Annotated in this window: 110 protein-coding genes, 1 tRNA gene, 1 pseudogene and 1 other annotated feature (2 of these 113 cut by a window edge); of the genes and pseudogenes, 51 read left to right on the forward strand and 61 right to left on the reverse strand. The window is 55.8% G+C overall.

The annotated features are described in order from the left end of the window. On the reverse strand, positions 1 to 1,313 hold the 5' portion of the coding sequence (gene ligB, locus UTM25_RS02285; protein ID WP_194401520.1) for an NAD-dependent DNA ligase LigB. 358 nt of this gene lie to the left of the window's left edge; only the first 1,313 of its 1,671 coding nucleotides appear in the window; its start codon is at positions 1,311 to 1,313; its stop codon lies beyond the left edge, outside the window. Between the two features lie 251 nt (positions 1,314 to 1,564). Between ligB and gmk the strand changes: the two genes are divergently transcribed. The 5 genes from gmk to recG are packed head-to-tail and all read left to right on the forward strand — an operon-like array spanning position 1,565 to position 7,431. Further along, positions 1,565 to 2,188, forward strand: a complete 624-nt coding sequence (gene gmk / locus UTM25_RS02290; RefSeq protein WP_010426438.1) for a guanylate kinase — start codon at positions 1,565 to 1,567, stop codon at positions 2,186 to 2,188. 54 nt (positions 2,189 to 2,242) lie between these two features. Continuing rightward, positions 2,243 to 2,518, forward strand: coding sequence for a DNA-directed RNA polymerase subunit omega (gene rpoZ / locus UTM25_RS02295; RefSeq protein WP_000135058.1), 276 nt, complete (start codon positions 2,243 to 2,245; stop codon positions 2,516 to 2,518). A 19-nt stretch (positions 2,519 to 2,537) separates the two neighbouring features. Beyond that, positions 2,538 to 4,652, forward strand: a complete 2,115-nt coding sequence (gene spoT / locus UTM25_RS02300) for a bifunctional GTP diphosphokinase/guanosine-3',5'-bis pyrophosphate 3'-pyrophosphohydrolase (protein ID WP_047347514.1) — start codon at positions 2,538 to 2,540, stop codon at positions 4,650 to 4,652. Positions 4,653 to 4,656: 4 nt separating this feature from the next. Continuing rightward, positions 4,657 to 5,346 carry a tRNA (guanosine(18)-2'-O)-methyltransferase TrmH gene (gene trmH / locus UTM25_RS02305; protein WP_194401519.1) on the forward strand — a complete coding sequence of 230 codons (690 nt, stop codon included), beginning with the start codon at positions 4,657 to 4,659 and terminating at the stop codon, positions 5,344 to 5,346. A gap of 3 nt (positions 5,347 to 5,349) precedes the next feature. Then, positions 5,350 to 7,431 (forward strand): ATP-dependent DNA helicase RecG, encoded by a 2,082-nt coding sequence (gene recG, locus UTM25_RS02310; RefSeq protein ID WP_194401518.1) that lies wholly within the window; start codon positions 5,350 to 5,352, stop codon positions 7,429 to 7,431. Positions 7,432 to 7,433: 2 nt separating this feature from the next. On the opposite strand, the gene gltS is transcribed toward recG, so the two are convergent. Next, the gene (gene gltS, locus UTM25_RS02315) at positions 7,434 to 8,636 is read right to left on the reverse strand and encodes a sodium/glutamate symporter (RefSeq protein ID WP_023309880.1); all 1,203 of its coding nucleotides are present in this window, start codon (positions 8,634 to 8,636) and stop codon (positions 7,434 to 7,436) included. A 225-nt stretch (positions 8,637 to 8,861) separates the two neighbouring features. Between gltS and xanP the strand changes: the two genes are divergently transcribed. Together xanP and UTM25_RS02325 are read left to right on the forward strand one after the other, a co-directional pair. Further along, complete coding sequence (gene xanP, locus UTM25_RS02320; protein ID WP_014881972.1) at positions 8,862 to 10,253, forward strand: xanthine/proton symporter XanP; 1,392 nt, start codon at positions 8,862 to 8,864, stop codon at positions 10,251 to 10,253. Positions 10,254 to 10,372: 119 nt separating this feature from the next. Beyond that, on the forward strand, positions 10,373 to 12,076 hold the full coding sequence (locus tag UTM25_RS02325; RefSeq protein ID WP_194401517.1) for an AsmA family protein: 1,704 nt from the start codon (positions 10,373 to 10,375) through the stop codon (positions 12,074 to 12,076). A 60-nt stretch (positions 12,077 to 12,136) separates the two neighbouring features. Here UTM25_RS02325 and yicI read toward each other — a convergent pair whose 3' ends face one another. Then, positions 12,137 to 14,455, reverse strand: coding sequence for an alpha-xylosidase (yicI, locus tag UTM25_RS02330; protein WP_194401516.1), 2,319 nt, complete (start codon positions 14,453 to 14,455; stop codon positions 12,137 to 12,139). A 12-nt stretch (positions 14,456 to 14,467) separates the two neighbouring features. Next, positions 14,468 to 15,859, reverse strand: a complete 1,392-nt coding sequence (locus UTM25_RS02335; protein WP_194401515.1) for a glycoside-pentoside-hexuronide family transporter — start codon at positions 15,857 to 15,859, stop codon at positions 14,468 to 14,470. Positions 15,860 to 16,148: 289 nt separating this feature from the next. Here UTM25_RS02335 and UTM25_RS02340 point away from each other — a divergent pair. The 3 genes from UTM25_RS02340 to UTM25_RS02350 all read left to right on the forward strand — a co-directional run bounded on the left by UTM25_RS02340 (position 16,149) and on the right by UTM25_RS02350 (position 17,584). Continuing rightward, positions 16,149 to 16,243, forward strand: a tRNA-Sec gene (locus tag UTM25_RS02340). 215 nt (positions 16,244 to 16,458) lie between these two features. Next, a complete protein-coding gene (locus UTM25_RS02345) occupies positions 16,459 to 17,283 on the forward strand; it encodes an RNase A-like domain-containing protein (protein WP_194401514.1) in 825 nt (274 codons plus the stop codon). A gap of 7 nt (positions 17,284 to 17,290) precedes the next feature. Then, positions 17,291 to 17,584, forward strand: coding sequence for a contact-dependent growth inhibition system immunity protein (locus tag UTM25_RS02350; RefSeq protein ID WP_159515231.1), 294 nt, complete (start codon positions 17,291 to 17,293; stop codon positions 17,582 to 17,584). A gap of 295 nt (positions 17,585 to 17,879) precedes the next feature. On the opposite strand, the gene UTM25_RS02355 is transcribed toward UTM25_RS02350, so the two are convergent. After that, positions 17,880 to 18,071 carry a toxin-antitoxin system HicB family antitoxin gene (locus tag UTM25_RS02355; protein ID WP_159515230.1) on the reverse strand — a complete coding sequence of 64 codons (192 nt, stop codon included), beginning with the start codon at positions 18,069 to 18,071 and terminating at the stop codon, positions 17,880 to 17,882. 125 nt (positions 18,072 to 18,196) lie between these two features. Between UTM25_RS02355 and UTM25_RS02360 the strand changes: the two genes are divergently transcribed. From UTM25_RS02360 to rhuM, 3 genes and pseudogenes are all read left to right on the forward strand, one after another. Next, positions 18,197 to 18,538 carry a SymE family type I addiction module toxin gene (locus UTM25_RS02360; RefSeq protein WP_194401513.1) on the forward strand — a complete coding sequence of 114 codons (342 nt, stop codon included), beginning with the start codon at positions 18,197 to 18,199 and terminating at the stop codon, positions 18,536 to 18,538. 58 nt (positions 18,539 to 18,596) lie between these two features. After that, positions 18,597 to 18,845, forward strand: a complete 249-nt coding sequence (locus UTM25_RS22570; RefSeq protein WP_414146744.1) for a hypothetical protein — start codon at positions 18,597 to 18,599, stop codon at positions 18,843 to 18,845. Next, positions 18,846 to 19,064 (forward strand): annotated as a pseudogene (rhuM, locus tag UTM25_RS22575) (RhuM family protein); the annotation flags it as partial. It abuts the gene before it with no gap. Here the strand turns inward: rhuM and UTM25_RS02370 are convergent. The 3 genes from UTM25_RS02370 to UTM25_RS02380 all read right to left on the reverse strand — a co-directional run bounded on the left by UTM25_RS02370 (position 19,054) and on the right by UTM25_RS02380 (position 21,214). Then, positions 19,054 to 19,509, reverse strand: a complete 456-nt coding sequence (locus tag UTM25_RS02370; protein ID WP_194401512.1) for an acetyltransferase — start codon at positions 19,507 to 19,509, stop codon at positions 19,054 to 19,056. The pseudogene rhuM and the gene UTM25_RS02370 sit on opposite strands and share 11 nt — an antisense overlap. A 103-nt stretch (positions 19,510 to 19,612) precedes the next feature. After that, positions 19,613 to 20,611, reverse strand: coding sequence for a class I SAM-dependent methyltransferase (locus tag UTM25_RS02375; RefSeq protein ID WP_194401511.1), 999 nt, complete (start codon positions 20,609 to 20,611; stop codon positions 19,613 to 19,615). Between the two features lie 78 nt (positions 20,612 to 20,689). Beyond that, entirely contained in the window at positions 20,690 to 21,214 is a 525-nt protein-coding gene (locus UTM25_RS02380) for a lipocalin family protein (RefSeq protein ID WP_033147067.1), read from the reverse strand. Between the two features lie 117 nt (positions 21,215 to 21,331). Between UTM25_RS02380 and UTM25_RS02385 the strand changes: the two genes are divergently transcribed. The 5 genes from UTM25_RS02385 (at position 21,332) to UTM25_RS02405 (ending at position 25,856) form a co-directional block, all read left to right on the forward strand. Then, positions 21,332 to 22,057, forward strand: a complete 726-nt coding sequence (locus UTM25_RS02385) for a MerR family transcriptional regulator (RefSeq protein WP_029740778.1) — start codon at positions 21,332 to 21,334, stop codon at positions 22,055 to 22,057. A 99-nt stretch (positions 22,058 to 22,156) separates the two neighbouring features. Beyond that, positions 22,157 to 22,567, forward strand: coding sequence for a hydroxyisourate hydrolase (gene uraH, locus UTM25_RS02390; protein ID WP_033147068.1), 411 nt, complete (start codon positions 22,157 to 22,159; stop codon positions 22,565 to 22,567). A gap of 102 nt (positions 22,568 to 22,669) precedes the next feature. Beyond that, positions 22,670 to 23,629, forward strand: coding sequence for a YbgA family protein (locus UTM25_RS02395; protein WP_023333995.1), 960 nt, complete (start codon positions 22,670 to 22,672; stop codon positions 23,627 to 23,629). Positions 23,630 to 23,776: 147 nt separating this feature from the next. After that, on the forward strand, positions 23,777 to 24,865 hold the full coding sequence (locus tag UTM25_RS02400) for an AAA family ATPase (protein WP_194401510.1): 1,089 nt from the start codon (positions 23,777 to 23,779) through the stop codon (positions 24,863 to 24,865). Positions 24,866 to 25,052: 187 nt separating this feature from the next. After that, positions 25,053 to 25,856, forward strand: a complete 804-nt coding sequence (locus UTM25_RS02405; RefSeq protein WP_194401509.1) for a DUF4225 domain-containing protein — start codon at positions 25,053 to 25,055, stop codon at positions 25,854 to 25,856. On the opposite strand, the gene UTM25_RS02410 is transcribed toward UTM25_RS02405, so the two are convergent. From UTM25_RS02410 to UTM25_RS02430, 5 genes are all read right to left on the reverse strand, one after another. Next, the gene (locus tag UTM25_RS02410; protein WP_023309852.1) at positions 25,834 to 26,163 is read right to left on the reverse strand and encodes a hypothetical protein; all 330 of its coding nucleotides are present in this window, start codon (positions 26,161 to 26,163) and stop codon (positions 25,834 to 25,836) included. The genes UTM25_RS02405 and UTM25_RS02410 overlap by 23 nt on opposite strands. 255 nt (positions 26,164 to 26,418) lie before the next feature. Then, positions 26,419 to 27,366 (reverse strand): GlxA family transcriptional regulator, encoded by a 948-nt coding sequence (locus tag UTM25_RS02415; RefSeq protein ID WP_194401508.1) that lies wholly within the window; start codon positions 27,364 to 27,366, stop codon positions 26,419 to 26,421. Positions 27,367 to 27,392: 26 nt separating this feature from the next. Then, on the reverse strand, positions 27,393 to 28,172 hold the full coding sequence (locus UTM25_RS02420) for an MBL fold metallo-hydrolase (protein ID WP_194401507.1): 780 nt from the start codon (positions 28,170 to 28,172) through the stop codon (positions 27,393 to 27,395). 123 nt (positions 28,173 to 28,295) lie between these two features. Continuing rightward, positions 28,296 to 29,096 (reverse strand): lipoprotein NlpA, encoded by an 801-nt coding sequence (gene nlpA / locus UTM25_RS02425; protein ID WP_023309849.1) that lies wholly within the window; start codon positions 29,094 to 29,096, stop codon positions 28,296 to 28,298. 147 nt (positions 29,097 to 29,243) lie between these two features. Continuing rightward, positions 29,244 to 29,663, reverse strand: a complete 420-nt coding sequence (locus tag UTM25_RS02430; protein ID WP_194401506.1) for a GNAT family N-acetyltransferase — start codon at positions 29,661 to 29,663, stop codon at positions 29,244 to 29,246. A 186-nt stretch (positions 29,664 to 29,849) separates the two neighbouring features. Here UTM25_RS02430 and UTM25_RS02435 point away from each other — a divergent pair, with 186 nt between their 5' ends. The 5 genes from UTM25_RS02435 (at position 29,850) to UTM25_RS02455 (ending at position 36,580) form a co-directional block, all read left to right on the forward strand. Next, on the forward strand, positions 29,850 to 30,419 hold the full coding sequence (locus UTM25_RS02435; RefSeq protein ID WP_032644373.1) for a TetR/AcrR family transcriptional regulator: 570 nt from the start codon (positions 29,850 to 29,852) through the stop codon (positions 30,417 to 30,419). 147 nt (positions 30,420 to 30,566) lie between these two features. After that, entirely contained in the window at positions 30,567 to 31,688 is a 1,122-nt protein-coding gene (locus tag UTM25_RS02440) for an efflux RND transporter periplasmic adaptor subunit (protein ID WP_194401505.1), read from the forward strand. Continuing rightward, positions 31,688 to 34,798 carry an efflux RND transporter permease subunit gene (locus UTM25_RS02445; protein WP_194401504.1) on the forward strand — a complete coding sequence of 1,037 codons (3,111 nt, stop codon included), beginning with the start codon at positions 31,688 to 31,690 and terminating at the stop codon, positions 34,796 to 34,798. Before UTM25_RS02440 ends, UTM25_RS02445 begins: the two co-directional genes overlap by 1 nt. After that, positions 34,798 to 36,162, forward strand: a complete 1,365-nt coding sequence (locus tag UTM25_RS02450; RefSeq protein WP_194401503.1) for an efflux transporter outer membrane subunit — start codon at positions 34,798 to 34,800, stop codon at positions 36,160 to 36,162. The genes UTM25_RS02445 and UTM25_RS02450 overlap by 1 nt, the downstream gene beginning before the upstream one ends. Before the next feature lie 121 nt (positions 36,163 to 36,283). After that, positions 36,284 to 36,580, forward strand: a complete 297-nt coding sequence (locus UTM25_RS02455; RefSeq protein WP_023309843.1) for a YicS family protein — start codon at positions 36,284 to 36,286, stop codon at positions 36,578 to 36,580. Between the two features lie 45 nt (positions 36,581 to 36,625). On the opposite strand, the gene UTM25_RS02460 is transcribed toward UTM25_RS02455, so the two are convergent. Continuing rightward, positions 36,626 to 37,576, reverse strand: a complete 951-nt coding sequence (locus UTM25_RS02460; protein ID WP_194401502.1) for a LacI family DNA-binding transcriptional regulator — start codon at positions 37,574 to 37,576, stop codon at positions 36,626 to 36,628. A gap of 293 nt (positions 37,577 to 37,869) precedes the next feature. On the opposite strand from UTM25_RS02460, the gene UTM25_RS02465 reads away from it, so the two are divergent. The 6 genes from UTM25_RS02465 (at position 37,870) to UTM25_RS02490 (ending at position 43,789) form a co-directional block, all read left to right on the forward strand. Further along, positions 37,870 to 38,184 (forward strand): PTS sugar transporter subunit IIB, encoded by a 315-nt coding sequence (locus UTM25_RS02465; RefSeq protein WP_014830072.1) that lies wholly within the window; start codon positions 37,870 to 37,872, stop codon positions 38,182 to 38,184. An 11-nt stretch (positions 38,185 to 38,195) separates the two neighbouring features. Further along, entirely contained in the window at positions 38,196 to 39,521 is a 1,326-nt protein-coding gene (locus tag UTM25_RS02470; protein ID WP_194401501.1) for a PTS sugar transporter subunit IIC, read from the forward strand. Positions 39,522 to 39,538: 17 nt separating this feature from the next. After that, complete coding sequence (locus UTM25_RS02475) at positions 39,539 to 40,915, forward strand: glycoside hydrolase family 1 protein (RefSeq protein ID WP_194401500.1); 1,377 nt, start codon at positions 39,539 to 39,541, stop codon at positions 40,913 to 40,915. 5 nt (positions 40,916 to 40,920) lie between these two features. Further along, positions 40,921 to 41,223, forward strand: coding sequence for a PTS lactose/cellobiose transporter subunit IIA (locus UTM25_RS02480; protein ID WP_029741865.1), 303 nt, complete (start codon positions 40,921 to 40,923; stop codon positions 41,221 to 41,223). 136 nt (positions 41,224 to 41,359) lie between these two features. Beyond that, a complete protein-coding gene (locus tag UTM25_RS02485) occupies positions 41,360 to 42,739 on the forward strand; it encodes a carbohydrate porin (RefSeq protein WP_194401499.1) in 1,380 nt (459 codons plus the stop codon). A 144-nt stretch (positions 42,740 to 42,883) separates the two neighbouring features. Further along, positions 42,884 to 43,789 carry a DMT family transporter gene (locus UTM25_RS02490; RefSeq protein ID WP_194401498.1) on the forward strand — a complete coding sequence of 302 codons (906 nt, stop codon included), beginning with the start codon at positions 42,884 to 42,886 and terminating at the stop codon, positions 43,787 to 43,789. A 48-nt stretch (positions 43,790 to 43,837) separates the two neighbouring features. On the opposite strand, the gene nepI is transcribed toward UTM25_RS02490, so the two are convergent. After that, positions 43,838 to 45,028, reverse strand: a complete 1,191-nt coding sequence (gene nepI / locus UTM25_RS02495) for a purine ribonucleoside efflux pump NepI (protein WP_023333968.1) — start codon at positions 45,026 to 45,028, stop codon at positions 43,838 to 43,840. A gap of 207 nt (positions 45,029 to 45,235) precedes the next feature. Between nepI and UTM25_RS02500 the strand changes: the two genes are divergently transcribed. Beyond that, complete coding sequence (locus UTM25_RS02500; protein ID WP_194401497.1) at positions 45,236 to 46,234, forward strand: aldo/keto reductase; 999 nt, start codon at positions 45,236 to 45,238, stop codon at positions 46,232 to 46,234. 90 nt (positions 46,235 to 46,324) lie between these two features. Here UTM25_RS02500 and UTM25_RS02505 read toward each other — a convergent pair whose 3' ends face one another. Next, positions 46,325 to 47,545 carry an MFS transporter gene (locus UTM25_RS02505; protein ID WP_194401496.1) on the reverse strand — a complete coding sequence of 407 codons (1,221 nt, stop codon included), beginning with the start codon at positions 47,543 to 47,545 and terminating at the stop codon, positions 46,325 to 46,327. Between the two features lie 338 nt (positions 47,546 to 47,883). Here UTM25_RS02505 and UTM25_RS02510 point away from each other — a divergent pair, with 338 nt between their 5' ends. Beyond that, positions 47,884 to 48,804 carry a LysR family transcriptional regulator gene (locus UTM25_RS02510; protein ID WP_194401495.1) on the forward strand — a complete coding sequence of 307 codons (921 nt, stop codon included), beginning with the start codon at positions 47,884 to 47,886 and terminating at the stop codon, positions 48,802 to 48,804. On the opposite strand, the gene UTM25_RS02515 is transcribed toward UTM25_RS02510, so the two are convergent. The 14 genes from UTM25_RS02515 to ivbL all read right to left on the reverse strand — a co-directional run bounded on the left by UTM25_RS02515 (position 48,801) and on the right by ivbL (position 62,292). After that, on the reverse strand, positions 48,801 to 49,253 hold the full coding sequence (locus UTM25_RS02515; RefSeq protein ID WP_014830062.1) for a DUF1198 domain-containing protein: 453 nt from the start codon (positions 49,251 to 49,253) through the stop codon (positions 48,801 to 48,803). The genes UTM25_RS02510 and UTM25_RS02515 overlap by 4 nt on opposite strands. 178 nt (positions 49,254 to 49,431) lie before the next feature. After that, entirely contained in the window at positions 49,432 to 50,823 is a 1,392-nt protein-coding gene (gene uhpT, locus UTM25_RS02520) for a hexose-6-phosphate:phosphate antiporter (protein WP_045400423.1), read from the reverse strand. A 140-nt stretch (positions 50,824 to 50,963) separates the two neighbouring features. Further along, entirely contained in the window at positions 50,964 to 52,283 is a 1,320-nt protein-coding gene (locus tag UTM25_RS02525; protein WP_033144332.1) for an MFS transporter, read from the reverse strand. Continuing rightward, positions 52,276 to 53,781 carry a signal transduction histidine-protein kinase/phosphatase UhpB gene (gene uhpB / locus UTM25_RS02530; RefSeq protein ID WP_194401494.1) on the reverse strand — a complete coding sequence of 502 codons (1,506 nt, stop codon included), beginning with the start codon at positions 53,779 to 53,781 and terminating at the stop codon, positions 52,276 to 52,278. Before uhpB ends, UTM25_RS02525 begins: the two co-directional genes overlap by 8 nt. After that, positions 53,778 to 54,371, reverse strand: coding sequence for a transcriptional regulator UhpA (gene uhpA / locus UTM25_RS02535; RefSeq protein ID WP_194401493.1), 594 nt, complete (start codon positions 54,369 to 54,371; stop codon positions 53,778 to 53,780). Before uhpA ends, uhpB begins: the two co-directional genes overlap by 4 nt. A gap of 90 nt (positions 54,372 to 54,461) precedes the next feature. Beyond that, the gene (locus UTM25_RS02540) at positions 54,462 to 55,481 is read right to left on the reverse strand and encodes a sterol desaturase family protein (protein ID WP_194401492.1); all 1,020 of its coding nucleotides are present in this window, start codon (positions 55,479 to 55,481) and stop codon (positions 54,462 to 54,464) included. Positions 55,482 to 55,503: 22 nt separating this feature from the next. Beyond that, positions 55,504 to 56,523: a Gfo/Idh/MocA family protein gene (locus UTM25_RS02545; RefSeq protein ID WP_194401491.1), complete on the reverse strand. Its 1,020-nt coding sequence runs from the start codon at positions 56,521 to 56,523 to the stop codon at positions 55,504 to 55,506. Continuing rightward, the gene (locus UTM25_RS02550) at positions 56,516 to 56,809 is read right to left on the reverse strand and encodes a pyrimidine/purine nucleoside phosphorylase (protein ID WP_194401490.1); all 294 of its coding nucleotides are present in this window, start codon (positions 56,807 to 56,809) and stop codon (positions 56,516 to 56,518) included. Before UTM25_RS02550 ends, UTM25_RS02545 begins: the two co-directional genes overlap by 8 nt. Then, the gene (locus tag UTM25_RS02555; protein ID WP_194401489.1) at positions 56,802 to 57,404 is read right to left on the reverse strand and encodes a hypothetical protein; all 603 of its coding nucleotides are present in this window, start codon (positions 57,402 to 57,404) and stop codon (positions 56,802 to 56,804) included. The genes UTM25_RS02550 and UTM25_RS02555 overlap by 8 nt, the downstream gene beginning before the upstream one ends. A 3-nt stretch (positions 57,405 to 57,407) precedes the next feature. Next, positions 57,408 to 58,154, reverse strand: coding sequence for a ferritin-like domain-containing protein (locus UTM25_RS02560; protein WP_194401488.1), 747 nt, complete (start codon positions 58,152 to 58,154; stop codon positions 57,408 to 57,410). Continuing rightward, on the reverse strand, positions 58,129 to 59,310 hold the full coding sequence (locus UTM25_RS02565; protein WP_194401487.1) for an MFS transporter: 1,182 nt from the start codon (positions 59,308 to 59,310) through the stop codon (positions 58,129 to 58,131). Before UTM25_RS02565 ends, UTM25_RS02560 begins: the two co-directional genes overlap by 26 nt. A 797-nt stretch (positions 59,311 to 60,107) precedes the next feature. Next, positions 60,108 to 60,395, reverse strand: a complete 288-nt coding sequence (ilvN, locus tag UTM25_RS02570) for an acetolactate synthase small subunit (protein ID WP_006808802.1) — start codon at positions 60,393 to 60,395, stop codon at positions 60,108 to 60,110. 3 nt (positions 60,396 to 60,398) lie between these two features. Next, entirely contained in the window at positions 60,399 to 62,087 is a 1,689-nt protein-coding gene (gene ilvB, locus UTM25_RS02575; RefSeq protein ID WP_194401486.1) for an acetolactate synthase large subunit, read from the reverse strand. Positions 62,088 to 62,193: 106 nt separating this feature from the next. Beyond that, positions 62,194 to 62,292: an ilvB operon leader peptide IvbL gene (gene ivbL, locus UTM25_RS02580; protein WP_057979964.1), complete on the reverse strand. Its 99-nt coding sequence runs from the start codon at positions 62,290 to 62,292 to the stop codon at positions 62,194 to 62,196. 521 nt (positions 62,293 to 62,813) lie between these two features. On the opposite strand from ivbL, the gene tisB reads away from it, so the two are divergent. The 4 genes from tisB (at position 62,814) to emrD (ending at position 65,670) form a co-directional block, all read left to right on the forward strand. Next, entirely contained in the window at positions 62,814 to 62,903 is a 90-nt protein-coding gene (gene tisB, locus UTM25_RS02585) for a type I toxin-antitoxin system toxin TisB (protein ID WP_023309830.1), read from the forward strand. A 64-nt stretch (positions 62,904 to 62,967) separates the two neighbouring features. Continuing rightward, complete coding sequence (locus UTM25_RS02590) at positions 62,968 to 63,414, forward strand: GNAT family N-acetyltransferase (RefSeq protein WP_194401485.1); 447 nt, start codon at positions 62,968 to 62,970, stop codon at positions 63,412 to 63,414. A gap of 62 nt (positions 63,415 to 63,476) precedes the next feature. Then, positions 63,477 to 64,310, forward strand: a complete 834-nt coding sequence (locus UTM25_RS02595) for an EamA family transporter (RefSeq protein WP_194401484.1) — start codon at positions 63,477 to 63,479, stop codon at positions 64,308 to 64,310. A 175-nt stretch (positions 64,311 to 64,485) separates the two neighbouring features. After that, on the forward strand, positions 64,486 to 65,670 hold the full coding sequence (emrD, locus tag UTM25_RS02600) for a multidrug efflux MFS transporter EmrD (RefSeq protein WP_320714246.1): 1,185 nt from the start codon (positions 64,486 to 64,488) through the stop codon (positions 65,668 to 65,670). Here emrD and UTM25_RS02605 read toward each other — a convergent pair. Both UTM25_RS02605 and dsdC read right to left on the reverse strand, forming a co-directional pair. Further along, positions 65,573 to 66,661 carry a cellulase family glycosylhydrolase gene (locus UTM25_RS02605; protein ID WP_194401482.1) on the reverse strand — a complete coding sequence of 363 codons (1,089 nt, stop codon included), beginning with the start codon at positions 66,659 to 66,661 and terminating at the stop codon, positions 65,573 to 65,575. The genes emrD and UTM25_RS02605 overlap by 98 nt on opposite strands. An 84-nt stretch (positions 66,662 to 66,745) precedes the next feature. Continuing rightward, complete coding sequence (gene dsdC, locus UTM25_RS02610) at positions 66,746 to 67,672, reverse strand: DNA-binding transcriptional regulator DsdC (protein ID WP_069303447.1); 927 nt, start codon at positions 67,670 to 67,672, stop codon at positions 66,746 to 66,748. Positions 67,673 to 67,876: 204 nt separating this feature from the next. Between dsdC and dsdX the strand changes: the two genes are divergently transcribed. Beyond that, positions 67,877 to 69,214, forward strand: a complete 1,338-nt coding sequence (gene dsdX, locus UTM25_RS02615) for a D-serine transporter DsdX (RefSeq protein ID WP_194401481.1) — start codon at positions 67,877 to 67,879, stop codon at positions 69,212 to 69,214. A gap of 17 nt (positions 69,215 to 69,231) precedes the next feature. Further along, a complete protein-coding gene (gene dsdA, locus UTM25_RS02620; RefSeq protein ID WP_194401480.1) occupies positions 69,232 to 70,521 on the forward strand; it encodes a D-serine ammonia-lyase in 1,290 nt (429 codons plus the stop codon). On the opposite strand, the gene UTM25_RS02625 is transcribed toward dsdA, so the two are convergent. The 4 genes from UTM25_RS02625 to UTM25_RS02640 all read right to left on the reverse strand — a co-directional run bounded on the left by UTM25_RS02625 (position 70,505) and on the right by UTM25_RS02640 (position 74,223). Further along, complete coding sequence (locus tag UTM25_RS02625; protein ID WP_194401479.1) at positions 70,505 to 70,852, reverse strand: DUF202 domain-containing protein; 348 nt, start codon at positions 70,850 to 70,852, stop codon at positions 70,505 to 70,507. The genes dsdA and UTM25_RS02625 overlap by 17 nt on opposite strands. After that, positions 70,842 to 71,189 (reverse strand): YidH family protein, encoded by a 348-nt coding sequence (locus UTM25_RS02630; protein WP_014068263.1) that lies wholly within the window; start codon positions 71,187 to 71,189, stop codon positions 70,842 to 70,844. Before UTM25_RS02630 ends, UTM25_RS02625 begins: the two co-directional genes overlap by 11 nt. Positions 71,190 to 71,281: 92 nt before the next feature. After that, positions 71,282 to 72,604 carry a 6-phospho-alpha-glucosidase gene (locus tag UTM25_RS02635; RefSeq protein WP_194401478.1) on the reverse strand — a complete coding sequence of 441 codons (1,323 nt, stop codon included), beginning with the start codon at positions 72,602 to 72,604 and terminating at the stop codon, positions 71,282 to 71,284. Then, the gene (locus UTM25_RS02640; RefSeq protein WP_194401477.1) at positions 72,601 to 74,223 is read right to left on the reverse strand and encodes an alpha-glucoside-specific PTS transporter subunit IIBC; all 1,623 of its coding nucleotides are present in this window, start codon (positions 74,221 to 74,223) and stop codon (positions 72,601 to 72,603) included. The genes UTM25_RS02635 and UTM25_RS02640 overlap by 4 nt, the downstream gene beginning before the upstream one ends. A gap of 221 nt (positions 74,224 to 74,444) precedes the next feature. On the opposite strand from UTM25_RS02640, the gene UTM25_RS02645 reads away from it, so the two are divergent. Then, positions 74,445 to 75,191 carry a UTRA domain-containing protein gene (locus tag UTM25_RS02645; RefSeq protein ID WP_194401476.1) on the forward strand — a complete coding sequence of 249 codons (747 nt, stop codon included), beginning with the start codon at positions 74,445 to 74,447 and terminating at the stop codon, positions 75,189 to 75,191. Here UTM25_RS02645 and UTM25_RS02650 read toward each other — a convergent pair. Next, on the reverse strand, positions 75,159 to 76,820 hold the full coding sequence (locus tag UTM25_RS02650; RefSeq protein WP_032662051.1) for a putative transporter: 1,662 nt from the start codon (positions 76,818 to 76,820) through the stop codon (positions 75,159 to 75,161). The two genes, UTM25_RS02645 and UTM25_RS02650, sit on opposite strands and share 33 nt — an antisense overlap. Positions 76,821 to 77,669: 849 nt before the next feature. On the opposite strand from UTM25_RS02650, the gene UTM25_RS02655 reads away from it, so the two are divergent. Continuing rightward, positions 77,670 to 77,993 carry a hypothetical protein gene (locus tag UTM25_RS02655; protein WP_194401475.1) on the forward strand — a complete coding sequence of 108 codons (324 nt, stop codon included), beginning with the start codon at positions 77,670 to 77,672 and terminating at the stop codon, positions 77,991 to 77,993. Here the strand turns inward: UTM25_RS02655 and UTM25_RS02660 are convergent. From UTM25_RS02660 to ibpA, 3 genes are all read right to left on the reverse strand, one after another. Further along, positions 77,971 to 78,711, reverse strand: a complete 741-nt coding sequence (locus UTM25_RS02660) for a DUF4225 domain-containing protein (RefSeq protein WP_194401474.1) — start codon at positions 78,709 to 78,711, stop codon at positions 77,971 to 77,973. The genes UTM25_RS02655 and UTM25_RS02660 overlap by 23 nt on opposite strands. Positions 78,712 to 78,853: 142 nt before the next feature. Then, positions 78,854 to 79,282 (reverse strand): small heat shock chaperone IbpB, encoded by a 429-nt coding sequence (gene ibpB / locus UTM25_RS02665; RefSeq protein ID WP_194401473.1) that lies wholly within the window; start codon positions 79,280 to 79,282, stop codon positions 78,854 to 78,856. A gap of 136 nt (positions 79,283 to 79,418) precedes the next feature. After that, positions 79,419 to 79,829 (reverse strand): small heat shock chaperone IbpA, encoded by a 411-nt coding sequence (gene ibpA / locus UTM25_RS02670; RefSeq protein ID WP_008500162.1) that lies wholly within the window; start codon positions 79,827 to 79,829, stop codon positions 79,419 to 79,421. Further along, positions 79,823 to 79,894: a sequence feature (ROSE (Repression Of Heat Shock gene Expression) occurs in the 5'-region of heat shock genes and acts as an RNA thermometer to modulate expression.), on the reverse strand. Its footprint overlaps the gene before it by 7 nt. Positions 79,895 to 80,142: 248 nt before the next feature. Here ibpA and UTM25_RS02675 point away from each other — a divergent pair. Then, complete coding sequence (locus UTM25_RS02675) at positions 80,143 to 80,475, forward strand: YceK/YidQ family lipoprotein (protein ID WP_024907391.1); 333 nt, start codon at positions 80,143 to 80,145, stop codon at positions 80,473 to 80,475. Here UTM25_RS02675 and UTM25_RS02680 read toward each other — a convergent pair. The 8 genes from UTM25_RS02680 to UTM25_RS02715 all read right to left on the reverse strand — a co-directional run bounded on the left by UTM25_RS02680 (position 80,472) and on the right by UTM25_RS02715 (position 88,658). Continuing rightward, on the reverse strand, positions 80,472 to 81,701 hold the full coding sequence (locus UTM25_RS02680) for a DUF3748 domain-containing protein (RefSeq protein ID WP_194401472.1): 1,230 nt from the start codon (positions 81,699 to 81,701) through the stop codon (positions 80,472 to 80,474). The two genes, UTM25_RS02675 and UTM25_RS02680, sit on opposite strands and share 4 nt — an antisense overlap. 51 nt (positions 81,702 to 81,752) lie before the next feature. Further along, entirely contained in the window at positions 81,753 to 83,090 is a 1,338-nt protein-coding gene (locus tag UTM25_RS02685) for an MFS transporter (RefSeq protein ID WP_194401471.1), read from the reverse strand. Between the two features lie 78 nt (positions 83,091 to 83,168). Further along, on the reverse strand, positions 83,169 to 84,317 hold the full coding sequence (dgoD, locus tag UTM25_RS02690; protein ID WP_126797243.1) for a galactonate dehydratase: 1,149 nt from the start codon (positions 84,315 to 84,317) through the stop codon (positions 83,169 to 83,171). Then, positions 84,314 to 84,931, reverse strand: a complete 618-nt coding sequence (locus UTM25_RS02695) for a 2-dehydro-3-deoxy-6-phosphogalactonate aldolase (protein WP_194401470.1) — start codon at positions 84,929 to 84,931, stop codon at positions 84,314 to 84,316. Before UTM25_RS02695 ends, dgoD begins: the two co-directional genes overlap by 4 nt. After that, entirely contained in the window at positions 84,915 to 85,793 is an 879-nt protein-coding gene (locus tag UTM25_RS02700; protein ID WP_194401469.1) for a 2-dehydro-3-deoxygalactonokinase, read from the reverse strand. The genes UTM25_RS02695 and UTM25_RS02700 overlap by 17 nt, the downstream gene beginning before the upstream one ends. Next, a complete protein-coding gene (gene dgoR, locus UTM25_RS02705; RefSeq protein ID WP_003861109.1) occupies positions 85,790 to 86,479 on the reverse strand; it encodes a D-galactonate utilization transcriptional regulator DgoR in 690 nt (229 codons plus the stop codon). Before dgoR ends, UTM25_RS02700 begins: the two co-directional genes overlap by 4 nt. A 225-nt stretch (positions 86,480 to 86,704) precedes the next feature. Then, on the reverse strand, positions 86,705 to 87,517 hold the full coding sequence (yidA, locus tag UTM25_RS02710; protein ID WP_023309809.1) for a sugar-phosphatase: 813 nt from the start codon (positions 87,515 to 87,517) through the stop codon (positions 86,705 to 86,707). Positions 87,518 to 87,632: 115 nt separating this feature from the next. Then, complete coding sequence (locus tag UTM25_RS02715; RefSeq protein WP_047173135.1) at positions 87,633 to 88,658, reverse strand: zinc-dependent alcohol dehydrogenase family protein; 1,026 nt, start codon at positions 88,656 to 88,658, stop codon at positions 87,633 to 87,635. Positions 88,659 to 88,768: 110 nt separating this feature from the next. Here UTM25_RS02715 and UTM25_RS02720 point away from each other — a divergent pair, with 110 nt between their 5' ends. Beyond that, positions 88,769 to 89,704, forward strand: coding sequence for a LysR family transcriptional regulator (locus UTM25_RS02720; RefSeq protein ID WP_047173134.1), 936 nt, complete (start codon positions 88,769 to 88,771; stop codon positions 89,702 to 89,704). A gap of 9 nt (positions 89,705 to 89,713) precedes the next feature. On the opposite strand, the gene UTM25_RS02725 is transcribed toward UTM25_RS02720, so the two are convergent. From UTM25_RS02725 to dnaA, 6 genes are all read right to left on the reverse strand, one after another. Beyond that, positions 89,714 to 90,115: a hypothetical protein gene (locus UTM25_RS02725; RefSeq protein WP_194401468.1), complete on the reverse strand. Its 402-nt coding sequence runs from the start codon at positions 90,113 to 90,115 to the stop codon at positions 89,714 to 89,716. A 2-nt stretch (positions 90,116 to 90,117) separates the two neighbouring features. After that, entirely contained in the window at positions 90,118 to 90,822 is a 705-nt protein-coding gene (locus UTM25_RS02730) for a hypothetical protein (protein WP_045400462.1), read from the reverse strand. A gap of 244 nt (positions 90,823 to 91,066) precedes the next feature. Continuing rightward, positions 91,067 to 93,478: a DNA topoisomerase (ATP-hydrolyzing) subunit B gene (gene gyrB, locus UTM25_RS02735; RefSeq protein WP_194401467.1), complete on the reverse strand. Its 2,412-nt coding sequence runs from the start codon at positions 93,476 to 93,478 to the stop codon at positions 91,067 to 91,069. Between the two features lie 28 nt (positions 93,479 to 93,506). Further along, positions 93,507 to 94,580 carry a DNA replication/repair protein RecF gene (recF, locus tag UTM25_RS02740; protein ID WP_023309805.1) on the reverse strand — a complete coding sequence of 358 codons (1,074 nt, stop codon included), beginning with the start codon at positions 94,578 to 94,580 and terminating at the stop codon, positions 93,507 to 93,509. Then, the gene (dnaN, locus tag UTM25_RS02745; protein WP_010426557.1) at positions 94,580 to 95,680 is read right to left on the reverse strand and encodes a DNA polymerase III subunit beta; all 1,101 of its coding nucleotides are present in this window, start codon (positions 95,678 to 95,680) and stop codon (positions 94,580 to 94,582) included. Before dnaN ends, recF begins: the two co-directional genes overlap by 1 nt. Before the next feature lie 4 nt (positions 95,681 to 95,684). Beyond that, entirely contained in the window at positions 95,685 to 97,094 is a 1,410-nt protein-coding gene (dnaA, locus tag UTM25_RS02750) for a chromosomal replication initiator protein DnaA (RefSeq protein ID WP_320714256.1), read from the reverse strand. 599 nt (positions 97,095 to 97,693) lie between these two features. Between dnaA and rpmH the strand changes: the two genes are divergently transcribed. From rpmH to UTM25_RS02795, 9 genes are all read left to right on the forward strand, one after another. Then, entirely contained in the window at positions 97,694 to 97,834 is a 141-nt protein-coding gene (rpmH, locus tag UTM25_RS02755) for a 50S ribosomal protein L34 (RefSeq protein ID WP_000831330.1), read from the forward strand. A 16-nt stretch (positions 97,835 to 97,850) separates the two neighbouring features. After that, positions 97,851 to 98,210 carry a ribonuclease P protein component gene (gene rnpA, locus UTM25_RS02760; RefSeq protein ID WP_032640303.1) on the forward strand — a complete coding sequence of 120 codons (360 nt, stop codon included), beginning with the start codon at positions 97,851 to 97,853 and terminating at the stop codon, positions 98,208 to 98,210. Further along, positions 98,174 to 98,431 (forward strand): membrane protein insertion efficiency factor YidD, encoded by a 258-nt coding sequence (gene yidD, locus UTM25_RS02765; RefSeq protein WP_001307474.1) that lies wholly within the window; start codon positions 98,174 to 98,176, stop codon positions 98,429 to 98,431. Before rnpA ends, yidD begins: the two co-directional genes overlap by 37 nt. A gap of 2 nt (positions 98,432 to 98,433) precedes the next feature. Beyond that, complete coding sequence (yidC, locus tag UTM25_RS02770; protein ID WP_194401466.1) at positions 98,434 to 100,077, forward strand: membrane protein insertase YidC; 1,644 nt, start codon at positions 98,434 to 98,436, stop codon at positions 100,075 to 100,077. Between the two features lie 72 nt (positions 100,078 to 100,149). Then, the gene (mnmE, locus tag UTM25_RS02775; RefSeq protein WP_032644252.1) at positions 100,150 to 101,514 is read left to right on the forward strand and encodes a tRNA uridine-5-carboxymethylaminomethyl(34) synthesis GTPase MnmE; all 1,365 of its coding nucleotides are present in this window, start codon (positions 100,150 to 100,152) and stop codon (positions 101,512 to 101,514) included. Between the two features lie 111 nt (positions 101,515 to 101,625). Continuing rightward, positions 101,626 to 102,801: an MFS transporter gene (locus tag UTM25_RS02780; protein ID WP_194401465.1), complete on the forward strand. Its 1,176-nt coding sequence runs from the start codon at positions 101,626 to 101,628 to the stop codon at positions 102,799 to 102,801. Further along, on the forward strand, positions 102,770 to 103,741 hold the full coding sequence (gene yidZ / locus UTM25_RS02785) for an HTH-type transcriptional regulator YidZ (protein WP_029741480.1): 972 nt from the start codon (positions 102,770 to 102,772) through the stop codon (positions 103,739 to 103,741). The genes UTM25_RS02780 and yidZ overlap by 32 nt, the downstream gene beginning before the upstream one ends. Before the next feature lie 122 nt (positions 103,742 to 103,863). Continuing rightward, positions 103,864 to 104,610 carry a 4'-phosphopantetheinyl transferase family protein gene (locus UTM25_RS02790; protein ID WP_194401464.1) on the forward strand — a complete coding sequence of 249 codons (747 nt, stop codon included), beginning with the start codon at positions 103,864 to 103,866 and terminating at the stop codon, positions 104,608 to 104,610. A 36-nt stretch (positions 104,611 to 104,646) separates the two neighbouring features. Beyond that, positions 104,647 to 105,213 carry an NADPH-dependent FMN reductase gene (locus tag UTM25_RS02795; RefSeq protein WP_194401463.1) on the forward strand — a complete coding sequence of 189 codons (567 nt, stop codon included), beginning with the start codon at positions 104,647 to 104,649 and terminating at the stop codon, positions 105,211 to 105,213. A gap of 91 nt (positions 105,214 to 105,304) precedes the next feature. Here the strand turns inward: UTM25_RS02795 and adeP are convergent, their stop codons facing one another. Continuing rightward, the gene (gene adeP, locus UTM25_RS02800; RefSeq protein ID WP_194401462.1) at positions 105,305 to 106,642 is read right to left on the reverse strand and encodes an adenine permease AdeP; all 1,338 of its coding nucleotides are present in this window, start codon (positions 106,640 to 106,642) and stop codon (positions 105,305 to 105,307) included. A 164-nt stretch (positions 106,643 to 106,806) separates the two neighbouring features. Between adeP and yieH the strand changes: the two genes are divergently transcribed. After that, positions 106,807 to 107,472, forward strand: a complete 666-nt coding sequence (gene yieH, locus UTM25_RS02805) for a 6-phosphogluconate phosphatase (RefSeq protein WP_194401461.1) — start codon at positions 106,807 to 106,809, stop codon at positions 107,470 to 107,472. 57 nt (positions 107,473 to 107,529) lie between these two features. On the opposite strand, the gene phoU is transcribed toward yieH, so the two are convergent. The 6 genes from phoU to glmS form a co-directional block, all read right to left on the reverse strand. Continuing rightward, entirely contained in the window at positions 107,530 to 108,255 is a 726-nt protein-coding gene (phoU, locus tag UTM25_RS02810) for a phosphate signaling complex protein PhoU (protein ID WP_320714259.1), read from the reverse strand. A gap of 26 nt (positions 108,256 to 108,281) precedes the next feature. Next, positions 108,282 to 109,055 (reverse strand): phosphate ABC transporter ATP-binding protein PstB, encoded by a 774-nt coding sequence (gene pstB, locus UTM25_RS02815; protein ID WP_010426574.1) that lies wholly within the window; start codon positions 109,053 to 109,055, stop codon positions 108,282 to 108,284. Between the two features lie 47 nt (positions 109,056 to 109,102). Beyond that, the gene (gene pstA, locus UTM25_RS02820) at positions 109,103 to 109,993 is read right to left on the reverse strand and encodes a phosphate ABC transporter permease PstA (RefSeq protein ID WP_023309794.1); all 891 of its coding nucleotides are present in this window, start codon (positions 109,991 to 109,993) and stop codon (positions 109,103 to 109,105) included. Then, positions 109,993 to 110,952 carry a phosphate ABC transporter permease PstC gene (gene pstC / locus UTM25_RS02825; RefSeq protein ID WP_023309793.1) on the reverse strand — a complete coding sequence of 320 codons (960 nt, stop codon included), beginning with the start codon at positions 110,950 to 110,952 and terminating at the stop codon, positions 109,993 to 109,995. The genes pstA and pstC overlap by 1 nt, the downstream gene beginning before the upstream one ends. A gap of 128 nt (positions 110,953 to 111,080) precedes the next feature. Further along, positions 111,081 to 112,121 (reverse strand): phosphate ABC transporter substrate-binding protein PstS, encoded by a 1,041-nt coding sequence (gene pstS, locus UTM25_RS02830; protein WP_008500186.1) that lies wholly within the window; start codon positions 112,119 to 112,121, stop codon positions 111,081 to 111,083. Between the two features lie 321 nt (positions 112,122 to 112,442). Beyond that, positions 112,443 to 113,892, reverse strand: partial view of a glutamine--fructose-6-phosphate transaminase (isomerizing) gene (glmS, locus tag UTM25_RS02835; RefSeq protein ID WP_023309792.1) — the 3' portion only. It continues 380 nt past the right edge of the window; 1,450 of the gene's 1,830 nt are visible here — the last part of the coding sequence; the start codon falls outside the window, past its right edge; its stop codon occupies positions 112,443 to 112,445.

Here is a 113,892-nt window from a genome sequence, read left to right on the forward strand (position 1 = left end):
CAGAGAGTGCGCCAGCCTGACTCGCCTACTCCTTCAATATCAAGTACCTGCTTTGAACTGAGCCAGGTCAGCCGGGCAAAGAACTGCTCCATACACTCCGGTGAAGCATAGAAACAGCTAAGAGCATGATAGCGTGAGGCCGGTGGCTCTGGTTTATGTCTGTCCGTTCCGCGCCAGAGCACCTTATCAAACCGGGGGATACCCTGCCCGGCAAGGCTGATCTGTATCTGATCCCCCGGGGCAATATCCAGCCTCTGCCAGCGCCCAACCGAACCCAGACTCACACGCTGCACCTGTTTATCATCCAGTTGCACGGGTTCCAGCGCTGCTACAACGGAAATTTTGCCTGTTCTCCCCACGGAAAAATGAATATCGCTCACCTCCGCGACCTGGGCTGCGGGAGGATATTTCCATGCGACAACCCAGTTGCCTTCTCCAGGCAACCAGCCTTCGCCCGCGGGTTCATCCTCCGAACGCACCACAATGCCATCCGTGGCAAAGGGTAATGCGGTCACGTGCCAGGCCGCGCGCTGTTTTTCGACGGCATCAACAGATTCGGCGGGTAGCGTGTACCGTGCCGACAGCGTAAAACCGGCCTGAGACAGTTCAGCTAAAGATGTCTGCATATCTTTCGGTCCGTCCGGCCAGGCCCAGATGAATACGCCTATCTTGCTCAATAGCGAGTTATCCTTTTGCCGCATCATCGCCCCCGCCACCTTTGCGCGAGCGTTCATTCCGCCCATCTGCTGCTGAATGTGGTTGTCGCGCAACCAGAAAAGCTCGCCCTGTAAGACGCTATTCGCCAGCTTGCCGGTGAGCTTTTGTGGAACTGACGGGACTAAACGCACCTTCCCGGTCCAGTCTTCCCCTTTCAGACCATCACCGCGACTGATGGCCTGGGTTAACTTTCCGTCACGATAGACCAGCGTCACCGCCACACCGTCAACCTTCGGCTGCAGCCACAAATGCGGTCGGGCACGCATCCACTGCCTCAGTTCCTCTTTGCTGGCCACTTTATGCACGCCCGTGTGGGCAACAGGATGTTTTACGCTTCCCGCCAGCGTAGGGAGTTTCTCTTCTGAAGGCTCACTGCTAAAACAGCGCTGCCACTGCGTTAACCGCCCGTGAAGCTGGTCGTAAACCTCGTCGTTGATCTCGCTCACGCCCTGCTTCCAGTAAGCCTCATCCCAGCGTTTGATTTGCGCGCTTAACGACGCCATCTCTTTCTCAGCTTTTGCCTGCGACCACACCGGACACACCGCCGTGCCATAGCCACACCACAACAGCATTAACCCGCCTATCCATCGCCACATCGCTATCCCTCCTTTGCATTGCAGGAGGTATACCCGGTTGCCTGAAACAACGCTAACGGCATCGTTTCACAATGCGAGAGGCTATCCGGTATTTCTTTTGATTGCTGAAAACCACAGATAAAACCTGAAAACGGCACGCAAAATTCAATAATCCAGGGGAAAAAGTGTGACAAAGGCTACGTCACGGTGCGCCGACGTGTATAATAAGCCCGTATGTAGGACTTCTTCGTTAACACATACAAAAGACTCTCATGGCTCAAGGCACGCTTTATATTGTTTCTGCCCCTAGTGGCGCGGGTAAATCCAGCCTTATTCAGGCACTGTTAAAAACCCAACCGTTGTACGACACGCAGGTTTCTGTTTCGCACACCACGCGAGCGCCGCGTCCGGGTGAAGTGCACGGTGAACACTATTTCTTTGTGGATCACGACGAATTCAGAGCGATGATAGGCAGAGACGCGTTTCTTGAACACGCTGAAGTATTCGGTAATTACTACGGTACCTCGCGTGAAACCATTGAGCAGGTTCTGGCCACGGGCGTGAATGTGTTCCTGGATATCGACTGGCAGGGCGCACAGCAAATTCGTAAGAAAATGCCTGACTCGCGCAGTATCTTTATTTTACCGCCATCGAAAGATGAGCTGGATCGCCGCCTGCGTGGCCGCGGTCAGGACAGCGAAGAAGTGATCGCAAAGCGTATGGAACAGGCTGTTGCAGAAATGAGCCATTACGCGGAATATGATTACCTTATTGTGAATGATGATTTTGATGCCGCATTGAGCGATCTCAAAACCATTCTTCGTGCAGAACGTCTGCGTATGAGCCGCCAGAAGCAGCGACATGACGCATTAATCACCAAACTGTTGGCAGACTGAACCCACTTTCAGTATCATGCCCAGTCATTTCTTCACCTGTGGAGCATTTTAAGTATGGCACGCGTAACTGTTCAGGACGCTGTAGAGAAAATTGGTAACCGTTTTGACCTGGTGCTGGTCGCCGCGCGTCGCGCTCGTCAGATGCAGGTAGGCGGTAAAGATCCGCTGGTACCGGAAGAAAACGATAAAACCACCGTTATTGCACTTCGCGAAATCGAAGAAGGTCTGATCAACAACCAGATCCTCGACGTGCGTGAGCGCCAGGAGCAGCAAGAGCAGGAAGCCGCAGAACTGCAGGCCGTAACCGCTATTGCTGAAGGTCGTCGTTAATTAAACCTGCGGGTCGCCCTTGTATCTGTTTGAAAGCCTGAATCAACTGATTCAAACTTACCTGCCTGAAGACCAGATTAAGCGTCTTCAGCAGGCGTATCTCGTTGCACGTGACGCTCACGAGGGCCAGACACGTTCAAGCGGTGAACCCTATATCACGCACCCGGTAGCGGTGGCCTGTATTCTGGCCGAGATGAAACTCGACCACGAAACGCTGATGGCCGCTCTGCTGCATGACGTGATCGAAGATACCCCTGCCACTTATCAGGACATGGAACAGCTGTTTGGCAAAAGCGTTGCCGAACTGGTGGAAGGGGTATCTAAGCTTGATAAGCTTAATTTCCGCGACAAGAAAGAGGCGCAAGCCGAAAACTTCCGCAAGATGATTATGGCGATGGTGCAGGATATCCGCGTCATTCTCATCAAACTCGCTGACCGTACCCACAACATGCGCACGCTGGGCTCGCTTCGCCCGGATAAACGTCGCCGCATTGCCCGTGAAACCCTCGAAATCTACAGTCCGCTGGCGCACCGTTTAGGTATTCATCACATTAAAACCGAGCTGGAAGAGCTGGGTTTTGAAGCGTTATACCCGAACCGCTATCGCGTGATTAAAGAGGTGGTGAAAGCCGCACGCGGTAACCGTAAAGAGATGATTCAAAAAATCCTCTCTGAAATCGAAGGGCGCTTACAGGAAGCGGGCATTCCGTGCCGCGTCAGCGGTCGCGAGAAACATCTGTACTCCATCTACTGCAAAATGGTGCTCAAAGAGCAGCGTTTTCACTCGATCATGGATATCTACGCCTTCCGCGTCATTGTCCACGACTCGGACACCTGCTATCGCGTGCTGGGGCAGATGCACAGCCTCTACAAACCGCGTCCGGGGCGCATGAAAGATTACATCGCCATTCCAAAAGCGAACGGCTATCAATCTTTACACACCTCGATGATCGGGCCACACGGCGTGCCTGTTGAGGTGCAAATTCGCACCGAAGACATGGACCAGATGGCAGAGATGGGTGTTGCCGCACACTGGGCGTATAAAGAGCACGGTGGCGAAAGCAGCACGACCGCACAAATCCGCGCCCAGCGCTGGATGCAGAGCCTGCTGGAGCTTCAGCAGAGTGCGGGTAGCTCGTTTGAATTTATCGAGAGCGTTAAATCCGATCTCTTCCCGGATGAGATTTACGTTTTCACCCCAGAAGGTCGCATTGTCGAACTGCCTGCGGGCGCAACGCCGGTCGACTTCGCTTACGCCGTGCATACCGATATCGGGCATGCCTGTGTCGGCGCGCGTGTCGACAGACAGCCTTATCCTCTGTCTCAGCCGCTTTCCAGCGGCCAGACGGTGGAAATAATTACCGCACCGGGCGCACGTCCGAACGCGGCCTGGCTGAACTTTGTCGTGAGCTCCAAAGCGCGCGCCAAAATTCGCCAGCTGCTGAAAAACCTCAAGCGTGATGATTCCGTCAGCCTGGGGCGTCGTCTGCTCAACCACGCGTTGGGCGGCAGCCGTAAGCTGGCTGAAATTCCGCAGGAGAACGTCCAGCGTGAGCTGGAGCGCATGAAGCTCGCGTCGCTTGACGACCTGCTGGCAGAGATTGGCCTCGGCAACGCCATGAGCGTGGTGGTGGCGAAGAACCTGCAGCAGGGCGACACGACAGCCGTTCCTGCAACGACGCAAAGCCACGGCCACCTGCCGATTAAAGGCGCGGACGGGGTGCTGATCACCTTCGCTAAATGCTGCCGTCCAATTCCTGGTGACCCGATTATTGCGCACGTCAGCCCGGGCAAAGGGCTGGTTATCCACCACGAGTCCTGTCGTAACATTCGAGGCTACCAGAAAGAAGCCGAGAAATTTATGGCGGTCGAGTGGGATAAAGAGACCGCACAGGAATTTATCACCGAAATTAAGGTGGATATGTTCAACCACCAGGGTGCCCTGGCGAACCTGACGGCAGCGATAAACACGGCCTCTTCCAACATTCAGAGTCTGAATACGGAAGAAAAAGATGGTCGCGTGTACAGCGCCTTCATTCGTCTGACCGCCCGTGACCGCGTGCATCTGGCGAATATTATGCGCAAGATCCGCGTCATGCCGGACGTGATTAAAGTCACCCGAAACCGAAACTAGGTTTATGAATTCACAACGTTATGCACGTATCTGCGAAATGCTCGCCAGGCGTCAGCCTGACCTGACGGTCTGCATGGAGCAGGTGCATAAACCTCATAACGTTTCTGCCATCGTCCGTACTGCAGATGCCGTCGGTGTGCATGAAGTGCACGCCGTCTGGCCGGACGGCCGTATGCGCAATACGGTTTCGGCGGCGGCAGGCAGCAACAGCTGGGTATCTGTCAAAAATCATCACACCATTGGCGAAGCCGTATCGCACCTGAAAGGGCGCGGGATGCAGATCCTGGCCACTAACCTGTCCGCTAAAGCCGTGGATTTCCGCGAGATCGACTACACCCGCCCGACCTGCATTTTGATGGGTCAGGAGAAAACCGGGATCACCCAGGAAGCGCTGGATCTGGCGGATCGGGACATCATCATTCCGATGATCGGCATGGTCCAGTCTTTGAACGTCTCCGTGGCGTCCGCACTCATTCTGTATGAAGCGCAGCGTCAGCGTCAGAATGCCGGAATGTACGAGCGCAGCAACAGCATGCTGCCGGAAGAGGAACAGCAGCGCCTGCTGTTTGAAGGTGGTTATCCGGTGCTGGCTCGCGTTGCGAAGCAGAAAAAATTGCCTTACCCCCACGTCAACGCGCAGGGCGAAATTGAAGCCGATGCCGCGTGGTGGGCCACCATGCAGTACGCCGGGTAAGCGATGAAAGGCCGCCTGCTGGATGCCATCCCGCTTAACAGCCTGACGGGTGTGGGCGCGGCGCAAAGCAATAAGCTGGCAAAAATTGGCCTGCACACCGTGCAGGATCTCCTGCTTCACCTCCCCCTGCGTTACGAAGACCGCACCCAGCTCTACAAGATTGGCGATCTCCTTCCCGCCATTTACGCCACCGTTGAAGGCGAAGTCCTGAACTGCAACATCACCTTCGGCGGACGCCGAATGATGACCTGCCAGATCAGCGACGGCACCGGCATTCTCACCATGCGTTTTTTCAACTTCAGCGCGGCGATGAAAAACAGCCTGGCGACGGGCCGCAGGGTGCTGGCCTATGGCGAAGCCAAACGCGGGAAATACGGCGCAGAGATGATCCACCCGGAGTACCGCGTGCAGGGCGATCTCAGCACGCCGGAAATGCAGGAGACGCTTACCCCGGTTTACCCGACGACCGAAGGCATCAAGCAGGCCACGCTGCGTAAGCTCACCGATCAGGCGCTGGAGCTGCTGGATACCTGCGCCATTACCGAGCTGCTGCCGCCCGAGCTGGCGCAGGGCATGATGAGCCTGCCCGAGGCGCTGCGAACCCTGCACCGCCCGCCGCCAACGCTGCAGCTCAGCGATTTAGAAAGCGGCAAACACCCCGCACAACGGCGTCTTATCCTTGAGGAATTACTGGCACATAACCTGAGCATGCTGGCGCTTCGCGCGGGCGCGCAGCGTTTCCACGCCCAGCCCTTAAGCCCTCGTGATGAGCTCAAAGATAAGCTGCTGGCCTCGCTGCCGTTTAAGCCCACCGGCGCGCAGGCGCGCGTCACCGCCGAGATTGAACGCGATATGGCGCTCGACGTGCCGATGATGCGCCTGGTTCAGGGCGACGTGGGCTCCGGTAAAACGCTGGTTGCCGCCCTGGCGGCCCTGCGCGCGATTGCTAACGGTAAACAGGTGGCGCTAATGGCGCCGACCGAGCTGCTGGCTGAACAGCACGCCAACAATTTCCGCGCCTGGTTTGCGCCGCTCGGGATTGAAGTGGGCTGGCTTGCCGGGAAGCAAAAAGGCAAAGCGCGCCTTGCGCAACAGGAGGCTATTGCCAGCGGGCAGGTGCAGATGATTGTCGGCACGCACGCCATCTTCCAGGATCAGGTGCAGTTTAACGGTCTTGCGCTGGTGATAATCGACGAGCAGCACCGCTTCGGCGTACATCAGCGTCTGGCGCTCTGGGAAAAAGGCCTGCAGCAGGGCTTCCACCCGCATCAGCTGATCATGACCGCCACGCCGATCCCGCGCACCCTGGCGATGACCGCGTACGCCGATCTGGATACCTCCACCATCGACGAACTGCCGCCGGGCCGTACGCCGGTCACCACGGTCGCCATTCCCGACACGCGCCGCAGCGATATCATTGACCGCGTGCGCAACGCCTGCACTCAGGAAGGGCGTCAGGCCTACTGGGTCTGTACGCTGATTGAAGAGTCTGAACTGCTGGAAGCGCAGGCTGCCGAAGCCACGTGGGAAGAGCTTAAGCTGGCGCTGCCGGAGCTGAACGTGGGTCTGGTTCACGGACGCATGAAGCCCGCTGAAAAACAGGCGGTGATGCAGTCGTTCAAACAGGGTGATTTGCATTTGCTGATCGCCACCACGGTGATCGAAGTCGGCGTGGACGTCCCTAATTCCAGCCTGATGATCATCGAAAACCCGGAGCGTCTCGGCCTTGCCCAGCTTCACCAGCTGCGCGGGCGCGTCGGCCGTGGCGCGGTTGCATCCCACTGCGTACTGCTCTACAAAGCCCCGCTTTCCAAAACGGCCCAGATGCGTCTTCAGGTGCTGCGCGACAGCAACGACGGTTTTGTGATTGCGCAAAAAGACCTGGAGATCCGCGGCCCGGGCGAACTGCTGGGCACGCGTCAGACGGGTAACGCAGAATTCAAAGTGGCGGATTTGCTGCGCGATCAGGCCATGATCCCCGAGGTTCAGCGCCTCGCCCGCCATATTCATGAACGCTACCCCGAACAGGCGGCAGCGTTAATTGAGCGCTGGATGCCGGAAACCGAGCGGTACTCTAACGCCTGATCTCAGGCAAACATCGGCAGCATCAGGTACAGCTTGATCACCAGCGCGTTGACGATATCAATGAAGAAGGCGCCAACCATCGGGACCACCAGAAACGCCATGTGCGATGGCCCGAACCGTTCTGTGATCGCCTGCATATTGGCGATAGCCGTTGGAGTGGCCCCCAGACCAAACCCGCAGTGACCCGCCGCCAGCACCGCCGCATCGTAGTTTTTGCCCATCATGCGCCAGGTCACGAACATGGCGTACAGCGCCATAAACAGCGCCTGTACCGCCAGAATCGCCACCATCGGCAGCGCCAGCGAGGCCAGCTCCCACAGCTTAAGGCTCATCAGCGCCATCGCCAGGAACAGCGACAGGCAGACGTTGCCAAGCACCGATACCGCCCGTTCAAACACGCGGTAGAAGCCCATCAGCGCCAGACCGTTGCTCAGGATCACCCCGATAAACAGCACGCAGACAAACGTCGGCAGTTCAAATGCGGAACCCGCCAGCCATTGTGCAACCACTTTGCCCACGGTCAGGCAGATGGCGATCGTCGCGATAGTTTCAATCAGCACCAGCGAGGTGATGCTGCGGCCAACGTCCGGCTTTTCGAAAGCGGTCGGCACCAGCTCATCGTCAGGCCTGCCGTTTGGCGTGGTGGAGTGCTTCACCAGATACCGCGCCACCGGGCCGCCAATCAGGCCCCCCAGCACCAGGCCAAAGGTCGCGCAGGCCATCGCCACTTCCGTCGCGTTTTCAAACCCATAGCGCTCGATGAACAGCTTGCTCCACGCGGCCCCGGTTCCGTGACCGCCCGAAAGGGTAATCGACCCCGCCAGCAGACCCATCAGCGGATCCAGCCCCAGCAGCGTTGCCATGCCGATGCCAATGGCGTTTTGCATCAGCAGCAGCCCCACCACCACAATCAGGAATACGCCGAGCACCTTACCGCCCGAGCGCAGGCTCGCCAGGTTGGCGTTCAGGCCGATAGTGGCAAAGAAGGCCAGCATCAGCGGGTCTTTCAGGGACATATCAAAATCGATTTCCCAGCCCATGCTTTTTTTCAGTATCAGCAGAGCCAGCGCCACCAGCAGGCCACCGGCGACAGGTTCAGGAATGGTGTATTTCTTCAGAAGGGAAACGCTATGTACCAGCTTGCGACCAAGCAGAAGAACCAGCGTTGCGGCAACAAGGGTCGACAACGTATCGAGATGAATCATAAAAGGCTCCTGTAATGCGCGTGTTCCATACACACGCGGCGTTATCCTGGGCCGGGTTGCGCTCTTCATGAGCTCCCGGCGCAAAAAGTGTAATTTTTTTTCCCGACGCGTTGTAGAAAACCTGTTCACAGCAGCAGATTTTCTTCCCTTTTTTTGCTGGCAATCGTTTGCTTTTACCAGGTGGTCAGATAAAATGCCCGCTTTTCCACCGTGGGATTGCCGCCGATGTCCGTTAACACCATAGAGTCGCCTGATGCGCAACCGATTGCGCAGAAGCAAAATAGCGAACTGATTTACCGCCTTGAGGATCGCCCGCCGCTGCCGCAAACGCTTTTCGCCGCCTGCCAGCATCTTCTGGCGATGTTTGTTGCGGTGATCACCCCGGCGCTGCTGATTTGCCAGGCGCTCGGCTTACCGGCGCAGGACACGCAGCACATTATCAGCATGTCTCTCTTCGCCTCCGGCGTGGCCTCGATTATTCAGATTAAAGCGTGGGGGCCGGTGGGGTCGGGATTATTGTCGATTCAGGGCACCAGCTTTAACTTCGTGGCACCGCTGATCATGGGCGGTACGGCGCTGAAGACCGGTGGTGCAGATGTTCCGACCATGATGGCGGCGCTGTTCGGCACCCTGATGCTGGCCAGCTGCACGGAGATGGTGATCTCCCGCGTTCTGCATCTGGCTCGCCGCGTCATTACCCCGCTGGTTTCTGGCGTCGTCGTAATGATTATCGGCCTGTCGCTGATCCAGGTGGGCCTCACCTCCATCGGCGGCGGCTATGCCGCAATGAGCGACCACACCTTCGGCGCGCCGAAAAACCTGCTGCTGGCGGGTGTCGTGCTGGCGATTATTATTCTGCTTAACCGTCAGCGTAATCCTTACCTGCGCGTCGCCTCGCTGGTGATCGCCATGGCGGCGGGTTACCTGCTGGCGTGGGCACTGGGCATGCTGCCTGAGAACACTGCGCCGACCAACAGCGCGCTGATCACTGTCCCCACGCCGCTGTACTACGGACTGGGCATTGACTGGGGCCTGCTCCTGCCGCTGATGCTGGTCTTTATGATCACCTCTCTGGAGACCATCGGCGACATCACCGCTACCTCGGACGTCTCTGAGCAGCCGGTGTCCGGTCCGCTGTACATGAAGCGCCTGAAAGGCGGCGTGCTGGCGAACGGCCTGAACTCGTTTGTCTCTGCCGTATTCAACACCTTCCCGAACTCCTGCTTCGGTCAGAACAACGGCGTGATCCAGCTGACCGGCGTGGCCAGCCGCTACGTCGGGTTTGTGGTGGCGCTGATGCTGATCGTCCTCGGCCTGTTCCCGGCGGTAAGCGGCTTTGTGCAGCACATCCCTGAGCCGGTGCTGGGCGGCGCGACGCTGGTGATGTTCGGCACTATCGCGGCCTCCGGCGTGCGTATCGTCTCCCGCGAGCCGCTGAACCGCCGCGCGATCATGATTATCGCGCTGTCGCTGGCCGTCGGTCTGGGCGTATCCCAGCAGCCGCTGATCCTGCAGTTTGCGCCAGACTGGGTGAAAAACCTGCTCTCTTCCGGCATCGCCGCGGGGGGTATCACCGCGATCGTTCTGAACCTCGTTTTCCCGCCTGAGAAAAATTGATTTCTCTCACGGCAGGCAGTCAATGCCTGCCGTGACATCTCATTACACCATTCCCGCCTTGAGGATTGCGCATAAATCGTGCATAACTCCCTTATGTGCGTTTTGCGGGATGGAAGACCATGAAATTTATTGGAAAGCTCCTCATCTATCTTCTGGTAGCCCTGCTCATTGTGCTGCTGGCGTTCTACATTCTGCTCCAGACCCGCTGGGGCGCGTCTCAGGTCAGCAGCTGGGTGACGATAAATACCGACTACGAACTCAGTTTCGACAAGATGAATCACCGCTTTTCGTCGCCTTCTCACATCATTCTGGAAAACGTCACCTTCGGTCGGGACGGTAAACCCGCCACGCTGGTAGCCAAAAAAGTCGATATCGGCCTGAGCAGCCGCCAGATAACCGATCCGCTGCATATGGACACCATCACCCTGTTCGACGGCACGCTGAATCTCTCGCCTCAGACAGCACCGCTGCCGTTCCAGGCGGATCGCCTGCAGCTGAACAATATGGCGTTTAACAGCCCGAATACCGAATGGGACCTGAGCGCGCAGAAGGTCACGGGCGGCGTTAGCCCGTGGCAGCCGGAAGCGGGCAACGTGCTGGGGAACAATGCGCAGATCCAGATGAGCGCAGGCTCGTTGACCCTGAACGGCGTGCCGGCCACCAACGTGCTGATCGAGGGCCAGCTTAACGGCAAGGAAGTGGTGCTGAAAACGATTGGCGCCGATATGGCCCGTGGCTCACTCACCGGCTCCGCCCTGCGCAACGCCGACGGGAGCTGGATTATCGACACCATGCGCCTGAATGAGATCCGCCTGCAGAGCGATAAAACGCTGATGGCGTTCTTCGCCCCGCTGGCCACCATCCCCTCTCTGCAGATTGGTCGTCTGGACGTAACCGACGCCCGGCTTCAGGGCCCGGACTGGGCGGTGACCGATCTCGATTTAAGCCTGCGCAACCTGACTCTCAGCAAAGGCGACTGGCAGAGCCAGGAAGGCCGCCTGTCCATGAACGCCAGCGAGTTTATCTACGGCTCGCTGCATCTTTTCGACCCGATCCTGAATGCGGAGTTTTCCCCGCAGGGCATGGCGCTGCGTCAGTTCACCTCCCGCTGGGAAGGCGGCATGGTGCGCACGTCCGGTAACTGGCTGCGCGACGGTAAAGCGCTGGTGCTGGACGATGTTGCCATCGCCGGGCTGGAGTACACCCTGCCGCAGAACTGGAAAACGCTGTGGATGGAGCCTCTGCCGGAATGGCTGAACAGCGTCACGCTGCAAAAATTCGGCCTGAGCCGCAACCTGGTGATCGACATCGATCCCGCCTTCCCGTGGCAGATCACCTCTCTGGACGGCTATGGCGCAAACCTGCAGCTGGCGAAAGATCGCCAGTGGGGTATCTGGGGCGGTAGCGCAACCCTGAACGGCGCGGCGGCGACCTTTAACCGCGTGGACGTGCGTCGTCCGTCGCTGGCGCTGAATGCCAACGCCGCCACGGTGAACATTACCGACCTGAGCGCCTTTACCGAGAAAGGTATTCTGGAAGCCACAGCGACGGTTTCACAGCTGCCGCAGCGGCAGACCACTGTGAGCCTGAACGGGCGCGGCGTGCCGCTCAACGTGCTGCAGCAGTGGGGCTGGCCTGCATTGCCGATTACGGGCGACGGCAATATTCAGCTCACCGCCAGCGGCAGCGTGCAGGCCAGTGCCCCGCTGAAGCCAACGGTGAACGGCAAGCTGAACGCGGTGAATATGGATAAACAGCAGGTGCAGCAGACGATGACAGGCGGAGTGGTTTCAACACCACCCTCACCCCAGCCCTCTCCCTGAAAGGGAGAGGGAGCAAACCCTTCCCTCGCCCCTTTGGGGAGAGGGTTAGGGTGAGGGGAATTAAAGGTGAACTACCACCTCATTCCCCTCCGCTTTCACCACCACGCCCCATTCGCTGCCAGCGTGTGAACCGCCCTTCACGCCGCTCACCTTCTGCACGTTGCGCAAGCACACCGACCAGTTTTGCGCGTCTCCCGCGCCGGTAAAGGTCACGATGTCGCCCCGACGTGACGCCTTCAGCGTAAACGCCACTGAACCGTCCGCCGCAGGCACTTCGCTCACCGCCGTTGCGCCATCGTCCAGGTTAAACAGCTGGAAGGCCGTCCCCGCATTCCACGCGTAGTCCGGCTTCTGGTTATTGTTGCCCAGCGCCAGCAGGGTGTTGTCGCGCACGTAGACCGGCAGGCTCATGAAATCGTGCTGCTGCTTATGCCAGCGGCTGCCCTGAATTTCGTCGTTGTGCCACAGGTGCGTCCAGCGGTCTTCCGGCAGATAGAACTGCACGTCGCCCGCCTCGGAGAACACCGGCGCGACCATCACCGAATCCCCCAGCATGTACTGGAGGTCGAGGTAATCGCACGCCGGATCGTCCGGGAACTCCAGCATCATCGCGCGCAGCATCGGCGTGCCGAACTCGCGGGCCAGCGCCGCCTGACGATACAGATACGGCATCAGCTGACACTTCAGCTGCGTGAAGTGGCGCACCACGTCGCAGGACTCGTCATCGTACGCCCACGGCACGCGGTAGGATTTACTGCCGTGCAGGCGGCTGTGGCTGGAGAACAGCCCGAACGCGCACCAGCGTTTATAGACGTGCGCCGGAGCGGTGTTTTCGAACCCGCCGATATCGTGGCTCCAGAACCCGAAGCCGGACAGGCCAATCGACAGCCCGCCGCGCAGGCTTTCGGCCATCGATTCATAGTTGGCGTAGCAGTCGCCGCCCCAGTGCACCGGGAACTGCTGCGCACCCACGGACGCCGAACGGGCAAACAGCACTGCCTCTTCCTCCCCCACCGTCTCTTTCAGCACGTTCCACACCAGCTCGTTATAGATGTAGGCGTAGTGGTTGTGCATTTTCTGCGGATCGGAACCGTCGAACCACTGCACGTCGGTCGGGATACGCTCGCCGAAGTCGGTCTTGAAGCAGTCGACGCCGATCTCCACCAGGCCTTTCAGCTTGTCGGCATACCAGCGGCACGCGTCCGGATTAGTGAAGTCGTAAATCGCCAGCCCCGGCTGCCATTTGTCCCACTGCCACAGGGAGCCGTCCGGGCGCCTGAGCAGGTAGCCCTTCTCTTTCAGCTCCCGGAAGATCGGGGATTTCTGGCCGATGTACGGGTTGATCCACACGCAGACCTTCAGCCCTTTCTCCTTCAGGCGGCGGATCATCCCTTCCGGATCCGGGAAGGTCACCGGGTCCCACTCGAAGTCGCACCACTGGAAGGCCTTCATCCAGAAGCAGTCGAAGTGGAATACGTGCAGCGGCAGGTCGCGCTCGGCCATGCCGTCGATAAAGCTGTTTACCGTCGCTTCGTCGTAGTTAGTGGTGAACGAGGTGGTGAGCCACAGGCCGAACGACCAGGCAGGCGGCAGCGCCGGACGCCCGGTGAACCGCGTATAGCGGTTCAGCACCTCTTTCGGCGTCGGGCCGTCGATCACGAAGTACTCGAGATATTCCCCTTCCACGCTGAACTGCACTTTGGAGACCTTCTCGGAGCCGACTTCAAACGAGACGTTTTCCGGATGATTCACCAGCACGCCGTAGCCGCGATTGGTCAGGTAGAACGGGATATTTTTGTAGGACTGCTCGGTGCTGGTGCCGCCGTCGCGGTTCCAGGTTTCGACCGTCTGGCCGTTGCGCACCAGCGCGGTAAAGCGCTCGCCCAGGCCGTAGACCGTTTCCCCCACGCCCAGATCCAGACGTTCGAACACGTAATTGCGATCGGTATTGCTGTCCTGCACGTAGCCGTTGTTTTTCAGCTGGCTGCCGGTAATGCGCTGGCCGTTGCGCAGAAAATCCAGCGCCCACAACTCGCCTTTGGTGACGCGCACGCTGACGCTGCCGCTTTTCAGCTCGGCAAACCCGGCGTTGTTTTCAATCTCTACCTTCACGTCTTTAAGAACGTTCAGCGGATAGTGCGGGCCGTTATTCAGCGCGCCCTGGAAGTGCTCAATGCGCACCCCGACAATCCCTTCCTGCGGGGCAAACAGGCGCACCGTGAACATCAACGTGTCGAGCTGCCAGGTGCGCTCACGCACGTCGCGCGGCGCCACGTACACCACCAGGTCATTACCCTGCTGCTCCACGTCGAACACCTGCACCGGATACGTCACGTTCAGGCCTGGTTGAATAAGCCAGTTTCCATCACTGATTTTCATACTCTCGTCCTCTTAGTTCTGTAATTCTTTGCTGACCGGCAGGTTTTCAAACTCCTGCTGGTTGCGGCGCGCGCCCTGCGCCAGCTCGCCCAGGATTTTTGTCAGGAAAGGGGTTTTCAGCGTGTAGTAGCGTTTAGCGATGATGGCGCTCAGCACGTAGCAGACCGCCGGGGCCAGGGTAAACAGGCCGATAATGATGCTGATGGTCGCGCTGTTCTGGGTTTTGGCGGCCGCGTCGTAGCCGCCGCCTGCCAGCATCCAGCCGATCATCGCCCCGCCCAGCGCCAGGCCGAGCTTCAGCACGAACAGCGTGCCCGCAAAGCTGATGCCGGTCAGGCGCTTGCCGTTGGTCCATTCGCCGTAGTCGACGGTATCGGACATCATCACCCACTGAATCGGCGTCACCAGCTGGTGCAATACGCCAATGACGAAGATAAAGGCGAACATCAGCACGGTGGCGTGCATCGGGACGAAGAACATCGCCACGCTGACCACCGCCAGCGCGGCGTTGGTCCACCAGAAGATGCTGACCTTGCACTTCCAGTCGGTGAGCGGTTTCGCCAGCGCGGAGCCGATCAGGTTGCCGACGCAGTAGGTGGTGAGGAAGGCGACGAACACCTCCGGCGAGCCCATGATCCAGGTGCAGTAGTACATCATTGCGCCGCCGCGCACGCAGACGGCGAGGATGTTGAGGATGGTCAGCACGCCAACGATGCGCCACTGGTCGTTGTGCCAGATGTCGCGGAGGTCTTCCCGCATGGAGGTGGTGCTCGGCGGCACCTGGATGCGCTCTTTGGTAGTAAAGAAGCAGAACGCCAGCATCAGGAACGCGACCACCGACAGCACGGCGATCCCGCCCTGGAAGCCGAACGCCTTATCGTCGCCGCCAATCAGGTTCACCAGCGGCATCATCAGCACCGTGGAGAGCATGCCGCCCGCCGTCGCCAGCACGAAGCGCCAGGACTGAAGGGAGATACGCTGCGTCGGGTCGTTGGTGATCACGCCGCCCAGCGCGCAGTACGGGATGTTCACCACGGTATAGAGCAGGGTCAGCAGGGTGTAGGTAACAGCGGCGTAAACCATTTTGCCGTTGAGGCTGAGGTCCGGGGTGGTGTAGGCCAGCACGCAGACGATGCCGAACGGGATGGCGCCGAACAAAATCCACGGACGGAACTTGCCCCAGCGGCTGAGGGTGCGGTCGGCAATCAGCCCCATGCACGGGTCGGAAATCGCATCCAGCGCGCGCGCCAGCAGGAACATAGTGCCGACAAACCCGGCGGGAATGCCGAAAATGTCGGTGTAGAAAAACATCATGTACAACATGACGTTATCAAAAATGATGTGGCTGGCGGCGTCTCCCATGCCGTAGCCAATCTTCTCTTTTACTGACAATACTTCGCTCATCTTTTTTATCCTTCACGCTGTAAGGGGCGCTGAGACCGGTTGCATTGGTTTTAAACCATTGTTTCAAAGGCGGGTATTGCGTTTTCTGGTTATCAGATTACGTTTCTTGTTTTTTGTGATCGCGGTAAATGTTGGGGAGCACGAGGGGCTAACATGAGGATTTTCTTAAGAATTAACTGAAACAGGGGTGTACAGGTCAAAAGAGAGGTGAAAAAAGTGTGTCGGGGTATGTGGTAAATGCCTGAAAGTAGCTATAATGCGCCCCGCCTCCATGTAGCAATCGAGGCGCGGAAGATCGTCATCTCCGGTGAGGTGGCTGGACTTCAAATCCAGTTGGGGACGCCAGCGTTCCCGGGCAGGTTCGACTCCTGTGATCTTCCGCCAAAGTTCCTCCGCCGCCATCCGAGAATGTCTAAAAACTCTTTATTTTCAATATAAATAATTGATCACTCATCCGTAGCCCTCCGACAAGTTCTCCCTGAATCCATGAAAAATATGTATTCGGAATTTAACAAGAAAGACAGATTAGGAATTTATTCTTACCAAATGAAGAAAGTTTTGGCTATTATCGGGTAAGGATATGGTGATGGGATTATATTATGGAAGAAGGAGGAATGACCGTCGTTATATCACCAGTACAACTGGCGGCGGTGCTTTCAGATAAGAGCGTGACAGAAGCGGAAACGCTGAGTAACCGATTACTAGGGGGGCTTGGTGTTTTACTCGGAGCAGTAGAAATAGCCGGAGCTACAGCACTTTGTATTGCACCAGAACCAACTGGCCTCACGAAAGCGGGATGTGTGGTTGTGGGTGCACATAGTCTTGACGCCGTTCAAAGTGCAGCCAGACAAGCAATAACAGGTCAGGATACCCGCTCTGCTACATACCAGCTTGCCGTGCGTGCTGCAAAGGAACTTGGGGCGGATGAAAATACAGCTCTCAATATCGGCATGACGGTTGATATTGCTGTTCCACTTGGGTTTGCAGCGGCTATCGGTGCCGCCAGAGTAGCAGCCATTAAAGCTGGCCGCATCAAACTTATCCAGCATGAATCAGTTACAGGCCTCAAACCCGGTGGCCATACACTCGCAAATCATGTTGGGAAAACAGATAATGAGTTACTCGCCCGATTCGAGCAGAATAAGCGACTCATAATGTCTTCAACATTTAAAAATTTAAACGTCGCAGAAAGCGTTATTTCAAGAGCTATTTATTATAATCGAACAAATATCAAATCATTACTTGGCGGTGGAAAGAGTGGGGGACGCCTCACTATCGTTTACCCGGCAGGTCAGGAGATTGGATATGGATTTTCACGAGGTAGCACACAACGTATCAGCATGCGAAGTGTGAGGATTGTTATTGAGCTGAAAGAATATAACGGGAAGCCTTACTATATCCTTACTGCATTCCCGACCCCATAGGTGAATTATGCAAAACTTCTATCATCTTGATCAGTTGATTCATGGTTACTTCAATCAGGATTATGACCTCATTAATGATGGTGAGGATACAATTGAGGGAATAATTGGGCTATTTAAAAAGACGGCACCTGGTTGGATGTTAAAGGAGTTAGCCGAAGAGATTGATACTTTCATTGAGTGTTACGGAGACAAGCTGGATGATGAGTTCAAAAGTCGGTATGGATTTGATTTTTCGCCTGAGCTGTGGGAGACGACCTCTTACGACTTCCTGATGACGGTGCGCAGACTAGCCCTTGCTTAGCAACCGCGACTAATTGTCGAAGTGCGATGAACCCGTAGCGAATTAACCGACTTCAGACCGGCAGCAACCGGTCTTTTTCTTTCTTGCTCTTACGGCAAAGTGAATTGTCCGTTATTCGTGCATCACAGGTAATTCATTTTTTATTATTATAATAATGGCTTATAAAACCCAAGGTTAAACTTAGATACACCCTTATTTTATCGTATTACCAGAGAGCATAGAATTAATTCAAGTAATTATCTGTGCGTGTAACAATAAATTCCTGTTTTGTTATTAAGCAATTTATTTGCGTGAATTATCCCTTTGGCTCCAGGCCTTTTCGTCGTAAAGCCTCCCTCGCCAATTCCTTCAACCAACTGGCGAGGCTCACCCCTTCTTCAGCCGCCACAGCATCTAACTGTTCCTTCAATGCCGGATCGATACGCATCTTAAACTGCGGAGACTGTCCGCCGCCTTTTGGTTTTTTTTCGCGCGATACGATTGACATGAGGCCACCTATCCATCTACTCTGATACATATAGGAGGCCACCTAAACCTCCTCTACTAGCAACGCTCCGATGTGCGGGAACACAACCGGAGCGTTTAACCTCACCAACTATCAAGGAGTTGATTATGGCTGATTCGCATTCTACCCCAGACACCGACCAATCCGGAACCGAGCGTTCGTTAATTGTGGGATACCGCCCGAATGTTTTCGACAAATCCACGCCGAAAATCATCCTTTCCGGCAAGTGGCTACGCGCGGCGGGTTTTGATACCGGACAGCAGGTTACGGTAAAGGTGATGAAAGGGTGCATCGTTCTGGTGGCGTATAACGAGCAGGAGCAGAGGTTGCAGGACGATTATAAACGGACGAAGGCAAAGCTTATTGAGATTGAGGACGCACTTGCTGCGATCCAGGCTCCGCGTCCTGGAAAGCGCCTCGCAAATTCAAATACAAACCACCTGGCTTAGCGACTGTTTCTGGCATACTACGAGCTTACAGGCATCAACCTTATGACGCGGAGGCAGCATGACATATGAGGAATTAATAAATTCACCAGTCGGTGAGTTTGTCATGTTTACCAGCAAGGATGAAAAAGTTCGCATTGAATGCCGCTTCGAAAGCGATACTTTGTGGCTCTCACAGGCCACAATCTGTGAGTTATACGGAAAAGTCAAAGCCACGATCAGTGGGCATATCAAGAATATTTTTGATGAGAGTGAGCTGGTCGAAAATTCAGTTGTTCGGTTTACCGAACAACTGCCAGCGATGGAGTAGGTATTTTTACGAGACTGGCAAACCAAACTCGATCAGTTTCTGCAATTCAATGATCGGGACGTTTTGGAAGGAGCAGGCAAAATCAGCAAGAAAGCGGCTGATGAAAAGGCCTGCTCAGAATACATTGAGTTTGAAAAAAAGCAGCGCCTGCTGAAAGAAGCCGCAGGTGAGAAAGATATCGTCGGCTTATTAAAATGGGATAAACAGGCTAAGCGCTAATCCCGGTATTCCTGCTCAGCTTCATATGCAACAGCGGAAACGGATTCCCCTGCCCGTCCACTTCCGAGCGCCCGACCTGCTCAAACCCCATATGGCGATAAAATCCCACGCCCTGCGGATTTTGCTCATTCACGTCCACCTCGTTCGCACCGAACGCTGCGATGGCGTGTTGCAGCAGCAATTTCCCGACGCCCTTCCCGCGACTCGCGTCGTCAACAAACAGCATTTCAATGCGGTTTTCATCCACGCCTGAAAAGCCATGAATAACGCCTGCGTCATCGCGAGCTATCACGACGGTGAGATTAGGCAGATAGGCGTTAAGCAATAACGGGCGCAGCGCCGCAATATCGCTTTCCTGTAAAAAGTGATGGGTGGCGCGGACGGAGGATTCCCAGATCGCAACCAGACGTTCGAAGTGTGTGGGGAGTGCGGCTTCAATTTTCATGGGGGGATCATGATTGGAAAACCGAACTATTTCAAGCCACGCTTTGCGGGCTCTTCCCCCCTCACCCTAGCCCTCTCCCTCAAGGGAGAGGGAACAGATCGAACTAAACCTTAATCTCCATCACCGCATACACCCCATCCGTCGGCACCACCACGGTGACGTTTTCCACCGGCACGCCCGCCGCGAGGTGAATATCCTGCAGCTGCTGTAACGACCTCGGGTGAATATCCTCCCAGCCGATACCCCGCAGCACAAAGTCAATTTGCGGGCTGCTGGTCAGCATGTTCGACACAATCACCGCCCCGCCGGGCTTAACCAGCCGCAGCGCGTGCTGGAGAAAAATCACCGCATCGGTATCGTTGAAGTATTCGAAGATCCCCAGCGCGTCGACCAGTTCGGCCTGATGCTCGCCCAGCTCCAGCAGCAGGTCCTCGTTACGCACCAGCGTATGGAGCAGGTTGCGCCTGAGCAGCGTCAGCTGTTCGCCCACGACAATCCCTTCCTGCGCCGCCATGGTTTCGGCCCAGCTGAGCGCCACCGGGTCTTTGTCCACCAGCGTGAGATACACCCGCTGGCCGTCGAGCTTTGCTTCGCGCAGCGCCTCCAGAACCGGGATGGCGGCACCGCTTGCGAGGCTAACCCAGTTATTTTCACTTTCGTTGTGAATGTACTTATCCACCAGCGCGGCCAGCACCCTGGCGCGGGATCGCACGCCAACCGCATCGTTAGCGTGGATAAACCACTGGCGGCTGTCGCTGTCCATTTTCGTGCCGTCGGGCAGGCGGTCCTCCAGCGGGTTTTGCACCACAAACAGCGCCAGCGCGGAGGGCACCAGCCGGGTGCGCCACGCGGTGAGCGCCGGGCGGTTGCGGAAGGCCTGTTCGGAATAGCGGTTTTGCGGGACAAGCACGGCCTGCCCCCCTTCGTCGTATTCCACCCTCGGAGGCCGGAGCGCTGGCTCGGCTTTCAGGGCGCGGTCAAGGGAGGCGATCTCGCGGGCAGCGTCGTCTTTCATCGGCCACTGGTCGCTGACGTCGGGAAATGACGCGCTGAAAATCGTCATATTTTCCGGTGCATCGCCGCGAAAAGGCTGCCAGTTCATGTCGTCTTCCCTCCGTTAGGCTTTTAACGGAAGTCTATCCAGGCGAGCCAGTAATACCCTACGAAGAAAGCACGATCTTCACTGCTTCACCCACACTAGCTGGTCAACCCGGAACCCCAGACTGCGCGCGGTGTTCAGGTAATCCTGCTTCACCGCATCTGGGATCGTCGGCGTGCGCGACAGGATCCACAGGTAATCGCGGTTTGGGCCGCTGACCAGCGCGTACTGGTACTTATCGTCCAGCCTGATCACGTTATAGCCGCCGTAGAACGGGCCGAAGAAAGACACCTTCAGCGCGGCGGTGGTCGGCTCGCCGGTGAAATACGCTTTCCCCTCGCTCTCGTTCCACTTGTTTTTCACCGGATCGTAACCCCGGTTCAGCACGCTGATGCCGCCGTCGCTGCGTTTGCCGTAGGTGGCGGTTACCTGCTCCAGCCCACGTTCAAAGCGGTTTTCCAGACGGGCGACTTCGTACCATTTGCCAAGATAGCGGCTGGCGTCAAAACCGGAAATCGGCTGCACGCCCTTCGGCGGCGTGGGGGATTTACAGGCGACCAGCGTCAGCGCAATCGCAACACCGGTCACAACAGGCCATAGCTTCATGAGAATTCCTTTCATTTTCACGGTTGGACGTTAAGTGTAGTGCACCGTTTCGGCGCTTCATCCCGTTCGGGAAAATTCGTAGTATATTGAGAGTATTCCTCCACTCTGGACACGGACATGGCTTACTCCATCGGCGAATTCGCCAGACTCAGCGGCATCACCGCCACCACCCTGCGGGCGTGGCAGCGTCGCTATGGTTTACTTAAGCCACAGCGCACGGAAGGCGGCCACCGCCAGTACAGCGACGAGGACGTCCAGCAGGCGCTAAAAATTCTCGACTGGGTCAAAAAAGGCGTCCCGATCGGCCAGGTCAAACCGCTGCTGGAGCGCCCGACGCCGGGACGGACCAACAACTGGCAAACCCTGCAGCAGAACATGCTGCAACGTCTGCAGGACGGCAAGGTCGAGTCCCTGCGCCAGATGATTTACGACGCCGGACGCGAATACCCAAGGCCGGAGCTGGTCGCGAACGTGCTGCGCCCGCTGCGCAGCCAGGTCTCGGCCAACGTCGCCGCCGCCATGACCCTGCGCGCGATCCTCGACGGCATCATCATCGCCTACACCTCGTTTTGCCTCGAAGGCGATAAAAAAGCGCCGGGCGATAATATTTTGCTCAGCGGCTGGCACCTGAACGACCCGTGCGAGATCTGGCTAGAAGCCTTAACGCGCACCGGACAGGGCCACCGAATCGACATCCTGCCGGTTCCGCCTGACGCGCTGGCACCGGAAATTTTCCCGGAGCGCAAATGGCTTCTGGTCACCAGCGGCAAACTCACCGCCGGGCGGAAAAAACAGGTGGAGCAGTGGCAGCAGCAGGTATCGCTTGAAGTGATTATCCTCTGATAATTTTCTCCTGCGGGAATCTTCACGAAAAGTTGAATATTTTCCCGCGCCGCAGATGCTAACGTTTTCCTGTGACGAATAACTCCACAGGAAAACACCATGAAAAAAACTGCCCCTCTGCTGATCCTGGCCTCGATGGCCTTTGCCCCTGCTGCCTTTAGCGCCCCTGCCGGCACGCTGAGCGTCCACATTCTCGACCAGCAAACCGGAATGCCGCCATCAGACGTGACCGTTACGCTGGAGAAGCAGCAGCAGGACAAATGGACCCCGATTGCCAGCGGCAAAACCGACCACGACGGCCGTATCAAATCGCTCTATCCGCAGGATCAGGACATGCAGCCTGGCGTGTATAAAGTGACCTTCAAAACCGCAGAGTACTTCCACGGCAAAAAGCTGGACTCCTTCTTCCCGGAGATCCCGGTGCTGTTTACCGTGACCCGCACCAACGAGAAGCTGCACATTCCGCTTCTGTTGAGCCAGTACGGTTACTCGACCTACAAGGGCAGTTAAGACGCATTGATTTTAAAGGAATAAAAAAAATAGTTCCGCTAATACTTGGACAAATTAGTCATGTTGTGTAAGTTTTATTTATATGAACGGGAGGACTACACCATGACAACGAAACCTGTGCTCGGTATTAGCGGATGTTTGACCGGATCCGCCGTTCGCTTTGACGGCGGACACAAGCGTATGGGCTTCGTAATGGATGAGCTGGCCCAGTGGGTGAATTTCAGGCCCGTCTGCCCTGAAATGGCCATCGGCCTGCCGACCCCTCGCCCGGCTATACGCCTGACGCTGACGGACAGCGGCGAAACGCAGCTCCGTTTCAGCAAGCCGCCTCATGATGACCTCACGCAGAAAATGGCCGACTTTACGGCGGATTATCTGCCAAAAATCGGCGATCTGTCGGGATTTATCGTCTGTGCAAAATCCCCAAGCTGCGGCCTGGAACGCGTGCGGCTGTACGATGAAAACGGCAACCGGGGCCGCAAGGAGGGCGTCGGGCTGTTCACCGCCGCCCTTCTTGAAACCTACCCGTGGCTGCCCGTCGAGGAAGACGGTCGGCTGCACGACCCGGTGCTGCGGGAAAACTTTATCGAGCGGGTATTTGCCCTGCACGAGCTAAACACGCTGCGCGCTAAAGGTCTGACGCGGCGTGGGCTGCTGGATTTCCACAGCCGCTATAAATTGCAGCTGCTGGCGCACCATCAGGCAGGCTACCGAGAAATCGGCCCGTTCGTTGCCTCGCTGCACGAGTGGGAAGACCTGGACGCCTTCTTCGTGGCGTACCGGGAAAAACTAATGACTATCCTGAAAAAACCCGCCTCGCGGAAGAATCACACCAACGTGCTGATGCATATCCAGGGGTATTTCCGTAACCAGCTGAACACCCGCCAGCGCGGCGAGCTGCGCGACGTGATCCTGCACTATCGCAACGGACAGTTGCCTATTCTCGCCCCGATCACGCTGCTGAAGCACTACCTGGCCGAATACCCCGACCGGTATCTGATGACGCAAAACTACTTTGATCCCTATCCTGATGATTTGGGTCTGCGTCTGGCAGTCAAGTGATCATAAAAATGCGAAGGCCCCATTGACCCGTAGAGGCCCAAAGCAGTACCCCGTTTAGACGACATCCTCACTGTCGTCTCTTTTTTGCATTTCACCTCAAAGACTGTGATTATATACAGGCTTATTCTGCAAAAAAGGGGCCTGCCAGTGATCAACACCCTGCACATTCAAAACTACCGATCCATCCGCGACATGTCGCTGGAGCTGGAGCAGCTCAACATCGTCTTCGGGCCGAACGGTACCGGGAAATCCAATATCTACAAGGCGATATATCTGATGCACAGCGCCGCCCAGGGGCAGTTTTCCCAGGCGCTGGCGAACGAGGGCGGCATTCTGAAGGTGTTCTGGGCAGGCAAAACCCGCAGCGACCAGCTGCGGCGGATGAATCTGGCGGTGGAAACTGAGACCTACGAATACGAGCTGCAGGTCGGGTTTGTGGAGAAGCTGCCCTATCCCTCGCAGTTTCAGCTCGACCCGGTGATCAAAGAGGAGTCCATCTGGCTGAGCGGCCAGCACCGTCGCCCCTCGTCACAGCTGATGAAGCGTAAGAACCAGGCGGTGTTTCTGAACAACGTGCATCACGAGAAAGTGACCCACAGCGGCACGCTGTACGAGAACGAATCGGTGTTCGGGCAGCTCGGCGAACCGCATCTTTACCCGGAAGTGTCGCAGATGCGCGAGTCCCTGCGTAACTGGCGCTTTTATCATGAGTTTTCCGTCTCGTCTGGATCGGCGATGCGCGCCCCGCAGGTCGGTTTCCGCTCCCCGGTGCTGGCCAGCGACGGTGCCAACCTGGCGGCCGCGTTTCAGACCATCGTCGAGATTGGCGACGAGCTGCTGCTGATGCGCATTCTTGACCAGGCCTTTCCCGGCTGCGTGTTTTACAGCGACAACACCGGCGGGCGTTTTCGCATGATGATGCAGCGCGAGGGGCTGAGCAGACCGCTGGAACCCGCAGAGTTCTCCGACGGCACCCTGCGCTTTCTGTGCCTGGCGGTAGCGCTGTTAAGCCCGCGTCCACCGGCGTTTATCGCGTTGAACGAACCGGAAAATAGCCTGCACCCGCAGATGCTTCCCGCGCTGGCGAGCTTAATCGCCGAGGCCAGCCGCTACTCGCAGATCTGGCTCACCAGCCACTCGCCGGAGCTGGCGAAGTTGATTGAGAAGCAGAGGTCGTTTTCGCTGTATCAGCTGTCGATGGTTGAGGGGGAGACGTGGGTGGAGAGGCTGGGGTAGTTCTTTACATCTCACTTTCCCCTGCCTTTAATGACCATTCTTTCGGTAGCCACCAACGACGAAAATGATTTTCGCCGGGATATGCCTTTGGCGCTTGCTGGCTCGCGATACATGCCCCAATTTATTGTTGCCAGTTTCTGCTGGAAGGATAATCTGTAAATATTGGTTATCAGATGAGAAAATTTAAATGGATATTGCACTTTTCCCTGGTCAAAACACCCGAGCATGGGCTGAAACAATGATAAATCTTGAAGCCCGGAAGCTTATCAATACTGCGAATATTGTCGGAGGGCAACATCTCAGCGACGGACTCGCACGGATTAAGTTTATGGATGATATTCGGCAGTTTGTGATGCAACAATTTAGCGCTACCCGGGCGGCCAGAAGTCATGAGGAGTGCATGGAATGCCTGAAAAACATCCGGACAGAGAACGAAAGTCTTCTTGATCAAAGCAGAATGCTTCGCTCACGTACAGCTCAGCTTTTTGCTCAGATTGAACTGGTTAAAGAAAATAACAAAGTCATCGGTTACGTTATCTCGTCGATTAAGGTGGTGCTTTCAGGATTACAGATTGTTGCAGGTGTAGGTGCAATGATGACAATGAACCCAGTAGGTGCGCTTGCAGGAGCGATTCTGGTTATGGATGGTGCAAATGCCATTTCAAAAGAAATTAACAGAACGCTTCAACATCAACCAAATTCCGAAGGAATGCTGGCAGATGGCGTCATGGATATCGCTCAGTTTATGGGATTTAAACGTGAATCAGCACTGGGAGTATTTAACAGCGTAAGCCTGGCCGCAAGCGTCTATACGGTATTTGGCGCCATCCGAAAACCCGAATCATGGCGTCTGTTTCGCTATCTCCCGCTGGATTTCTACCGCAAGGTCGACGGAATGAATCGCGCAGCGCTCACTATGAAAATTGTCGGCTGGGGTGTGTCTGCAAAAGTCTCGTTTGATTTAATTTCTAATGCGTCTGGCCAGAACTAATGTATTTCTTTCTGTAGCGCCAGGCTTTGTAGGTAATGACCGGGGGTTGAAAAAACCAGACAATCACCAACACGATGAAAAGAGAAATACCCCCGGAAACAATATTGTAATGCTCAGCGAAAAAAAGAAGCGCCAGAAAAATCAAAGCCACAACCGCAGTAAGAAACAGAACCATGATAAATCGCTTACCTAACTCAAGTACTACCTCGAGCAAGGATGAACCATAACGGCTAATGTTCCGGTTCAGATACGCTAATTCTTTTACGGTGAAACCTGATTCTAGTAACTGCGTTTCAATATTGTTCATGCCACTACCTTTTCTCTGGAAAGTAACGTGGAATATCTTAACCGGAAGAGAGGCGTCTTGTAACCATTCTGATGCATCAGCATTAAACAGCAAAAATCAGGATCACGCTAAAAAGACACTGGCGGCTAAAGAAAAAAAACAAAAGATTACGGGATTTAAGACGCGCTCGTCAGGGACGTTCGTAACCATCAACAAATAGATGCCGCCCACGGTTTTTCACTCCAACGCAACAGAATTATCATTTTCTGAAGACGGCTAAATGCGAAACGTCTTTCGCCACTCCGCCGGACTGACCCCAAAACGCGCCTTAAACTGCTGTCGCCAGGTGACGGCGGAATTAAATCCTACCAGCTCGGCCACGCGCTCAATCGGCATATTTCCGGCTTCAAGCAGGATCTGACTGCGCCGCAGGCGTTCGGCGGTAAGCCAGTCGGCGACGCTCATCCCCGTGGCTTTAACAAAGTGACGGGTCAGCGTGCGGCGGCTCATTGAGACCACCTCCGCCAGCGAGTCCAGGCTATGCGGTTCGGTGATGTGCTGCTGAAGATAGTCGATCAGGCAGTTAATCCGCCCGTCACGGGTATCTTTCGGCACCGGCTGGGCAATGAATTGCGCCTGCCCGCCCTCACGGTGGGGCGGAACAATCATCCGACGGGCAATCTGGTTGGCGACCACGCTGCCAAAGCGCTGGCGAATAATATACAGGCAGCAGTCCAGCGCAGCCGCCGTTCCAGCAGAGGTGATGATATTGCCGTCATCCACGTAAAGGGCATTAATATCCAGCTGAACGTTCGGGAAGAGCGACTGGAACTGATGCTCGAACTCCCAGTGGGTGGCCGCACGTTTGCCGTCGAGGAGCCCCGCCCAGGCCAGCACAAACGACCCCAGACACAGCCCGACGATTTCCGCGCCGTTATCTCTTGCCCGTACCAGGCTGTCGAGCAGCGTCTGTGGCGGGCGTTCAAGGACGTTCTGCCAGTAGGGAACGACGACAATATCTACCTGGCCAATGGCGGTGTAATCCTGCGTGGCGTTGAGGGCAAATCCGTCTTTTGAGGTGAGAAAACCCGCCGTTTCGGCGCAGATCGTCACGTTAAAGCGCTTTTCGCCGGAGACCGAATCGCCAAACAGAATGCAGGGAACGGAGTAGTGGAACGGGCTGAACCCGTCTACCGCGACAATCGCGACGTTGATTAGCGACATCTGTCTCTCCTTTCCCTTTAACGCACTCAGAATATAACGGTTTCGCCATCCTGGGGAATGCTCACTGCGTCACTCACCTGATTGGCTTCAACGTACTCACGCAGCGCGCTGCGGGTCAACAGGCAGTGGTTAATCGCCTCCATATGGATCGCCACAATGTTGGCCTGCGGCAGCAGGAAATGAACGTTGAGCACATCCTCCTGCCCCATAATAATGGGCCCAAAACCAATAACGTGGGCATAGCCGGCGTTCAGCACCACCACGTCCGGCTGGTGCTTTTGCAGGTCGACCGCCACTTCGTCACGCCAGACGGTATCCCCGGCAAGATAAAGCGTCTTCTCATCGGGATGACGCAGCACCACGCCGCAGGCCTCGCCCAGACGCTCCGCCAGCTCCGGCACGGCGTAAGCGCGATCGGTACCGTGCTGCCCGCCGTGGGTTTTCGTAATCTGAATATCGCCGAAGCAGGTCGCGTCGGTCAGGACCGTCAGGTTGCTGAATCCCTGGCTTCGCAGCAGCGCGGCGTCACGGTCGTTTTGCACGTAGATCGGTTTGTCTTTGGCGATCAGCTCCGCCGCGGTGCGATCCCAGTGATCGTCATGGGTATGGGTGACGATCACCGCGTCGGCGTCCAACAGCGTGTTGACGTCAACGGGGAGTTCGACCGTCGGGTTACGGCGTTCGGCATGCGCCGTGCCGGGAAAGCCCGGATAAGCGCCCTTCGGAGCCAGCATCGGGTCGATTAAAAGACGTTTTCCGGCGAAGGTAATCAGCTGGGTGGCGTTGCGAATATGGGTAATGTTCATGGGCTATCCTCCGGTTGGTGTGATAAGGAGGATAGCCAGCCGTCACAATTGACGCTGTGGGTTAAAGGGCGATTACCGATGGAATCGGGCCAATTAAAGACACCGCGTTTTCTGCCGGTTTCTTTACCAGCCCGGCACCGCCCCGCCGTTAAAGATCGTCTCCGCCGCTTTCGCTACCTCAGGCGATTGATACGACTGGATAAATTCCTTCACGTTCTCCGCGTCTTTGTTGTCTTCGCGCGTCACCACAATGTTCACGTACGGCGAGTTTTTATCTTCAATAAAGACGCTGTCATGCACCGGCGACAGCCCTGTTTGCTGAATATAGGTAGTGCTGATGATGGCGACATCCACTTTCGGGTCGTCCAGCACGCGCGGCAGCTGTGCCCCTTCCAGCTCCATAATTTTCAGCTGTTTAGGGTTGGCGGTAATATCCAGCGCCGTCGGCAGCAGCCCGGTGTCCGGCTTCAGGGTAATGAGCTTCTCCTTTTGCAGCAGCAGCAGAGCGCGGCCAAGGTTGGTCGGATCGTTTGGAATCGCAATGGTTGCCCCGTCCTTCAGGTCAGAGACGGATTTGATTTTGCGGGAATAGCCGGCCATCGGAAAAACAAAGGTGTTCGCCACGGCCACCAGCTTGTAGTTATGCGCCTTGTTATCCTCAGCGAGGAACGGGCGATGCTGGAAGACGTTAGCATCCAGTTCCCCCTGGTTGGTGGCATCGTTGGGCAACAGCGAGCCGCTGAAGCCCACCAGCTCCACGTCCAGGCCATATTTCTCTTTTGCCACCTTTTTGGCGACTTCCGCCACGTCCTGTTCAGCGCCGTTGATGACGCCCACTTTAATGTGTTTGGCATCGCTGCCACTTTGATCGCACCCTGCCAGCAGCAGGCCAGCAAGTACCAGAGCACCCAATCGACGTTTCACAAGACAGTTCCTTTTGCTAAATGTTGTAGTGACTATATCGACAACGAGGCGGTGAAATAAAAACCGAAAAAGAATCAATAAGAAGGATAAGTTATATGCGGGTATTGCCGGGTGGCGCTGCGCTTACCCGGCCTACGGATTCAGAGCTTAAAGGGCTTTCGTGAGATAATGCCGTTGCATGCCCGGATAAGGATAATCCTGCAAAGACATTTGCAGCTGGTACCCCTGTTTTTCATAGAACGGGCGCGCCTGGAAGCTGGCGGTATCAACCAGCGCGTGCTTGCAGCCTTTGCGCCTGGCTTCCTCTTCGGCCGTTTTGATGAGCTTGCTGCCAACGCCGGATCCGCGCACGGTCTCGCTGACCCAGAGATAGTCGATATTCAGCCAGTCGCCTTTACGCCCCCCAATTAGCCCGCCGAGCATGACGCCTTTATCGTCTCGTACGTAAACGCCAATGTCGCCGCTAAAGGTCGCCATATCCAAAAATTGCCCGTTATAGGCTCTTAACCCCGTTAATAACTCTTCTTTTTCAGCGGGCGTTACATTATTTGTTATGCTCAGGTGCATTTTTCTCTCCTTATTTTCTATGCAATCTGAATATCTCACAGCTTAACCTCCACAAAAACTCCTCATTCCCTCCATTTTTTAAATACGGAAACATTCCCTCAATATCTAAATAAAAAAGGCCTTTCCAATACGCACCCAAAACGTATACTGAGAACGATCATTCTCACTTTTACACGGTAGCCGACGATGAGTACGAAACTGGAAGAACGACAAAAACAACGCCAGGACGAGATCATCACCGCCGCTCGCCGCTGCTTTCGCGCCAGCGGATTTCACGCCGCCAGCATGTCGCAGATAGCCAGCGAGGCGAAGCTCAGCGTCGGTCAAATTTACCGTTATTTCAGCAACAAAGACGCGATTATCGAAGAGATGATCCGCCGCATCATCGACTCGCGCATCGAGGAGATGCAGGGTAAAACCCTGGTAGAAGGGATGCCGCAGGCACTCGCCTGGCGACAGACCCTCAACGAAGATGACGATGCGCTGATGCTGGAAATGTCCGCGGAGGCCACGCGTAATCCGCAGGTGGCGACGATGCTGATCGAAGCCGAATCGCGCATGTTCGCCAACGCCTGCGAGCACCTGAAAAAGCAGTTTCCCCACCTGAGCGACGAGCATATTCGCTGCTGCGTGGAGATTACCGCCGTGATGATTGAGGGGACGATTTATCGACGACTCACGCCGTTAAAAGTCCCGTCAGAACAATTAGAACCCCTTTATCAGGATATTTTAAATATGCTTTTCTCTGCGAAGTAATCGCATATGAATAATTAGCGGGAATAAGTAATTCCCCTTTTTACATTTCTGGCTCTGCCAGAGATGCGGTATCGCTGTGCCTTTAAATAGCCCTCCTCCCTGTTAAGCCATTAACGGGGCAGGCGTCGTTCACCCTGGAAAAAGATTATGAAAAACATAACAACCTCCATCGCGGCATTATTTCTCCTGACCGGGTGCGATAATGCGCAAACATCTGCTCCCCAGCGTCCTATTCCGGAAGTGGGGATTGTCACTCTCATGAGCCAGCCTGTTTCCGTCGTCAGCGAACTGACCGGCCGCACCGCCGCAGCCATGAGCGCCGAAGTGCGCCCGCAGGTGGGCGGCATTATCCAGAAGCGCCTGTTCACCGAAGGCGATACGGTCAAGGCCGGGCAGGCGCTGTATCAAATTGACCCTTCCAGCTACCGCGCGGCGTTTGATGAAGCCGCCGCGGCGCTGAAGCAGGCGCAGGCGCTGGTAGCAGCCGACTGCCAGAAGGCCCAGCGCTATGCGCAGCTGGTGAAAGACGACGGCGTGTCGCGCCAGGACGCAGAGGACGCGAAGTCCACCTGCGCGCAGGACAAGGCCAGCGTCGAGTCAAAGAAGGCCGCGCAGGAGAGCGCGCGCATTAACCTTAACTGGACCACCGTGACCGCGCCGATTGCCGGACGCATCGGCATCTCCTCCGTCACGCCCGGCGCGCTGGTAACCGCCCAGCAGGATACCGCGCTCGCCACCGTTCGCGGACTGGACAGCATGTACGTCGATCTCACGCGTTCCAGCGCCGATCTGCTGCGTTTACGCAGGCAAACCCTCGCCACCAATAGCGATACGCTAAGCGTGTCGCTAATCCTCGAAGACGGCAGCACCTACGGCGAGAAAGGCCGTCTGGCGTTAACCGAAGTGGCGGTGGATGAATCAACCGGCTCGGTCACGCTGCGCGCCGTCTTCCCGAACCCGCAGCATCAGCTCCTGCCGGGCATGTTTGTTCGCGCCAGGGTGGATGAAGGCATCATAAACGACGCGATCCTGGCACCGCAGCAGGGCATCACCCGCGACGCCAAAGGCACCGCCACCGCGCTGGTGGTGAATGCCAGCAGCAAGGTTGAGCAGCGTCAGCTGGAGACGGGCGTCACCTACGGCGACAAATGGCTGGTGCTGAGTGGCCTCAAGGCGGGCGATAAGCTGATTGTGGAAGGCACCGACAAAGTGACCGCCGGTCAGCAAGTGAAAGCCGAAGAGATGAAAGCTGCGGGAGGAAAAGCCTGATGTTTTCCCGCTTCTTCGTGCGTCGCCCGGTCTTTGCCTGGGTTATCGCCATTCTCATCATGCTCGCCGGGATGCTGGCGATCCGCACGCTGCCGGTGGCGCAGTACCCGGACGTCGCCCCGCCGTCGATCAAAATCTCCGCCACCTACACCGGTGCCTCCGCGCAGACGCTGGAAAACAGCGTGACGCAGGTGATCGAGCAGCAGCTCACCGGGCTGGATAACCTGCTCTACTTCACCTCCACCAGCAGCTCGGACGGGTCGGTGAGCATTACCGTCACCTTCGAGCAGGGAACCGACCCGGACACCGCCCAGGTGCAGGTGCAGAACAAGGTTCAGCAGGCGGAATCTCGCCTGCCGACCGAGGTGCAGCAGTCCGGCATTACCGTCGAGAAATCGCAGAGCAACTTCCTGCTGATCATGGGCGTGTACGACAAAACCGACGCCGCCAGCAGCTCGGATATCGCCGACTGGCTGGTGAGCAATATGCAGGACCCGCTGGCGCGCGTGGAGGGCGTCGGGAGCCTGCAGGTGTTCGGGGCGGAATACGCCATGCGCATCTGGCTCGACCCGGCGAAGCTGGCGTCCTACTCGCTGATGCCGTCCGACGTGCAGAGCGCAATTGAAGCCCAGAACGTGCAGGTTTCCGCCGGTAAAATCGGCGCGTTGCCCTCGTCGAACGCCCAGCAGCTGACCGCCACCGTCCGCGCCCAGTCGCGCCTGCAGACGGTCGAACAGTTTAAAAACATCATCGTGAAGAGCCAGTCCAGCGGCGCGGTGGTGCGCATCAGCGACGTTGCCCGCGTGGAGATGGGCAGCGAAGATTATACCGCCACCGCGAAGCTCAACGGCCACCCGGCTGCGGGTATGGCGGTCATGCTCTCACCGGGTGCGAACGCGCTCAACACTGCGACGGCGGTAAAAGACAAGATCGCCGAGTTCAAAAAGTCGATGCCGGAAGGCTACGACGTGGCCTACCCGAAAGACAGCACCGAGTTCATCAAGATCTCCGTTGAGGACGTAATTCAGACCCTGTTCGAAGCCATTATCCTCGTGGTGGTGGTGATGTACCTGTTCCTGCAAAACATCCGCGCGACGCTGATCCCGGCGCTGGCGGTGCCTGTCGTTCTGCTGGGCACCTTCGGCGTGCTGGCGCTGTTCGGCTACTCCATCAATACCCTGACGCTGTTTGCGATGGTGCTGGCGATAGGGCTTTTGGTGGATGACGCCATCGTGGTGGTGGAAAACGTCGAGCGTATTATGCGCGACGAAGGCCTGCCCGCCCGGGAAGCTACTGAGAAATCGATGGGCGAAATCTCCGGCGCGCTGGTCGCCATTGCGCTGGTGCTCTCTGCGGTATTCCTGCCGATGGCTTTCTTCGGCGGCTCCACCGGGGTGATTTACCGTCAGTTCTCGGTCACCATCATTTCGGCGATGTTCCTCTCCGTGGTGGTGGCGTTGACCCTGACGCCCGCGCTCTGCGGCTCGATTCTGAGCCACACGGCGCCGCACAAAAAGGGCTTCTTCGGCGCGTTTAACCGCTTCTACAGCAGGACCGAGCGCGGCTATCAAAACAAGGTCCTGCGCGCCCTGCGCCGTTCCGGCGGTATGCTGGTCATCTATGCCCTGCTCTGCGGCGCGATGGGCTTCGCCATGCTTAAGCTGCCGGGCAGCTTCCTGCCAACGGAAGATCAGGGCGAAATCATGGTGCAGTACACCCTGCCCGCCGGCGCGACGACGGTACGTACCGCCGAAGTCAGCCGCCAGGTGCGCGAGTGGTTCCTCACGAAAGAAAAAGCCAATACCAACGTGATCTTCACCATTGAAGGCTTCAGCTTCAGCGGAAGCGGCCAGAACGCCGGGATGGCGTTTGTCTCCCTGAAAAACTGGTCCGAACGTAAAGGTGATGAGAATACCGCGCAGGCCATCGCCCTGCGCGCCACGCAGGAGCTGAGCACCATCCGCGATGCGACCATCTTTGCCATGACGCCGCCCGCGGTGGACGGCCTGGGCCAGAGCAACGGCTTTACCTTTGAGCTGATGGCCAGCGGCGGCACCGACCGCGACGCGCTGCTGAAGCTGCGTAACCAGCTGATTGGCGAAGCCAACCAGGACAGCTCGCTGCACGCCGTGCGCGCCAACGATCTACCGCAGATGCCGCAGCTTCAGGTCGATATCGACAACAACAAGGCCGTGTCGCTGGGGCTGTCCCTGAGCGACGTTACCAACACCCTCTCCAGCGCCTGGGGCGGGACCTACGTGAACGATTTTATCGACCGCGGCCGCGTGAAAAAGGTCTACATCCAGGGCGACAGCGACACCCGCGCCGTACCGTCGGATCTCAACAAATGGTTTGTGCGCGGCAGCGACAGCACCATGACGCCGTTCTCCGCCTTCGCCACCACCCGCTGGGAGTATGGCCCGGAAAGCCTGGTGCGCTACAACGGCTCGGCGGCGTATGAGATTCAGGGCGAAAACGCCAGCGGCGCCAGCTCCGGCACGGCGATGGGCAAAATGGAGCAGCTGGCAAACAGCCTGCCGTCCGGCAGCACCTGGGCGTGGAGCGGTTTGTCGTTGCAGGAAAAACTGGCGAGCGGTCAGGCGATGAGCCTGTATGCCCTCTCTATTCTGGTGGTGTTCCTGTGCCTGGCGGCGCTGTATGAGAGCTGGTCGGTGCCGATTTCAGTCATTCTGGTGATCCCGCTTGGCGTGCTGGGCGCGGCCGTCGCCGCCTCCCTGCGCGGCCTGAACAACGACGTCTATTTCCAGGTGGCGCTGCTCACCACCATCGGCCTGTCGTCGAAGAACGCGATCCTGATTGTCGAGTTTGCCGAAGCCAAAGTCGCTGAAGGGTACTCTCTGACGCGGGCCGCACTGCGTGCCGCCCAGACGCGTCTGCGCCCGATCATCATGACCTCGCTGGCGTTTATCGCAGGGGTTACGCCGCTGGCCGTGGCAACCGGGGCAGGCGCAAACAGCCGCGTGGCGATTGGTACCGGCATTATCGGCGGAACGCTGGCCGCGACGCTGCTGGCGATCTTCTTCGTTCCCTTATTCTTTGTACTGGTGAAACGTCTGTTCTCCGGTAAACACGCGAACCGGAGGTCATAATGTTTCGTGTATCTGTTTTAGCATTAGCCCTGCTGAGCGCAGGCTGTGTGTCGTTAGACCCAACGTATCAACGCCCGGACGCCCCCGTCCCGGCAACCTTACCCGGCGCGCACGGCGAAGCCACCGCCGTGGTGAGCCAGTGGCAGCAGGTGATGAACGACGCGCGGCTGAAAAGCGTGGTGACGATGGCGCTTAACGGCAACCGCGACGTGCAAAAAGCGATTGCGGATATCGACGCCGCCCGCGCCCAGTACGGTGAAACGCGCTCGTCCCTGTTCCCGACGGTGGACGCCGAGCTGAGCCACACCCGCAGCAGCACGCTGGCAAGCGGCGTCGCGACAAGCGACGAAGCCAACGGCGCGGTCTCCAGCTTCGAGCTGGATCTGTTTGGCCGCAACCAGAGCCTCTCCCGCGCCGCGCGTGAAACCTGGCTTGCCAGCGAGTTCACCGCGCAGAACACGCGCCTGACGATGGTCAGCGAGCTGACCACGGCCTGGGTGACGCTGGCGGCGGATAACAGCAACCTGGCGCTGGCGAAATCCACGATGGAGAGCGCGGCAAACTCGCTGAAGATTGTGAAGCGCCAGCAGGACGTTGGCGTGGCGGCGGCGACGGACGTCAGCGAAGCGATGGCGGTGTATCAGCAGGCGCGCGCCAGCGTGGCGAGCTACCGGACGCAGGTGATGCAGGACAAAAATGCCCTTAATCTGCTGGCGGGCGATACGGTGCCGGACAACCTGCTGCCCGGCACGCTGGAGAGCCTGAGCGATAACGCCATCACGCTGATCCCGGCGGGCGTCAGCTCCAGCGCGCTGCTGCGTCGTCCGGACATTCAGGAGGCCGAGCATAATCTGCTGAGCGCCAACGCCAATATCGGTGCGGCGCGCGCCAACTTCTTTCCGACCATTTCACTCACCGCCAGCGCAGGCGTCGGCAGCGATTCGCTCTCCTCCCTGTTCAGCCACGGGATGAAGGTCTGGTCGTTTGCGCCGTCCATCACCCTGCCGCTCTTTAGCGGCGGGAACAACCTGGCACAGCTGCGCTACGCGGAAGCGGAGAAGAAGGGGCTGATCGCCACCTACGAGAAAGCCATCCAGAGCGCGTTTAAGGACGTGGCCGACGCGCTGGCGCGACGAGAAACCCTCAGCGAGCAGCTCGACGCCCAGCGCGAATACGTCGCGGCGGAGCAAAAAACGCTGGACGTGGCGACGCGCAGCTATAAGGCGGGCGCGGGAGATTATCTGACGGTACTGACCGCGCAGCGGTCGCTTTGGTCGGCGCAGGAATCGCTGATTGCGCTGCAGCAAACCGACCTGGAAAACCGCATCACCCTGTGGCAGTCGCTGGGGGGCGGTATTCAGTAGCGCTTGCCGGGAAGTTCATGACAGGCGGTGAAGAGAAAATTCATACTTTCGGCTGGCGTCGCTACACTGAATGTAACGATATATTTCATGGGAAGCATGTGACTTCTAAAGGGGGTTGTTGATGAAAGCTGCGCACCTGGTCTGCCTGCTGGTTTGTCTGCTCTTCGCCGCGTTTGTCCATGCTCAGGAAAAGGATGACCCCGCGAAAGAGGCGCAAATAAAGCAGCAGGTCCTTAAAGATATTAAGAAAACCTGTACGCCACAGAAAAAGCAGAGCGATAAAGCCTGGCAGGAGATGATTTTGTCGTCCGAGGCCAATCAGCTGCTGATCAAAAATGCCATCACCGCCGTTAAGCGCGACAACCTGGATGCCTACTGGGGGGCGATTGGTCAGGTGGATTGTATGGAAGATTATTGAGTTCACGCCGGGTGGCGCTGCGCTTACCCGGCCTGGAAAATTTTTTTAACGCTTCCGCATGTCCGGAATAATCAAATCCCCGCGCAGAACATAGGATCCGAGCATCTGCGTTTTCTCCGTCAGCCAGCTCACTATGCGCGCCGCCATCGCGTCCATGGAATATTCAATCGCCGGGATCACCGGAATACCCGGCAGGTGCAGCGATCCGGCCAGGCTGAAGACCATGATGTCGTCCGGCACCGATTTATTAAACGCCTGCAGCTGCGGGATCACCCGCTGAGCTTCCTGCTCGTCCGCCACCAGCAGCGCGTTGAAGTTCAGCGTGCTGGCGTTATTAAGCAGCTCCTGCAGCGCAACGGACGAAGAAGTCGCGTCCATAAAGACCAGGTTGCGATTAAAGGGCAGGAAATTTTTCTCCAGCGCGTGCTTGTAGCCAAGCAGCACCTGGTCGGCAAAACCGCTGCCTTGGGGGTGGATCAGCGCAATCTGGCGACGCCCCTGGCTGGTGAGGTAGTTACAGGCGGTTTCGGCGGCAAAGGCGTGATCGAACTGGATGCTGTTGGAATTATCAGACTCCATGCAGTCCACCAGAATGACGTTGTCCATATCCACGTCCAGCGGGAAACGGGCACCAATCACCAGGATATCATCACAGAGCCCGCAGGAGAGTTCTTCAAGGGCGTTCATCACTTCCGCTTTGCTGTGCGCGAAGCGCAGCAGGAGGTGTTTTTGATGCTGGCTGAGCTGTTTTTCCAGCGCGTAGAGATAACCGGTGGTCTGGTTAATATTTTCCTGCGCGCAAATGACTCCAATGCAGCCCGTCGACTGGCTCAGCAGCGACTGGGCAATCACGTTGGGACGATAGTTCAGCTCATCCACGGCCTTCAGAACGGCCTGACGGCTGGCTTCCTTAACGCCACGCGACCCACTCAACACTCGCGATACCGTGGCTTTAGACACCCCGGCAAGACGTGATACATCATTGATTGTCGACATCTCTTTCCCCTGGCAGGCTTACCTCGCGCCTGCAAATTCCATGACCGCTTCGGCTCACATTATAGCCAGAACGGAGTATATCCGTTTCCGTTTTCCATGGAAACCGATTTTCCGTTTCCACTCAAAATGATGTCAAAACAGCCAAATTATGTGACCTACATCCGGTTAATTAGCCACATAAGTAATGGATATTGATGGTTGTCACACTTCTGCCTTTTATGAATGGAAACCGGTTTCCGTATAATGTCCAATCATCCTCGCAATAACTTTTTACATTTAGAGGATGGTTGTCGATGTTCAAGATTATGCTGTGCTGCTCTGCCGGGATGTCCACCAGCCTGTTGGTCAGCAAAATGGTCGATGTCGCGAAAGAACGTGGTTTGCCGGTGAAGATTGATGCGTACGGTGTTTCCGAATTTGATACGCAGTTTCCGCAATACCAGGTTGTCCTTCTCGGACCGCAAGTGAAATACATGTTACAGACACTCTCAGACAAGGCGGCTACGAAAGGTATTCCGGTGCAGCCCATCGATATGATGGACTACGGCATGCAGCGTGGCGATAAAGTACTGGACTATGCTCTGTCGCTCATCGAAGCGGCACACTAAAAGGTGTTCACATGAGTTCGTTATATCAATCCATGGTCGCGGTGATTGAGCAGTCAATTACCCCGCTGGCCGCGAAGCTGGGTCAGCAAAAGTATGTGATTGCCATCCGCGACGGCTTTACCGCCGCGCTGCCGTTTATGATCATCGGCTCGTTTATGCTGGTGTTCATCTTCCCGCCGTTCTCGGCGGATACCACCAACAGCTTTGCCCGCGGCTGGCTGGATTTCTCCCAGACCTATCGCGAGCAGCTGATGCTGCCGTTTAACCTCAGCATGGGCGTGATGACCTTCTTCATTTCGGTGGGGATTGGGGCAAGCCTGGGGCGTCAGTTCAACCTCGACCCGGTGATGTCCGGCCTGCTGGCCTTTATGGCCTTCCTGCTGGTCGCCGCGCCGTATGCCGACGGCAAGATCTCGACCCAGTATCTCTCCGGCCAGGGCATCTTCACCGCCCTGATCACCGCCATTTACGCCACCCGCGTCTACGCGTGGCTGAAGCAGAAAAACGTGACCATTCGCCTGCCGAAGGAAGTGCCCACCGGCGTGGCGCGCTCATTTGAGATCCTGATCCCGGTGATGGTGGTGATCGGCACGCTGCACCCGCTGAACCTGTTCATCGAAGCGCAGACCGGAATGATTATCCCGCAGGCGATCATGCACCTGCTGGAGCCGCTGGTGTCCGCGTCTGACTCCCTGCCCGCCATTCTGCTCTCCGTGCTGCTGTGCCAGATCTTCTGGTTCGCCGGTATTCACGGCTCGCTGATTGTCACCGGCATCATGAACCCGTTCTGGATGGCTAACCTCTCCGCAAACCAGGCGGCACTCGCCGCAGGCGCGGCGCTTCCGCACGTTTACCTGCAGGGCTTCTGGGATCACTACCTGCTGATTGGCGGCGTAGGCTCCACGCTGCCGCTGGCGTTCCTGCTGCTGCGCAGCCGCGTTACCCACCTGCGTACCATCGGCAAAATGGGCGTGGTGCCGAGCTTCTTTAACATCAACGAACCGATCCTGTTCGGCGCGCCGATCATCATGAACCCGATGCTGTTTATCCCGTTCGTGTGCGTTCCGCTGGTCAACGCCTGCCTGGCGTACGCGGCAACCAAGCTCGGCTGGCTGGCGCAGGTCGTCTCGTTAACCCCGTGGACCACCCCTGCACCGATTGGCGCTTCGTGGGCAGCGAACTGGGCGCTGAGCCCGGTGGTGATGTGCCTGGTCTGTATGGTGATGTCCGCGCTGATGTACCTGCCGTTCCTGCGCGCCTATGAGCGTACGCTCATCAAAAACGAAGAGCAGAAGGCCCAGGCAACCGTCGGCGCCGCCGAGACCGCCAGCAATTAAGTCAAAGAGGAAGAGTCATGAAATACGCATTTCCCGATAACTTCTGGTGGGGCAGCGCAAGCTCCGCTCTCCAGACCGAAGGGGCAAGAGAGGGTGAAACCACGTGGGATTACTGGTTTGCCCGCGAGCCGAACCGTTTTCACAACGGCGTGGGGCCGCAGCAGACCTCCACGTTTTATCAGCACTGGAAAACGGACATTCAGCTGTTGAAACAGCTGAACCACAATAGTTTTCGCACCTCGATTAGCTGGGCGCGCCTGATCCCCGACGGTATCGGTGAAGTGAACCCGGAAGCGGTCGATTTTTACAATCAGGTCATTGATGAGCTGATTGAACAGGGCATCACGCCGTTTATGACCCTGTTCCATTTCGACATGCCGATGGCGATGCAGGAGATCGGCGGCTGGGAAAACCGCGACGTGGTGGACGCCTACGCCCGCTATGCGCAAATTTGCTTTGAGCTGTTCGGCGATCGCGTCCTGCACTGGTTTACCTTCAACGAGCCGATCGTGCCGGTGGAAGGCGGTTATCTGTACGACTTCCACTATCCGAACGTGGTGGATTTCCGCCGGGCGGCCACCGTGGCGTATCACACGGTGCTGGCTCACGCGAAGGCGGTTCAGGCCTACCGCGCCGGGCACTACGCGGGGGAGATCGGCATCGTGCTGAACCTGACGCCGTCGTATCCGCGCTCGCAAAACCCGGCGGACGTGAAGGCGGCGCACATCGCGGACCTGATGTTTAACCGCAGCTTCCTTGACCCGGTCCTGCGCGGCGAATACCCGGCAGACCTCGTAGCGCTGCTGAAATCCTGCGATCAATTACCCGCCTGCAAACCGGAAGACGGTTTCCTGATTGCGGAAGGGAAAATCGACCTGCTCGGCGTGAACTACTATCAGCCGCGTCGCGTGAAGTGTCGCGACAGCGCGGTGAACCCGCAGGCGCCGTTTATGCCGGAGTGGTTCTTTGATAACTACGAGATGCCGGGCCGCAAGATGAACCCGTACCGCGGCTGGGAAATCTACGAGCCGGGTATTTACGATATTCTGGTTAACCTGCGCGACAATTACGGCAACCCACGCTGCTTTATTTCTGAAAACGGCATGGGCGTCGAAAACGAGCAGCGCTTTATTGAAAATGGCCAGATAAACGATCAATACCGCATCGAGTTTATTTCCGAACATTTAGCCTGGCTGCATAAGGGTATTAGCGAAGGGTGCAATTGTCTTGGCTATCATATGTGGACGTTTATTGATAACTGGTCGTGGTGCAACGCGTATAAAAACCGCTACGGTTTTATCCAGCTCGATTTAGAGACGCAGAAACGCACCATTAAGAAAAGCGGAGAGTGGTTTGCCGCCACCGCGTTAAATAATAGTTTTGAAAAAGAGTAATGATGATGATCGCATTAGAAGAAGCCGTAATGGAAATTATCGTCAATGCCGGACAGTCCCGCAGCCTGTGCTTTGAAGCCCTGCACGCGGCACGTCAGGGCAACATCGACGAAGCCAAAAGCCTGCTGCGCGAAGCCGACGGCTACGCGCGCCAGGCGCACAAGATGCAGACCAAACTGATCGAGCAGGATGCGGGCGAAGGCCGCCAGCCGATGACCTTAATTATGGTGCACGCGCAGGATCATTTAATGAATTCCTTATTAGCGCGTGAATTATCCGAAGAAATTATTCATTTATATCAGAGATAGTCTATGGCGAAATAATTACTGTAATACCTCTGTACCCTAAATAGAGATCCACTTGTTCTGATGATAGCGACATACTCTGTCAGATCGGAGCGGGATGGTTATTGTCTGCATAAAATTAAACTATATTGAGATAACCATGAATACGATTAAAAAACTTCCATTAACCATGGCGGTTATCGCCGCGCTTTGCCCAATTTCCGTGCTCGCACAGGAATTCACCCAGGAGCAAATCGACGCCATTGTGGCGAAAGCGGTGGATAAAGCCCTGGCCGAACGTCAGGCTAAAATGGATGCGGCGGTCGCGAAGAAAGCGGACGTGGTGACCGAGCCGCAAAGCGCGGCGCAATCTCCCGATATGGCGATCCCGTTCGGGGTGAAATTTACCGGCTATGCCCGCTACGGCGCGCACTTCCAGGCTGCCGATCAGAAATACGTGGCGGTGGACGGTTCATACAACGGCGCGTCCGCGATTGGTCGTCTGGGCAACGAAGGCAACGGCGGGGAATTCCAGCTCTCCAAGGCCTTCAAGGGTGAAAACGGCGCTATCTGGGACATCAACGTGATGATCGACCACTGGGGCGACGAAGTTAACCTGAAAAAAGCCTACGCGGGGGTGACCAACATTATGGCGTCTAACCCGAACGCCTATTTCTGGGCAGGGCGCGACTTCCACCAGCGTCCGCAGCAGGGCATCAACGATTACTTCTGGATGAACCACGACGGCCAGGGGGCCGGGGTGAAGAACTTTGACATCGGCGGCGTGCAGTTTGACGTCGCCGCCGTGGCGGCGGTGGAATCCTGTAGCCCGGAAGTGATGGAAGATGAAGCCAACCCGTCGCGCATCACCTGTACCGGCGGTTCCGGCACGGGTGACAAAGGCAACTACGCCGCAACCTCGAAAATCCACGGCATGAAGCTCGGCCCGATCGACATGGAGCTGTACGCCAACTACGGCTTTGATTCGAAAGCGGTAGAAAGCGACGAACGTCTGAACGCCTGGCAGGGCGGCGTGGTGCTGAGCCACACCAACGACAGCGGCGTGAACAAGGTGATTGCCCGCTACTCCGATAACGCGGACAACAGCGTGTTCAACAAAACCGAGGACCTGACCACGGTCTACGCCAGCTTCGAAGGGCTGTACAAATTCACCCAGGCGACGCAGGTGGAGTACATCCTCGCCTTCCACGACTACGACAACAGCCGCGATAAGACCGACAACCGCAAGAACTACAACGCCATCGTGCGCCCAATGCACTGGTGGAACGACGTTCACTCCACCTGGCTGGAAGCGGGCTGGCAGCACGTGGATTACGACAACGGCGGCGACAACAAGGGCTGGAAGCTGACCCTGTCGCAGAACATGTCTATCGCCATGGGGCCGGAGTTCCGCCCGATGCTGCGCTTCTACGTGACCGGCGGCAAGGTGGATAACGAACGCACCGCGCGCGTGAACAACACCAAAGACGAAACGCTCGACGACTTCAACGTCGGCGCGATGTGGGAGGCGTGGTTCTAAGTAAACGCAAAACGGCAACGAGAGTTGCCGTTTTTAGTGTTTGCTCCCTCTTTCCCTTGGGAGAGGGCCGGGGTGTGGGCATCAGGCCGCACCCTATCATGCTATGCTGTTGGCCGACTTAACGACAACATAGCAGGGGAGAACATGGGTTCCACACGTAAAGGGATGCTAAACGTCCTGACCGCCGCCGTTTTATGGGGCAGTTCCGGCGTTTGCGCGCAGTACATCATGGAGAAAAGCCACATTTCTTCGCCTTACCTGACCATGGTTCGCCTGCTGTTTACCGGCGTGATCCTGCTAACGCTCTCCTTCGTACACGGCGATAAGATTTTCTCGGTCATCAAAAACCGCAAAGACGCCCTCAGCCTGCTGATTTTCTCGCTGGTCGGCGCGCTCACCGTGCAGCTCACCTTCCTGCTGACGATTGAGAAATCCAACGCTGCGACCGCTACCGTGCTGCAGTTTCTCTCACCGACCATTATCGTGGCGTGGTTTGCCCTGGCTCGGAAAAAGCGTCCCGGCGTGTTTGTGCTGTCGGCCATCATGACGTCGCTTGTCGGCACCTTCCTGCTGGTCACTCACGGCGACCCGACCTCGCTCTCCATCTCGCCTGCCGCGCTGTTCTTCGGCATCGCCTCGGCGTTTGCCGCCGCGTTTTACACGACGTATCCGTCAACGCTGATCGCCCGCTACGGCACGCTGCCGATTGTCGGCTGGAGCATGCTGATCGCCGGGCTAATGCTGACGCCGTTCTACGCCGGACGCGGGACCACCTTTGTGATTGACGGCAGCCTGCTGCTGGCGTTTTTCTACCTGGTGGTGATTGGCACGGCGCTGACGTTCAGCCTGTATCTGAAAGGCGCGCAGATGATCGGCGGGCCGAAGGCGAGCATTCTGAGCTGCGCCGAGCCGCTGAGCAGCGCGCTGCTGTCGGTGGTGTTGCTGGGCGTGGCCTTCACCCTGCCGGACTGGCTGGGCACGCTATTGATTGTGTCGTCGGTAGTGTTGATTTCGATGGATTCGAGAAGACGGATTCAGACATCGGCGTAGCCTGATGCCCTCACCCCAACCCTCTCCCACGGGAGAGGGAGAAAAGCACTACTTCGCCTTCACCTTCCCCGCCACCAGCAGCGCGGTCAGCAGCATCAGCGTACCGGAAATCACCAGTGGTGAGGTCAGCCCCAGATGGTCGAGCGCCACGCCCCCAATGGCCGCGCCGCAGGTGTTCGCCAGCTGGATCACCGCCACCTGAATCGACCCGGCTTTTTCAGCCTGATCGGCAAGCGAGCGGGTGATCCACGTCGACCAGCCCACCGGCACCAGCGCAAAGGCAAAGCCCCAGATAATCGCGATGGCAGACGCCACCCACTTATCGCTGCCCCACAGCACCAGCACCGCCGCGCTCGCCGCCAGCACCAGCGGCGCACCCGCCAGCGCCACCTTCAGGGAGCGTTTCAGGAACTGAGACGACAGCGAGGTACCGACAAAGCTGGCGATACCGAAGCTCAGCAGCACCAGCGTCAGGCCGTCCACGTCAAATCCCGCCATGGTCATAAACACCGGGCGGATGTAGGTAAAGAAGGCAAACTGCCCGGCAAAGGACATAAAGATAGCGGTCATCCCCGCCAGCACGCCGGGGCGCTTCAGCAGCGCGAACATGTTCTGTTTGTGGTGCGCCGCTTCGCCCGGCAGGGACGGCAGCGCTTTCCACACCCAAATGATGCAGAGCAGGCCCATCACCGCCGCCGCGTTGAAGACGTTACGCCAGCCGATAATCCCGCCGAGGAAGCTGCCAAGCGGCGCGGCAATCACCAGCGCGATAGAGACCGCACCGAAGATAACGGAAAGCGCTTTTGGCACCGTCCGCGCGGGCACCAGGCGCATGGTGAGCGAGGCCGACATCGCCCAGAAACCGCCTAACCCCAGCCCCAGGCAGGCGCGCCCCAGCAGCAGCAGGGTGAAGCTTTCAGCAAAGGAGACCAGCAGGCAGGAGAGCGTCAGCAGCACGCTGAACAGGATGACCACCCTGCGGCGGTCGATGGTGCCAATCACCTGGGTGATAAACAGGCTGGCGAACATCGCCACAAACGCGGTGACGGTAACGGACTGCCCCGCCACGCCTTCGGAAATGCCCAGATCCTGCGCCATCGGCGTCAGCAGGCTCACCGGCAGAAACTCAACGGTAATCAGGCAGGCGACGCAAAACGCCACGGCGAAAACGGCCGACCAGTTGGGGCGTGAAACCTCTTTGGTCTGCGGTCTGGTCGTGGGCTGGATATGTTCTGTCATGGCGTCACCTGAAGATAAAAACGTGCGGAAAAGTCGCGCAGTTTATCATCAAAAGTGTGACGAATTTAACGATTTGACAACTTTTGTCGTTTTTAATGAGCCTGGAGGGAGAGCGTCGTCGACTGATACCTTTTCAGCATAACGAAAATGAAAATTCAGTATCCACATTTGAGGTGAAACAATCATAGCGTCTGAAAAGGAGAAACTATGAAAACACGTATTTTATCTCAAAATCTTACCGTCAGTGCCGTCGGCTATGGTGCCATGGGTCTGAGTGAATTTTATGGCCAGACTGATGACAACGCCTCGCTGCAGGTATTGCATAGCCTCATCGATCTGAACGTGACGTTTATTGATACCGCAAATTTATATGGCCGTGGTCATAATGAAAGATTAATCGGTCATTTTCTTGCCGGGCTGGATAAAAGCACTCGCGAGCAGTTCAAAATAGCCACGAAATGCGGCATCGATCGCTCGCCTGACGAGTCTTATGCCCGCACCATCAACAATACGCCTGACTATATCATCCGCTGCTGTAATGAATCCCTCAAACGGCTTGGCGTGGAGCGAATCGACCTCTTTTATCTTCACAGACTGAGTAACGCCACCCCGGTCGAAGAGAGTATGGATTGTCTGCGCGCCCTGGTTAAAGAGGGCAAGATTAACCACATCGGCCTTTGCGAAGTGTCGGCGTCAACGCTGCAACGGGCCCATGCGGTACATCCTGTCACCGCGCTGCAAACGGAATATTCTTTGTGGACACGCGATATCGAGGAAAGCATTCTGCCGGTCGTGAAAGAGTTAGGCATTGGTCTGGTGCCCTACTCGCCTCTTGGCAGAGGCTTCCTGACGGGAAAATACCTGAACAATAGCGAATTTGCAGAGGGTGATTTCCGTAAAAATAACGATCGCTTTATGCAGTCCAGCCTCGATCATAATCGCCAGCTGCTCGATGTCATCCACCCGCTGGCGGCAAAATACGGCTGTACCGCAGGTCAGATTGCCCTTGCCTGGCTGTTAGCGCAATACGACCGGCTGGTTCCCATCCCGGGCACTAAGCACACCGGCTATCTGGCCGAAAACGCGCGCGCTGCCGACATTGTGCTTGAGAAGAGTGACATTGAATTATTGAACAACCTGCATCACCGGATAGAGATTAAAGGCGATCGCTATTCTGCCGAGGGTATGAAGGGCGTGAATGCCTGATACCTCATCGTGAAAATAAAAAACCGGGTATTCCCGGTTTTTTATCCGTTGTCGGTAATGATAATTTTTCATCCATGCTATATGCGGACGTTAACTGGGCTCATAAGATTTCTCCATCCGGGATTGTTTTGCGGTCAACGTGGCAGGGATAAATACGACAAGCAGAACAGAAAGGCCGATGGCCGTGGCGGCGACGATATACAGGAGCGGCAGTGAAAATGATGAAACCATCCAGGCACCTGCTGATGCGCCGATACCAATGGCAGTATTGAAAAATGACACGTAGATTGCAGAGGCCGGGAAGGTTTTATCCTCTGCCATACGTAAAATCCACGTCTGGAAGCCAACAAATATTCCTGACACGGCCACGCCCCATATAATCATGCCGGTGAATATCAGCCCAGCAGAGAGCGATGATCCTGACAGGCCCAGGATGAACAGCACGGCACATATCAATAGTACAGATATAGAGACCATCAACTTAAGATACTTATCAATCAACACGCCGGTCAGGAGATTACCGGCCAGACCCGAAATACCGTAAACAAAAAGCACGGCAGGAATAAAGGCGTTTGGCAGTAAACTCTGCGTATGCAGCCAGGGTTCAATATAGGTAAAGGCGGCAAAATGGGCAGTCACAGCCAGCATGGTTGCTAAATATATTTTCCATAAGGTAGACGATTTCAACACGCTCTTTAACGCATCCAGTCCAAGTGCACTTTTACTGGTAATGTGGGGAATAAGAACGCTAATGCCCGCAAAGGCAATTACGCTCAGCGCGGCCATCATCCAAAATGCCTGCCGCCAGCCGAAGTGAATACCAATATAGTTAGATATCGGCACGCCAAAAACGCTTGCTGCGGAAACGCCTCCAAATACGATTGACGTCGCCACGCCAATATATCTGACAGGTACGATGGCTACCGCCGTCGTGCCGATCATCGCCCAGAATGCTCCATGCGCAAGTGCACCCAGTACGCGAGCGCTAAGCAGCATGCTGTAACTCGTTACCGTTGCGGCCATAACATTGGAGATCAGAAGCACCGTGGTGAGCACGAGTAAAAGCCGCTTCCTGGATACATTCCCTAAAAAGACTGAAGCAAACAGCGCACTTAACGCCCCCACCCAGGCATAAAGAGACACGGTCATGCCCACCGCGGACTCTGATGACTGTAGCCCATCAGCAATGGGCGTTAATAAACCTACTGGCGCCAGTTCAGTGGTAACAATCGTAAACGTTGAAATAGCCAGAATAAATAAAGCAAGCCATGACTTTAAGGTCATTTTTTGCGGAAAACGTTCTACAGCCATAATCGCCACCTCAATATAATAATCAGTATATTTTTTACGAATTGGATAAATGTTGAATGTTGTTACCCGCAAACGGGATACTCAATATCTTCGGGTCAATAATGATATTTCTGAGAACCGTATTTAGTTTCCTAGGGAGACTTTAGAACAAAGATATCCTTTTAATAAAAATAAGAAAAAAACAGAAATGAATTTATCAACTCAGCGTATAAGTGGAATTATTAAATTTGTAATATACTTTTTGTATTACTATTAAATTGGGTTTTTCTTCATGGCGTTAGCGTGTAATATCGAAATCGAAAAAAGACTAAATACCTTTTCGCATTCAGGACTGACGTATGGCCACAGCAGAACATTTAATCAGCAATAACCTGCCCAGTATCAAGCAATTACAATGTTTTCTCGCTGTTGCACATGAACTGAACTTCCGTAAGGCTGCCGAACGTCTACGCATGACTCAACCGCCATTGACGCGTCAGATAAAATGCCTTGAAGCGGTTCTGAAACGTCAGTTGTTCAGCCGCAGCACGCATGACGTTAGCCTCACAGAAGCAGGCCGTGCGCTGGTTGTTCAGGCTGAAAAAATACTCAAAGACATCAGCAATTTAAAAGAAGACCCGCACTCTTCTGAAACGAGCCTGCGTATCGGACTCACGCGGACGCTTAATTTTGAATACATAGAACCCGTGAACACCCAGCTTCAAAAAATGAACGCGGAAGATGATGTCGAAACGCCGGACCTGACGTCAGCCCAGCTGCTGCAAAGCCTGTCTAAAAATATGCTGGATCTGGTGCTGACCGGTGAAAAAGGAACGGGTCATGAAGACATTGTTCAATACCGCTGGGTCTGCCAGGAACCGTTGCTCATCGCAATGCCCTCTTTACATCCTGCCAGCCTGAAAGAGAAAGTCGCGCTGGAGGACATTAGCGATCTTCCCATTTTCTGGTTTTCCAGAAGTGCCAACCCGTCATTTTACGACAAATGCGAAAGCTACTTTGAGACGCTGAAAACGCCGCTTAAGCGGATAAAAGAGCCGGATGATACCCTTGTGATGCTAAGCCGTATCGCAAGAGGGAAAGGATTTGCGCTGCTGCCTCAGTCGAAATGCACCTTTAATCAGGAAGGACTTTGCTATCGTGAACTCACGGACGCGGAGGCAAAAAGGTTAAATATAGATATCTATGCCGCCACCCGCCTCAATGAAAACAGAGAAGAGATTCTTAACGCTCAAAATATCCTGTGCGGAAAAACGGTTTAATGCAGGTAAAACACGCCCTCTTCCGGCAGGAAGAGCTGGTTATAGCGCAGCTGGAAGGCGTTAAGCTCCTGCGGATCGGGCTCCATCTCGCGCATAAAGCCAAGCGCCAGACGAATTTGCGCATCGGTAATGGGCGCGGCCAGGCGGGCTTTACGCAGCATGCGGTGCCAGGTATGCAGGTTCTCTTCGCTGCCGTCAACGATGCAGACCTGCCAGATGAGCAGCACCTGCGCCGCGTTTTGCAGATGCGCCTCGTCCGGCCGCTCAAGGTAGCGGATAAACTCATTCCCGGGCGTTTTTCCGAACTGGTCGATCATCGACTCAACCGGCATCGGGGTGATCCCCAGACGCTCGCTTAAACGTTTGATGGCGCGGCGGGAATCTGAGGTCAGGACGCGAAATCCCACCACAAACACCACGGCAAGCGTTGCCAGCATTATCCAGACCATGCGTTCTCCTATGAATAGCCGCTCATCATAGCGGGAAACGCAGCGCCTCGACAGCGGGTGGCACCATAATAGTGAACGGAAAAGATGTTGAAGAATTGGGAGAGGAGGAGTTAACGCCGTCGGGGTCAATATAAAAAAGCCCGGCATCACACACCGGGCAAAGAAGTTACCTGCACACTCAGGCTGTTTTCAATTTCTGCGCACGATTCTCACGGCGAATCTTACGTTCTTCCAGCACCGCGACCATCGCCATCAGGATGATACAGCCGATCGCTGCGGCATCCAGCGCCGCGAAGGTGCCCGCCCAGCCGGTGAGGCCGAAAATCGGCGTGCCGTCGGCGATCATTCCCAGACCCAGCTTGGCGAAGCTGTCGCCGATCAGGTAGGCGAAGGTACCTTTAATCCCATCGGCGGCGCCGATCGCTTTTTTCGGGACGAAGCCCACTGCCGCTACGCCGATCAGCAGCTGAGGACCAAACACCAGGAAGCCGAGCGCGAACAGGGACGCCAGGTAAACGTACTGGTTGCTGGCGTGCTGGTAGACGCCGAGCGTGGCGATAATCAGCGCCAGCGCGACGCAGGCCACCAGCGCGCGACGGCCGTTGGCAAGATCCGAAAGCCAGCCCCACAGCAGCGTGCCGACCAGGGCGCCCACTTCGAACAGGGTGAAGCCCTGAATCGCCACTTCTTTAGAGAGCTTCAGCTCCTGGAAGGCATACACGGTCGACCACTGATCGATGCCGATACGCACCACGTACAGGAAGATGTTTGAGAAGCACAGCAGCCAGATCACTTTGTTTTTCAGCACGTACTCAACAAAGATCTGCCATTTGGACATCTCATTTTCTTCGGTCTCTTTGTCCTCTTCGCTGATCTCCTCGCCGAACAGCTCTTCGGCTTTGCCGAGGCCGTAAGATTCCGGGGAGTCGCTGCCGTAGCGCAGGCCGATAAAGCCTACAATCAGGGCGATAATCGACGGGAAGATAAACATGCCGATCACGTGGCCGTCGAACAGGTAGTTTGCGCCGAACAGCGCCACGCCAGCCGCGCCCGCCCCGCCGAGGTTATGGGAGATGTTCCACATGCCGAGGTACGAACCCCGCTTGCGGCGCGGCGTCCATTTGGTGATGGTGGAGTAGCTGCACGACCCGCCGGTACTCTGGAAGAAGCCGCTCAGGGCGTAGAAGGCGATCATCATGAACAGGCTGACGGAGCCCGCGCCCATGCTGGCGCTGAAGCCGAGCATACAGATGGCGGAGAGGATCAGCATAAACGGCAGGAACTGCTTGGTGTTTTTGCCGTCCGCGTAGTAGGAAACAACGGTTTTACCCACGCCGTAGGTGATGGAGAAGCCCAGGCCAATCATCCCCAGCTGCGTCATGCTCAGCCCGTAGGTTGAGATCATGTCGTTCTGCGCGATGTTAAAGTTTTTGCGGATCAGGTACATGGTCAGGTAGCCGATGAAGACCACCAGATAGGACTGCATGAACGGTTTGAACCACATCTTGCGCCGCACGTCGAGCGGCAGATCCAGGGTCGGCTTGCGCACCTGGTTGAGGAAGGCCAGCATGGTTTGCTCCTGAGCTGATTTTTACCTGCGAATGGCAGGCATTGTAAAAATCAGCCGGGAGAGATGCCTGAGACAGCGTCCAGGTAAAACCGGGAAAATTTCCTAGATTTGCGCCATTCGGGGCGAAAAGGTGAGGCACATCACGCTTCGCTCACCTCGCGCGGCGCCTGCGCATGCAGGAAGGGAAGCAGCAGCAGCGCGGAGATCCCCGCCGCGATGGCGATCACCGCAAAGAAACCGCTCCAGTGCCAGACGTCGATCACCCGCGCCAGCGGCCAGCCGGAGAGCGATGCGCCGAGGTAGGCAAACAGCCCGACAAAGCCCGTCGCCGCGCCTGCCGCCTCTTTGTGGGAACACTCCGCCGCCGCCATGCCGATCAGCATCTGCGGGCCAAACACGAAGAAGCCGGTGGTGAAGAAGCACGCCGCCTGCATCACGTAGCTGGCGAACGGCATCAGCCACAGCGAGCCGACGGAGAGCAAAATCCCGGCGGCGAAAATCAGGTTCATCGGGCCACGGTTGCCGTTGAACAGCTTGTCCGAGCCCCAGCCAGCCACCAGCGCGCCGATAAACCCGCCCAGCTCGAACATCGTCACCGCCGAGTTGGCGGTCACCAGATCCACGCCGAGCGTCTCGGACATGTAGAGATTGCCCCAGTCGTTGATCGCCGCGCGCACCACGTAGACCAGCACGTAACAAAGCGACAGCAGCCAGATGTACGGGTTTTTCAGCACGTATTTGGTGAGGATCTCCCTGCGGGTCAGCCCCGCGCCCTCCTGCTGCTGGGCAATCTCCATCTCGTCGTGCCGCCAGTCGCCCACCGCCGGCAGGCCGACTGTTTGCGGCCGGTCGCGCAGGCGCCAGCAGAGAAACAGCCCGGCAATTATCGCCAGGCCACCGGCAATCATCATCCCCGCGCGCCAGCCGTAGTGCAGCGCCGCCGCACCTACCACCATCGGGATCAGCGCCCCGCCGACGTTATGCGCGGTGTTCCAGATTGCCCACCAGCCGCCGCGCTCGTTGCGCGAATACCAGGCGGTGAGCAGGCGGGCGCAGACCGGCGCGCCCCAGCCCTGGAAGAAGGCGTTCAGCGCCCACAGCAGGGCGAAGGCCCACAGCGACGTCGAGAAGCCAAACAGGATGTTCACTACGCCGGTGGCGATCAGCCCAACGCCCATAAAATAGCGCGCGTTGGAGCGGTCACTGACGATGCCGGAGAAGAACTTCGACAGGCCGTAGGTAATGTAAAACAGCGTCGCCAGCAGGCCGATATCGGTGCGCGTCATCACGCCACTGGCGAGGATTTCCGGCGCGGCGGCGTTGAAGCTTTTGCGGGTGAAGTAGAACAGCGCGTAGCCGAGCCAGATGGTCATCAGGATATGGCGACGCCAGTAGCGGTAGCGGGCGTCGATTTCCGCTTTATCGCCAATCGGCGCGGCGCTGGCAGGGGTTTTAAACATGGTAACTCCGTAGCGGCAGGCTGACGCTGACGCGCGTCCCGTGGGTGCAGGAGAGGTTCAGCGTGCCGCCCAGCGCCTTGACGCGCTCGCGCATGCCCGCCAGGCCAAAACCCTGCTGGCCGGAGCCCGGCGGCAGGCCGCAGCCATCGTCTTCAATTATCAGCTTCAGGCTGTCGTCCTGCTGCCAGCCCTGGATCGTAACCGCGCTGGCGCTGGCGTGCTTGACGATGTTGTTGAGCCCTTCCTGACAGACGCGGAACAGCGTCACGCGCTGGCCTTCGCTGAGCGTAGATTCGTTAATGCGCCAGTCGAGATGGCTCACTATTCCGCGGCTTTCCAGCTCCATCTCGCGCATCAGGGAACGCACCGCCTGCTCAAGCGACAGGTCATCGAGCTGGCGCGGGCGCAGTCGTCCTAACAGGCGACGGACGGAGTCATAGACGCCGAGGGAAAGCTGTTCTATATGCGCCCCGCCCTGCTTTACGCCCGCGTTTTCTGCCGCCAGGCGCTGGACAATGCCCGCCTGGGTGCGGATAGCGGTGATAGTCTGGCCGATATCATCGTGTAGCTCGCGGGCAACTTCCTGCCGCACGCTCTCTTCCGTCTCCAGCAGGCGCTCCGCCAGACGGCGGTTGCGCGCCAGCTCGGATTGCAGGGACTGGTTCAGCTCACGCAGGCGCTGAATGCCCGCGCCGAGCAGCAGCCCGGTCAGACTTTGGGCCAGCAGGGAAAGCAGTAAATCAACAGGATGATCGTGCCAGGTCTGGCTGGCGATCAGCGCGATTGCGTTCATCAGCGTGGCGATCAGCGCCCCCTGCCAGCCGTAGTGCCAGGCCAGGGCGATAATCGGCAGCGCCAGACAGAACGGCGTGAAGCGAGAAAGCTCGGCGGGCAGGCCAAGCTGGAGCCACAGGCTCACCACAAACAGCAGCAGATACCAGATGAGGTGCCGGGCGCGCCAGTTCACCGGCTGGGAAACCAGCGCCGGGCCGAGCGGCTGCCAGACGGTGCTGGTGAGATAGTGCCAGATCACGAGGCAGGTTGGCGCCAGCGTCAGGCCGCCGGTCAGGGTCAGCAGCAGGGCATTGAGCATCTCCTTCTCGCCGACCCACGGAAGCGACTGCAGCAGCGCGGCGGCAATCAGTGCCGCCCCCTGACGCAGCAGCGTGCGCCAGTCGCGCTGGTGGCGGTAGCGGGAAATGAGGGCAACCGGGAGAAGCGTGAGCAGGCTTCCGGTCATCAATAAGGGCAGATGCGCGAGGGCAACTTCCTGCGCCAGCCAGACCAGCATCAGCCACTCTGCGCCGAGCAAAACCGGCCAGTAGCCGCGCGGACACTGGAGCATTAAGCCCAGACGCAGCCCGAAGGGAAACAGCAGCACCGCCAGCTCGGGGCGTTCCACCAGGTGCAGGCTGATGCTCCACAGGCAAAACCAAGCGGCGGAGAAGATAAAAAAGCTGGCGACGACGGCGATCAGCCGTGAAAAAGCGGAACTCATTGCCAGCTGTCGAACATTCGGCGCGCCAGCTCGACGTCGTTGCTGACGTTGAGTTTTTCCATCAGGTTGGCGCGGTGAACGTGCACGGTTTTCGGGGACAGATCCAGCTCGGCGGCAATCTCTTTTACCGACATGCCCTGCGCGAGTTTTTCCGCAACCTGGCGCTCGCGTCTGGTGAGCGGATCCTGGCGTCCGGCCGCCAGCTTGATGGCGATATCCGGCGTTAAATAGCAGCCGCCGGTGGAGACGGTGCGCACGGCGGCGATCAGTTCGTCGGGGCTACAGCGCTTGGAGAGAAAGCCGCGCGCGCCCGCGTTGAGCGCCTGCTCGACCAGCGCCGGGCTGTCGTGGACCGACAGCATGATCGTCGACATCCCTTTCGGCAGCTGGCTTAACAGCTCCAGCCCGGAGAGATCCGGCATTGAGATGTCGCAGATACAGACCTTCACCCCGCGCCCCGGCAGGCCCGCCAGCGCTTCATGACCGGAGCCAAACTCGGCCACGACCTGAAAATCCGGTTCGAGGTTTAAAAGCTGGGCAAAGCCGGAGCGGACGATAAGGTGGTCGTCGATAAGAGCGATGGTGGTCATGGCGCGTTTCTCGCAGGTTAAAAAACGCGCTTACCTTAACGATATAGACTTCATCCTTCAAGTGAGCCAACATCATGAGAGAGCTATATTTTAAACGATATCCTGCTTTGGGGGGCTTTTTTTATAACATTGCCTTCTTTTAACGATACGTTTATATGCTCTCCTGAAAGGAGTTACATAGGTGTTTTTTATGCCAGCATAACTCTCGTAGCGCTCTCCACTGACTCCGAAGGTTAAATGTTCACGCTTCACTGGAAGATATTGCACCTTAAAGAGATAATCCCAAAAAGAGAAAATGAACCCGAAATTTATATCATGATGGTTTTTATTACTACTATGATGCAATTGATGATAAGCAGGGCTAACGAAAATTCGTCGAAGGACAGATGGGTAGTAAATAAACACGCGTGAATGTTGTAAATTCAACCCAAATAAAAGAAGTAAAAACATAATAATATTTTGCCCCGCAAAAAATAGATAGGCATGGGTTGTATCAAAGAAATAGCTTATTACTCCAGAATACGAACCAGAAAACAGACTGGCCATCAAAATGAAACAACATTGATTAACAGGATGGGAACGATATGCGGTTAATGGGTTAAGTTCTTCAGCAATATGATGTATTTTATGAAACTCCCAAAGAATCATAACCTTGTGGGAAAGATAGTGCTCAAAAAAAACAGCAAAATCGAAAGCGAGTAATGCCCCAATAGTTAATAAAATACTTAAATAAAAACCAGGAACAATATGTGAGGCAGGTAAACCGAATAAGGATAGTAATAAAATCGTCTTGTGCTTGAAGAAGTATGCCGCACCAATAACGAAAGTATAAACAAAGCCCAGTAGCACTTTATCACAAAAAAAAAGTTTGATGTCATCAACTACCGATCGTGATCTAAAATTATGTTCCCGTACTGCTGCCTTTGCTGCCGCAATCATGTTCCACGATCTTAAACACCAGGCAAAATAGATAATAGCAATAAAAGACGCGGTCAAAAGATAGCCTATATATAAACCATCCGAAGGAGTAAAAAACACCAGAGCTCGTTCAGTCAATGGTACGATAAACTCCTTATATACATCGGTTAGTATATCATTGAACTTATCCATGAGATTTCCTGTTAATAACTATTTAAGCAATAATACTGCTTGCTGTATTCTTAATGCTACGTAGGAGGTTTATAGTATTGATACAGACATTCTGATGTGACAGTAAGTTTTCACGAGCACACCCTATGGTATATTCAGAAAAATTCTTTAGCATCGTAATGTGTTGACGCTCAGTAAATACAAATCTTTTTTCCGTTTTGTCGAGAAGGGGTTTTAATCCATGTGCAATCTTGATAGTCATTTCATTCATCATTTCACCATAGACAAATGAACCACAATAAGGCATGACGAAATCATTTACAGTTAACTGTCCTTTCTCCCCTGATATTACACAAGATTGCTCGCATACAGACCCACGGTAAGACGCAGAACTTGTGAAAGTGATATTATCACTTGTGTATCCGGTAGCATTTGTTTCTATAATTGCCCCCTTTTTATTTTTAATTAGAAAGGAAGATATTGTCTCCAGATGGCTAACATCAATAAACTCACTGATTATTCTTGCCGGGTACCATCCCAGATCACCAAGCGCTCCATACGGTTCCAGTTCAGGTGAGAATTTAATTTGTCCGCGATCCGTATCAGGCCAAATAAAAGAAGCACAAATTCTGTTTATTGGCCCCACATACTTCTCAATTTCTTGTTTAAGCCGGTTGTGAAAAGGATTATGTATATAATGAGCAGCGTCAAGCCAGACGAGACCCAGCCGCTCAGACTCTGAAAGCAATGACATGAATACATCTGAATCAGGAAAGGGTTTCTCTATAAGTGCATGTTTACGGTATTGTATGCATATCCTGAGGAGTTCTTCTTTAGTCGATGTAGGTGTTGCGATATACACAGCATCCAGTTTCGGATCAGAAAAGAATTTGGATGAATCACAAAAACCTCGATCGGGCGGTATATTGAACTTCTGACAGAAAGCGTTGAGTGCGTTTTGTGAACGTGACAAAACTGAATGAACGTTAAGTCCAGCGAATTGACATGCTTCTGCGATAATACCGGCCATCATACCGGTTCCAACAATGCCAAGCTTAAGCATAATAACACCTGTAATCTAATGGCTCAGCAACCTCAACCGTGAATGTTGTTCCTGCTGGTACGAATACTTCATTGCCTGATTGAACATTCACTTTTTGATCATTGTAAGTAAAAACTGCTTTACCACTTATAATAATAAAACGTTCCGGGTCTTCAGCTAACCACCGATACTGACCTGATGCCATATATCCCATCGTCATTTTAATACCATCAACACTAAAATCACGAAGGATCACTTTACCATCAAAGAAAATCAATGTTTTTTCATATCTTAATAGTTCAGACATCATTTTCCCCTAATATTGCCACATGGCGATCTTCAATTGATAAGCCACGATTTAACGGGCTGGTTATAACTTCTGGGATAGGGTCAAAACCAAGGTGCTGGCGTCTGTCAAAGCGTTGTCCCAAATCACGCGTATAACATAAGATAAGTTGCAATCTATTCTCATAAGGACAAGCCTCACGCCAGTGCTCAAATTTTTTCCCATCAAGAACCATGGCATCACCTACCGATAATTTTATTTCTTCACCATTGACGAAAATCCCCCAGTCACTTTCTTCGTGGCTATGTAATCCAATGGATATAATATAATCGACAGAGTTTCTGTCTTTATGCTTTGGCAGGATATATCCCTTTTTATAATTCCATAAAAAAGAATAACTTGGATAAACATCCTCTCCAACAATATCTTTCATTAATGGATTGAAGTGGCTCAGCATTGCTTCCCCTAATGGCACAGCAAAATACATATGAGCATCGGCACTGTCCGTGTTACCTTTTAACACACCCAAATTTTTTGAAATAGCAAGATAGCGATAAAAGATATCAATTTCACGATCAGTGATCAGCGATTTTAAAACTTTCACACCAGAGAACATGTTTTATCCTTCAATTATTTTATTTATAAAATTATCATGCCGGCGTTGAACTCTTTCTTGTATTTCATTTGCCGGAATACCGCTAATGCCCGATAACCATGCTATTCCCTCAGGATTGACATGAAGAATGCTTTTAAACGTATGCAGATGATCCGATACCATTTCATGTTTAGCAGGATCACGACTGATTAACTGTCGGAAGTAGTTAATTCCCATCTGAACATGTCTAGCTTCATCGTTCATGGCACCTTTATAAATTTGGCCAATCAAACTATTTTCTGTAAAGGCATGAATGAACAAATTAAACTGTTCCAGGGCACCATTTTCAAGAAATACATGGCTTAAAAAAACCTCGTCAAATGTATCCAGCTTATGAAAATGCTCAATATATAATTCTCTGGTTTTTGATAAATCACGAATGGAACCATTCGCGAGGATGGCATAGCGCGAAAAAAGTTCTGAATGTCTCGCTTCATCATTTACGGCTTGTGCAAGCCCCAACTTCAGCGAGAAATCGTTGGCCTGAAGAAGTAATTCAGCCGCATTCTCCATTCCTAGCCATTCCACATGAGCAGATAGGCTGGCAATAGTTATAGCATCCTCACGCAATCTGGCTGGAATATTGTCATTTTTCGCTAAACTCCAATCAAGGCTGGCATCCCATGTTTGTTTGGCTTTTCCTTTAACATATAAATCATAATGCCGATCGGATAGAAAATCCATTTCACTCATTTTCGGTGGGTTCTTCATGACACTTACTCCTGCTTTGTTCGTTATAAAAAAATAATAAAACCGCAATGAAAGTGGCTATTAGCATCAAACCGGTTAATCGGAATGTCACAATAAGTGAGGTTGCACTGGCAATAATCCCTCCAACCATAGGCATCAGAATAGCGACCACTGAAGAAATCATCTGGATCATGCCCGTTGCTTTGCCGACATCTGCATATCCAACAATATTACGCACACCATACCTGACTGCAAAAAAGGTGATACCCGAAGAGGCACCTATTAACATAATGCCAAAATAGAACAATAGTACTGATGCACTCTGCGGTGTTACGAAGCCAAATAGCATGAATGCTGTAATGTTAAACAGCATAGAAACCATTAATATCTGCACGGATTTAATATGGTTGTTGAGTACTGAAGCAAACTTTGTGCCGCACGCCCCTCCGATACCCAACAATGAAATTATTAAACCAACACTATTCTCAGTCTGCCCCAATGCTCTGAAAAACAAACCCAGCATATCATTGCTCATAAAAAATGCTAAATTTGCGAGCGTATAACCAACAACCAAATAAAAAAGGTCCCGATGTTTTTTTAGCTCCAGCCAAAATGAATACTTGTAATGTGAATTGTTATCACTACTGTAAGAAGTTATCCGGCTGTTTTTTTCAGTTGAGGCAAATAATCCAACAAGGTTTAATAGTGTTGATAAGCCTATTGCATACCATAATCCATAGTTCTGATATATATATACCCCGATAATCGGAATAACTATCCTGCTGGCATTGATAAGATACCCATAAATTTCAAAGAATCTCCTGGACTCTGAATCATCCGTGTTTAGCTTTACATTTGAGATATTCAGTCCACACCGTGACAATGTTTTTATTGATGCAATGCAGTATAAACCTACTATCGAACCCGTCAGCATGAATAAGGGAGTGACAATGGCATTAATAAAAAACAACATCACCCGATAGTGATGGATTTTAGCATTATCTAACAAACGCCCAAATAACGTACTTGAAAAAAGAAACGGTAGTGCAAAACAGGCTCCCAGCACACCCATCTGGAACGGAGTGGCATTAAACATATATATAGCGACAATACTTAAAACAGCATAATCAAGGTATGTATCTAATTCATTAGATCCAATGCCAATATACTTTATCATCTATCCCTACCTTAATTGAGTTTTGGCTGGTATAAGCCGCTAACGGCTTATACCAGTTATAGATGTCTTACACTGCCAATGGTTGATAGTCCATAAATCCTCCTGATAGTAATAATTACGAGTGATATTGCTTCATTGAATTGTGCTTGCAAGGCGATTTAATCTAAATACAAACTCAGAGTTTTGTAAATATTAAGAAAATTAAAAGTTAAGATTTTGTGATCTACATCGTAACTCATTTTATATTTTAGCATCACTTCATATTGTTTAATTTCATATGGGTAAATACCAATATTTTAATAGTACCGCTTGTAAATCATGAGACAGGTTGTGTTGAGTGATAGTTACAACTTAAATATATGATCCGCAAAATCAGTAGGTTAAGTTAAAGTGAAATTTATTTCTTCAGTTTTAACTAGCAACTATTAACTCAGAACGGACGGCGAAATTCTTTGTATTTTATTAAGGTAATTCTTAGTTATATGATATATTATGAGGAGGATATGTCTATTTGTGAATTTAATTTTTAAATCATCACATGTAATAAGCCACAACATTAATGCGAATAGTTATTATTCATTTATTGTAATTCGGAATATGTTATTTCATGTTGCTAGCGGATGGGTGCGATGGAAAGAACGTTTATCTTCCTTATCGTGACGCGCGACGACATGGGATTTATGTTAGTGACGTTTGAATAGAAATAAGTTCAGAAGGATGGCACTGGCTTAAAACAAACGATTGTAACGCAAAAGCCCGAACACAATTTCAAATCATATTCGGGCGTTAACGTAAGTTTACTCGAAAAACACCGCAATTTTGTTAAACATGGTGGGATCGGACTGGTTGCGCGCCACTTTGGTGACGTCTTCCAGCTTGTCGATCTGCGCCATCATCTGCTCCAGACGCTGGTCGTCGTTGACCAGCAGCCAGATGCGGCTGTGCTCGCTGCCCTGAATCGGCAGACAGAGAATGCCTTCCACGTTAAACGCCCGGCGGGCAAAGAGTCCGCAGACGTGGGTCATGACGCCAGGGTGGTTGCGGACGGTGAGTTCCAGAATGACGTTTTCATGTTGTTTCTGCATGGCTTATTCTCCCACCATCTCAGTATTTGCCGCTCCCGGCGGCACCATCGGATACACTTTTTGTTCAGGATCGATACGCACGTGGATCAGCGCCGGGCCGGGGCGAGAAATCGCCGCCTGCAGCGCCGCGTGGGCATCCTCTTCGGCGTTCAGATCGCAGGTGTGCAGGCCAAAACCGGCGGCAATCTGCATAAAGTTAATCATCCCCGGGTAGGTCGCGGCAAACACGCCCTGCTTGTAGAACAGGCTCTGCTGCTGGTGCACCAGCCCCAGCGCCTCGTTGTTCATCAGGATGATTTTCACGTCTAACTGGTTTTCGGCCGCGGTGGCCATTTCCTGAATGTTCATCATCAGGCTGCCGTCGCCGGAGAAGCAGATGACCTTACGGTCCGGGTTGGCGAGCGCCGCCCCCACGGCTGCGGGCAGACCAAAGCCCATGGTTCCCAGACCGCCGGAGGTCAGCCACTGGCGCGGACGGTTCAGCGGGTAGGCCTGGGCGGTCCACATCTGATGCTGACCCACGTCGGTGGTGATAATCGCGCTGTCGTCCACGCAGGCGGCTACGGCGTTGATAAGACCGTAGTGGCTCAGCGGGTCGCCTTCGGTTGGGATGGCGCCCGGGAACTCGCGCTGCAGATCGGCCACCAGCTTACGCCAGTCGGCGCGGTCGGCTGCATCCGTCTGAGGGATCAGCTGCGCCAGCACCTCGGCCACGTCGCCCTGAATCGCCACGTGCGGCTGCTTGATTTTACCCAGCTCGGCGCGGTCGATATCCACGTGAATGATCTTCGCATTCGGGCAGAACTGCTCGGTTTTACCAATCGCCCGGTCATCAAAACGCGCGCCCATAACAATCAGCAAATCCGCCTCTTGCAGGATGTAGTTGGTGCTGCGCGCGCCGTGCATGCCCAGCATGCCTAATGACAATGGGTGCGCTTTAGGCAGCATGCCCAGCGCCATCAAGGTCATGGTGGTCGGCAGGTTGGCTTTTTCCGCAAACTGGCGGATTTCATCCGCAGCGTTAATCGCTCCGCCGCCCAGATAGAGCACCGGGCGTTTGGCGGCGTTAATCATGGCGGCGGCATCGCGCACGCTCTCAGCGCTGAATTCCGGCGCGGGGGCACGCTCGCCCGGCTCCGGCAGGACGTCTATCTCGATCTCTGCGGTCTGGACATCCTTAGGAATGTCTATCCACACCGGGCCCGGGCGGCCGGACTGCGCAATGCGGAACGCATCGCTGATAACCTGAGGAAGCTCGCTGATGTCGCGAACTAAATAGTTATGTTTGGTGATGGGGATAGAGATGCCGTAGGTGTCCACTTCCTGGAACGCATCGGTGCCGATCATCGAGGACGGTACCTGGCCGGTAATGCAGATCAGCGGAATGGAGTCGAGGCGCGCGTCGGCGATGGCGGTGACCAGGTTGGTTGCGCCCGGGCCGCTGCAGGCCATACAGACCGCCGGTTTGCCCTGGGTACGCGCCATGCCCTGAGCAATAAAGCCTGCCCCCTGCTCGTGGCGCGCCAGCACGTGGCGGATCTGCGTGCTTTGGCTTAACGCATCGTACAGCGGCAGCACCGTGCCGCCAGGAATGCCCGCAACCGTGGTGATGCCCTGCCGTTCCAGTAAATGAACGATCAGCTGCGCGCCGGTGAAACGCGTCTTCGCGGATGTTGTGCCCGAACTTGCCATGCTCCAGTCCTTTTCTTCTGGGCCGACTTTCCGGGGAGGCTCTTAAACGAAAAACCCCGCCCGGTTTGCGCCGGCGGGGTTTTGGATTCGTGTGTTGATCCAGTCCCTACGGCGCATTGCCGACGACCACCACCACACGCACGACGACCACTGCGGCTGGTTGCGCAGTTTTTAGTAGGGTCGAAGTGAAGATGGATGAAGTCATTGGGGACCTGTGTTTGGAATCATTGATGGAATTTATACAAACACAGGTTTTCGGGCGTGACAATGGAAATATTTTCATCTGCACAAAAATGCGCCAGGGATCACGTTTCGTTTGTTGAGGGATGAAAACAAAAAACCCCGCCTAAGCGAGGTTTTTATCAGGGTTTTGCGGTTGGTCGCCGCAGAACACACTGTGTTACGTCAACGCAAAAAGTATACGCGATCGAAGACGAACGCGCAATTCCGGCACGGATTTCGACGTTTTTGAGTATGGATCGCCTTCCTGATTTTGTCCAAAAAATACTGTTCATACATACAGTATTTATCTATACTGAGGGTGTTCGCAGTGAGCGAGGGGGCCGCAGTTCTACCGGCGCAACGAAGTCCTGGCTGAAACGGGTGGTGCCGTCAGTGCCTTAACCCCTGAAGTGAGCACACTGTGTTACGTCAATCCAGGTGCTGGCAACAGGCGGCGGAAAGGTACGCCAGCATCGTGCTCCTTTTAACCAAAAGGAGACGCGTATGAGCGTAGTGGATATGGTGATACTTATCCTCAAACTCATTGTTGCTGTACTGCAACTGCTTGATGCTGTCCTGAAATTCCTTCGGTAATTCAGGTTCAAGTCGCACCTGAGAGGGGCGGGCAACCGCCCCTCTTTAATAACGAGGGAATGCTATGTCGCGTCTGTTAATTGAGCCCGTCACACCGGATGAGCCGGGGTATATCGCCCTGAAGGCTGAAAGTATCGCACTGAATTTCAACATGCTGCGCAGGCTTGAAGAGAACTGGCAGCGTGGTGAGAACCGCTTTAACGCGCCGGGTGAAAAGCTGCTGGGTGCGTTTCTCAACGGCAAGCTGGTGGGCGTGTGCGGCCTCAACCGCGATCCGTTCAGCCAGCAGCCGCGCGCCGGACGTATTCGCCATCTCTACGTCAGCGAGAAGTGCCGCGGGCTGAGCATTGGCAAACAGCTTTTAACCGTGGTGATGGCCGATGCCAGCATCTGGTTTGATTTCCTGAATACCCACGCGCCGGAGAGCGCGTACGGCTTCTATCGCCAGGCGGGTTTTACGCTGGTCTCGGACGAGCCGCGGGTGACGCACCGCCTTTTTTGTGCCGTGTAGCCGGCTGGCAGCATCAGGGTGTGAATGTTACAGTTGAGTGACAATTCACCACCCGATACGCTATGACCATCACCGTTTTTTGCATTTTGCTCTTCGCCGCGCTGCTGCATGCCAGCTGGAACGCCATCGTTAAGGCCGGAACGGACAAGCTCTATTCCGCCATAAGCGTTAGCGGATCCGCCACGGTTATCGCTCTGGTCTTACTGCCGTTTTCCCCACAGCCTTCTGCTGCAAGCTGGCCGTTTTTGATCGTCTCCTGCGCCTTACAGGTGGTGTACACCGTGCTGGTAGCGAAGACCTATCAGGTCTCCGATATGAGCCAGACCTATCCGCTGATGCGCGGCACCGCCCCGCTGCTGGTGGCGCTGATCGGCGTGCTGGCGCTCGGCGATCGTCTCTCGTGGCTCGCCTGGTCCGGTATCGGAGTAATTTGCCTGTCAATTCTGGCGATGGCGATGCATGGCCGCATACGGTCACGCAAAGGGATCGGGCTGGCGCTGCTGAACGCCTGCTTTATTGCCGGGTATACGCTGGTAGACGGCACCGGCGTGCGTCTGTCGGACACCGCGCTGGGCTACATGCTGTGGACCTTCTTTATGAACGGCTTCTGCCTGCTGAGCTGGGCGATGGTGGCGCGTCGGCGCGAGGCGTCCGTCTACCTGCGCCTGCACTGGAAAAAGGGGCTGCTCGGCGGGGTGGGAACCATGGGATCTTACGGTCTGGCGCTTTGGGCAATGACGCAGGCACCGCTGGCGGTGGTCGCGGCGCTGCGTGAAACCTCCATACTCTTTGGGGCAATGATCGCGTTTGTCCTTTTAAAAGAGAAGGTTGCGGGCCTGCGTATCGCGGCGGCGCTGGGTATTGCCGGCGGCGCCATTCTGCTGCGCATGGCGTAAATCACTGGCAACATTAGTTGCCGATCTTGTTTACAAATCCTGCCTTTCCCGGTTTTTCCATTCACCACAACAATGCTTAAATTGTCATCTCTCTGTGGTAGATTCCTCGCGCATTTATGGGAATGCGCAGTCACTTATTCTTCATTTTTCTCTTTTGGCAAAAGTATTCAGCGACATGAAAAAACAAAGGAACGTTAACTTATTGTTGATGCTGGTGTTACTGGTGGCCGTCGGTCAGATGGCGCAAACCATCTACATTCCGGCGATTGCCGACATGGCAAAGGAATTGAACGTCCGCGAGGGCGCGGTGCAGAGCGTGATGGCAGCCTACCTGCTGACCTATGGCGTTTCGCAGCTCTTCTACGGCCCGCTGTCTGACCGCGTCGGGCGTCGCCCGGTGATCCTGGTGGGCATGAGTATTTTCATGGTGGCGACGGTGATTGCCATTTCCACGCACAGCCTGACCGTACTGATTGCCGCCAGCGCCCTGCAGGGCGTCGGGACCGGCGTCGGTGGGGTGATGGCGCGAACCTTACCGCGCGATATGTATCAGGGCACCCAGCTCCGTCATGCCAACAGCTTGTTGAACATGGGTATTCTGGTCAGCCCGCTTCTCGCCCCGCTGATTGGCGGCCTGCTGGACACGATGTGGTCCTGGCGCGCCTGCTACGCCTTCCTGCTGGTGCTGTGCGTCATTGTCACCTTCAGCATGGCGCGCCGGATGCCGGAAACGCGCCCGCAGGACGCGCCGCGCACGAAGCTCATCACCAGCTATAAAACGCTGTTTGGCAACGGGTCGTTTACCTGCTACCTGCTGATGCTGATCGGCGGCCTGGCGGGCATTGCGGTGTTCGAAGCCTGCTCAGGCGTGCTGCTGGGTGCGGGGCTGGGCCTGAGCAGCATGGTCGTGAGTATTCTGTTTATTCTGCCGATCCCGGCGGCGTTCTTCGGCGCGTGGTTTGCCGGACGCCCAAACAAACGCTTCTCCACCCTGATGTGGCAGTCGGTAATCAGCTGTCTGCTGGCGGGTCTGATGATGTGGATACCGGGGCTGTTCGGCGTGATGACGGTCTGGACGCTGCTCATCCCGGCAGCGCTGTTCTTCTTCGGCGCGGGGATGCTGTTCCCGCTGGCGACCAGCGGCGCGATGGAGCCGTTCCCGTTCCTCGCAGGCACGGCTGGCGCGCTGGTGGGCGGTTTGCAGAATATCGGCTCCGGAGCGCTGGCCTGGCTCTCGGCGATGATGCTGCAGACCGGGCAGGCTAGTTTGGGCCTGCTGATGACGCTGATGGGGCTGCTGATTTTACTGTGCTGGCTGCCGCTGGCGTCGCGTGTTCTGCATCACGAGCAGCCGGTTTAACCGCATGATGGCCCGGCTTCTCGCCGGGTTTTTCACAGACGGGCGCAATCATCGCCTGCAACAACGGCTCCGGCGCGGGCCGCCAGGCCCCCTCTTCCCCGTCGTAAAACTGGAAATCCGCGTTCAGCGCATACGGGATTTTCGCCTTTTGCAGCTCGCAGGCCATAAAGGTGGAGAACGCCATTTGCGAAGCGGTTGGCGTGAGGTGGTTTGACTCTCCCACGCCCCAGCCCCCGACCCAGCTAACGTGCCCGGTTTTTTGCTGCCAGCGCAGCGCGGTATTGATGCGATTATGGATAGCCGCTTTCTCCGCCGCCGTGCCGGACGTCCACGGGTATTTACCGCTATTTTTCAGCGGCCCCCACGGGAAAATATGCCACTCCGCCAGCAGGTAGTTTTGACTGTGCGCGGGCAGCTTCAGGCTGGATAAATCCTCCGGGGCGGCGCGCAGGCGTGGCGCAATAAAGATCATGCGCTGCGGGTCCATGTCGTGGATCGCTTTAATGGTTTTTTCATACACGCGGTTTAGCGACGCGAGGTTGTGGTTAAGCTTGTCGGCCGGCTCATAAATGAGATCAAAACCCAGCAGCGGATAGCTCTGACCGAAATAGTGCGCCACGGCAATCCACCAGTTGATCGTCTCTTTCTCGTTATCGGCTTTCGGGTCGTTTTTATATTCATCAGCCTGATAAGCGATAATCGGGATCACGCCATACTGCTCGCAGGCTTCTACCAGCTTGCGCAGGTGAATTAGCCGCGCTTCCGTCGGCTCATCGGCGACGCGAATGCGCACGTGGGTAATGCCTTTTGCACGAAAATCGCGTACCACCAGCGGATCGAATTCGCGTATGCCGCGCTCGGTGCGCGCCCAGTCCACATCCATCCCGACGCCCAGCTGCTGCGCATAGTGGGCAGCCGTCAGCGGCGGCTCAGCGGCAATCGCCCAGCCGGAAGAGATCAGTAATGCACAGGCAATAAAAGGCTTTAACACGGTTTACCCTGGATAAATCGAAAGCATTACCTGTATTTAGCACGCTTTTTCACATTTCGTGTAGAGCGAAAGCGTAATAATTCTTCAACCTGCCAGTTCTCTCAGCCAGCCGATAAAGGCGTCTATTTTCGGCCACTGCCGGCCAGAAAGCGTCGAGATATAGTAGTGCTGATGGCATTTCAGGGTCTTTTCACCAAACGGGGCGATAAGCTCGCCCCGTTCGAGCCGTTTCTGCACCAGCCGCTTTCTGCCCATCGCGACGCCGACATGGTTGATGGCCGCAATAATCGCTAAATCGGAACGATCGAAACCAATGCCCGACGATGGCGGCATATTCACCGCAAAGTGCTGCGCCCAGCTCAGCCACTCATCCGTACCGGAATCGTTGCTCCAGGCCTGACGGTCATGCAGCAGCGTGCAGTGGCTGAGGTTATCGGGGTTTTTCAGCAGTTCATGCTCGCGGGCATACTGCGGCGAGCAGACGGGCAATATCTCCTCGTCCATCAGGAAGTGATGAGAGAGGTGGTTTGGCGGCGTATCGTCGAAATAGAGCGCCAGATCGACGCCCGTTCGCTGCATATTGACGTAATCATTGCCGGTCAGGATGGTGAGTGAAATCGACGGATAGCGGCGGGTAAAGTCTCCCAGCATGGGCACCAGCCAGCACTGGGCGATCGACGGGCGGGAGTAAACCGTCAGCGTGCCGGACAGCGCCTGGTTTTTGATGTCCAGGATCTCCTGATTCAGGGTGTCGAGGGACGATTTAAGCGTCCAGTAAACGCGCTTTCCCTCCTGCGTCAGCTCGACTTTACGGTGCGAGCGGACAAACAGCTGAATGCCCAGCTCCTCTTCCAGCAGGTTGATGCGGTGGCTCACCGCGCTGGGGCTGAGCGACAGCTCCTCCGCCGCCAGGGCGAAGGACTCATGCCGGGCGGCCACTTCAAAGGTATACATTTTCGACAGCTGCCAGCCGTTTAACAGGCGGTTTCTGGCTTCATTCGCATCGGTCATCACAATTCTCACGCGGGTTTTCTGCGCTCAGCATACCGCTCAAGGGTGAATTTATGTGAACCTAATACGAATTAAGTGCGCTTTTTAGAGCGCAGTCACTCAGTTGATCCAATCTGGCTCACCTGAACGCCAATTTATATCGTTTGTCAGCCCACGCCGTTTTTTCGTCCAATACCCACAGATGACATAAGGGTGAGGTGAGATATGGGATCTCAGGTCTGGGTTGTGGCAACGCTGCTGGTCAGCATTGTGTTGATTGTTTTAACCATCGTAAAACTGAAGTTTCACCCGTTCCTCGCGCTGCTGCTGGCGAGCTTTTTCGTCGGCGCTATGATGGGGATGAGCCCGCTGGATATGGTGAACGCCATCGAGAGCGGAATTGGCGGTACGCTGGGCTTCCTGGCGACGGTGATTGGTCTGGGTACCATTCTCGGCAAGATGATGGAAGTCTCCGGCGCGGCAGAGCGCATCGGGATCGCACTGCAGCGCTGCCGCTGGCTATCCGCAGACGTGATTATGGTGCTGGTGGGCCTTATCTGCGGCATTACGCTGTTTGTGGAAGTGGGCGTGGTACTGCTGATCCCGCTGGCGTTTTCCATCGCCAAAAAGACCAACACGTCGCTGCTCAAGCTGGCCATTCCGCTCTGTACCGCGCTGATGGCGGTGCACTGCGTGGTGCCGCCGCATCCGGCCGCGCTGTTTGTAACCAATAAATTAGGCGCGGACGTCGGAACGGTCATTGTTTACGGTTTGATGGTGGGCCTGATGGCCTCGCTGGTCGGCGGCCCGCTGTTCCTGAAACTGCTCGGCAACCGTCTGCCGTTTAAACCGGTTCCGGCGGAATTTTCAGACCTGAAGGTGCGCGAAGAGCACACCCTGCCGTCGCTGGGCGCCACGCTGTTCACGGTGCTGCTGCCGATTGCCCTGATGCTGGTGAAAACCATTGCCGAGCTGAATATGGCAAAAGAAGGCACGCTGTATACGCTGCTGGAGTTTATCGGCAACCCCATCACCGCCATGTTTATCGCCGTGTTTGTCGCCTACTACCTGCTGGGGATCCGCCAGCATATGGGCATGGGTACGATGCTGACGCACACCGAGCACGGCTTCGGCTCTATCGCCAACATTTTGCTGATTATCGGCGCGGGCGGCGCGTTTAACGCCATCCTGAAAACCAGCGGGCTGGCGGACTCGCTGGCGCATATTCTCTCGAACCTGCACATGCACCCTATCCTGCTCGCCTGGCTTGTGGCGCTGGTGCTGCATGCCGCCGTAGGCTCCGCGACGGTGGCGATGATGGGCGCCACGGCGATAGTCGCGCCGATGCTGCCGCTCTACCCGAACGTAAGTCCGGAGATCATCACCATTGCCATCGGTTCCGGGGCCATTGGCTGCACGATCGTGACCGATTCGCTCTTCTGGCTGGTGAAGCAATACTGCGGCGCGACCCTGAATGAGACCTTCAAATACTATACGACGGCGACGTTTATCGCCTCGGTGCTTGCACTTGGCGGCACATTCCTGCTTTCCTTCATTATCTGAGCGCGAAGAGACGTATTATGGAAAACGCAACTATCACTACTTTAACCGCACAGTTTCCTCTGGTTGAGGATCTGATCGCCCTGAAAGAAACCACCTGGCTTAACCCGCGCACCACGACGCTTGCAGAAGGGTTGCCGTACGTCGGGCTGACCAAAGCCGACGTGGACGACGCGCACGCGCGCCTCAACCGCTTCGCGCCGTACCTGGAGAAAGCCTTCCCGGAAACGGCGGCAACGGGCGGGATTATCGAATCCGAAATGGTTGCGATCCCGGCGATGCAAAAGCGGCTGGAGAGAGAATCTGGTAAGTCTATTCCCGGCACGCTGCTGCTGAAAAAAGACAGCCATCTGCCGATTTCCGGCTCGATTAAAGCGCGCGGCGGCATCTATGAGGTGCTGACCCATGCGGAAAAACTGGCGCTGGAAGCCGGGTTGCTGAGCGTTGAAGACGACTACAGCATTCTGCTGGAGCCGCGCTTTAAGGACTTTTTCAGCCAGTACAGTATTGCTGTAGGCTCAACCGGCAACCTCGGGATGTCCATCGGCATTATGAGCGCCCGCATCGGCTTTAAGGTGACGGTGCATATGTCTGCCGACGCCCGCGAGTGGAAGAAAGCCAAACTGCGCAGCCACGGCGTTATCGTCGTGGAATATGAGCAGGACTACGGCGTGGCGGTGGAGCAGGGACGAAAAGCGGCGGAAAGCGATCCGAACTGTTTCTTCATTGACGATGAAAATTCCCGCACCTTGTTCCTGGGCTACGCCGTTGCAGGCGAGCGCCTGAAGGCGCAGTTTGCCGAACAGGGCCGCGTGGTGGATGCCGATCATCCCCTGTACGTCTACCTGCCGTGCGGCGTCGGCGGCGGCCCCGGCGGCGTGGCGTTTGGCCTGAAGCTGGCCTTTGGCGATAACGTCCACTGCTTCTTCGCGGAGCCAACGCACTCCCCGTGCATGCTGCTCGGCGTCTACACCGGCCTGCACGATGAAATCGCGGTGCAGGATTTGGGCATTGATAACGTCACGGCGGCAGACGGTCTGGCGGTAGGACGCGCCTCCGGCTTCGTGGGCCGCGCGATGGAGCGCCTGCTCGACGGGTTCTACACCCTTTCCGACCAAAGCATGTACGACATGCTCGGCTGGCTGGCGCAGGAGGAAGGCATTCGCCTGGAACCGTCGGCGCTGGCGGGCATGGCCGGTCCGGTGCGCGTTCATTCGCATACCAACGTTACCCACCTGGTGTGGGCGACCGGCGGCGGGATGGTGCCTGAAGACGAGATGGCGAAGTATCTGGCTAAAGGGAAAAAATAACCTGTAGATGGGTTACCGCAAACAGCAGCGACAGCGAGAGAACAGCGAGGGCGATCAGGAACTTATCCCGCACCGCCTTCGGCTGCACAAAGTCGTTCTGCGCCACGTCCATCAGGTTACGGCTGCGGGTATAGCGCCATAAAACGATCGCCACCAGCGCCAGCACAACAATCGAGATCCAGAACGGCACCCCTGTACGGTGCCAGTTGTGCTTAATCGCCAGGGCAATCAGCGCGCCATACCCCAGCAGCGTGCGCAGCCAGGCCAGCGACGTCCGCTCCGGCTGCAGGCCGGGGTCCGCTTCGCGCCGCGCTTTGCGGCTATCCGCCATAGAACACCAGCACCATTACCACGCCCGCTACCGTCAGCAGAATCGCGCTGATGATGAGTAACCCGCGCGTATAGGGCAAATCCTGCTTCAGACGCATCGCCTTCTCATTGCGCAGCCAGCGCAGGTAGCCGTAAATCGCCAGCACGCCTGCGAACAGGCACAGCAGCAGCGCCAGCACTTCACGAATCAACGGCGTGGCGAAATCAGGCGCGAGCTGGTCGAGCCCCACCCCTGCGGCAAGAAAGCCCAGCGCGGTGCGGATCCACGCTAAAAACGTGCGTTCATTAGCCAGCGAGAAGCGGTAGTCCGGCGCTTCGCCGAGGCGGGAAATTTTCATGAAGATTCCTTGTCGTGCTACGGGCAGGCTTCAGCATAGCGTAAATCGACAAGGACAAGGAGACCGGCATCGGGCGATGCCGGTCAGGAAGATTAGTGCAGCTCTGGCCAGTAGTCCTTATTGGCCTCGATCAGGTCATCCAGAATCGCTTTCGCGACGGACGCGCTCGGCACGGTTTTAGACAGGGTGATCGCCTGCCAGAGTTTCTGGTACGAGCGCTGCTCCCAGGCATCCACCACCAGTTTTTCCACCGCCACCTGCTGGCTCATCAGCCCTTTCTGGAAGTGTGGAATATCGCCCACCGTGAGCGGCTCCGGTCCGTTATGGCCCACCAGGCATGGGATCTCGACCATCGCGTCGGCATCAAAGTTATGGATGGCCCCGTTGTTTGGCACAATCAGCAGCATCCGCTCCTGGGTATTGAAGGCAATTGCCGTCGCCAGATCGACGATGTACGACGCATGTTCGTCAATTTCCAGCTCACCGGCGGCGGAGTGACCGGCTTCGATAATCGCCCGGCAGGAACTGAACACGTGCTTCTCGCGGTGATCCATAACTTCATTGGCGCGGGTGCGCTCCGGGTTGGAGTGCGCGACCACGTAGTCCGGGAACAGGTAATACTTCAGGTAGGTGTTCGGCATGGTGTCCGGATCCAGCGCCTGCACGTCTCTGGCCTTGGCAAAGGTATCGTTCCAGCTCGCTTCTGTATGCGCATCTTCCGAAGGCGGCACATAGCCGTTTTTAGCCACGTATTCGCGCAGTTTCGGCATCAGATCGTTGCCGTTGAGATCTTCAATCGACGTCCACCAGCCGAAGTGATTCAGGCCGTAGTAGCGCACGCGCATCTCTTTGCGGTTTTTCAGGCCGACAATCTGCGCCATGCGCCCTTCAATGCCGATCGGCATATCGCAGATGTTGAGGATTTTGGCGTTCGGACGCAGGCGGCGCGTGGCTTCCGCGACAATTGCCGCCGGGTTGGAGTAGTTCAGCATCCACGCGTTCGGGGAGTACTGCTCCATGTAATCCACCAGCTCCAGCACGCCGCCGATAGAGCGCATGCCGTAGGAGATGCCACCCGGTCCGCAGGTTTCCTGGCCCAGCACGCCGTGGCGCAGCGGGATTTTTTCATCTTTTTCGCGCATCGGGTATTTGCCCACGCGGATATGCGCCATCACGAAATCCACATCGGTAAACGCCGCTTTAGGATCGGTGGTGTAGCTGAATTCAATCTCCGGCGCCTGCTCCTTCAGGATGATTTTGCACGCTTCGGCGATGGTCTCCTGACGTGCGCCGTCGTTGTCATAGAACTTCAGCGCGCGCAGCGGGAAACGGTCGCGGTTGGCTAACAGCATCAGGACGATACCAGGCGTAAAGGTGCTGCCGCCGCCTGCAATGACAACTGAGAATTTTTTCATGATATAGCCTCTGTCAGGGTGGTTTGTTCATTTGTTAAAGGAGTTTTCATCAGCGATTCCAGCTGGTCGCGCACCTGAGGAACGTGCAGGCCGACAATCACCTGAATGCCGTTGCCGCGTCGCACCACGCCGTGGGCGCCGAGGGCTTTGAAGACGTCATCGCTTTGGGTTTTCGCCATATCCACCAGCGCAATGCGCAAGCGGGTGGCGCAGTTGTTGATGCTTTCGATATTGGCCGCGCCGCCGAGCGCCTGCAGGAATCCGGCGGCCTGCCCTACCTGCTGGCTGGCCGCGGCCGGGGCGGTGGTTTGCCCCCGCGCTGCCTTATAGTCGGCCTTGCTGTAGAGTTTGATTTCGCTCTCTTCCCGGCCCGGCGTCTTCAGGTTCAGACGTTCGATCAGCGTTTTGAAGACCGCGAAGTAGATGCCGGTGAAGCAGACGCCGATGCCAATCTGGGTGAATACCGTCGAGGCGTGGTTATGGAACATTGGGATCCAGTTTTGCGGCAGGAACTGATCCAGCAGGCCGCCGCCCATGTTCCCGACCACGCCAAAGGCGTACATCACCGTTGCCATAGTCGCCGCCAGCACGGCATGGACGGCAAACAGCAGCGGCGAGATAAACAGGAAGGTGAACTCAAGCGGTTCAGTGATGCCCACCAGCACGGCGGTAAGCGTGGCCGGCACCAGCAGGCCAGCCACCTTGACGCGGTTTTCCGGCGACGCGGTGTACCAGATCGCCAGCGCAATCCCGACCGAGCCAAACACTTTTGAGTTGCCGTGCAGCGCGAATCCGCCTTCCGGGAAGAGGGTTTTCAGCGGCAGGGTGCTCTGGCTGAATTCCTGCAGGTGCTGTGCCCAGTAGACCTGAATGCCGCCTTCCACAGCCGCCGGGCCGAAGATGAACGGACCGTAGACGAAGTGGTGCAATCCGGTTGGGATCAGAATGCGTTCCAGGAAGGTATACACCCACACGCCCAGCGCACCGGCGGACCGCAGGAACGCCTGCAGGGACTCAATGCCCATCTGCACTTTTGGCCAGCCCAGCAGCGTCAGCCAGGCGCAGGGGATCATGACGAAGAACGCGAGGATAACGACAAACGAGCTGCCCTGGAAAATCCCCAGAAAGACCGGCAGCGGCTTGTCGAAGTAGCGGTTGTGGATGGCGGTGACGATGCCTGAGATCACAATGGCGCCGATGATGCTGGTATCGAGCGTTTTGATGCCGGCAATCATCGCCAGCCCGCTTCCCGCCGTCGGTTCGGCGGAAAAGTCGACGCCGAAGAAGTGGCCCCAGGTCATCCCCATCGCGTTAATGAAGTAGTTCCAGGTCAGGAAGCTAATCAGCACCGCCAGACAGGCGCGGCCCTGCGCCTGCTTCGCCAGGCCAATCGGCAGGCCGACGGCAAAAATCAGCGGCATATTGCGAAACACCGCCCAGCCGCCCTCTTCAATGATGTGAACAATCTGCGCGAAAAGATGATCGGGGGCCGTTAAGGCTTCGCCGACAAACAGCGGGTTGCGAAGCATGATGGCGATTCCCACCACGATCCCGGCGAACGGAAACAGCAACACCGGGGTAAACATGGCACCACCAAAACGTTGTATTTGACTGAGCATTTTTAAATCCTCATGAAACAACCTGTAGGGGTAGAGGCCTTTATGGTTTTTTGCTGGCCTGAGGTGAGCATAAGAACTTACTGATGCGCGAACATGGCGTGCCGCTGCGATTCGTGATCGCATTCATGGTTTTATTTTGACCAATCAGGTCTACTTTTTGACGTAAATATGGACATGTCAGGACACAATCCACGCCCTGATAAGGGCAGAGAGGTCTACTGGTGATCTACAAATCTATTGCTGACAGATTGCGGCTGCGGCTGAATTCGTCGGACTACAACATCGGCAGCCCGCTGCCCGGCGAAAAGGCGCTGGCGCAGGAGTTCGGCGTGGCGCGAATGACCATCCGCAAGGCGCTGGATCTACTTGTGAGCTGGGGGCTGGTTGAGCGGCGGCACGGCAGCGGAACCTTTGTCTCGCGCAAAGACGTTCACCACGAAACCACCAACCTGACCGGGCTGGTGGAGGTGCTGCGGCAGCAGGGAAAAGAGGTGCAGAGTAAGGTCTTACAGTTTGAAGTGATGCCCGCCCCGCCCGCCATCGCCAGCCAGCTGCGAATTCAGGTGGATGAGCGGATCTACTTTTCACGGCGTGTGCGCTACGTGGACGGGAAGCCGCTGATGCTGGAGGACAGCTTTATGCCGGTGAAGCTGTTCCGCCACCTCTCGCTGGCGCATCTTGAGGGGTCTAAGTTTGATTACATCGAGAAGGAGTGCGGGATCACTATCAGCGGCAACTACGAGAGCCTGACGCCGGTGCTGGCAGATAAAACGCTGGCCGGTTATATGAACCTGCCGGAACAGACGCCGCTGCTGCGAATTACGTCTCTCTCCTACAGCGACAGCGGCGAGTTCCTCAATTATTCCGTGATGTTCAGAAATACCAGTGATTACCAGGTGGACTACCATCTGCGGCGCATCCACCCGGAAGATTTACTAGCTCATCCCCCAGAACAGCACCGCCAGTAGCTGTGGGGTGATGATGCGCAGGAACATCACCAGCGGATAGACGGTGGCATAGGAGAGCGCAGCCGCACCGCTGGTGGCGTGCAGGTTGTTGGCAAAAGCCAGCGCTGGCGGATCGGTCATGGAGCCCGCCAGCATCCCGCACAGCGTCAGGTAGTTCATTTTGGCGAACATCCGCGCCAGTATTCCCACCGTCAACAGCGGGATCGCCGTGATAAAGATGCCGTAGCCTACCCAGCTCATCCCTTCGCCCTTGACCAGGGTATCGACAAAATCCCCGCCGGACTTCAGCCCGACCACCGCCAGGAACAGTACGATACCCAGCTCGCGCAGCGCCAGGTTGGCGCTCGGTGGCATAAACCAGTAGAGCTTCCCGATACAGCCGATACGCCCGAGGATCAGCGCCATAATCAGCGGCCCGCCCGCCAGGCCCAGCTTGAGCGCCACCGGGAAGCCCGGCACGTACACCGGAATGGAGCCGAGCAGCACGCCGAGTCCAATACCGATAAACACCGGCAGCATCTGCACCTGCTGCAGTTTTTGCTGGGCGTTACCCACCATATCCGCCACGGCGTCGATGGACGACGGGCGCCCGACCAGGTTGAGGATATCCCCGAACTGCAGGCTGGCTTCCGGGCTGGCGACCAGTTCAACACCCGCACGGTTAAGGCGAGAGATCACCACGTCATAGCGCTCCTTTACCTGCAGATCGCGTATTTTCTTGCCAAGAACGTGTTCGTTAGTCACCACAACGCGTTCCACGCGCATATCGGTGCCGCGGGTTGATAGCGAGGTATCCACTTCCTGACCAATCACCAGCCGCGCGTTGTTTAAATCTCCGGGCTGGCCGACCAGGTGCAGCAGATCGCCCTGCTGAATGACGGTGCCGGGGGCAGGTACCATCAGCATATCGTCACGCTTGAGGCGGGAGCAGATGATGTTGGCGCTGTTGAGGATCGGCACGTCCTGAATCGCCATATTGTTCAGGTTGGGGTTATCGACCCGAATGTTGATGGTTTTGATCGGCATATGGCCGTTGGTGAGCGTGGTTTCGTGGTCCTTCGCCTCTTTGTCGACGTTAATGCGAAACAGGACGCGGACCAGCCACATGGAAAGCAGAATGCCGCAAATGCCAAACGGATAGGCCATGGCGTAGCTCATCCCCATCTGGTCGACAATGCCGGGTTCGATACCCAAATCGCGAAGGATTTGCTGCCCGGCGCCGAGAGCAGGCGTGTTGGTGACCGCCCCGGAGAAAATGCCCAGCACCACGGGGAGCGGGATATCGAAGATTTTGTGCAGAATTGCGGTGACCAGCCCGCCCATTACCACAATGCCGAGGGCAAACAGGTTGAGCCGTAAACCGGAAACCCGAAGTGAGGCGAAAAAGCCCGGTCCCACCTGAATACCGATGGTATAAACGAAGAGGATCAGGCCGAACTCCTGAGTAAAGTGGAGCATTTCGGCGCTGAGGACCAGCCCGAGCTTGTCGGCGAAGTGCCCGACAAAAATGCCGCCAAACAGTACCCCGCCTATCCCAAACCCGACGCCACGGATTTTGATATTACCTATCCACAGGCCAACAACAGCGACCAGGGCCAACACGCTGACGGTTAACGCGATATCACTCATGACCCACTTCCTTATCATAACCTTAGTTATGCTAAGGATTCTCTCAGAGCCGCGGGCGGTTGTATGGGTGATGGCGCACAAAAAAGCCCTGCCGGGGCAGGGCTTTATCTTTTCACCCTCTCCCACAGGGAGAGGGCCGGGGTGAGGGCATCAGCCCGCACAGATTTTTAAGCAGGGTAGGCATAGTCGCCACTCGGTGCGCGCTGAATTTCCGGTTTCTGGAAATATGCCATAAAAAGGAAATAATTAATCGGAGGTGGTTGGCAGAAAGGGATCTGGAAAGAATCGAAAAAGAAATGGAGAAGAGTCAAAACCCGTTTATCCGACATGTCGATAATCGAGGGGCGTGGCTCTTTTTCCAGAAGGGTTTATGGATTATGTTGAAAGTAGGTTATCACTGAATTCGAGGAGCTGATTCAGACCCCATCACTTTTACCAACGGAGCCCAAGTAAATGCCTGTTCATAAAATTTCGGCTAGATTTTTCGGGAACTAGAATATGGAATGGCCATGCCCTGCATGTGCCCAGAAAACACTGCTCATTGATAGTGAGAGTTTCTACACGAAGTCACTGCTGGAAAGCCGGCGAGCTGAGAGTGAGGATTGGTTTGAACCTTATATGGATAAGATGGTATTCAGCTGCATGGCGTGACCTGCCCGCAGAAACATTATTACTGGCCACGCTGCCTACTCTGGCATTCCCCCTGGAAGTAGTTTCCTTCAGCAGGCAAATCTGTCCGGATGGCCGCAGGTGTTTCATGCCGCGTAATTTCTTTTATTATGCTTACGCCGGTCACCTGGGGATTATTGGTCTGATACAGTATACTTTCGCCTGATTAGGGAGGACGTGATGGCTATCAGTGAGAAAGAGTTGCTTGAGGCAGGTTTCAGTAAGAGCGAAGTGGAGAATTTACAGGGCCGGCTTGCAGCAGGCGGAGGCACCATGCAGAATCTCATCGATGCGCTCTCACGGCGCTTCCGGGTGTCGGTATGGATCACTGTCGCGCTGGTTCTGATTATGCTGGTCACCCTCATTGCCGGCAGCCGGACACACATTCTTTCGGGGGGCATGAGTTCCCTTGTAGTTCTGATCATTGCCTGGGTGACCTTTCCACCTGCGCTTGGCTGGAAAGCATCCCGCCTGCAGAAGACTATTTCCCGGAAGGCTCGATAGTCAGTAAATCAAGCGCCACCTTGGCTTTAACACCCCATCCCGCTATTTTAAGCGCCATCGCGGGACGTGGTGTGCCGGATACTTTCCTGAAGAAATCAGGCCTGGTCCAGTACCACAGCCGTTGTGCTTCTGGTTTCAGCCTCAGACCATACGCGCCGTAGACTTCACTGAAGAGTGTGATCGCCTTATAGGTCCCCAGACCCTGCTGCCGGCTGAAGCCCAGAAATTCAGCGATCTCCATCGAGCCGTCAGCGAAAATTCCCTCCGTCTGCTTATCACCGAGGAGGTTGTGCGCGGCTTCCCGTGAAATCGTGTTGAATCCATTTACGACAATCACCGCGCCGGCCACCACGACGTCGACCGCTGAAATGATGTAGCCCACAATTTTGTTCTCGTCCCGGACAACCTTCACCTCGGCATAGAGTTTTGCATAACCGGTTTTGAGCGAACGGGATTGTTCAAGCAGACTGGTGTTCTCTGCGCGCAATGCCTGCAGGCAGGCCATACAGTCATCATCAGTTTTTGCCCGGCGTGCGGCCTCAAACTGGGCCATGATAAATGCCCTGATCTCATCCACAAACTGAATCCGGATAAAACCATCCTGGAGATGCATAGCCGCCACCGTGTTGGCCGTGTCAACCAGTTTCCTTGCCTCCAGGTTGATCATGGTTTCCGCCCAGGCACGGGGGTTCTGGCCGGGTAAAAGCAACGTGTCCATTTTATCGCCTCGCTGATCAGTTTCAGAAAGCATATTCCCGAAACGATTTTTGACAACAAAAAATGGATGTTACCTCGGCAATATTGCAGAACTAACCGATGCCGCATCGCGGCATGGAGTCGCCACCCGGCCAAAAAATGTATTAGCTATTCAACGCAGGCCGCTCGCTAATGGCGATACGCTGCGGCGCGATGGCTTCCGGCACGTTGCGGATCAGGTCGATATGCAGCAGACCGTTGGTAAACGTTGCGCCGGACACTTCCATATGGTCTGCCAGGGTAAAGCTCAGGCTAAACGGCTGATTAACCAACCCCTGATGCAGCCATTTGGTCCCGGTCTCTTGTTTTTCCGGCGACCCCTTCACGGTCAGGCGAGTGCCTTCAAGCTGGATGTCCAGATCGTCCTGGCGGAAACCGGCCAGCGCAAGGGTAATGCGATAGTGGTTATCGTCGCTTTTTTCGATGTTGTACGGCGGAAACGTCTGTTGCTCGGTGGTGCTTTGCAGGGCGTTAGCCAGTTTGTCAAAACCAATCCACTGACGCAGCAGAGGGGATAAATCATAGTTACGCATACTAAATCTCCTTCTGAGAAGCGAGTTCGGCACAGTGTAATTTTGTGCACAGTTGTTCCTGCAAATCCTGATGGATTCACATATGCTCCCGTTACGGCAAGCAAGTCCGGGTGGGCCGCTCACGCGACCCGCGTAATTAGTTAATTTCGATACGGCGCGGTTTTTTCTCTTCCGGAATCACACGTTCCAGTTCGATAAACAGCAGGCCGTTGACCAGGTTCGCGCCTTTAACGTGAATGTTCTCGGCTAACTGGAACTTGCGTTCAAAGTTGCGCTCGGCGATGCCCTGATAAAGGTAGGTACGTTCTTTCTGCTCGGCCGTATGGGAACCTTTCACCACCAGCAGGTTGTCCTGCGCTGTGATCTCCAGTTCGTTTTCTGCAAAACCGGCGACGGCAATGGCGATGCGGTAGTGGTTTTCGTCAACCAGCTCAACATTGTATGGAGGGTAGCCGTTGCTCTGGCTTTGGTTATTTTCTAAATGGTTAAACAGGCGGTCAAAACCAATTGCAGAACGGTATAGCGGAGAAAGATCGAAGTTACGCATAAATAAAACTCCTGAAATCAGCGAGAAATTGTAGCCTTCCACCATGGACAGGCCTTTGCGCCCCCGAACACCCATCAGGCGAGTTCGTTATCGGGCCACATTCTTAAAATGGGTCTGCAATCAGGCTTTTCAAGAACGACAGCTACACTTTTTTTTGTACTTTCCTGCATCTCGCTTAGACTGGGACAACAGCACAAAGGGTTAAATTGCGATGGCTGCCACAGTGCGGGGTTATAGGGCTATCCATTTTGGATAAGGCTCGCTATAACCCTGAGTTGCAGGTCTATGCAGTGCCATTAACGATGACTGAGTGATGATGAAAAATGTTCTGATAAAGCTGACGACGTTCAGCGGGGTAGTTTTACTTTGCGGGTGTTCGAGCGTGATGTCTCACACCGGCGGTAAAGAAGGAACATATCCGGGGACGCGCGCCAGCGCGGCGATGATCTCCGATGACGATACAAACTGGGGCACCAAATCCCTGGTTATCCTGGATATGCCGTTTACGGCCGTGGCGGATACGCTTCTGCTGCCGTGGGATATGTTTCGTAAGGACAACTCCGTGCGCTCACGGGTAGAGAAAAGCGAGCAGGAAAATCTGGCGACAAACGCCGTCATCCCGCCCGCTGAAATGCCTCCACGCTAGTACTGCGCGGTTTCCGTTACCCAAAGCTGACGGAAACCGGCTGTCTCCTCCATCCACGCAATAACGCGCCCGTCAGGGGAAAACACGACCGCATCAGCAGACGGCGGGTTGCCGTGATCGGACGTCAAAAACGTCACCTCTCCGGTCTGTGCGTCGCAGCAGGCGATCCGATTTTCGAGCACAAACCCCAGACGATCGCCGGAAGGATGCCAGTTAAATGCTGACTGAATATCGCTCCCGGTACGCGTCAACTGGCGCGGCTCGCCTCCCTCAGAAGAGATCAGCCACAGCTGCACAATGCCGTTATCATCCCGCATCAGAAACGCAATCTGTGTCCCCTGCGGGTTGCAGCGAACCCAGTGACGCGGCACGTTCACCAGGCCCGGGTACGCCCTCTGATGCGTAAAGGTCAAACGACGCTGCATCACCCCGGCAGGCGGCGCTGGCAGGCTCTCTGCCGTACCCTGGAGCGGCTCATCGCCCGCACGCTTCCAGCCCTGCTCGTCTTTCGGCAGGTCGACGATAAACAGTTCGGGTACTTTTTCGCCCTGCGCGGAGAGGGTATCGCCGATAAACGCCAGCCTGTCGTTGCCCACCCAGCCCTCTTCGTAAGCGCGGTTGATTTCATCGCTGCCCTGCCGTGGGTCAGGCGTCGTGCGGCTAACCAGCACGCTCCAGAAGGCTCCCGGATACTCACGGGGATGGTTCCCCTGCGGGTTCACCGGGCCGTAAGGCGCAGCCACGCCGACGTTGCGTAAATCAAGTTTAGGATCGCGCTCGTGCAGAACATGGTCGTTATAGGTAAAGCTGACGAGCCGCCCGTTCGGGCTGAAGACATGGACGTGGCTGCCGCCGCGCAGCGCGCCTGCGGTGTAGGGCGCTGTGATATCCATCGCGTCCAGGTTGCTCACCTGACCGTTTTGTGCAACCACTCCCTGACGATGATGAAAATCGTAGTGCCAGTCCGCATCCGGGTTTTTCGGGCCGTGGATAAAGACATATTTCTCTTCTGCAGGATGAACGGTCACCACGCCGACGTGCGCGCCATCGATGGCGCGATATACCACCTCTACCTCACCCGTAGCGATATTGACCCGCTCGATGGTTTCACCGGTGAACGACGCACCGGACGGACGCACGTCGTAGACCAGCCACTGGCTGTCCGGCGTCCAGGTATTGATGTTGGTCAGCTGGTGGTTACGGGAAGCGAAGGTGATTTGTTTCATGAGGATACCCTGATGCACGGTGAGTGCATCAGGGTAAAACATCCGCAGAGATTAGCCTACTCGTTTCACGTCGCCCACCAGCAGGATGTAGGAGAGTGCCCCGATCAGCGCCACGGCGGAAATATAGACCAGCGCCGGGCCGAAGCCGTAGTCCTGCGCCAGGTAGCCGATGACCAGCGGTACGGTGATCCCGCCCAGCCCGCCGACAAAGTTGAACACGCCGCCGGTCAGGCCAATCAGCCGCATCGGCGCCAGGGACGACACCAGCGACCAGGTGATAGAGGCGAAGCCGTTACCGAAGAACGCCACCGCCATCAGGGTCATAATCCACACCGGATCGTTGGTGTAGTTGGCACCCATGATGCAGGTGGAGATCAGCAGCCCGCAGATAATCGGCGTTTTACGCGCCACGCCCAGCGAGTAGCCTTTTTTCACCAGCTTATCGGCCAGCCAGCCGGAGAGCAGTACGCCGAAAAACGCCGCGAGGAACGGCACGGTGGTCATAAAGCCCGCCTTCAGCGCCGTGATGCCTTTCTCCTGGGTCAGGTAGTTCGGGAACCAGGTGAGGAAGAACCACAGCGTGGAGGTCACCGCGAACTGGCCCAGATAAACACCCACCAGCTTACGGTGGAAGACCAGCTTCCAGTCCGCTTTGCTCAGCGGCTGGCGCGCCTCTTTTTTCACCGGTGCATCGCCGTCCACCAGGCCACCGCCGTCGCGGATGTAGTCCAGCTCGGCTTTGGTGATGCTTTTGGTCAGACGCGGCGGCTGGTAAACCTTGAACCAGATTAGCGACCAGATAATGCCAATCCCACCCGTGACGATGAATACCCAGTGCCAGCTCAGCAGCTCCTGGATCCAGATCAGCAGCGGCGTCAGGAACGCCAGGCCGACAAACTGCCCGGAGGTGTAAAAGCCAACGGCGGACGCGCGCTCGTGTTCCGGGAACCAGCTGGTCACCATGCGGTTGTTGGTCGGAAATGCGGGCGCTTCGAACACCCCGGTGATGGCGCGCAGGCCAATCAGCGACATCAGCCCAGTGGCGAAGCCCTGGAACAGGGTCGCCACGGACCAGCCGAAAATGGCGATAAAGTAGGTCAAACGAGAACCCACGCGGTCAAGGAACCAGCCGCCCGGGATCTGACATAGCGTATACAGCCAGGCAAACGCCGAAAAGACGTAGCCCATTTCCGCTTTGGTGATGCCAAACTCTTCCTGAATATGCGCCGATGCCACGGCAAGGTTGGCGCGGTCGACATAGCAAATGACTACGGTAATAAAGATCATAATCAGCGTCAGGTAGCGGCGACGCCCGGTTTTTGTAGCGGTAACTGGAATATCCATCGCAATCTGTCTCCAGATTTTAGGCATAGCGAAGCCGCTCACCATGCCCTGTAATTTACAGAGGGTTATATTTTTGTATGTATGATTTTTGCCCGGAGGCTTACCGGGTCTACGGGATGGCGATTACCATTCCGCTACGCTGCCATCCTCATGACGCCACAGCGGGTTACGCCAGTCCGGCGCATTTTTACTCAGCTCAATGACTTTGGCTTCGTCAATTTCTACGCCAAGGCCCGGCTTCGTTAACGGTTTAAAGAAACCGCCTTCCATGCAGAAGTCTTCTTTATTTTTCACAAAATCGAGCAGTTCCGCGCCCTTGTTATAGTGAATCCCCATGCTCTGTTCCTGGAACACCGCATTGCGGGAGACAAAGTCGACGTGCAAACAGGCAGCCAGCGCGATCGGGCCAAGCGGGCAGTGCGGTGCCAGCGCCACATCGTAAGCTTCGGCCATCCCGGCAATTTTGTAGCATTCTGTGATGCCGCCCGCGTGAGAGAGGTCCGGCTGCAGAATGGCAATGCCGCCCGCTTCAAGCACGCGTTTAAACTCGAAGCGCGAGAACATACGTTCACCCGCCGCGATAGGAATGTGGGTCTGTTCAGCCAGTTTCGGGTAGTACTCGGCCTGCTCGGCCAGCACCGGCTCTTCAATAAACAGCGGACGATACGGCTCCAGCTCTTTAATCAGCACTTTTGCCATCGGCGCGCTGACGCGGCCGTGGAAATCCAGGCCAAACTCAATCTCGTTGCCGAAGGCTTCACGGATTTGCGCCACGGTATTCACCGCCCGGTCTACCGCGCGCGAGCTGTCGATAATGCCCATCTCTTCGCAGCCGTTGAGCTTGAAAGTGTCGAAGCCGATGTTGCGCAGCTGCGTGATGCCATCAATCACTTCCGCAGGACGGTCACCGCCGACCCAGCTGTAGGCTTTAATTTTGTCGCGCACCAGGCCGCCCATCAATTGCCAGACCGGCGCGTTCAGCACTTTGCCTTTGATATCCCACAGCGCCTGGTCGATGCCGGCGATGGCGCTCATCAGGATCGGCCCCCCGCGGTAGAAGCCCGCGCGGTACATCACCTGCCAAAGGTCGTTAATGCGCGCAGGATCCTGACCAATCAGGTATTCACCCAGCTCGTGCACCGCCGCTTCTACGGTACGCGCCCGCCCTTCAATCACCGGTTCGCCCCAGCCCACAACCCCTTCATCGGTTTCGATTTTCAGGAACATCCAGCGCGGGGGTAAACGGTACGTGGTGAGTTTGGTTATTTTCATTTCAATGCCTCTCGATACGCTTTCACAAATGCTGCCGCCTGCTGTGCGGTACGCTCCACGGACTGTCCGGCACGATAAAGATCGCTGCCCAGCCCCGCGCCCACACAGCCAGCGCTCATCCACTGGCCCAGGTTTTCTGGCGTTACGCCGCCCACGGCAAAGACCGGCACGCTGGCGGGCAATACCGCTTTCAGCGCTTTGATGTAGTCCGGACCAAAAGCCGATGACGGGAAAATTTTGAGCGACTGTGCGCCTGCTTCAAGGGCAGTAAAGGCTTCCGTGGCGGTGGCGCAGCCCGGGCAAACGGTCATGCCGTAACCTACCGCGCGGCGGATCACCTCAGGCTGAATGTTGGGCGTGACGATAAGCCTGCAGCCCATTTTCGCCAGTTCATCCACCTGCTCAGGCCGTAACACTGTGCCTGCGCCAATCAGCGCCCTATCGCCGAAGGCCTCCACCACGGCCGGAATGCTTTTTTCCCACTCCGGAGAGTTAAGCGGGATTTCCACCGCGTCGAACCCTGCGTCAATAACCGCGCCGACGTGGGCTAACGCCTCATCGGGCGTGATGCCGCGCAAAATCGCGATAAGAGGAAGATCAGTTTGCCACTGCATGAGCGATGCTCCTTATTCCTGCCTGAAATGCCGTGTCGCCGGATATCGTTAAAACATCGCGCCCCACGGCGCGAAACGCCTGCTCGTAGCGCGACGTCAGCGATGCGCCTGCGACAATGGTGATGGCCTGCTCGTGCGCGATGAAATCACGCATGCTGGCAACCTCAGCGCCAATCAGCAGGCCGGAAAGAAACTCGCTGACCTGCTCGCGCGGGAGATTTCCCAGCACGTGCGAGGCGCGAACCTCAAAAAGGTGCGGCAAAACATCAGGAGAAGCGATCCCACGTTCAAGCCCGGCAGCAAACGCCTCTGCCGAGGCTTCCTGCTCAGGTAAACCGGCCCCGACCAGCGAATGGTTGAGCAGCAAATGGTGCAGCTCGCCGGTCATCACGGTGCGAAAGTCGTGGATTTGCTCAGCGTCAGCCTGGACCCACTTGCAGTGCGTTCCGGGCATGACGTAGACAGAAGAAGGAGAAAGCGCGCGCGCACCAAGCAGCTGCGTCTCTTCGCCGCGCATCACGTTGTGGTTGTCGTCGCGAGAAATGCACAAGCCGGGAATAATCCAGATATTGTCGCCAACGGACGTTAACTGCTCGCCAATCGCGGAGAAATGGGCGGGAACCGGCAAATAAGGGGCGATTTTCCACCCTACGTTGCTGCCTACCATACCCGCCATCACTACCGGCGTGGTGCTGTCGCGCCAGCGTTGTGTGACCTCTGCTAACACCGCCTCGGGGGATTTACCGTTCAGGCGCGTCACGCCTGCTTCTGATTGCCTGCTTTCCAGGCACTGCTCGCCCTGATACAGCCAGGCGCGCAGATTGGTCGATCCCCAGTCAATTGCGATGTAGCGAGATGTCATGTGATTTCCTTCAGCCTTCGTGTCGAGCTGGCAATCATGGTAAGTGCCGCCTGCTCTGCCGCATCGCCGTCCTGATGCCTTATCGCATCGAACAGCGCTTTATGTTCCTGGAGCGTTTTCGGCATGTTGGCCTCATCGCCCATCCAGGTACGTTCAAATACTGCTCGCTGTAGCGAGCTGATCGCTACGCTAAGCTGCTGTAATACCGGGTTATGCACCGACTGCAGCACCGCTTCGTGGTAGCGAATATCTGCCTCGTTAAACGCCTCCCGGTTCTGGTTATTGGCGATCATGTCGTTTAAAGCCGACTCGATCTGGGCCAAATCGCCGGAAGTTGCGCGTTCCGCCGCCCAGCGGGCGATGGCCGGTTCAACCAGGTTTCGGACTTCGCTCATCGCGCCGATAAGCCGCGGGTCGTAGTCATTTTCCAGCACCCACTGCAGCACGTCGGTATCGAGGTAGTTCCACTGGTTACGCGGGGCAACAAACGCGCCGCGATAGCGCTTCATTTCAATCAGCCGCTTCGCCATCAGCGAGCGGAATACTTCCCTGATGATGTTGCGCGAGGTTTCAAACTCCTCACATAGTTCGGCCTCTGCCGGCAGCGGCGAACCGGGAACGTATTTGCCACCCACAATCTGTGTGCCCAGCGTGATGACGATGCGATCGGTTTTATTGAGTGTCATGGAGAGTCCTTATGCTCTGTATGTCCATCACTACTTTACCGCGACCGCTGAATTTCACCTCACTTTTGCAGTACAAACGTGAGGGAGTTCGTCTTTGCCATGGCTGTAATGTAGTACAATCATTTAATGTTGTACTACAATCAAGATCACAAAAAGAACAATTCAATAAATTCAGCGCAAAAAAAGCCCCGGTTGATAACCGAGGCTGATGATTAAAAATAAGCGTTACTGCAGCACAAACTTCTCGATCGCGTAAGCAACGCCGTCTTCCAGGTTGGATTTGGTCACGAAGTTAGCCACCTCTTTCACCGACGGGATCGCGTTATCCATCGCCACGCCCATACCGGCGAATTCGATCATCGCGATGTCATTTTCCTGGTCGCCCAGCGCCATGATCTCTTCCTGTTTAATGCCCAGCGCATCGGCCAGTGATTTGACACCAGTGCCTTTATTGACGCGTTTATCGAGGATTTCGAGGAAGTACGGCGCACTTTTCAGCACGGTGTACTTCTCTTTTACCTCCGCCGGAATGCGCGCAATCGCTTTATCCAGGATCTCCGGCTCGTCAATCATCATCACTTTCAGGAACTGCGTCGCCGGGTCCATTTTCTCCGCTTCACAGAACACCAGCGGAATGGTCGCAACGTAGGATTCATGTACCGTGTAGTAGCTGATATCGCGGTTGGCGGTATAGAGCGTATTGCGATCGAGCGCGTGGAAGTGGGAACCCACTTCACGGGACAGTTTTTCCAGGAACAGATAGTCATCGTAGCTCAGCGCGGTTTGCGCAACCGTACTGCCATCAGCGGCTTTCTGCACCAGCGCGCCGTTATAGGTGATGCAGTAGTCGCCCGGCTGGTTCATGTGCAGCTCTTTCAGGTAGCTGTGTACGCCTGCATACGGACGCCCCGTGGTCAGGACCACATTCACGCCCTTTGCGCGCGCCGCGGCGATCGCGTTTTTAACGGCTGGAGAGATAGTGTGATCTGGCAGCAGCAGCGTGCCGTCCATATCGATTGCGATGAGTTTGATAGCCATGAGTTCCCCGGAATAAATGAGTGCTGCCTCATGCTAACGCGATTAAGCACACAAAAATAGAGCTATATTGCGCAACAGGAATGCCCCTTTTACGCTTATTCCGGGGAACGAAGGCTTACTCGCGGGTGAGAACTATTTTACCGAACGCGCCGCGATCCAGATGTTCAAACGCCTGTTCAAGCTCGTTAAAACGGTAGCGATGCTCAATCACCGGCTTCAGCCCCGTGACGTCAACTGCGCGGACAAAATCTTCCAGCGCCCGGCGGTGCCCCACGCCAATCCCCTGAATGACGGGGGATTTCAGCAGCAGTTCGCCAGCAGAGAGCGTAATCTCCGTCCCGGCCAGCACGCCAATAACGGAGATACGTCCGTGAACGGCAACGGCGCGCAGGGAATGCTTCAGGTTCTCTCCGCCTACGGTTTCGATAATATGGTCGATACCGCGATCCTGCGTGAGCGCCAGCGTATTTTCCGCCCAGTCGCCTTTCAGACGGTTGATACCCTGGCTGGCTCCCAGCTTTTTGGCCAGCGCCAGCTTTTCATCACTCCCCGAGGTGACAAACACCTCCGCCCCGTGCGCTTTTGCGATTTGCAGGGCGAATATCGCCACGCCGCCCGTGCCCTGCACCAGCACCGATTGCCCGGCGCGGAGCTGACCACGTTCCACCAGCGCAAACCAGGCGGTAAGCCCTGCGCAGGGTAAGGTGCTGGCCTCGGCGTCATCCAGAGTCTCCGGGGAGGCCACCAGAGCGCCTTCATTCACAATCACATACTCGGACAGCATGCCCTGAAAGTATCCGCCGGACGTTTTATAGGGCAGATTGCGCGCGTCCGCCTGCGGCTTACCGTCGATCCACTCAGGGAAGAAGGTTGAGATGACGCGTGCGCCGGGCTGGAAGCGCGTAACGCCTTCACCGATGCTGTCCACCACGCCCGCCATGTCAGACGCCGGGGTAAACGGGAAAGAAAGCGGGATCGGCATGGTGCCCTCAACAACCATTTTATCGCGATAGTTAAGCGCAACGGCATTCACCCGCACGCGCACTTCACCCGGACCTGGCTGTGGAACGGGTGCCTGAGTCAGCTTAAGGTTCTCGCGCCCAAGGGCATCCATGGACCAGCGTTGCATTGTCTCTGTCATTTTATTTCTCCTGCCATCAGATGAGCTTTAGTCCTGACAGTCTACCGTTGACTAAAGGTCGCCAGTGGCGATAAGTTTTCTCTTTATTGACGCCAGAACAGATACAATCCATGACAGATACGCTGAAGGATATTCCTGTTTTTGTGGCCGCCGTTGAGGCGGGAAGTTTTGCACAGGCCGCCATTCGTCTGCATTTGTCACGCTCGGCGGTCGGAAAAAGCATCGCTCGGCTTGAACAACGGCTGGGGGTACGTCTTTTTCAGCGCACCACCCGCAGTCAGAGTCTGACCGATAACGGCGCCCTTTTTTATGAACGCTGCCTGCGCGCGCTGGAGGAGATTCGGAGTGCGGAATCGCTGCTTGAAACGGGGAAACAGCAGGTCAGTGGCCGCCTGCGCATTTCCATGCCGGTGCTGTTTGGTCGCCAGTGTGTCGCCCCGCTGCTGATAGCGCTGGCTCAGGAACACCCCGGGCTTGAGCTGGAAATGTCATTCAGCGACCGCGTAGTGGATCTGGTCGAGGAAGGGTTTGATATGGCGGTGCGTAACGGCACGCTTCAGGACAGCAGCGTGCTGGTCGCCAGAAAGCTGGGAGAACACCGCATGGTGCTATGCGCCGCGCCGGAGTATCTGCTGAAGAAAGGCCAGCCACAAAGCGTTAATGATTTATCCCAGCATACGGCCATTAACTATTTGAGCGCAGGCAGAGTGTTATCCTGGCAGCTGATGGATAACGAAGGAAAGTCGCACACCTTTACGCCCCGATCGTCGCTCAATATGGATGATTTGCAGGCGATCTGCGACGCTGCGCTGGCCGGACACGGCATTGCGTGGCTGCCCTGCTGGATGGTCGTCAAAGATATTCACCAGGGTAAACTCGTCCCGCTCTTAAAGCAGGCACCGGATGTGCACTTCAACGTTCATGCCGTGTGGCAGCAGACGCCGCATCTGCCGCTGAGGGTAAGAATAGCGATAGATATGCTGGCGAGCCGTTTACCGTCCGTGATGTCGCTGGATATGCCTGCTCCCACAACAAAGCCGCGCTAAAAGCACAGGTTAACGATCTGATTCATACAGGCAAACCTGCTTACCAGGCGAAAATCTGCTTATAACAGTGAAGTACACATCCCGGCTACGTTCTGACGTCCACAACTCCCCGGCGGGAGCTTTTCTCGCAAAGGAATAGCCACGCGAAACAAGGTATTGTTTAAGTGCAGCGGTATCAGATACCTCGCTAAAGCACACGCCAGCGGTTTCCGGCTGTCCATTTGCAGCAGAGTGGCTGAAGGTATAATCCGGTGAAAGGCGTGGTACCTGCTTAATCGATTCTGGGGTGTAAAGATGATAGCGAACCCTATCTGATTCACGGTATGTCATCTCAGGCTCATACGGCAAAAGGAGGTATATGACCGTGACAATCACGATGGCCAGCCCTGAGAATATGGCTAACTTTTTCATGCTCAACGTCGTCCTGAGTGGGTAAAGAAGGAATGATATGTGCCGTTATCGTTAAGAATACGAACAATGTCTGAACTGAAGTTATCAAACGGCGTTACCCACTTCATAAAGCGGGGAAGCGAGCCTTTATAGGGTTCATGCCGGATATTTAGGTCATCAGGGTCGGGAAACATCAGTGGAAGAAAACCCCGGTTCTTGAAATTACCGATCGGTCCGTAATGATCCCAGCGGCGTAGTGCGCTTTCACGGCTGACAGGCCTCAACTGAGCCCGGTAATCCGAAGGAATCAGCGCCCTGTAAAAACCGAGCAGATCCGACACCAGGTCTTCTCCGCTGAACCCGCTATCGGTGTACCAGCTGAAAAAAGCGCGAGACTGGTAATTTTCAAAATTTCTCGCGGTATCCATCATCATGGCCAGGGCAATGCTGTTAATTTCTGACATCGAGCGCCCACGTTTTATTTCCCAGCGAACAAACTTACCCGTTCCGGCAAGTCCTTTCCCGATATTCATTCTCTGATTGTATGCAATCGTGTAATAAGGTCTGCCACTGGCTTCGCCGCTGCTGAAATCAGCCAGAAGCAGGGAAATATCTTCGCCCCTGGCATGCCCCAGGTCAATCCAACCGAGGACCTCACTGTAGATGAGGCCACTGCGGGTCGTTACCTGCCATTCATCGGCCCCGATAATATCGCTCCTGCTGCTCATTCGGTGTATTCCTTTTTCCGTAACGATTTCAACTCTAACAGACCACCATACTCTTCGTCAGGGTATGTTCGGGATATATTCTCCTGGTAGAGGGTTATGCCAATGAGATCGACTTTGTTCTATTGATACACCAATTTAAGCAAAAAAAGAGAGGGACATCGTGCCCCTCTCTTTTTGTTCTTAACCGACTGCATTCTTTATGAGATGTCATTTCATTTGAAATGAGACCCCACAATAACAACCGTTAAATATCGATATTTGCCGCTTTCAGGGCGTTCTCTTCGATGAAGGCACGACGTGGTTCAACCGCATCGCCCATCAGGGTCGTGAACAGCTGGTCTGCAGCAATCGCATCTTTAACGGTGACGCGCAGCATGCGGCGGCTTTCCGGATCCATGGTAGTTTCCCACAGCTGCTCCGGGTTCATTTCGCCCAGACCTTTATAGCGCTGGATCGCAAGACCACGACGAGACTCTTTCACCAGCCAGTCCAGCGCCTGCTCGAAGCTGGCTACCGGCTGACGACGCTCGCCACGCTCGATGAACGCATCGTCTTCGATCAGGCCGCGCAGCGTCTCGCCAAGCGTGCAGATGCGGCGGTATTCCGGACCGGTCACAAACTCGTGCTCCAGCGGATAGTCGGTGTCAACGCCGTGGGTACGCACGCGAATAATAGGCTCGAACTGTTTATCGGCGTTCTGCTGGATATCGCATTTCCACTGGCTGCCGTGCTGCTCTTTTTCGTTCAGATCGGTCACCAGGGCGTTCACCCAGCGGGTTACGGTCTGTTCGTTGCTCAGATCGGCTTCGGTCAGGGTCGGCTGATAAACCAGCTCCTTCAGCAGCGTTTTCGGATAGCGACGTTCCATACGCGTGATCATTTTCTGCGTCGCGTTGAACTCGGACACCAGACGCTCCAGCGGCTCGCCGGCCAGTGCTGGGGCGTGCGAGTTCGCATGCAGGGTTGCGCCATCAAGGGCGATCGCGATTTGGTACTGATCCATCGCTTCGTCGTCTTTAATGTACTGTTCCTGCTTGCCTTTCTTCACCTTGTACAGCGGCGGCTGTGCAATGTAGACGTGGCCACGCTCAACGATTTCAGGCATCTGACGATAGAAGAAGGTCAACAGCAGCGTACGAATGTGCGAGCCGTCGACGTCCGCATCGGTCATGATGATGATGCTGTGGTAGCGCAGTTTGTCCGGGTTATACTCATCACGGCCGATGCCGCAGCCCAGCGCGGTAATGAGCGTCGCCACTTCCTGAGAAGAGAGCATCTTGTCGAAGCGCGCCTTCTCAACGTTGAGGATTTTACCCTTCAGCGGCAGGATAGCCTGGTTCTTACGGTTACGGCCCTGCTTGGCAGAACCGCCCGCGGAGTCCCCTTCCACGAGGTACAGTTCGGACAGCGCCGGGTCGCGTTCCTGGCAGTCAGCCAGTTTGCCCGGCAGGCCTGCTAAGTCCAGCGCGCCTTTACGACGGGTCATTTCACGGGCTTTACGCGCCGCTTCACGGGCACGCGCCGCATCAATAATTTTACCCACCACGATTTTCGCGTCGGACGGGTTTTCCAGCAGGTATTCGCTCAGCAGTTCGTTCATCTGCTGTTCAACCGCCGATTTCACCTCGGAAGAGACCAGCTTGTCTTTGGTCTGTGAGGAGAACTTCGGATCCGGCACCTTCACGGAGACAACGGCAATCAGGCCTTCACGGGCGTCATCACCGGTAGCGCTGACTTTCGCTTTCTTGCTGTAGCCTTCTTTGTCCATGTAGGCGTTCAGGGTACGGGTCATCGCCGCACGGAAGCCTGCAAGGTGCGTACCACCGTCACGCTGTGGAATATTGTTGGTGAAGCAGTAGATGTTTTCCTGGAAACCGTCGTTCCACTGCAGCGCCACTTCCACGCCGATACCGTCTTTTTCGGTGGAGAAATAGAAGATATTCGGGTGAATAGGCGTTTTGTTCTTGTTCAGATACTCAACGAACGCCTTGATACCGCCTTCGTAGTGGAAGTGGTCTTCTTTGCCGTCACGCTTGTCACGCAGGCGAATAGAGACGCCGGAGTTCAGGAACGACAGTTCACGCAGGCGTTTCGCCAGGATGTCGTACTCGAATTCGGTGACGTTGGTGAAGGTTTCGAGGCTCGGCCAGAAACGCACCATGGTACCGGTTTTGTCGGTATCGCCAGTAACGGCCAGCGGTGCCTGCGGCACGCCGTGCGTATAGAGCTGACGGTGAATTTTGCCTTCGCGCTGGATAACCAGCTCCAGCTTCTGCGACAGGGCGTTAACCACGGAGACGCCTACGCCGTGCAGGCCGCCGGAAACTTTATAGGAGTTATCGTCGAACTTACCGCCTGCGTGCAGCACGGTCATGATCACTTCCGCAGCAGAGACGCCCTCTTCCGGGTGAATACCGGTTGGGATGCCACGACCATCATCGGTGACGGAGACGGAGTTGTCCGCATGGATGGTGACCACGATGTCTTTACAGTGACCCGCGAGCGCTTCGTCGATAGCGTTATCTACCACCTCGAATACCATGTGGTGCAGACCGGTGCCGTCATCCGTGTCGCCGATATACATACCCGGGCGCTTACGCACCGCATCCAGCCCTTTCAGGACTTTGATACTGGAGGAGTCATAAGAATTCGACATCAACGTTTCTCGCTCATTTCAACTTGGGTTAATCCGTTATTTTACCCTTTTCCACGGTAAACATCTTCGAATTTTCGTCCGACATGTCTATAACGTGTTCAGCGCTAATGGCGCTGACGAAAACCTGCGACTGCGTGGCTTTTAAGCGGCTGGCAAGCAGCCCGCGCCGCGCGTCGTCAAGTTCCGAGGCAAAATCATCTATCAGGTACAGGCAGCGTCTTCCGCTCTCGCGGGTGAGAAACTCTCCCTGTGCCAGGCGCAGCGCACACATCAGGAGCTTGAGCTGCCCGCGCGACAGCGTGTCTTCCACCGGTGCACCGTCGGCACGAATGCGGAAATCCGCCTTGTGCGGGCCGTGCGCGGTGTAGGTCAACATGCGGTCGCGCTCGAAGCTTCTCTCTAACACCTCGGCATAATCCGTCTCTTTCTCCCAGCCGCGCTGGAAGGAGAAGGTGAGAGAGAACTCGGGTAAAAACTGTTTGCAGGTGTCGGCCATGTCTTCGGCGATACCTGCGCTGTATTCGGCACGCCAGTTGCTGATTTGTTCCGCGAGAGGGATTAACTCCATGTCCCACGGACGCAGCTGGGCGTAACGGGTAACCTGGCGCAGCGCGGCGTTACGCTGCTTGAGCAGACGCTTCAGGTTGCTCCAGGCGTTAAAGAAACCGGCTTCGTTGTGAAAGCATCCCCAGTCGAGGAATGCTCTTCTGTATTTGGGGCCGCCGTTGAGTAAAGTAAACCCCTCCGGCGTAATCAGCTGCATTGGCATCAGCAGCGCCAGCTCCGCCACTTTATGGCCGTCGGTGCCGTCGATGCGCACCTTGCTGTCGCCCTGCTTGTCTTTGGTCAGGCCGATGGCGGTTTCCCGCTCCGCCCCCTGCAAACGCCCGTGCAGAACAAAGGATTCCTGCTCGTGGCGAATGACGCGGCCAATCTGCAAGCTGCGAAACGCCCGACCGTGGCCGAGCGTATAGATGGCCTCAAGCACGCTGGTTTTGCCGCTGCCGTTTGCGCCAACCAGGAAGTTAAAGCCAGGGGATAAAGCGAGATCCGCGCTTTCAATATTGCGAAAGTCGCGGATCAACAGACGGGTGAGCGACATTACAGTCTCATTGGCATGACAACATAAGCAGCCGACTGTGATGCGGCATCTTCAATCTGTACGCTTGAAACGGAGTCGGTCAGCAGAATGCGCACGTTCTCGCACTTCAGCGCATTCAGCACATCCAGCACGTAGCTGACGTTAAAGCCGATTTCCATCTCGGTTCCGGCGTAGGTGACGTCCAGAATTTCTTCTGCCTCTTCCTGCTCCGGGTTGTTAGCGGTGATTTTGATCTGGTTTTCACTCACGTACAGGCGCACGCCGCGGAATTTCTCGTTTGAGAGAATGGCCGCACGGGCAAAGGCCTGCTTGAGGCTGTCGCAGCCTGCTTCCAGCGTTTTGTCCGGATTCTTCGGCAATACGCGGCGATAATCCGGGAAACGACCGTCAACCAGCTTAGACGTGAAGACAAAATCGCCCACGTGTGCGCGGATATTGTTGCTGCCGATCTGCACGCGCAGCGGCGTGTCGCCGCCGTCGAGCATACGCATCAGCTCAATCACCCCTTTACGCGGCACGATCACCGAATGGTTTGGCAGTGAGTCGCCAATCGGCATAGAACAGACCGCCAGACGGTGGCCGTCGGTGGCCACGGTACGCAGCTCTTCACCTTCGGTTTCGAACAGCATGCCGTTTAAGTAGTAACGGACGTCCTGATGCGCCATGGAGAACTGCGTGGCCTCAATCAGACGCTTCATCGTCGCCTGCGGCAGGGTGAATTCAACTTCGCTCTGCCAGTCGTCCAGGTTCGGGAAGTCCGCAGCAGGCAGCGTGGAGAGCGAGAAACGGCTGCGGCCAGAGCGCACCAGCATACGGTCGCCTTCCAGCTGCACGGCGATTTCAGCGCCTTCCGGCAGCCCGCGGCAGATGTCAAAGAATTTACGTGCCGGAACCGTGGTCGCGCCCGCGTCGTGCGGCTGCGTCAGCGTAACGCGCGCGATCATTTCCATTTCCAGATCTGTACCGGTCAGCGACAGCGTACCGTCCGCGACCTGAAGCAGCAGGTTTCCGAGAATAGGCAGCGTTGGGCGGCCACCTAATGGGCCACTCACCTGTTGCAGCGGTTTTAATAAATGTTCACGTTCAACGGTAAATTTCATAGCGTCACGATGATAATGTTCTGATTAGATTGGAAAAATCTTCTTTTATGTCGTGGCTTTCTTCGCGTAACTGCTCAATCTTGCGACAAGCGTGCAGCACGGTCGTATGGTCACGGCCACCAAACGCATCCCCGATTTCCGGCAGACTGTGGTTGGTTAATTCCTTTGCCAGCGCCATCGCCATCTGACGCGGACGCGCCACCGAGCGGGAACGACGTTTAGACAGTAAATCTGCCACTTTGATCTTGTAGTACTCAGCCACCGTCTTTTGAATATTGTCGATAGTGACCAGTTTTTCCTGCAATGCCAGCAAATCTCGCAGCGCTTCACGCACAAAATCGATGGTGATCGCACGACCGGTGAAGTTAGCATTGGCGATAACGCGGTTCAGCGCTCCTTCCAGCTCACGCACGTTGGAGCGCAGACGCTTGGCGATGAAGAACGCCACTTCGCCCGGCAGGCGAATGTCGTTTTCATCGGCTTTCTTCATCAGGATCGCGACGCGGGTTTCCAGCTCCGGTGGCTCGATCGCCACGGTCAGTCCCCAGCCGAAGCGGGATTTAAGACGATCTTCAACACCGTTGATCTCTTTTGGATAACGATCCGAGGTCAAAATGATCTGCTGATTGCCTTCCAGCAGGGCATTGAAGGTGTGGAAAAACTCTTCCTGCGATCGTTCTTTATTGGCAAAGAACTGGATGTCATCGATGAGCAGCGCGTCAACAGAACGATAGTAGCGTTTAAACTCTTCGATCGCATTGTTTTGCAGGGCTTTTACCATGTCCTGAACGAAGCGTTCGGAGTGCATATACACCACTTTGGCATTGGGCTTGCGCGCCATAATGCCGTTACCCACCGCATGCAGCAGGTGCGTTTTACCCAGACCCGTGCCGCCATAAAGGAACAGCGGGTTGTAGGCCCCACCGGGATTATCAGCAACCTGACGAGCCGCCGCGCGCGCCAGCTGGTTCGACTTACCTTCAACGAAGTTATCGAACGTATGTTTCACGTTAACGTTAGAGCGGTAGGTTGGCTCAGCCGGTGCGGGGACATTATCCCAGCCCTGACGAGCGGGTGCGACGCGAGGGGCCGGAGCAGGCGCGGCCTGAGCAGGCGCGGCCTGAGCAGGCGCTGCTACGTTCACGGTTTCACGAACGGTTTGGGTGACCGGCTTTGTGCCCACTTCAAAGCGCAGCTGCGGGGCATCAGACCCGCAGAAATCGTTCAGCAGTCCATTGATGTTATTAAGGTACTTGTCCCTTACCCAATCGAGCACAAAACGGTTTGGCGCATACAAAGCCAGCGTGTTATCGCTCAGTTCCGCCTGCAACGGGCGGATCCACATACTGAATTCTGTGGCTGGTAACTCATCCTGCAATCGGGCAAGACACTGCTGCCAAAGCGAAAGTGACACGGCGGACTCCACTCGAACAATAAAAGAAAACTATTGAATATTCATGATTGTTGGCGCACATCGGCATGACCCTGTGTAAAGGGGGACGTGCGAATTGCTATCTGCAATTTATCCTGACCAGGATCCTGGGATCCCAATCGGGACCGCGGATCATAGCCTAAACTGAGCCAGAGATCTTCTGTTTCTCACAGATTCTTCCCGATTTATCCACAGGAAGATCCGGAACCGGATAAGTGTAAACGATCCTGGCGCCAGTACCCCACGATTTAGTCCGCATATTGGAAAAATTAATGAGCACAGACAATTTATTGCTTAAATGATCTAACGAAGATCCGGGACGATCCTTGCGCTTTGTTGGCGAGGCCGTATAATCCTCGACCCGGCGCGTGATGCTCATCTTCCTGCGTCGTCCGTTGCTCATTTTCCACGCGAAAACGTGCGGAAATACGCGGGAAATAAGGAAAGAGAATTGACTCCGGAGTGTACAATTATTACAATCCGGCCTCTTTAATCACCCACGCTGAGGCGTTAGTCGTTCGAAACTCGTTCGGGTATACGCAAAAGTCAGTGAATTTATTCAAGTTTAGGTAGAAATCGCCATGAAACGCACTTTTCAACCGTCTGTACTGAAGCGCAACCGTTCTCACGGCTTCCGTGCTCGTATGGCTACTAAAAATGGTCGTCAGGTTCTGGCACGTCGTCGTGCTAAAGGCCGCGCTCGTCTGACCGTTTCCAAGTAATAAAGCTAACCCCTGAGTGGTTAAGCTAGCATTTCCCAGGGAGTTACGTTTGTTAACTCCCGCTCATTTCACTTTCGTCTTCCAGCAGCCACTACGGGCTGGCACGCCGCAAATCACCATCCTCGGCCGCCAAAATTCGCTGGGGCATCCCCGCATCGGTCTCACAGTCGCCAAGAAAAATGTTAAGCGTGCGCATGAACGCAATCGGATTAAACGTCTGACGCGTGAAAGCTTCCGTTTACGTCAGCACGAACTGCCTTCAATGGATTTCGTGGTGGTGGCTAAAAAAGGGGTTGCCGACCTCGATAACCGTGCTCTCTCGGAAGCGTTGGAAAAATTATGGCGCCGCCACTGTCGCCTGGCTCACGGGTCCTGATAGCCCTCATTCGGGTCTATCAACGCCTGATTAGTCCGCTACTCGGGCCGCACTGCCGTTTTACACCAACATGCTCAAGCTACGGAATTGAGGCATTGCGCAGGTTTGGAGTGATAAAAGGCAGTTGGTTGACGGTGAAACGCGTATTAAAATGCCACCCTTTACACCCCGGTGGAGACGACCCCGTCCCCCCAGGACCCTTTGATACCAGAGAACACTAACGATGGATTCGCAACGCAATCTTCTTATCATCGCTTTGTTGTTCGTGTCTTTCATGATCTGGCAGGCATGGGAGCAGGATAAAAATCCTCAACCCCAGCAGCAGACCACGCAGACTACGACCACCGCAGCGGGTAGCGCCGCCGACCAGGGCGTACCGGCCAGTGGCCAGGGGAAACAGATTACGGTTAAGACCGATGTGCTTGAGCTGACAATCAACACCCGTGGTGGTGATGTTGAGCAGGCGCTGCTGTTGACCTACCCGAAAGAGCTGAAGTCTAACGAACCGTTCCAGTTACTGGAAACCACGCCTGAGTTTATCTACCAGGCGCAGAGCGGCCTGACCGGCCGTGATGGCCCGGATAACCCGGCTAACGGTGCGCGTCCACTGTATAACGTCGAGAGCGACACCTTTGTGCTGGCTGATGGTCAGAACGAACTCGCAATCCCGATGACGTACACTGACGCCGCAGGCAACACCTTCACTAAAACCTTCACCCTGAAACGCGGTGAATATGCGGTGAACGTGGGCTATAGCGTACAGAACGCCAGTGCGAAACCGCTGGAGCTGTCAACCTTTGGCCAGCTGAAGCAGTCCATCAATCTGCCGTCTCACCGTGACACCGGAAGCAGCAACTTTGCGCTGCATACCTTCCGTGGCGCGGCGTACTCCACGCCAGACGCGAAGTATGAGAAATACAAATTCGACACCATTGCCGATAACGAAAACCTGAACGTTAGTTCCAAAGGCGGTTGGGTTGCGATGCTGCAACAGTATTTCGCAACGGCCTGGATCCCAAACAACGACGGTACGAATAACTTCTATACCGCGAACCTGGGTAACGGTCTTGCAGCCATCGGCTATAAATCTCAGCCGATTCTGGTTCAGCCGGGTCAAACCGGTAAGATGGCAAGCACCCTGTGGGTCGGCCCGGAAATTCAGGACAAAATGGCCGCTGTTGCGCCGCACCTGGATCTGACCGTGGATTACGGTTGGTTGTGGTTCATCTCTCAGCCGCTGTTTAAGCTGCTGAAGTTCATCCACAGCTTCCTGGGTAACTGGGGCTTCTCCATCATCGTTATCACCTTCATCGTTCGTGGCATCATGTACCCGCTGACTAAAGCGCAGTACACCTCCATGGCGAAGATGCGTATGCTGCAGCCGAAGATTCAGGCGATGCGTGAGCGTCTGGGCGATGACAAACAGCGTCAGAGCCAGGAAATGATGGCCCTGTATAAAGCAGAGAAAGTAAACCCCCTGGGTGGTTGCTTCCCGCTGCTGATTCAGATGCCAATCTTCCTTGCGCTGTACTACATGCTGATGGGTTCCGTTGAGCTGCGCCACGCGCCGTTCGCACTGTGGATCCATGACCTGTCTGCACAGGACCCGTACTACATCCTGCCGATCCTGATGGGCGTGACGATGTTCTTCATCCAGAAGATGTCGCCGACCACCGTGACCGACCCGATGCAGCAGAAGATCATGACCTTTATGCCGGTCATCTTCACCGTGTTCTTCCTGTGGTTCCCGTCAGGTCTGGTGCTGTACTATATCGTCAGCAACCTGGTGACCATCATCCAGCAGCAGCTGATTTACCGTGGTCTGGAAAAACGTGGCCTGCATAGCCGCGAAAAGAAAAAATCCTGATTCGGTAAGTTAACGCTAAAATAAGGGCGGTCGATTGACCGCCTTTTTTATTTGTATTGAACGAGACCAACCATGAGCCATAACGACACTATCGTCGCCCAGGCAACCCCACCGGGACGCGGTGGTGTAGGCATTCTGCGTATCTCCGGCCTGAAGGCGCGCGAGGTGGCCGAAGCGGTGCTGGGTAAACTGCCAAAGCCTCGCTACGCTGATTACCTGCCGTTTAAAGATACCGACGGCACGCCGCTGGACCAGGGCATTGCGCTGTGGTTCCCCGGCCCGAACTCCTTTACCGGTGAAGACGTGCTGGAGCTTCAGGGCCATGGCGGGCCGGTTATCCTCGACCTGCTGTTAAAACGTATCCTGACCCTGCCGGGCCTGCGCATTGCGAAGCCGGGCGAGTTCTCCGAACGAGCCTTCCTCAACGACAAGCTCGACCTGGCGCAGGCTGAGGCCATTGCTGACCTGATCGACGCCAGCTCGGAACAGGCGGCCCGCTCTGCCCTGAACTCACTGCAGGGGGCATTCTCCGCGCGTGTGAATCACCTTGTGGAAGCACTTACTCACCTGCGCATCTACGTGGAAGCGGCTATCGACTTCCCGGACGAGGAGATCGACTTCCTCTCTGACGGCAAAATCGAAGCCCAGCTTAACCAGGTAATGAGCGATCTCGACGCCGTTCGTGCCGAAGCGCGCCAGGGCAGCCTGCTGCGTGAAGGGATGAAGGTGGTGATTGCCGGACGCCCTAACGCCGGGAAATCGAGCCTGCTGAACGCCCTGGCGGGCCGTGAAGCGGCGATCGTCACCGACATTGCCGGCACCACCCGCGACGTGCTGCGCGAGCATATCCACATCGACGGGATGCCGCTGCATATCATTGATACCGCGGGCCTGCGCGATGCCAGCGACGAGGTTGAGCGCATCGGTATCGAACGCGCCTGGCAGGAGATCGAGCAGGCCGACCGCGTGCTGTTTATGGTGGACGGCACCACGACCGACGCCGTTGACCCGGCTGAGATCTGGCCGGACTTTATCGCCCGTCTGCCGGCTAAGCTGCCGATCACCGTAGTGCGTAACAAAGCGGACGTCACCGGCGAAACGCTGGGCATCAGCGATGTGAATGGTCACTCACTGATTCGCCTGTCGGCGCGTACCGGTGAAGGCGTTGACGACCTGCGCAACCATCTCAAGCAGAGCATGGGCTTTGACACCAGCATGGAAGGCGGCTTCCTCGCGCGTCGTCGTCACCTGCAGGCGCTGGAAGAGGCGGCAAACCACCTTGTTCAGGGTAAAGCGCAGCTGATCGGCGCGTGGGCGGGTGAACTGCTGGCGGAAGAGCTGCGTCTGGCGCAGCAGAATCTGAGCGAGATCACCGGGGAGTTTACGTCAGACGATCTGCTGGGACGGATTTTCTCGAGCTTCTGTATCGGTAAGTAAGGCCCGATCGCTGATGGTGATTTCCTCCCGGGAAATCACCATTGTCCAAATGGCAACTCGCCTAATCCTCTTTATCCCCCTATCCTGCATGCCTGCATCTATGGGGGGTTTATGGCGCGTTTTCTGTTTTGTAGTTTCGCATTAGTTCTGCTTTATCCGTCCGGCATTGATATGTATCTGGTGGGATTGCCGCACATCGCCCGCGATCTGGGCGCCAGCGAGGCGCAGCTGCACATCGCGTTTTCGGCCTACCTCGCGGGGATGGCGTCGTCGATGCTGTTTGCCGGGAAAATCGCGGATAAAGCAGGCCGTCAGCCTGTCGCCATAACGGGCGCCATCATTTTTGCCCTTGCCTCTCTTCTCTGCTCACAGGCGCAAAGCAGCACCTTGTTCCTGACAGGACGGTTTATTCAGGGCATTGGCGCCGGTGGCTGCTACGTCGTCGCGTTTGCCATTTTGCGCGACACCTTAAGCGCCCAGCGTCGCGCCAAAGTGCTTTCGATGCTGAACGGTATTACCTGCATCATCCCGGTGCTGGCCCCGGTCGTGGGATATCTGATCATGCTGAAATTCCCGTGGCAGAGCCTGTTCTGGACCATGGCGGCGATGGGCGCGCTGGTGTTTATCCTGTCCATCGCCGTGCTGAAAGAGACCCACCCGGGCTCGCAGAATACCGGTCATACCGCAACCATTCACCCAGCCGAGAAGCTGCTTAACCGCTTTTTCCTCAGTCGTCTGGCCGTGACCACGTTAAGCGTGGCGGTGATCCTGACCTATGTAAACGTTTCCCCGGTTTTGCTGATGGAGACCATGGGCTTCGATCGCGGTGAGTATTCAACGGTGATGGCATTAACCGCCATGGTCAGTATGGCGGTCTCGTTCTCCACCCCGTTTGCGCTAAATGTTTTCAGCCAGCGTGCGTTGATGCTGACCTCACAGGTTTTATTCCTCACGGCAGGCGCGATCCTGGCAACCACCAGCTCGCATCCGGTGATGCTGGCGGGTATTACCCTTATTTGTGCCGGGTTTTCGGTTGGCTTTGGCGTGGCGATGAGCCAGGCGCTTGGCCCCTTTTCGCTGCGGGCAGGCGTGGCAAGCTCGGTGCTGGGAATTGCGCAGGTCTGCGGCTCGTCGCTGTGGATTTGGATGGCGGCGGTCATCGGGCTTAACGCGCTGAATATGCTGATCGGGGTTCTGATTGGCTGTAGCATACTGTGCATCACCTTACTTATGGTCATCCAGCCCGCGGCGCATTATGAAGAAGCCCATCAGCAGTCTCGATCTTAACCTGTTGCTGTGCCTGCAGCTTTTGCTGCAGGAGCGCAGCGTCACCAAAGCGGCGAAACGGATGAACGTGACGCCGTCTGCGGTGAGTAAATCGCTGGCCAAGCTGCGCGACTGGTTTGACGACCCGCTGTTTGTCAAAACGCCGCTGGGGCTGCTGCCGACCCCGCTGACGGTAAGCCTGGAGCAGGATTTGGCCGACTGGATGCAAATCGGCAACCAGATCCTCGATAAATTCCACCATGATTCCCCGGGCGGGCTAACGTTCGTGCTGGCCGCCGAAACGCCGTTGATGCTGATCCGCTTTAACGCTCTGCTGGAGCAGGTTAACCAGCGCTATCCGCAGGCGACGGTGAAGATGCGTCACTGGGATTATGACTCGCTGGACGCCATTACGCGTGGAGAGGTGGATCTGGGATTCACCGGACGCGAAACGCACCCGCGCTCGCGTGAATTGCTGAAGCTAATGCCGTGGTTCATCGACTATGAGATTCTGTTCAGCGACCGTCCGTGCGTGTATCTGCGTGAGGATCACCCCGCGCTTCAGGATGAATGGAACCTCGAAACCTTCCTGCGCTACCCGCACATCAGCATCTTCTGGGAACGCAGCGACACCTGGGCACTGGACGAAGTGCTAAAGGAGATGGGTCGGGAGAGAAACATTGCCATGAGCGTGCCGGGCTTTGAGCAATCGATGTTTATGGCAGCCCAGCCCGGCCATAACTATATCGCCACGGCTCCGCACTACTGCCATCACTACAATCAACTCCACCAGCGGAAGCTGATCGCGCTGCCCATTCCCATTGACGAAGCGCAGGCTGAAAAGCTAACCGTTCCCTTCACGCTGATCTGGCATAAACGGAACAGCCATAATCCGAAAATCCTCTGGCTGCGGGAAACCATTAAGGCGCTGTACGGTGCCAGCGATCCAATTTTTGCCTAAGAAAATGTAAAGTTCGGTCCTAAGGCTTCTCTTACTCCCATTTACTGATTAAAACAGGAGTCAAGTTAAGCGATAATCATGTAACCGTTTAACCGATTACGACCATTATCAAGGAGCGAAAAATGGCTACGCACTTTGCAAGAGGGATACTTACGGAAGGACGTCTCGTATCGGCAAGAATTTCTTCAGCCTGTCACAGTGAAGCACTCACTCTTCCGGAACACCGCAGAACGCGGTTTTTAGCGTCCAGAGCGCTTCTCGCAGAACTGCTGTTTATGCTGTACGGCACCAGCGAGCTGCCGGACATCATTACCCAACCCGAAGGCCGCCCGGTCTTTGCCGACCCGGATCTCCCTCGTTTTTCAATTGCCTACGCGGGCAATATCATTGGCGTCGCGCTGACCACTGAAGGGGATTGTGGGCTGGATATGGAACTTCAACGCGCGACGCGCAGCTTCCATGGCGGTAATGCGCATGAAGACTATCCGCTCTCCAGCAATGAGAGGCTGTGGGTACGCAACCAGAACGATCCTGTCGAAGCCCGAGCCCAGCTCATTACCCTGCGCCAGAGCATTCGCAAGCTCTGTGGATGCGCCTCAGACGACGCCAGCATGCTGCAACTGCTTCCAGGCTCCGGACGTCTGCGTGCCGCTCAGGCCACGCTGGTAGAGGCACTCAGCGACGCAGAGGATGTGCTCATTTGGTCCATTGCGGTTACCCCCGCCATCGAACGCATGAAAATCTGGGAATTTGACAGCCAACAGGGATGGCGTAGCCTTCCTGATGTGCCCGAGCGCGCCAACGAGCCCGCAGCACGCCTGATGCGTTTAACCAGTTTACCGGCAGAAAAAGCATTCACCCTTAGCTGATCCGATCAGGGTCATCATGATGAAACAGGAGTAATCATGTCTGATACGTTGAAAGTAGTTACGTTACTGGGAAGCCTGCGCAAAGGTTCATTTAACGGGATGGTTGCCCGCACGCTGCCACAGCTGGCACCGGCAGGAATGGAAATTAGCGCCCTGCCGTCTATTGGCGATATTCCGCTGTATGACGCTGACGTACAGCAGGAAGAGGGTTTCCCGCAGAGCGTTGAGGCGCTGGCAGAGCAGATCCGCCAGGCCGACGGCGTAGTCATCGTCACGCCGGAGTATAACTACTCGGTTCCGGGTGGTCTGAAGAATGCCATCGACTGGCTGTCCCGTTTGCCTGAGCAGCCGCTGTCAGGCAAGCCGGTGCTGATCCAGACCAGCTCAATGGGCGCGATTGGCGGCGCGCGCTGTCAGTATCATCTGCGCCAGATCCTGGTATTCCTGGACGCGATGGTCATGAACAAGCCGGAATTTATGGGTGGTGTGATTCAGAACAAGGTCGACCCGCAAACGGGTGTAGTGGTGGATCAGAGCACGCGCGATCATCTGTCTGGTCAGCTGACGGCGTTTGGGGATTATATTAAGAGGGTGAAAGCGTAAGCTTATTGCGGCCTGATGCCCTCACCCTGGCCCTCTCCCACGGGAGAGGGTGCAAACACTAAAGCCCTTTTCTTCGAAAAGGGCTTGTTGTTTATTTGGCATCAATAAACACAATCTTCAGCACAAACAGCAGCGCCACAACAATCACGCATGGGCTGAGGTCGCGGAAGCGGCCGGTACCGATCTTCATTACGCAGTAAGAGATAAAGCCAAGCGCGATACCTTCGGTAATCGAGAAGCTGAACGGCATCATCACGGCGGTAATAAACGCCGGTACCGCTTCGGTTAAATCATCCCACTTCACGCGTGACAGGCTGGAGGTCATCAGCACACCCACATAGATCAGCGCGCCGGCTGCCGCATACGGAGGAACCATACCCGCCAGCGGAGAGAGGAAGATCACCAGCAGGAACAGAATACCCACGACCACCGCCGTCAGGCCAGTACGGCCGCCCACGGACACGCCGGAAGAAGATTCAATGTACGCGGTAACGGACGAGGTTCCGATAAAAGCGCCGGTCACAGAGGAGACGCTGTCCACAAACAGCGCCTGCTTCATGCGCGGGAATTTTCCGTTCTCATCCGCCAGGCCCGCTTTGTCGGTCACGCCAATCAGCGTACCGGAGGAGTCAAACAGGTTGACCAGCATGAAGGAGAAAATTACGCCCGCCAGGCCCAGATTCAGGGAACCCGCCAGATCGACGTGACCAATCACGGTAGAGACGCTCGGTGGCGCGGAGACAATACCGTTATAGTGAACGTCACCCAGCATCCAGCCCAGCAGGGTGGTGACCACGATGGAGACCAGTACCGCCGCGTGAATATTGCGGGAAGCCAGGATCGCGATGATAAAGAAGCCCAGCACGCCCAGCAGCACGTTATGAGAGGTCAGGTGACCGATGCTCACCAGCGTATCCGGGTTCGCCACGATAACGCCGGCGTTTTTCAGCCCCATCATCCCGATGAACAGACCGATACCGCTGGTGATGCCCACGCGCAGACTCACGGGAATGTTTGCAATCATCCAGTAACGCACGCGGAAAATGGTCAGCAGCAGCAGGCCAACCGCGCCCCAGAAGATGGCGCCCATGCCAACCTGCCACGGCAGCCCCATCGCCTGAACAACCACGAATGCGAAGAACGCATTCAGGCCCATCGCCGGTGCCAGCGCAACCGGCAGGTTAGCGAACACCCCCATCAGAATGCTGCCAAGGGCCGCGATCAGACAGGTTGTAACGAAGACGGCGCTGGTATCCATGCCAGCGACGCCCAGAATTTGAGGGTTCACAAAAACGATATAGACCATCGTCAGGAAGGTGGTGAAACCAGCGATCACTTCGGTGCGTGCCGTTGTGCCGTGCTCGCGCAGTTTAAAAACGCGCTCAAGCAGACCCTGACCAGACGTCTGGGTAGTGTGTTGTTGACTCATCATCAATTCCGAACAAGGAGGGAAAATTCGTCGCTATCCTATACCAAAATGCGACAATAGTGGCGGTTACGTGATACTTTTTTCATTGATTTTGCTTATACGGCAACGATTGCGTCCCGGCGAACTGCCGTACGTAAACGTTAAACTTGTTAAAAGGGAAAGGCATGTCCGGAATTGAAGCGGTATTTTTCGACTGCGACGGTACGCTGGTCGACAGTGAGGTCATTTGTTCCCGCGCGTATGTCACCATGTTCCAGGAATTTGGCATTACGCTGGAACTCGAAGAGGTGTTTAAACGCTTTAAGGGCGTGAAGCTCTACGAGATCATCGACATCATTAACGAAGAACACGGTGTGGATCTGGCGAAAGCCGATCTGGAACCGGTGTATCGCGCCGAGGTCGCACGCCTGTTCGACTCCGAGCTGGAGGTAATCTCCGGGGCTAACGCATTGCTGGATGCGATGACGGTGCCAGTCTGCGTCGTTTCTAACGGCCCGGTCAGCAAAATGCAGCACTCGCTGGGCAAGCTTGAGATGTTGCACCATTTCCCGGAAAAACTGTTCAGCGGCTACGATATCCAGCGCTGGAAGCCAGACCCGGCGCTGATGTTCCATGCGGCAAAAGCGATGAACGTCAACGTAGAAAACTGCATTCTGGTGGATGACTCGTCTGCGGGCGCGCAGTCGGGGATTGATGCGGGGATGGAGGTGTTTTACTTCTGCGCCGATCCGCACAACAAGCCGATCGATCATCCAAACGTGACGACCTTTACCGATCTGGCACAGCTGCCGGAACTGTGGAAGGCTCGCGGGTGGGATATTACTCGCTGAGTTTTCCCCTCACCCCGACCCTCTCCCTGTGGGAGAGAGTTAGGGTGAGGGGAAAACTCACTCTTTCGGATCTTTACCCGCCAGCAGCTTGTCCAGCTCGTCGCCGCCCACGTGACGGAAGTCCTGACCTTTAACGAAGTAGAAAATGTATTCGCAAATGTTCTGGCAGCGGTCGCCGATACGCTCGATAGAGCGCGCGCAGAACAGGGCGGTCAGTACGCTTGGGATCGTACGTGAATCTTCCATCATGTAGGTCATCAGCTGACGCACGATGCCTTCATACTCCTGGTCGACCTTCTTGTCTTCACGGTAGATACGCACCGCTTCGTCCAGATCCATACGCGCAAAGGCATCCAGCACGTCGTGCAGCATCTGCACGGTGTGGCGGCCCAGCGACTCAAGGCTCACCAGCAGCGGCAGGTGCTGCTGAGAGAACTTCTCCAGCGCGGTACGACAGATTTTATCCGCAACGTCACCAATACGCTCCAGCTCGGCGATGGTTTTGATGATCGCCATCACCAGACGCAGGTCGCTCGCCGTCGGCTGACGTTTCGCGATAATGCGCACGCAGGCCTCGTCGATAGCGACTTCCATCATGTTGACATTTTTGTCGCCTTCAATGACGCGCTTCGCCAGCTCGCTGTCCTGGTTGTGCATTGCCGTAATCGCATCAGAAAGCTGCTGCTCGACCATGCCGCCCATGGTCATTACCTGGGTGCGAATGCTTTCCAGCTCTGCGTTGAACTGGCCGGAAATGTGTTTATTAAGATTGAGGTTGTCCATGGTTTCTCCACATGCACTAAGGCAAATCAACCGTAGCGGCCAGTAATATAATCTTCGGTTTGTTTCTTCGCGGGCCTGGTGAACAGCGCGTCCGTATCGCTGAACTCAATCAACTCGCCCAGGTACATAAACGCCGTGTGATCGGAACAACGTGCAGCCTGCTGCATGTTATGGGTCACGATAACCACGGTGTAATCCTGCTTCAGCTCGGTGATAAGCTCTTCAATACGGCCGGTTGAGATCGGGTCCAGCGCTGAACACGGCTCATCCAGCAGCAACACTTCCGGGCGAATAGCGATACCGCGCGCAATGCACAGACGCTGCTGCTGACCGCCGGAGAGAGAGTAACCGCTCTGGTGCAACTTATCTTTGGTTTCGTTCCATAATGCTGCCTTGGTCAAAGCCCACTGCACGCGCTCGTCCATATCGGCACGGGAGAGTTTTTCAAACAGGCGAACGCCAAACGCGATGTTGTCGTAAATGGACATCGGGAACGGCGTTGGTTTCTGGAACACCATCCCCACTTTGGCGCGCAGCAGGGCGATATCCTGAGCCTGGGTCAGAATGTTTTCGCCGTCCAGGATGATTTCACCTTCAGCACGCTGCTCCGGATAGAGCGAATACATTTTGTTAAAGGTACGCAGCAGCGTGGATTTTCCGCAGCCGGACGGACCGATAAATGCCGTGACCTGGTTCTTCGCGATATCCAGGTTAATGTTCTTCAGGGCATGGAATTTGCCGTAGTAGAAGTTCAAATCACGAACCTGAATCTTACCCGGGGCAGTATCAACCATACTCATTGACTCATTTCCTCATTCGGCGCCGCGAGCTGCCGCGCCGTAAAAAATTAACCGTGTTTCTTCTTCGCGAAAATGACGCGCGCCAGAATGTTCAGCAACAGTACGCAAAGGGTAATGATCAGCACCCCGGCCCAGGCCAGCTGCTGCCATTCAGCGAATGGGCTCATCGCAAATTTAAAGATCGTCACCGGCAGGTTGGCGATCGGCTGCATCATGTCCGTGCTCCAGAACTGATTGGAGAGAGACGTAAACAGCAGCGGCGCCGTTTCACCCGCGATACGCGCAACCGCCAGCAGGATACCGGTCATGATTCCGGAGACAGACGCCTTCAGCGTAATCGCAGAGATCATCTTCCATTTCGGCGTACCCAGCGCATAAGCCGCTTCACGCAGGCTGTCCGGCACCAGTTTCAGCATGTTCTCGGTGGTTCGAATAACAATCGGCACCTGCAGCAGCGCCAGGGCAATCACGCCCGCCCAGCCGGAGAAGTGTTCCATCTGCGCCACCACCACGGTGTAAACAAACAGACCCACGACGATAGAAGGTGCAGACAGCAGAATGTCGTTGATGAAGCGAATGACTTCGGCAAGCCAGGATTTACGACCGTATTCTGCCAGGTAGATGCCCGCCATGATGCCCAGCGGGGTGCCGAAGACCGTCGCCCAGAGGATCAGCAGGCCGCTGCCCGCCAGGGCATTCGCCAGGCCACCACCCGCCGTGTTCGGCGGCGGCGTCATTTCGGTGAACAACGACAGTGACATCCCGTCAATCCCGCGAACGACCGTCGAGAAGAGGATCCAGACCAGCCAGAACAGGCCGAATGCCATCGTCGCCATAGAGAGCGACAGGGCAATTCGGTTTTTCATGCGGCGTCTGGCCTGCATTTTTCGGCGGGATTCCGCCAGTTCAGCGGTAGCTTGCATTTCGAGAGTTGCCATTAGCGTGCCCCCTCATTTTTAGCGAGGCGCATAATCATCAGCTTGGAAATCGCCAGAACGATGAAGGTGATAACGAACAGAATCAGACCCAGCTCCATCAGCGCCGCCACGTGCAGTCCGGATTCCGCTTCCGCAAATTCATTCGCCAGCGCCGAGGTAATACTGTTACCCGGCATGTAGAGCGACGCGCTGTCGAGCTGGTAGGTGTTACCGATGATAAATGTGACCGCCATGGTTTCACCCAGCGCACGACCCAGGCCCAGCATCACGCCCCCGATCACCCCATTTTTGGTGAACGGAAGGACAATGCGCCAGATCACTTCCCAGGTGGTGCAGCCGATGCCGTAGGCCGACTCTTTCATCATCACCGGCGTTTGTTCGAAGACATCGCGCATGACCGCCGCAATGTACGGAATAATCATGATGGCGAGAATCACACCTGCCGCCAGAATGCCGATACCGAAAGCCGGGCCAGAGAACAGGGCACCCACAAACGGAATAGCGGAAAGCACGTTACCGACCGGTTCCTGAAAATACGTTGCGAACAGCGGAGCAAAGATGAACAGACCCCACATGCCGTAAACGATACTTGGAATAGCCGCCAGCAGTTCGATGGCAATACCCAGCGGGCGTCGCAGCCAGCCCGGCGCCAGCTCCGTCAGGAACAGGGCAATACCAAAGCTCACCGGAACCGCAATCAGCAGGGCGATGAACGAGGTCACCAGCGTGCCGTAAATCGGCACCAGGGCACCGTAGATGTCATTCGGCGCGTCCCACTCTTTGGTCCACAGGAAGGAAAAACCGAATTTCTGGATGCTCGGCCATGAGGAGAAAATCAGAGACACGATAATGCCGCCCAGCAGCAATAGCACAATCAGCGCAGCCAGTTTCACCAGCGCGCTGAAAATCATGTCACCTTTTTTACCCGGAGGGTTAAATGCAGGCTTGGTTGCAGCCATAAATTACTCTTCTGTTTGAGACGTTTTTACGAATATGCCCGGTGGCGCTGACGCTTACCGGGCCTACAGCTTAAACCGTAGGGCGGGTAAGCGCAGCGCCACCCGCCATCTTCGTTAAATATATCCTGTTAGTACAGCGCTTTACCGCTGCTGTCTTTCACGTTGGTTTTCCATGCAGCGCGAATCTGCTCAACCACGTTGTCCGGCAGGGTGGCGTAATCCAGGGCGTTAGCCTGTTTGCCGCCGTTTTTGTACGCCCAGTCGAAGAACTTCAGCACTTCGGCGCCCTGCTCAGGTTTCTTCTGCTCTTTGTGAACCAGGATGAAGGTGGTAGAGGTGATTGGCCACGCACCTTCGCCTTTCTGGTTAGTCAGATCCTGCGCGAAGGATTTGCTCCAGTCAGCGCCTTTTGCCGCGTTAGCAAAGTTCTCTTCGGTCGGGCTAACCGGTTTGCCGTCGGCTGAAACCAGTTTGGTGTAGGACAGGTTGTTCTGCTTGGCGTACGCATACTCTACGTAACCAATCGAGCCAGGCAGACGCTGTACGAACGCGGCGATACCGTCGTTACCCTTGCCGCCCAGACCGGTTGGCCAGTTAACGGTAGAGCCGGAGCCGACTTTAGATTTCCACTCTTCGTTCACTTTTGCCAGGTAGCTGGTGAACACGAAAGAGGTACCGGAACCATCCGCGCGGCGAACCACGGCGATGTTCTGAGAAGGCAGCTTCAGGCCTGGGTTGAGTTTAGCGATCGCTTCGTCATCCCATTTTTTGATTTTGCCCAGGTAGATGTCACCCAGCGTTTTGCCGTCCAGCACCAGCTCACCCGACTTCACGCCTGGCAGGTTGATGGCCAGAACCACACCACCGATCACGGTAGGGAACTGGAACAGGCCTTCCTGAGCCAGCTTGTCATCAGACAGCGGAGCGTCTGATGCACCGAAATCAACAGTGTTCGCGGTAATTTGTTTAACGCCACCGGAGGAGCCGATACCCTGATAGTTAACCTTGTTACCGGTTTCTTTCTGGTAGGTATCTGCCCATTTGGCATACACCGGCGCAGGGAAGGTTGCACCAGCGCCAGTCAGGCTTGCTTCTGCAAATACAGAGAACGCGCTCAGAGATAAGGTCGCGGCGACAACAGTTGCGACAGTGGTACGCATAACTTTCATAATGTCTCCTGCAAGATTTTCGTAAATCGTTGTTTAGTGGCTACGATGAGCAAAATAGGACAAACAGGTGACAGATAAATGTACGAATTATGACAGTTTTATGACAACGTTAATTTTACTTAAAAATCAGCAAAAGAAAGATTAATTTTCATCTAGTTAGCCACTTTTATGACAAGTCGTTTTCAGAAATATTTTCTTTATGTGACACTGAAAAAAGTAGCTGAAGATGACAAATTGTCATTATTAAAAACGAGAAAGGATTGATGAAAAACAAGCCGGGCGGGATAAAAAAGCTCCACCCGAAGGTGGAGCCTGAAGGGATTATTCTACGGTAACCGATTTCGCCAGGTTACGCGGCTGGTCAACGTCGGTGCCTTTGATCAGGGCAACGTGATAGGCCAGCAGCTGCAGCGGAACGGTGTAGAAGATTGGTGCGATAACCTCTTCCACATGCGGCATCTCGATGATGTGCATGTTGTCGTTGCTGACAAAACCGGCATCTTTGTCGGCGAAGACGTACAGAACACCGCCGCGGGCGCGCACTTCTTCGATGTTAGATTTCAGTTTTTCCAGCAGTTCGTTGTTTGGTGCCACAACGATGACCGGCATATCCGCGTCAATCAGCGCCAGCGGGCCGTGTTTCAGCTCGCCTGCCGCATAGGCTTCAGCGTGAATGTAGGAGATCTCTTTCAGCTTCAGCGCGCCTTCCAGCGCAATCGGATACTGATCGCCACGCCCCAGGAACAGGGCGTGATGTTTGTCAGAGAAATCTTCCGCCAGCGCTTCAATGCGTTTGTCCTGAGACAGCATCTGCTCAATACGGCTCGGCAGCGCCTGCAGGCCGTGAACGATGTCATGCTCAACGGACGCATCTTCACCTTTCAGACGCGCCAGCTTCGCCACCAGCATCAGCAGAACGGTCAGCTGAGTGGTAAACGCTTTAGTGGAGGCGACGCCGATTTCAGTACCCGCTTTGGTCATCAGCGCCAGATCGGATTCACGCACCAGCGAGGAGCCCGGGACGTTACAGATGGCCAGAGAGCCCAGGTAACCCAGCTCTTTAGAGAGACGCAGCGCGGCCAGCGTATCCGCCGTTTCGCCAGACTGGGAAAGGGTGATCATCAGGCTGTTACGACGCACCGCGGATTTGCGATAGCGGAATTCAGACGCGATTTCCACATCGCACGGCACGCCTGCCAGGGATTCAAACCAGTAGCGAGAGACCATACCGGAGTTGTAGGAGGTGCCGCAGGCCACGATCTGAATGTGCTCGACCTTGCCGAGCAGTTCGTTCGCGTTTGCGCCCAGCTCGCTCAGATCCACTTCACCGTGGCTGATGCGCCCGGTCAGGGTGTTTTTGATGGCGTTTGGCTGCTCGTAAATCTCTTTCTGCATGTAGTGACGGTAAGCGCCTTTGTCGCCCGCGTCGTACTGCAGATTCGATTCGATCTCCTGACGTTTCACCTGCTCGCCTTTGGTATCAAAGACGGTCACGCTGCGACGGGTCACTTCCGCGATATCACCCTCTTCGAGGAAGATAAAGCGACGGGTAACCGGCAGGAGCGCCAGCTGGTCAGAAGCGATGAAGTTTTCGCCCATGCCCAGACCGATAACCATCGGGCTACCGGAACGCGCGGCCAGCAGCGTTGACGGATCGCGGGAATCCATGATCACCGTACCGTACGCACCGCGCAGCTGAGGGATAGCACGCAGCACCGCATCACGCAGCGTGCCGCCCTGCTCCAGCTCCCAGTGCACCAGGTGAGCAATC

Source organism: Enterobacter sp. 61D5 (genome assembly GCF_034107965.1).
Lineage (GTDB): Bacteria > Pseudomonadota > Gammaproteobacteria > Enterobacterales > Enterobacteriaceae > Enterobacter > Enterobacter cloacae_M.

Coding starts and splice junctions, on each gene's coding strand:
- UTM25_RS02355 (WP_159515230.1), bottom strand. CDS start 18,071: ATGTCAATCGTATCGCGCGAAAAAAAACCAAAAGGCGGCGGACAGTCT.
- pstB (WP_010426574.1), bottom strand. CDS start 109,055: ATGAGTATGGTTGATACTGCCCCGGGTAAGATTCAGGTTCGTGATTTG.
- UTM25_RS02625 (WP_194401479.1), bottom strand. CDS start 70,852: ATGGCGGATAGCCGCAAAGCGCGGCGCGAAGCGGACCCCGGCCTGCAG.
- UTM25_RS02410 (WP_023309852.1), bottom strand. CDS start 26,163: ATGAACAATATTGAAACGCAGTTACTAGAATCAGGTTTCACCGTAAAA.
- UTM25_RS02465 (WP_014830072.1), top strand. CDS start 37,870: ATGTTCAAGATTATGCTGTGCTGCTCTGCCGGGATGTCCACCAGCCTG.
- UTM25_RS02515 (WP_014830062.1), bottom strand. CDS start 49,253: ATGGTCTGGATAATGCTGGCAACGCTTGCCGTGGTGTTTGTGGTGGGA.
- UTM25_RS02510 (WP_194401495.1), top strand. CDS start 47,884: ATGGCCACAGCAGAACATTTAATCAGCAATAACCTGCCCAGTATCAAG.
- tisB (WP_023309830.1), top strand. CDS start 62,814: ATGAGCGTAGTGGATATGGTGATACTTATCCTCAAACTCATTGTTGCT.
- gmk (WP_010426438.1), top strand. CDS start 1,565: ATGGCTCAAGGCACGCTTTATATTGTTTCTGCCCCTAGTGGCGCGGGT.
- dgoD (WP_126797243.1), bottom strand. CDS start 84,317: ATGAAAATAACCAAACTCACCACGTACCGTTTACCCCCGCGCTGGATG.
- UTM25_RS02470 (WP_194401501.1), top strand. CDS start 38,196: ATGAGTTCGTTATATCAATCCATGGTCGCGGTGATTGAGCAGTCAATT.
- UTM25_RS02685 (WP_194401471.1), bottom strand. CDS start 83,090: ATGGTGAGCGGCTTCGCTATGCCTAAAATCTGGAGACAGATTGCGATG.
- UTM25_RS02505 (WP_194401496.1), bottom strand. CDS start 47,545: ATGGCTGTAGAACGTTTTCCGCAAAAAATGACCTTAAAGTCATGGCTT.
- UTM25_RS02500 (WP_194401497.1), top strand. CDS start 45,236: ATGAAAACACGTATTTTATCTCAAAATCTTACCGTCAGTGCCGTCGGC.
- phoU (WP_320714259.1), bottom strand. CDS start 108,255: ATGGACAACCTCAATCTTAATAAACACATTTCCGGCCAGTTCAACGCA.
- UTM25_RS02545 (WP_194401491.1), bottom strand. CDS start 56,523: ATGCTTAAGCTTGGCATTGTTGGAACCGGTATGATGGCCGGTATTATC.
- UTM25_RS02385 (WP_029740778.1), top strand. CDS start 21,332: ATGGCTTACTCCATCGGCGAATTCGCCAGACTCAGCGGCATCACCGCC.
- trmH (WP_194401519.1), top strand. CDS start 4,657: ATGAATTCACAACGTTATGCACGTATCTGCGAAATGCTCGCCAGGCGT.
- UTM25_RS02430 (WP_194401506.1), bottom strand. CDS start 29,663: ATGCACCTGAGCATAACAAATAATGTAACGCCCGCTGAAAAAGAAGAG.
- ilvN (WP_006808802.1), bottom strand. CDS start 60,395: ATGCAGAAACAACATGAAAACGTCATTCTGGAACTCACCGTCCGCAAC.
- UTM25_RS02590 (WP_194401485.1), top strand. CDS start 62,968: ATGTCGCGTCTGTTAATTGAGCCCGTCACACCGGATGAGCCGGGGTAT.
- UTM25_RS02380 (WP_033147067.1), bottom strand. CDS start 21,214: ATGAAGCTATGGCCTGTTGTGACCGGTGTTGCGATTGCGCTGACGCTG.
- UTM25_RS02525 (WP_033144332.1), bottom strand. CDS start 52,283: ATGTTTAAAACCCCTGCCAGCGCCGCGCCGATTGGCGATAAAGCGGAA.
- UTM25_RS02715 (WP_047173135.1), bottom strand. CDS start 88,658: ATGACAGAGACAATGCAACGCTGGTCCATGGATGCCCTTGGGCGCGAG.
- ivbL (WP_057979964.1), bottom strand. CDS start 62,292: ATGACTTCATCCATCTTCACTTCGACCCTACTAAAAACTGCGCAACCA.
- gyrB (WP_194401467.1), bottom strand. CDS start 93,478: ATGTCGAATTCTTATGACTCCTCCAGTATCAAAGTCCTGAAAGGGCTG.
- UTM25_RS02415 (WP_194401508.1), bottom strand. CDS start 27,366: ATGTCGCTAATCAACGTCGCGATTGTCGCGGTAGACGGGTTCAGCCCG.
- UTM25_RS02485 (WP_194401499.1), top strand. CDS start 41,360: ATGAATACGATTAAAAAACTTCCATTAACCATGGCGGTTATCGCCGCG.
- UTM25_RS02640 (WP_194401477.1), bottom strand. CDS start 74,223: ATGCTCAGTCAAATACAACGTTTTGGTGGTGCCATGTTTACCCCGGTG.
- rpmH (WP_000831330.1), top strand. CDS start 97,694: ATGAAACGCACTTTTCAACCGTCTGTACTGAAGCGCAACCGTTCTCAC.
- nepI (WP_023333968.1), bottom strand. CDS start 45,028: ATGACAGAACATATCCAGCCCACGACCAGACCGCAGACCAAAGAGGTT.
- UTM25_RS22570 (WP_414146744.1), top strand. CDS start 18,597: ATGACATATGAGGAATTAATAAATTCACCAGTCGGTGAGTTTGTCATG.
- rpoZ (WP_000135058.1), top strand. CDS start 2,243: ATGGCACGCGTAACTGTTCAGGACGCTGTAGAGAAAATTGGTAACCGT.
- UTM25_RS02325 (WP_194401517.1), top strand. CDS start 10,373: ATGAAATTTATTGGAAAGCTCCTCATCTATCTTCTGGTAGCCCTGCTC.
- yicI (WP_194401516.1), bottom strand. CDS start 14,455: ATGAAAATCAGTGATGGAAACTGGCTTATTCAACCAGGCCTGAACGTG.
- uraH (WP_033147068.1), top strand. CDS start 22,157: ATGAAAAAAACTGCCCCTCTGCTGATCCTGGCCTCGATGGCCTTTGCC.
- UTM25_RS02475 (WP_194401500.1), top strand. CDS start 39,539: ATGAAATACGCATTTCCCGATAACTTCTGGTGGGGCAGCGCAAGCTCC.
- UTM25_RS02725 (WP_194401468.1), bottom strand. CDS start 90,115: ATGAAAAAGTTAGCCATATTCTCAGGGCTGGCCATCGTGATTGTCACG.
- UTM25_RS02720 (WP_047173134.1), top strand. CDS start 88,769: ATGACAGATACGCTGAAGGATATTCCTGTTTTTGTGGCCGCCGTTGAG.
- pstA (WP_023309794.1), bottom strand. CDS start 109,993: ATGGCAACTCTCGAAATGCAAGCTACCGCTGAACTGGCGGAATCCCGC.
- UTM25_RS02490 (WP_194401498.1), top strand. CDS start 42,884: ATGGGTTCCACACGTAAAGGGATGCTAAACGTCCTGACCGCCGCCGTT.
- recF (WP_023309805.1), bottom strand. CDS start 94,580: ATGTCGCTCACCCGTCTGTTGATCCGCGACTTTCGCAATATTGAAAGC.
- UTM25_RS02455 (WP_023309843.1), top strand. CDS start 36,284: ATGAAAGCTGCGCACCTGGTCTGCCTGCTGGTTTGTCTGCTCTTCGCC.
- ilvB (WP_194401486.1), bottom strand. CDS start 62,087: ATGGCAAGTTCGGGCACAACATCCGCGAAGACGCGTTTCACCGGCGCG.
- dsdA (WP_194401480.1), top strand. CDS start 69,232: ATGGAAAACGCAACTATCACTACTTTAACCGCACAGTTTCCTCTGGTT.
- UTM25_RS02790 (WP_194401464.1), top strand. CDS start 103,864: ATGGCTACGCACTTTGCAAGAGGGATACTTACGGAAGGACGTCTCGTA.
- UTM25_RS02555 (WP_194401489.1), bottom strand. CDS start 57,404: ATGTTCTCTGGTGTGAAAGTTTTAAAATCGCTGATCACTGATCGTGAA.
- UTM25_RS02405 (WP_194401509.1), top strand. CDS start 25,053: ATGGATATTGCACTTTTCCCTGGTCAAAACACCCGAGCATGGGCTGAA.
- pstS (WP_008500186.1), bottom strand. CDS start 112,121: ATGAAAGTTATGCGTACCACTGTCGCAACTGTTGTCGCCGCGACCTTA.
- yidC (WP_194401466.1), top strand. CDS start 98,434: ATGGATTCGCAACGCAATCTTCTTATCATCGCTTTGTTGTTCGTGTCT.
- dgoR (WP_003861109.1), bottom strand. CDS start 86,479: ATGACACTCAATAAAACCGATCGCATCGTCATCACGCTGGGCACACAG.
- UTM25_RS02795 (WP_194401463.1), top strand. CDS start 104,647: ATGTCTGATACGTTGAAAGTAGTTACGTTACTGGGAAGCCTGCGCAAA.
- UTM25_RS02635 (WP_194401478.1), bottom strand. CDS start 72,604: ATGAAAAAATTCTCAGTTGTCATTGCAGGCGGCGGCAGCACCTTTACG.
- UTM25_RS02560 (WP_194401488.1), bottom strand. CDS start 58,154: ATGAAGAACCCACCGAAAATGAGTGAAATGGATTTTCTATCCGATCGG.
- mnmE (WP_032644252.1), top strand. CDS start 100,150: ATGAGCCATAACGACACTATCGTCGCCCAGGCAACCCCACCGGGACGC.
- dnaN (WP_010426557.1), bottom strand. CDS start 95,680: ATGAAATTTACCGTTGAACGTGAACATTTATTAAAACCGCTGCAACAG.
- UTM25_RS02675 (WP_024907391.1), top strand. CDS start 80,143: ATGATGAAAAATGTTCTGATAAAGCTGACGACGTTCAGCGGGGTAGTT.
- UTM25_RS02660 (WP_194401474.1), bottom strand. CDS start 78,711: ATGGACACGTTGCTTTTACCCGGCCAGAACCCCCGTGCCTGGGCGGAA.
- dsdC (WP_069303447.1), bottom strand. CDS start 67,672: ATGACCGATGCGAATGAAGCCAGAAACCGCCTGTTAAACGGCTGGCAG.
- UTM25_RS02540 (WP_194401492.1), bottom strand. CDS start 55,481: ATGGATAAGTTCAATGATATACTAACCGATGTATATAAGGAGTTTATC.
- yidA (WP_023309809.1), bottom strand. CDS start 87,517: ATGGCTATCAAACTCATCGCAATCGATATGGACGGCACGCTGCTGCTG.
- ibpB (WP_194401473.1), bottom strand. CDS start 79,282: ATGCGTAACTATGATTTATCCCCTCTGCTGCGTCAGTGGATTGGTTTT.
- dsdX (WP_194401481.1), top strand. CDS start 67,877: ATGGGATCTCAGGTCTGGGTTGTGGCAACGCTGCTGGTCAGCATTGTG.
- gltS (WP_023309880.1), bottom strand. CDS start 8,636: ATGATTCATCTCGATACGTTGTCGACCCTTGTTGCCGCAACGCTGGTT.
- UTM25_RS02730 (WP_045400462.1), bottom strand. CDS start 90,822: ATGAGCAGCAGGAGCGATATTATCGGGGCCGATGAATGGCAGGTAACG.
- UTM25_RS02565 (WP_194401487.1), bottom strand. CDS start 59,310: ATGATAAAGTATATTGGCATTGGATCTAATGAATTAGATACATACCTT.
- UTM25_RS02435 (WP_032644373.1), top strand. CDS start 29,850: ATGAGTACGAAACTGGAAGAACGACAAAAACAACGCCAGGACGAGATC.
- UTM25_RS02335 (WP_194401515.1), bottom strand. CDS start 15,859: ATGAGCGAAGTATTGTCAGTAAAAGAGAAGATTGGCTACGGCATGGGA.
- UTM25_RS02350 (WP_159515231.1), top strand. CDS start 17,291: ATGCAAAACTTCTATCATCTTGATCAGTTGATTCATGGTTACTTCAAT.
- uhpT (WP_045400423.1), bottom strand. CDS start 50,823: ATGCTGGCCTTCCTCAACCAGGTGCGCAAGCCGACCCTGGATCTGCCG.
- UTM25_RS02370 (WP_194401512.1), bottom strand. CDS start 19,509: ATGAAAATTGAAGCCGCACTCCCCACACACTTCGAACGTCTGGTTGCG.
- xanP (WP_014881972.1), top strand. CDS start 8,862: ATGTCCGTTAACACCATAGAGTCGCCTGATGCGCAACCGATTGCGCAG.
- pstC (WP_023309793.1), bottom strand. CDS start 110,952: ATGGCTGCAACCAAGCCTGCATTTAACCCTCCGGGTAAAAAAGGTGAC.
- UTM25_RS02360 (WP_194401513.1), top strand. CDS start 18,197: ATGGCTGATTCGCATTCTACCCCAGACACCGACCAATCCGGAACCGAG.
- UTM25_RS02445 (WP_194401504.1), top strand. CDS start 31,688: ATGTTTTCCCGCTTCTTCGTGCGTCGCCCGGTCTTTGCCTGGGTTATC.
- UTM25_RS02440 (WP_194401505.1), top strand. CDS start 30,567: ATGAAAAACATAACAACCTCCATCGCGGCATTATTTCTCCTGACCGGG.
- yidD (WP_001307474.1), top strand. CDS start 98,174: ATGGCGCCGCCACTGTCGCCTGGCTCACGGGTCCTGATAGCCCTCATT.
- UTM25_RS02695 (WP_194401470.1), bottom strand. CDS start 84,931: ATGCAGTGGCAAACTGATCTTCCTCTTATCGCGATTTTGCGCGGCATC.
- UTM25_RS02650 (WP_032662051.1), bottom strand. CDS start 76,820: ATGAGTGATATCGCGTTAACCGTCAGCGTGTTGGCCCTGGTCGCTGTT.
- yidZ (WP_029741480.1), top strand. CDS start 102,770: ATGAAGAAGCCCATCAGCAGTCTCGATCTTAACCTGTTGCTGTGCCTG.
- UTM25_RS02460 (WP_194401502.1), bottom strand. CDS start 37,576: ATGTCGACAATCAATGATGTATCACGTCTTGCCGGGGTGTCTAAAGCC.
- UTM25_RS02420 (WP_194401507.1), bottom strand. CDS start 28,172: ATGAACATTACCCATATTCGCAACGCCACCCAGCTGATTACCTTCGCC.
- UTM25_RS02595 (WP_194401484.1), top strand. CDS start 63,477: ATGACCATCACCGTTTTTTGCATTTTGCTCTTCGCCGCGCTGCTGCAT.
- UTM25_RS02450 (WP_194401503.1), top strand. CDS start 34,798: ATGTTTCGTGTATCTGTTTTAGCATTAGCCCTGCTGAGCGCAGGCTGT.
- uhpA (WP_194401493.1), bottom strand. CDS start 54,371: ATGACCACCATCGCTCTTATCGACGACCACCTTATCGTCCGCTCCGGC.
- UTM25_RS02550 (WP_194401490.1), bottom strand. CDS start 56,809: ATGTCTGAACTATTAAGATATGAAAAAACATTGATTTTCTTTGATGGT.
- yieH (WP_194401461.1), top strand. CDS start 106,807: ATGTCCGGAATTGAAGCGGTATTTTTCGACTGCGACGGTACGCTGGTC.
- UTM25_RS02655 (WP_194401475.1), top strand. CDS start 77,670: ATGGCTATCAGTGAGAAAGAGTTGCTTGAGGCAGGTTTCAGTAAGAGC.
- UTM25_RS02375 (WP_194401511.1), bottom strand. CDS start 20,611: ATGAACTGGCAGCCTTTTCGCGGCGATGCACCGGAAAATATGACGATT.
- UTM25_RS02395 (WP_023333995.1), top strand. CDS start 22,670: ATGACAACGAAACCTGTGCTCGGTATTAGCGGATGTTTGACCGGATCC.
- UTM25_RS02700 (WP_194401469.1), bottom strand. CDS start 85,793: ATGACATCTCGCTACATCGCAATTGACTGGGGATCGACCAATCTGCGC.
- emrD (WP_320714246.1), top strand. CDS start 64,486: ATGAAAAAACAAAGGAACGTTAACTTATTGTTGATGCTGGTGTTACTG.
- uhpB (WP_194401494.1), bottom strand. CDS start 53,781: ATGAGTTCCGCTTTTTCACGGCTGATCGCCGTCGTCGCCAGCTTTTTT.
- UTM25_RS02345 (WP_194401514.1), top strand. CDS start 16,459: ATGGAAGAAGGAGGAATGACCGTCGTTATATCACCAGTACAACTGGCG.
- UTM25_RS02630 (WP_014068263.1), bottom strand. CDS start 71,189: ATGAAAATTTCCCGCCTCGGCGAAGCGCCGGACTACCGCTTCTCGCTG.
- UTM25_RS02780 (WP_194401465.1), top strand. CDS start 101,626: ATGGCGCGTTTTCTGTTTTGTAGTTTCGCATTAGTTCTGCTTTATCCG.
- recG (WP_194401518.1), top strand. CDS start 5,350: ATGAAAGGCCGCCTGCTGGATGCCATCCCGCTTAACAGCCTGACGGGT.
- UTM25_RS02680 (WP_194401472.1), bottom strand. CDS start 81,701: ATGAAACAAATCACCTTCGCTTCCCGTAACCACCAGCTGACCAACATC.
- adeP (WP_194401462.1), bottom strand. CDS start 106,642: ATGAGTCAACAACACACTACCCAGACGTCTGGTCAGGGTCTGCTTGAG.
- UTM25_RS02480 (WP_029741865.1), top strand. CDS start 40,921: ATGATCGCATTAGAAGAAGCCGTAATGGAAATTATCGTCAATGCCGGA.
- ibpA (WP_008500162.1), bottom strand. CDS start 79,829: ATGCGTAACTTCGATCTTTCTCCGCTATACCGTTCTGCAATTGGTTTT.